At 56.0% G+C, this 114,441-nt stretch carries 109 protein-coding genes and 1 tRNA gene (2 of these 110 only partly in view); 56 read left to right on the forward strand and 54 right to left on the reverse strand.

Going from position 1 to position 114,441, the window contains the following annotated elements:
- The 5 genes from Q0915_RS09360 to Q0915_RS09380 form a co-directional block, all read left to right on the forward strand.
- A protein-coding gene (locus tag Q0915_RS09360) for a copper homeostasis protein CutC (protein ID WP_299470673.1) crosses the window boundary here: on the forward strand, positions 1–100 show its end. The gene continues 629 nt to the left of window position 1, outside the view; only the last 100 of its 729 coding nucleotides appear in the window; its start codon lies beyond the left edge, outside the window; the stop codon is at positions 98–100.
- Positions 101–597: 497 nt separating this feature from the next.
- Positions 598–1,194, forward strand: a complete 597-nt coding sequence (locus Q0915_RS09365; protein WP_299470675.1) for a hypothetical protein — start codon at positions 598–600, stop codon at positions 1,192–1,194.
- Positions 1,195–1,523: 329 nt separating this feature from the next.
- Entirely contained in the window at positions 1,524–2,822 is a 1,299-nt protein-coding gene (locus Q0915_RS09370) for an FAD-dependent oxidoreductase (protein WP_299470677.1), read from the forward strand.
- Positions 2,819–3,664, forward strand: coding sequence for a DUF1365 domain-containing protein (locus Q0915_RS09375; protein ID WP_299470679.1), 846 nt, complete (start codon positions 2,819–2,821; stop codon positions 3,662–3,664). The genes Q0915_RS09370 and Q0915_RS09375 overlap by 4 nt, the downstream gene beginning before the upstream one ends.
- A gap of 19 nt (positions 3,665–3,683) precedes the next feature.
- Entirely contained in the window at positions 3,684–4,913 is a 1,230-nt protein-coding gene (locus Q0915_RS09380; protein ID WP_299470681.1) for a cyclopropane-fatty-acyl-phospholipid synthase family protein, read from the forward strand.
- A 46-nt stretch (positions 4,914–4,959) separates the two neighbouring features.
- On the opposite strand, the gene Q0915_RS09385 is transcribed toward Q0915_RS09380, so the two are convergent.
- Together Q0915_RS09385 and Q0915_RS09390 are read right to left on the reverse strand one after the other, a co-directional pair.
- The gene (locus Q0915_RS09385) at positions 4,960–5,757 is read right to left on the reverse strand and encodes an SDR family NAD(P)-dependent oxidoreductase (protein WP_299470683.1); all 798 of its coding nucleotides are present in this window, start codon (positions 5,755–5,757) and stop codon (positions 4,960–4,962) included.
- Positions 5,758–5,815: 58 nt separating this feature from the next.
- On the reverse strand, positions 5,816–6,460 hold the full coding sequence (locus Q0915_RS09390; protein WP_299470684.1) for a ChrR family anti-sigma-E factor: 645 nt from the start codon (positions 6,458–6,460) through the stop codon (positions 5,816–5,818).
- Positions 6,461–6,775: 315 nt separating this feature from the next.
- Between Q0915_RS09390 and Q0915_RS09395 the strand changes: the two genes are divergently transcribed.
- The 8 genes from Q0915_RS09395 (at position 6,776) to sseA (ending at position 13,827) form a co-directional block, all read left to right on the forward strand.
- Complete coding sequence (locus Q0915_RS09395) at positions 6,776–7,810, forward strand: cysteine synthase A (RefSeq protein ID WP_299470686.1); 1,035 nt, start codon at positions 6,776–6,778, stop codon at positions 7,808–7,810.
- Between the two features lie 26 nt (positions 7,811–7,836).
- Positions 7,837–9,351 carry a cardiolipin synthase gene (gene cls / locus Q0915_RS09400; RefSeq protein WP_299470688.1) on the forward strand — a complete coding sequence of 505 codons (1,515 nt, stop codon included), beginning with the start codon at positions 7,837–7,839 and terminating at the stop codon, positions 9,349–9,351.
- 116 nt (positions 9,352–9,467) lie between these two features.
- On the forward strand, positions 9,468–10,016 hold the full coding sequence (locus Q0915_RS09405) for a hypothetical protein (protein ID WP_299470690.1): 549 nt from the start codon (positions 9,468–9,470) through the stop codon (positions 10,014–10,016).
- An 84-nt stretch (positions 10,017–10,100) separates the two neighbouring features.
- Positions 10,101–10,745: a LysE family translocator gene (locus Q0915_RS09410; RefSeq protein ID WP_299470692.1), complete on the forward strand. Its 645-nt coding sequence runs from the start codon at positions 10,101–10,103 to the stop codon at positions 10,743–10,745.
- Between the two features lie 11 nt (positions 10,746–10,756).
- The gene (locus Q0915_RS09415; protein ID WP_299470694.1) at positions 10,757–11,764 is read left to right on the forward strand and encodes an NAD(P)/FAD-dependent oxidoreductase; all 1,008 of its coding nucleotides are present in this window, start codon (positions 10,757–10,759) and stop codon (positions 11,762–11,764) included.
- Complete coding sequence (locus tag Q0915_RS09420) at positions 11,761–12,477, forward strand: alanyl-tRNA editing protein (RefSeq protein WP_299470696.1); 717 nt, start codon at positions 11,761–11,763, stop codon at positions 12,475–12,477. The genes Q0915_RS09415 and Q0915_RS09420 overlap by 4 nt, the downstream gene beginning before the upstream one ends.
- Positions 12,478–12,492: 15 nt before the next feature.
- Positions 12,493–12,972 carry a GFA family protein gene (locus Q0915_RS09425; protein WP_299472297.1) on the forward strand — a complete coding sequence of 160 codons (480 nt, stop codon included), beginning with the start codon at positions 12,493–12,495 and terminating at the stop codon, positions 12,970–12,972.
- Between the two features lie 9 nt (positions 12,973–12,981).
- Entirely contained in the window at positions 12,982–13,827 is an 846-nt protein-coding gene (sseA, locus tag Q0915_RS09430; RefSeq protein ID WP_299470698.1) for a 3-mercaptopyruvate sulfurtransferase, read from the forward strand.
- Positions 13,828–13,865: 38 nt separating this feature from the next.
- On the opposite strand, the gene Q0915_RS09435 is transcribed toward sseA, so the two are convergent.
- The 5 genes from Q0915_RS09435 to Q0915_RS09455 form a co-directional block, all read right to left on the reverse strand.
- Complete coding sequence (locus Q0915_RS09435; protein ID WP_299470699.1) at positions 13,866–14,567, reverse strand: TIGR02117 family protein; 702 nt, start codon at positions 14,565–14,567, stop codon at positions 13,866–13,868.
- A 12-nt stretch (positions 14,568–14,579) separates the two neighbouring features.
- A complete protein-coding gene (locus Q0915_RS09440) occupies positions 14,580–15,383 on the reverse strand; it encodes an amino acid ABC transporter ATP-binding protein (protein ID WP_299470701.1) in 804 nt (267 codons plus the stop codon).
- A 69-nt stretch (positions 15,384–15,452) separates the two neighbouring features.
- Positions 15,453–16,589: an amino acid ABC transporter permease gene (locus Q0915_RS09445; RefSeq protein ID WP_299472298.1), complete on the reverse strand. Its 1,137-nt coding sequence runs from the start codon at positions 16,587–16,589 to the stop codon at positions 15,453–15,455.
- Positions 16,590–16,616: 27 nt separating this feature from the next.
- A complete protein-coding gene (locus Q0915_RS09450; protein WP_299470703.1) occupies positions 16,617–17,831 on the reverse strand; it encodes an amino acid ABC transporter permease in 1,215 nt (404 codons plus the stop codon).
- Between the two features lie 221 nt (positions 17,832–18,052).
- On the reverse strand, positions 18,053–19,072 hold the full coding sequence (locus Q0915_RS09455; RefSeq protein ID WP_299470705.1) for an amino acid ABC transporter substrate-binding protein: 1,020 nt from the start codon (positions 19,070–19,072) through the stop codon (positions 18,053–18,055).
- Positions 19,073–19,534: 462 nt separating this feature from the next.
- On the opposite strand from Q0915_RS09455, the gene metC reads away from it, so the two are divergent.
- The gene (gene metC / locus Q0915_RS09460; RefSeq protein WP_299472299.1) at positions 19,535–20,713 is read left to right on the forward strand and encodes a cystathionine beta-lyase; all 1,179 of its coding nucleotides are present in this window, start codon (positions 19,535–19,537) and stop codon (positions 20,711–20,713) included.
- Between the two features lie 59 nt (positions 20,714–20,772).
- Here the strand turns inward: metC and Q0915_RS09465 are convergent, their stop codons facing one another.
- The 4 genes from Q0915_RS09465 to Q0915_RS09480 all read right to left on the reverse strand — a co-directional run bounded on the left by Q0915_RS09465 (position 20,773) and on the right by Q0915_RS09480 (position 24,673).
- On the reverse strand, positions 20,773–21,087 hold the full coding sequence (locus Q0915_RS09465; RefSeq protein ID WP_299470707.1) for a lipid-A-disaccharide synthase N-terminal domain-containing protein: 315 nt from the start codon (positions 21,085–21,087) through the stop codon (positions 20,773–20,775).
- Between the two features lie 61 nt (positions 21,088–21,148).
- On the reverse strand, positions 21,149–21,910 hold the full coding sequence (locus Q0915_RS09470) for a glycosyltransferase family 2 protein (RefSeq protein WP_299470709.1): 762 nt from the start codon (positions 21,908–21,910) through the stop codon (positions 21,149–21,151).
- The gene (locus Q0915_RS09475; RefSeq protein ID WP_299470711.1) at positions 21,907–22,818 is read right to left on the reverse strand and encodes a phosphatase PAP2 family protein; all 912 of its coding nucleotides are present in this window, start codon (positions 22,816–22,818) and stop codon (positions 21,907–21,909) included. The genes Q0915_RS09470 and Q0915_RS09475 overlap by 4 nt, the downstream gene beginning before the upstream one ends.
- A complete protein-coding gene (locus tag Q0915_RS09480) occupies positions 22,799–24,673 on the reverse strand; it encodes a glycosyltransferase family 39 protein (protein WP_299470713.1) in 1,875 nt (624 codons plus the stop codon). Before Q0915_RS09480 ends, Q0915_RS09475 begins: the two co-directional genes overlap by 20 nt.
- A gap of 167 nt (positions 24,674–24,840) precedes the next feature.
- Here Q0915_RS09480 and Q0915_RS09485 point away from each other — a divergent pair, with 167 nt between their 5' ends.
- Together Q0915_RS09485 and Q0915_RS09490 are read left to right on the forward strand one after the other, a co-directional pair.
- Entirely contained in the window at positions 24,841–25,677 is an 837-nt protein-coding gene (locus Q0915_RS09485) for a phosphodiesterase (protein ID WP_299470715.1), read from the forward strand.
- Positions 25,677–26,225 (forward strand): CAP domain-containing protein, encoded by a 549-nt coding sequence (locus Q0915_RS09490; RefSeq protein ID WP_299470717.1) that lies wholly within the window; start codon positions 25,677–25,679, stop codon positions 26,223–26,225. The genes Q0915_RS09485 and Q0915_RS09490 overlap by 1 nt, the downstream gene beginning before the upstream one ends.
- Before the next feature lie 148 nt (positions 26,226–26,373).
- Here the strand turns inward: Q0915_RS09490 and Q0915_RS09495 are convergent, their stop codons facing one another.
- Positions 26,374–27,759: a YcaO-like family protein gene (locus Q0915_RS09495; protein ID WP_366525276.1), complete on the reverse strand. Its 1,386-nt coding sequence runs from the start codon at positions 27,757–27,759 to the stop codon at positions 26,374–26,376.
- 273 nt (positions 27,760–28,032) lie between these two features.
- Between Q0915_RS09495 and Q0915_RS09500 the strand changes: the two genes are divergently transcribed.
- Entirely contained in the window at positions 28,033–28,323 is a 291-nt protein-coding gene (locus Q0915_RS09500) for a hypothetical protein (RefSeq protein ID WP_299470719.1), read from the forward strand.
- A 358-nt stretch (positions 28,324–28,681) separates the two neighbouring features.
- Here Q0915_RS09500 and Q0915_RS09505 read toward each other — a convergent pair whose 3' ends face one another.
- A complete protein-coding gene (locus Q0915_RS09505) occupies positions 28,682–30,673 on the reverse strand; it encodes a BTAD domain-containing putative transcriptional regulator (RefSeq protein WP_299470721.1) in 1,992 nt (663 codons plus the stop codon).
- A 180-nt stretch (positions 30,674–30,853) separates the two neighbouring features.
- On the opposite strand from Q0915_RS09505, the gene Q0915_RS09510 reads away from it, so the two are divergent.
- The 4 genes from Q0915_RS09510 to Q0915_RS09520 all read left to right on the forward strand — a co-directional run bounded on the left by Q0915_RS09510 (position 30,854) and on the right by Q0915_RS09520 (position 35,593).
- Positions 30,854–31,102 (forward strand): hypothetical protein, encoded by a 249-nt coding sequence (locus Q0915_RS09510; protein ID WP_299470724.1) that lies wholly within the window; start codon positions 30,854–30,856, stop codon positions 31,100–31,102.
- A 988-nt stretch (positions 31,103–32,090) separates the two neighbouring features.
- Entirely contained in the window at positions 32,091–33,842 is a 1,752-nt protein-coding gene (locus Q0915_RS09515; RefSeq protein WP_299470726.1) for a radical SAM protein, read from the forward strand.
- A gap of 59 nt (positions 33,843–33,901) precedes the next feature.
- Positions 33,902–34,141: a c-type cytochrome gene (locus Q0915_RS32085; protein WP_366525279.1), complete on the forward strand. Its 240-nt coding sequence runs from the start codon at positions 33,902–33,904 to the stop codon at positions 34,139–34,141.
- Positions 34,142–34,324: 183 nt separating this feature from the next.
- The gene (locus Q0915_RS09520) at positions 34,325–35,593 is read left to right on the forward strand and encodes a PQQ-dependent sugar dehydrogenase (RefSeq protein WP_299470728.1); all 1,269 of its coding nucleotides are present in this window, start codon (positions 34,325–34,327) and stop codon (positions 35,591–35,593) included.
- A gap of 51 nt (positions 35,594–35,644) precedes the next feature.
- Here Q0915_RS09520 and Q0915_RS09525 read toward each other — a convergent pair whose 3' ends face one another.
- Complete coding sequence (locus tag Q0915_RS09525) at positions 35,645–36,337, reverse strand: hypothetical protein (protein WP_299470730.1); 693 nt, start codon at positions 36,335–36,337, stop codon at positions 35,645–35,647.
- Between the two features lie 298 nt (positions 36,338–36,635).
- On the opposite strand from Q0915_RS09525, the gene Q0915_RS09530 reads away from it, so the two are divergent.
- Together Q0915_RS09530 and Q0915_RS09535 are read left to right on the forward strand one after the other, a co-directional pair.
- Complete coding sequence (locus Q0915_RS09530; protein WP_299470732.1) at positions 36,636–36,869, forward strand: hypothetical protein; 234 nt, start codon at positions 36,636–36,638, stop codon at positions 36,867–36,869.
- Between the two features lie 420 nt (positions 36,870–37,289).
- A complete protein-coding gene (locus tag Q0915_RS09535) occupies positions 37,290–38,039 on the forward strand; it encodes a class I SAM-dependent methyltransferase (protein ID WP_299470734.1) in 750 nt (249 codons plus the stop codon).
- 157 nt (positions 38,040–38,196) lie between these two features.
- Here the strand turns inward: Q0915_RS09535 and Q0915_RS09540 are convergent.
- Positions 38,197–38,273, reverse strand: a tRNA-Arg gene (locus tag Q0915_RS09540).
- 145 nt (positions 38,274–38,418) lie between these two features.
- Positions 38,419–38,724 (reverse strand): ETC complex I subunit, encoded by a 306-nt coding sequence (locus Q0915_RS09545; protein ID WP_299470736.1) that lies wholly within the window; start codon positions 38,722–38,724, stop codon positions 38,419–38,421.
- Between the two features lie 321 nt (positions 38,725–39,045).
- Here Q0915_RS09545 and Q0915_RS09550 point away from each other — a divergent pair, with 321 nt between their 5' ends.
- Positions 39,046–39,288: a hypothetical protein gene (locus Q0915_RS09550; RefSeq protein ID WP_299470738.1), complete on the forward strand. Its 243-nt coding sequence runs from the start codon at positions 39,046–39,048 to the stop codon at positions 39,286–39,288.
- A 75-nt stretch (positions 39,289–39,363) separates the two neighbouring features.
- On the opposite strand, the gene Q0915_RS09555 is transcribed toward Q0915_RS09550, so the two are convergent.
- The 3 genes from Q0915_RS09555 to Q0915_RS09565 all read right to left on the reverse strand — a co-directional run bounded on the left by Q0915_RS09555 (position 39,364) and on the right by Q0915_RS09565 (position 42,670).
- A complete protein-coding gene (locus tag Q0915_RS09555) occupies positions 39,364–40,404 on the reverse strand; it encodes a PLP-dependent cysteine synthase family protein (protein WP_299472301.1) in 1,041 nt (346 codons plus the stop codon).
- Positions 40,405–40,567: 163 nt separating this feature from the next.
- Positions 40,568–41,377: a hypothetical protein gene (locus Q0915_RS09560; RefSeq protein WP_299470740.1), complete on the reverse strand. Its 810-nt coding sequence runs from the start codon at positions 41,375–41,377 to the stop codon at positions 40,568–40,570.
- 342 nt (positions 41,378–41,719) lie between these two features.
- Entirely contained in the window at positions 41,720–42,670 is a 951-nt protein-coding gene (locus tag Q0915_RS09565) for a LysR family transcriptional regulator (protein WP_299470742.1), read from the reverse strand.
- 97 nt (positions 42,671–42,767) lie between these two features.
- On the opposite strand from Q0915_RS09565, the gene Q0915_RS09570 reads away from it, so the two are divergent.
- Genes Q0915_RS09570 through Q0915_RS09640 form a run of 15 tightly spaced genes read left to right on the forward strand, consistent with a single transcriptional unit; the run spans position 42,768 to position 57,432 of the window.
- A complete protein-coding gene (locus Q0915_RS09570; protein ID WP_299470744.1) occupies positions 42,768–43,643 on the forward strand; it encodes a dioxygenase in 876 nt (291 codons plus the stop codon).
- On the forward strand, positions 43,640–44,701 hold the full coding sequence (locus tag Q0915_RS09575; protein ID WP_299470746.1) for a maleylacetate reductase: 1,062 nt from the start codon (positions 43,640–43,642) through the stop codon (positions 44,699–44,701). Before Q0915_RS09570 ends, Q0915_RS09575 begins: the two co-directional genes overlap by 4 nt.
- Positions 44,702–44,725: 24 nt before the next feature.
- Entirely contained in the window at positions 44,726–46,006 is a 1,281-nt protein-coding gene (locus Q0915_RS09580) for an ABC transporter substrate-binding protein (RefSeq protein WP_299470748.1), read from the forward strand.
- 52 nt (positions 46,007–46,058) lie between these two features.
- Positions 46,059–46,778 carry an ABC transporter ATP-binding protein gene (locus Q0915_RS09585; RefSeq protein WP_299470750.1) on the forward strand — a complete coding sequence of 240 codons (720 nt, stop codon included), beginning with the start codon at positions 46,059–46,061 and terminating at the stop codon, positions 46,776–46,778.
- On the forward strand, positions 46,778–47,485 hold the full coding sequence (locus Q0915_RS09590; protein ID WP_299470752.1) for an ABC transporter ATP-binding protein: 708 nt from the start codon (positions 46,778–46,780) through the stop codon (positions 47,483–47,485). Before Q0915_RS09585 ends, Q0915_RS09590 begins: the two co-directional genes overlap by 1 nt.
- Positions 47,482–48,345, forward strand: a complete 864-nt coding sequence (locus Q0915_RS09595) for a branched-chain amino acid ABC transporter permease (RefSeq protein WP_299470754.1) — start codon at positions 47,482–47,484, stop codon at positions 48,343–48,345. Before Q0915_RS09590 ends, Q0915_RS09595 begins: the two co-directional genes overlap by 4 nt.
- An 11-nt stretch (positions 48,346–48,356) precedes the next feature.
- Positions 48,357–49,439 (forward strand): branched-chain amino acid ABC transporter permease, encoded by a 1,083-nt coding sequence (locus Q0915_RS09600; protein WP_299470756.1) that lies wholly within the window; start codon positions 48,357–48,359, stop codon positions 49,437–49,439.
- Between the two features lie 53 nt (positions 49,440–49,492).
- On the forward strand, positions 49,493–51,250 hold the full coding sequence (locus tag Q0915_RS09605) for an FAD-dependent monooxygenase (RefSeq protein WP_299470758.1): 1,758 nt from the start codon (positions 49,493–49,495) through the stop codon (positions 51,248–51,250).
- A gap of 10 nt (positions 51,251–51,260) precedes the next feature.
- Positions 51,261–52,148 (forward strand): intradiol ring-cleavage dioxygenase, encoded by an 888-nt coding sequence (locus Q0915_RS09610; RefSeq protein ID WP_299470760.1) that lies wholly within the window; start codon positions 51,261–51,263, stop codon positions 52,146–52,148.
- A 1-nt stretch (position 52,149) separates the two neighbouring features.
- Positions 52,150–52,986 carry a 3-keto-5-aminohexanoate cleavage protein gene (locus Q0915_RS09615; RefSeq protein WP_299470762.1) on the forward strand — a complete coding sequence of 279 codons (837 nt, stop codon included), beginning with the start codon at positions 52,150–52,152 and terminating at the stop codon, positions 52,984–52,986.
- A 19-nt stretch (positions 52,987–53,005) separates the two neighbouring features.
- Positions 53,006–53,662 carry a malonic semialdehyde reductase gene (locus Q0915_RS09620; RefSeq protein WP_299470764.1) on the forward strand — a complete coding sequence of 219 codons (657 nt, stop codon included), beginning with the start codon at positions 53,006–53,008 and terminating at the stop codon, positions 53,660–53,662.
- A 12-nt stretch (positions 53,663–53,674) separates the two neighbouring features.
- On the forward strand, positions 53,675–54,067 hold the full coding sequence (locus Q0915_RS09625) for a YciI family protein (protein WP_299470766.1): 393 nt from the start codon (positions 53,675–53,677) through the stop codon (positions 54,065–54,067).
- A 24-nt stretch (positions 54,068–54,091) separates the two neighbouring features.
- Positions 54,092–55,141 carry a C4-dicarboxylate TRAP transporter substrate-binding protein gene (locus tag Q0915_RS09630; RefSeq protein ID WP_299470769.1) on the forward strand — a complete coding sequence of 350 codons (1,050 nt, stop codon included), beginning with the start codon at positions 54,092–54,094 and terminating at the stop codon, positions 55,139–55,141.
- A gap of 18 nt (positions 55,142–55,159) precedes the next feature.
- Positions 55,160–57,121: a TRAP transporter large permease subunit gene (locus tag Q0915_RS09635; RefSeq protein ID WP_299470771.1), complete on the forward strand. Its 1,962-nt coding sequence runs from the start codon at positions 55,160–55,162 to the stop codon at positions 57,119–57,121.
- 8 nt (positions 57,122–57,129) lie between these two features.
- Positions 57,130–57,432 (forward strand): YciI family protein, encoded by a 303-nt coding sequence (locus Q0915_RS09640; RefSeq protein ID WP_299470773.1) that lies wholly within the window; start codon positions 57,130–57,132, stop codon positions 57,430–57,432.
- Positions 57,433–57,464: 32 nt separating this feature from the next.
- Here Q0915_RS09640 and Q0915_RS09645 read toward each other — a convergent pair whose 3' ends face one another.
- On the reverse strand, positions 57,465–58,934 hold the full coding sequence (locus Q0915_RS09645; protein WP_299470775.1) for a peptidoglycan-binding protein: 1,470 nt from the start codon (positions 58,932–58,934) through the stop codon (positions 57,465–57,467).
- A 55-nt stretch (positions 58,935–58,989) separates the two neighbouring features.
- Positions 58,990–60,279 carry a peptidoglycan-binding protein gene (locus tag Q0915_RS09650; protein ID WP_299470777.1) on the reverse strand — a complete coding sequence of 430 codons (1,290 nt, stop codon included), beginning with the start codon at positions 60,277–60,279 and terminating at the stop codon, positions 58,990–58,992.
- A 485-nt stretch (positions 60,280–60,764) separates the two neighbouring features.
- Between Q0915_RS09650 and Q0915_RS09655 the strand changes: the two genes are divergently transcribed.
- Positions 60,765–61,565 carry a creatininase family protein gene (locus Q0915_RS09655; RefSeq protein WP_299470779.1) on the forward strand — a complete coding sequence of 267 codons (801 nt, stop codon included), beginning with the start codon at positions 60,765–60,767 and terminating at the stop codon, positions 61,563–61,565.
- Between the two features lie 4 nt (positions 61,566–61,569).
- Here the strand turns inward: Q0915_RS09655 and Q0915_RS09660 are convergent, their stop codons facing one another.
- Positions 61,570–62,517, reverse strand: coding sequence for a LysR family transcriptional regulator (locus Q0915_RS09660; protein ID WP_299470781.1), 948 nt, complete (start codon positions 62,515–62,517; stop codon positions 61,570–61,572).
- Between the two features lie 171 nt (positions 62,518–62,688).
- On the opposite strand from Q0915_RS09660, the gene Q0915_RS09665 reads away from it, so the two are divergent.
- The 6 genes from Q0915_RS09665 to Q0915_RS09690 all read left to right on the forward strand — a co-directional run bounded on the left by Q0915_RS09665 (position 62,689) and on the right by Q0915_RS09690 (position 68,830).
- Positions 62,689–63,699, forward strand: a complete 1,011-nt coding sequence (locus tag Q0915_RS09665; RefSeq protein WP_299470783.1) for an ABC transporter substrate-binding protein — start codon at positions 62,689–62,691, stop codon at positions 63,697–63,699.
- Between the two features lie 108 nt (positions 63,700–63,807).
- Complete coding sequence (locus Q0915_RS09670; protein WP_299470785.1) at positions 63,808–64,611, forward strand: ABC transporter ATP-binding protein; 804 nt, start codon at positions 63,808–63,810, stop codon at positions 64,609–64,611.
- Between the two features lie 2 nt (positions 64,612–64,613).
- Positions 64,614–65,531, forward strand: a complete 918-nt coding sequence (locus tag Q0915_RS09675; protein ID WP_299470787.1) for an ABC transporter permease — start codon at positions 64,614–64,616, stop codon at positions 65,529–65,531.
- A 2-nt stretch (positions 65,532–65,533) separates the two neighbouring features.
- The gene (locus Q0915_RS09680; protein ID WP_299470789.1) at positions 65,534–66,835 is read left to right on the forward strand and encodes a cytosine deaminase; all 1,302 of its coding nucleotides are present in this window, start codon (positions 65,534–65,536) and stop codon (positions 66,833–66,835) included.
- A 2-nt stretch (positions 66,836–66,837) separates the two neighbouring features.
- Entirely contained in the window at positions 66,838–68,244 is a 1,407-nt protein-coding gene (locus Q0915_RS09685) for an FAD-binding oxidoreductase (protein WP_299470791.1), read from the forward strand.
- Positions 68,245–68,248: 4 nt separating this feature from the next.
- Positions 68,249–68,830 (forward strand): NAD(P)H-dependent oxidoreductase, encoded by a 582-nt coding sequence (locus tag Q0915_RS09690; RefSeq protein WP_299470793.1) that lies wholly within the window; start codon positions 68,249–68,251, stop codon positions 68,828–68,830.
- Positions 68,831–68,878: 48 nt separating this feature from the next.
- On the opposite strand, the gene Q0915_RS09695 is transcribed toward Q0915_RS09690, so the two are convergent.
- The 17 genes from Q0915_RS09695 to Q0915_RS09775 all read right to left on the reverse strand — a co-directional run bounded on the left by Q0915_RS09695 (position 68,879) and on the right by Q0915_RS09775 (position 86,679).
- Positions 68,879–69,283, reverse strand: coding sequence for a Rid family hydrolase (locus Q0915_RS09695; RefSeq protein ID WP_299470794.1), 405 nt, complete (start codon positions 69,281–69,283; stop codon positions 68,879–68,881).
- A 63-nt stretch (positions 69,284–69,346) separates the two neighbouring features.
- Positions 69,347–69,733, reverse strand: coding sequence for an oxalurate catabolism protein HpxZ (gene hpxZ / locus Q0915_RS09700; RefSeq protein WP_299470795.1), 387 nt, complete (start codon positions 69,731–69,733; stop codon positions 69,347–69,349).
- Positions 69,733–70,503: a 5-formyltetrahydrofolate cyclo-ligase gene (locus Q0915_RS09705; protein WP_299470797.1), complete on the reverse strand. Its 771-nt coding sequence runs from the start codon at positions 70,501–70,503 to the stop codon at positions 69,733–69,735. The genes hpxZ and Q0915_RS09705 overlap by 1 nt, the downstream gene beginning before the upstream one ends.
- Positions 70,504–70,513: 10 nt before the next feature.
- Positions 70,514–71,932: an AtzE family amidohydrolase gene (locus tag Q0915_RS09710; RefSeq protein ID WP_299470799.1), complete on the reverse strand. Its 1,419-nt coding sequence runs from the start codon at positions 71,930–71,932 to the stop codon at positions 70,514–70,516.
- The gene (locus Q0915_RS09715; protein WP_299470801.1) at positions 71,929–72,114 is read right to left on the reverse strand and encodes a DUF4089 domain-containing protein; all 186 of its coding nucleotides are present in this window, start codon (positions 72,112–72,114) and stop codon (positions 71,929–71,931) included. Before Q0915_RS09715 ends, Q0915_RS09710 begins: the two co-directional genes overlap by 4 nt.
- 12 nt (positions 72,115–72,126) lie before the next feature.
- Positions 72,127–72,792 (reverse strand): isochorismatase family cysteine hydrolase, encoded by a 666-nt coding sequence (locus Q0915_RS09720; RefSeq protein ID WP_299470803.1) that lies wholly within the window; start codon positions 72,790–72,792, stop codon positions 72,127–72,129.
- Positions 72,792–74,333, reverse strand: a complete 1,542-nt coding sequence (locus Q0915_RS09725; protein WP_299470805.1) for an ABC transporter ATP-binding protein — start codon at positions 74,331–74,333, stop codon at positions 72,792–72,794. The genes Q0915_RS09720 and Q0915_RS09725 overlap by 1 nt, the downstream gene beginning before the upstream one ends.
- Positions 74,330–75,061 carry an isochorismatase family cysteine hydrolase gene (locus Q0915_RS09730; RefSeq protein ID WP_299470807.1) on the reverse strand — a complete coding sequence of 244 codons (732 nt, stop codon included), beginning with the start codon at positions 75,059–75,061 and terminating at the stop codon, positions 74,330–74,332. The genes Q0915_RS09725 and Q0915_RS09730 overlap by 4 nt, the downstream gene beginning before the upstream one ends.
- Before the next feature lie 5 nt (positions 75,062–75,066).
- Complete coding sequence (locus tag Q0915_RS09735; RefSeq protein ID WP_299470809.1) at positions 75,067–76,086, reverse strand: formamidase; 1,020 nt, start codon at positions 76,084–76,086, stop codon at positions 75,067–75,069.
- Positions 76,087–76,096: 10 nt separating this feature from the next.
- Positions 76,097–77,020, reverse strand: a complete 924-nt coding sequence (locus Q0915_RS09740) for an ABC transporter permease (protein WP_299470811.1) — start codon at positions 77,018–77,020, stop codon at positions 76,097–76,099.
- A complete protein-coding gene (locus tag Q0915_RS09745; RefSeq protein WP_299470813.1) occupies positions 77,017–78,132 on the reverse strand; it encodes an ABC transporter permease in 1,116 nt (371 codons plus the stop codon). The genes Q0915_RS09740 and Q0915_RS09745 overlap by 4 nt, the downstream gene beginning before the upstream one ends.
- A 116-nt stretch (positions 78,133–78,248) precedes the next feature.
- Positions 78,249–79,361, reverse strand: coding sequence for a BMP family ABC transporter substrate-binding protein (locus Q0915_RS09750; protein ID WP_299470815.1), 1,113 nt, complete (start codon positions 79,359–79,361; stop codon positions 78,249–78,251).
- A gap of 242 nt (positions 79,362–79,603) precedes the next feature.
- On the reverse strand, positions 79,604–81,442 hold the full coding sequence (gene atzF / locus Q0915_RS09755) for an allophanate hydrolase (RefSeq protein ID WP_299470817.1): 1,839 nt from the start codon (positions 81,440–81,442) through the stop codon (positions 79,604–79,606).
- A 25-nt stretch (positions 81,443–81,467) separates the two neighbouring features.
- Positions 81,468–83,120, reverse strand: a complete 1,653-nt coding sequence (locus Q0915_RS09760) for an ABC transporter ATP-binding protein (RefSeq protein WP_299470819.1) — start codon at positions 83,118–83,120, stop codon at positions 81,468–81,470.
- A gap of 23 nt (positions 83,121–83,143) precedes the next feature.
- Positions 83,144–84,028 carry an ABC transporter permease gene (locus Q0915_RS09765; RefSeq protein ID WP_299470821.1) on the reverse strand — a complete coding sequence of 295 codons (885 nt, stop codon included), beginning with the start codon at positions 84,026–84,028 and terminating at the stop codon, positions 83,144–83,146.
- Positions 84,025–85,050 (reverse strand): ABC transporter permease, encoded by a 1,026-nt coding sequence (locus Q0915_RS09770; protein ID WP_299470823.1) that lies wholly within the window; start codon positions 85,048–85,050, stop codon positions 84,025–84,027. The genes Q0915_RS09765 and Q0915_RS09770 overlap by 4 nt, the downstream gene beginning before the upstream one ends.
- 3 nt (positions 85,051–85,053) lie before the next feature.
- On the reverse strand, positions 85,054–86,679 hold the full coding sequence (locus Q0915_RS09775) for an ABC transporter substrate-binding protein (protein ID WP_299470825.1): 1,626 nt from the start codon (positions 86,677–86,679) through the stop codon (positions 85,054–85,056).
- Positions 86,680–86,819: 140 nt separating this feature from the next.
- Here Q0915_RS09775 and Q0915_RS09780 point away from each other — a divergent pair, with 140 nt between their 5' ends.
- A complete protein-coding gene (locus tag Q0915_RS09780; RefSeq protein ID WP_299470827.1) occupies positions 86,820–87,728 on the forward strand; it encodes a LysR family transcriptional regulator in 909 nt (302 codons plus the stop codon).
- A gap of 210 nt (positions 87,729–87,938) precedes the next feature.
- Here Q0915_RS09780 and Q0915_RS09785 read toward each other — a convergent pair whose 3' ends face one another.
- From Q0915_RS09785 to Q0915_RS09810, 6 genes are all read right to left on the reverse strand, one after another.
- Entirely contained in the window at positions 87,939–89,363 is a 1,425-nt protein-coding gene (locus tag Q0915_RS09785) for a M20 family metallopeptidase (RefSeq protein ID WP_299470829.1), read from the reverse strand.
- 72 nt (positions 89,364–89,435) lie between these two features.
- Positions 89,436–90,434, reverse strand: coding sequence for an oligopeptide/dipeptide ABC transporter ATP-binding protein (locus Q0915_RS09790; protein ID WP_299470831.1), 999 nt, complete (start codon positions 90,432–90,434; stop codon positions 89,436–89,438).
- The gene (locus Q0915_RS09795; protein WP_299470833.1) at positions 90,431–91,405 is read right to left on the reverse strand and encodes an ABC transporter ATP-binding protein; all 975 of its coding nucleotides are present in this window, start codon (positions 91,403–91,405) and stop codon (positions 90,431–90,433) included. Before Q0915_RS09795 ends, Q0915_RS09790 begins: the two co-directional genes overlap by 4 nt.
- On the reverse strand, positions 91,402–92,319 hold the full coding sequence (locus tag Q0915_RS09800; RefSeq protein WP_299470835.1) for an ABC transporter permease: 918 nt from the start codon (positions 92,317–92,319) through the stop codon (positions 91,402–91,404). The genes Q0915_RS09795 and Q0915_RS09800 overlap by 4 nt, the downstream gene beginning before the upstream one ends.
- Positions 92,316–93,293 (reverse strand): ABC transporter permease, encoded by a 978-nt coding sequence (locus Q0915_RS09805; RefSeq protein ID WP_299470837.1) that lies wholly within the window; start codon positions 93,291–93,293, stop codon positions 92,316–92,318. Before Q0915_RS09805 ends, Q0915_RS09800 begins: the two co-directional genes overlap by 4 nt.
- A 61-nt stretch (positions 93,294–93,354) precedes the next feature.
- Positions 93,355–94,938 carry an ABC transporter substrate-binding protein gene (locus Q0915_RS09810; RefSeq protein ID WP_299470839.1) on the reverse strand — a complete coding sequence of 528 codons (1,584 nt, stop codon included), beginning with the start codon at positions 94,936–94,938 and terminating at the stop codon, positions 93,355–93,357.
- A 166-nt stretch (positions 94,939–95,104) separates the two neighbouring features.
- Here Q0915_RS09810 and Q0915_RS09815 point away from each other — a divergent pair, with 166 nt between their 5' ends.
- Entirely contained in the window at positions 95,105–96,022 is a 918-nt protein-coding gene (locus Q0915_RS09815; protein WP_299470841.1) for a LysR family transcriptional regulator, read from the forward strand.
- On the opposite strand, the gene Q0915_RS09820 is transcribed toward Q0915_RS09815, so the two are convergent.
- A complete protein-coding gene (locus Q0915_RS09820; protein ID WP_299470843.1) occupies positions 96,013–97,551 on the reverse strand; it encodes a M81 family metallopeptidase in 1,539 nt (512 codons plus the stop codon). The two genes, Q0915_RS09815 and Q0915_RS09820, sit on opposite strands and share 10 nt — an antisense overlap.
- 46 nt (positions 97,552–97,597) lie before the next feature.
- On the opposite strand from Q0915_RS09820, the gene Q0915_RS09825 reads away from it, so the two are divergent.
- Positions 97,598–98,557: a succinylglutamate desuccinylase/aspartoacylase family protein gene (locus Q0915_RS09825; protein ID WP_299470845.1), complete on the forward strand. Its 960-nt coding sequence runs from the start codon at positions 97,598–97,600 to the stop codon at positions 98,555–98,557.
- A 28-nt stretch (positions 98,558–98,585) separates the two neighbouring features.
- Positions 98,586–100,004 carry a M20 family metallopeptidase gene (locus Q0915_RS09830; protein WP_299470847.1) on the forward strand — a complete coding sequence of 473 codons (1,419 nt, stop codon included), beginning with the start codon at positions 98,586–98,588 and terminating at the stop codon, positions 100,002–100,004.
- 54 nt (positions 100,005–100,058) lie between these two features.
- Here Q0915_RS09830 and Q0915_RS09835 read toward each other — a convergent pair whose 3' ends face one another.
- The 8 genes from Q0915_RS09835 to Q0915_RS09870 all read right to left on the reverse strand — a co-directional run bounded on the left by Q0915_RS09835 (position 100,059) and on the right by Q0915_RS09870 (position 107,474).
- On the reverse strand, positions 100,059–100,556 hold the full coding sequence (locus Q0915_RS09835) for a GNAT family N-acetyltransferase (protein WP_299470849.1): 498 nt from the start codon (positions 100,554–100,556) through the stop codon (positions 100,059–100,061).
- Between the two features lie 95 nt (positions 100,557–100,651).
- Positions 100,652–101,383 (reverse strand): hypothetical protein, encoded by a 732-nt coding sequence (locus Q0915_RS09840; protein ID WP_299470851.1) that lies wholly within the window; start codon positions 101,381–101,383, stop codon positions 100,652–100,654.
- A 132-nt stretch (positions 101,384–101,515) separates the two neighbouring features.
- Positions 101,516–102,967, reverse strand: coding sequence for a cytochrome c peroxidase (locus Q0915_RS09845; RefSeq protein WP_299470853.1), 1,452 nt, complete (start codon positions 102,965–102,967; stop codon positions 101,516–101,518).
- 12 nt (positions 102,968–102,979) lie between these two features.
- Complete coding sequence (locus tag Q0915_RS09850; protein WP_299470855.1) at positions 102,980–103,318, reverse strand: hypothetical protein; 339 nt, start codon at positions 103,316–103,318, stop codon at positions 102,980–102,982.
- 51 nt (positions 103,319–103,369) lie between these two features.
- Positions 103,370–104,320 carry a homocysteine S-methyltransferase family protein gene (locus tag Q0915_RS09855; protein WP_299470857.1) on the reverse strand — a complete coding sequence of 317 codons (951 nt, stop codon included), beginning with the start codon at positions 104,318–104,320 and terminating at the stop codon, positions 103,370–103,372.
- A 347-nt stretch (positions 104,321–104,667) separates the two neighbouring features.
- A complete protein-coding gene (locus Q0915_RS09860) occupies positions 104,668–105,426 on the reverse strand; it encodes a prephenate dehydrogenase/arogenate dehydrogenase family protein (protein ID WP_299470859.1) in 759 nt (252 codons plus the stop codon).
- Between the two features lie 180 nt (positions 105,427–105,606).
- Entirely contained in the window at positions 105,607–106,887 is a 1,281-nt protein-coding gene (locus tag Q0915_RS09865) for a hypothetical protein (RefSeq protein ID WP_299470861.1), read from the reverse strand.
- A 104-nt stretch (positions 106,888–106,991) separates the two neighbouring features.
- Positions 106,992–107,474, reverse strand: a complete 483-nt coding sequence (locus tag Q0915_RS09870; protein ID WP_299470863.1) for a type VI secretion system tube protein Hcp — start codon at positions 107,472–107,474, stop codon at positions 106,992–106,994.
- Positions 107,475–107,788: 314 nt separating this feature from the next.
- On the opposite strand from Q0915_RS09870, the gene Q0915_RS09875 reads away from it, so the two are divergent.
- The 6 genes from Q0915_RS09875 to Q0915_RS09900 all read left to right on the forward strand — a co-directional run.
- Positions 107,789–111,013, forward strand: a complete 3,225-nt coding sequence (locus Q0915_RS09875; RefSeq protein ID WP_299470865.1) for an AAA family ATPase — start codon at positions 107,789–107,791, stop codon at positions 111,011–111,013.
- 18 nt (positions 111,014–111,031) lie between these two features.
- Complete coding sequence (locus Q0915_RS09880) at positions 111,032–111,250, forward strand: hypothetical protein (protein WP_299470867.1); 219 nt, start codon at positions 111,032–111,034, stop codon at positions 111,248–111,250.
- Positions 111,251–111,366: 116 nt separating this feature from the next.
- On the forward strand, positions 111,367–111,630 hold the full coding sequence (locus Q0915_RS09885; RefSeq protein ID WP_299470869.1) for a hypothetical protein: 264 nt from the start codon (positions 111,367–111,369) through the stop codon (positions 111,628–111,630).
- Between the two features lie 20 nt (positions 111,631–111,650).
- Entirely contained in the window at positions 111,651–111,866 is a 216-nt protein-coding gene (locus Q0915_RS09890; protein ID WP_299470871.1) for a hypothetical protein, read from the forward strand.
- A 9-nt stretch (positions 111,867–111,875) separates the two neighbouring features.
- On the forward strand, positions 111,876–112,871 hold the full coding sequence (locus Q0915_RS09895; protein WP_299470873.1) for a helix-turn-helix transcriptional regulator: 996 nt from the start codon (positions 111,876–111,878) through the stop codon (positions 112,869–112,871).
- Positions 112,872–113,429: 558 nt separating this feature from the next.
- Positions 113,430–114,441: the 5' portion of a hypothetical protein gene (locus Q0915_RS09900; RefSeq protein WP_299470875.1), read on the forward strand. Its footprint extends 5 nt past the window's final position; only the first 1,012 of its 1,017 coding nucleotides appear in the window; its start codon is at positions 113,430–113,432; its stop codon lies beyond the right edge, outside the window.

Raw genomic sequence — 114,441 nt, forward strand, 5'->3', positions numbered from 1 at the left:
GTCCAAAGAGGTGCAACTCGGTTTCTTGCCGGCGACAGGGCAAAAGACGACAGACGCCGAACTTGTTCGGGCACTTCGAACGGCAATCGATGCTTGCTGATATCAAGGATCGGACGCAACGCGCTCTAAAGATTTCATAGTGCCTGCGCGTGTTTAAAGCGCATTCTGCGAACCGACGGAAAATTAATCTAAAATTCGAAATTTACGTTACGACAAGATTCCCGATTGCCCGAGAAAGCAATTACGGCTACCATTATTTTGTTTTTGAAAGCCAACAATTTGCAAATCTACACAGGAACAAACGAATTGCTTAGTTACTTTTGACAGGAGGATATTGGTCACGTCACGGTGAGATACCTTGAATGACCGGCCAGAAACCACATTTATTTATGAAAAGTTAATGAGATCACCCAAAAATGTGATGTTCATTACACTCAAAACGCAGATTGTGGTGCGATAATGGCAAAATCGTGACCGCGCAGCGTGGGGCGCACGCCTAAGAGACTTATAATTTTTGCGGAAAAGAGTCGAAACAGACCAGATCCGCAAGTGCCCCAAGCGCGGTAGAACTAGTTGTATTAGCCTTGGGAGGCGAACATGCAACGGAATACCAAAGCAGGAACTTTTGCGCTGGGTCTCATCCTCGCATTGGCGAGTGGCGCAATTGCCGAACAACTTCCTCAGGAAACGATTACGTTGCCGGAGGACCGCCTAGCCGTGACTGTTGCGTCGGCGTCGGTGGACCAGATGGATCCGCTGGAAAGCGAACTCACCATTTGGGTCGGCGAAATCGAACTAGATGGCCGCAGTGCTGTATGGGTCGAACTGATCGATTCCTACGGAGAGGTGATTTACGATTCAGAAGTAAGCACCAATGAAACGCACCTGCTGCCAGATGGCCGGGCCGTCGTCGTGCGCTCAATGGACCAGGAAACTGTCGTTGCCGGCAAGGATGAGTCGAGGCTCATTACCGAAGGTGCATTGATGGTCACGCGCCGGGTTGTCAACGACGGTGCCGATGCGACGACTGTCGAGCTTATCGAAACGGACAGCGAACCGGTCAAGCGCGGGACAATGCTGCAAGTCGCCGATTTCGGACAGTCCATGTGGGAAAAGGTGGTCGCCTTTTTCGATGCTGCAAGAAGCCGGGTCGAAATCGCCTGGAACTGGCTTGTCGATACCTTGCAAGCCTGATCGAGAATATAGATTCAAATATTATTTTTGAGCATCACGCCGGATCCGCTTCAAAAAGCGGGTCCGGTTTTGTTTTTCAGCAATCGATTTGCGGGCGACGTGCGCTACATCCCATTCAGCACATGCCGGCAAGTTTAGGGAATATTGCCGATCAGCTTTCCGCCGTGCCGACAACGCGGTTCACGCGGCATGGACAAAATAATTTATTAAATTCATCAACCTGCGTGATCCGCGTTGTTTTCTCCGCCGTATTTGCCTGAGAACACGAAGAAAATCCCGACTGGCCGCATGTCCTTGCGGACTGCACAGAATCATAAAAAGGATTGAACATGCGGATTGCCGTCATCGGCTCCGGTATCTCCGGAAACAGTGTAGCTTGGGCCCTCAACGAACATCACGATGTGGTCTTGTACGAAAAAAGGGCTCGCGCTGGTGGTCACAGTGCCACAGCCGATATTGATTATGACGGGACCCAGATCGCGGTTGATACCGGGTTTATTGTCTACAACGAACTAAACTATCCGAATTTCACTGCGCTTCTCCGTCACCTGAATGTCGCGACCGAAGCGAGCGACATGAGTTTTGCCTTGTCCGCTGACAACGGCAGCCTGGAATGGTCGGGCGATTCTATCAACACTGTCTTCGCTCAGCGATCCAACCTGTTATCGCCACGTTTTCTGTTCATGCTTCGTGACATGTTCCGGTTCAACAAACATGCGGTTCTCGACTTGCAAGCAGGCAAACTGACCGGTGAAACACTTGGCGGATACCTTGAAAAGAACCGCTATTCACAAGGCTTTATCAACGACTACCTGCTGGCGATGGGAGCCGCAATCTGGTCGACGCCAATCAATGAGATGCGCGACTATCCGGCAGAAAGCTTCGTGGCATTTTTTGAGAACCACAGACTGCTGTCATTCGAGCCGACGCTGTGGCGTACCATTTCAGGCGGCAGCCGCAACTATGTAAACCGGTTGTTGGCGCCGCTTGCCGGAAAAATCAGACTTGGAACGCCCGTTGTTGAAATTCTCCGCCAGGACGGCAAGGTCCATGTGAAGGACGAGACCGGCCACACAGATGTTTTCGATCAGGTCGTGCTTGCAAGCCACACCGATCAGAGCCTTGCAATGCTTGGCGACCCAAGCCCGGCAGAACGGGATATTCTCGGATCCATCCGGTACCGACCCAACGAAGTGTTTCTGCACAGAGACGAAAGCCTTATGCCGAAGCGCAAGAAGATATGGTCCTCCTGGAACTATATGTCCGACCGGGAAGCCGGTGAGACTCAGGACGTTACCGTCAGCTACTGGATGAACCGTCTGCAAGACATTGACCGCAGCAAGCCTGTCTTCGTGACGCTCAATCCTTTCAAGGCACCGCAAGACGACAAGACCTTTGCCAAATATGTCTACGATCACCCTCAGTTTGATGCACATGCTTTGAGTGCCAAGAAGAGGCTCGCAGACATCCAGGGCGTAAACAACACATGGTTCTGCGGCGCTTGGAACGCTAACGGCTTCCATGAAGATGGTCTCGCCTCAGGGCTGTCTGTTGCAAAGCGTCTCGGAGCACGCCTTCCCTGGGAAGAAACGCCCGGTTCGGCGGACTTTCTGGAAGCGGCGGAATGACAAAAGAACGCGCAAACACGATCAGCGGAAATGGCCCTGCCCCGAATTCTCCGGCGTCGCTTTATTCCGGCAAGGTCATGCATCACCGCATGAAGCCAACGGAACACCGGTTCAGCTATTCCGTATTTTCATTGCTGATTGATTTGGACCGGTTCGACGCCGCCGAAAGGCAAAGCCGGTTCTTTTCGATAAACCGCTTCAATGTTCTGTCTTTTCACGAACGCGATCACGGGGCGCGCGACGGCACTAACCTGAGGCAGTACGTGGAAGGACTGCTTCGGAAGAAGTCGATTGCAAGTCCTTCGAAAATTCTGCTCCTGGCCTATCCGAGACTGCTTGGATACGGTTTCAATCCGCTCAGCGTCTACTATGCCTATGACAATGACGAGCGACTGACGGCAATGGTTTATGAGGTGCGTAACACGTTCGGCGGAATACATACCTATACGCTGCCGATTGAACCCGGCCAACTGAGCGACGCCGGTGTCCGACAGGACCAGAGCAAGGAATTTTACGTTTCGCCCTTTGTGAGCATGGAGCAGCATTATCACTTCAGAATGCTGCCGCCGGGAAAAGCCGTAAGGGTGCGCATTTTGGAGAACGACTCCGAAGGTCCTCTTCTGTCGGCGACATTCGCAGGAGATGGTACTCCACTTTCTTCGCGATCCTTGGTTGCGGAATGCGTTCGCGTGCCGTTTCTAACGGCAAAGGTCATTTTGGCGATCCATTGGGAAGCCTTTAAAATTTGGCTCAAGCGTGTACCATTTCACCCACGACCGAACGCGGCTGCAAAGCGGGACCGGCTGGAAAACCAGCCCATGACGTTCGCTCCAGACAAATGATTTACCAAGAGGTTTTGCCATGAGTGAACCTGTTGTGCTCACCAAAGACAATCTGCGCAAGGAAATGAAGGGCACCCCTCGCCTTGCCCGTATGGCCGCAAGCCTGGCGATCAGGATCCGATACGGGTCTCTGGAAATCAGTTTTCCGGATGGACGGCGGTTCTGCATCCACGGACGCGAAGCCGGCCCGCACGGCGTTCTCGACATTGACGATTGGCGGTTCTTCCGCATGGTCGTGAGGGCCGGTGATGTCGGCGTCGGAGAAGCCTTCATGGCTGGGTATTGGTCTTCCCCGGATGTAACAACGTTCCTGGAAGTGTTCTGCATCAACCAGGAATCGACCATGGAGGCGATCCAGGGGCGCCCCTTGACGCGCTTTCTCATGTCGATTCGCCACTGGCTGAATTCGAACACGCGCCGTGGGTCAAAAAGGAACATCTCAGCACATTACGATCTCGGCAACGCCTTCTATAAGGAATGGCTAGATCCGTCCATGACCTATTCCTCTGCGATCTATAGCAATGAAACCAACGACCTGGAGCAGGCGCAGACCGAAAAATACGCATCTTTGGTAAGGCAGACCGGCATCAGACCGGAGCATTCCATCCTGGAAATCGGATGCGGCTGGGGCGGTTTTGCGGAGCATGTCGCCAAGACCGTCGGCGCGCATGTGCGCGCGCTGACCATTTCCCGTGAACAGTTCGACTATGCGAGTGAACGCATCTTCAAGGCCGGCCTCAACGAAAAAGTTGACGTTGTGTTCCAAGACTACAGGGACGAAAAAGGCGTTTTCGACAGAATCGCCTCGATCGAAATGTTTGAAGCCGTTGGTGAAAAATACTGGCCGACCTATTTCGAGCAATTGTCCAAGTGCCTGAAACCAGGTGGCAAGGCCGGGCTCCAGATCATTACGATCCAGGACCAGATGTTCGACGACTACAAACGCGGAACTGACTTCATCCAGCGCTATATCTTTCCGGGCGGGATGCTACCGCCACCGGGCCGGCTCGTTGAGATCGGAAAGTCCCTAGGGCTCGATCTGGCCGAGCAAAAGATTTTCGGACAGGACTACGCCCGTACGCTCGCGGAGTGGCGGCAAAGGTTTGGTCATGCCTGGCCGCAAATCCGGCCCCTCGGATTTGACGAACGGTTCAAGCGGCTCTGGGAATTCTACCTTCATTATTGCGAAGCCGGTTTTCGCGCCGGCAACATCGATGTACGCCAGATGGTCTACGTGAAGGCACCATAGCGGCGACACGGGCGACAAGATGGAAAAGGCCGGTTTTGCCGGCCTTTTACTTTTTGTTCCATCCAGTGGTTCTTGCAAGTAGTGCAAAATAAGCACGATACGGCAGTAGCCTGAGCGCTTTCAATTGCCTCACAAAGGGCTTTGGGAAGGCGATTTCGAACTTGCTGGGATGCGACAACCCTTCGACAATCTCACCAGCGGCGACTTCGGTCGAGACAAGATGCGGCATCGGGAATGGATTGGACTGGGTTGCCGGCGTGTCAACAAACCCGGGATTGATCAGTTGTATGCGAATTCCAGCACGGTCGAGGTCAAACTTCAATGACTCAGCCATGTTGATGAGACCTGCCTTGGATGCGCCATACGCAGCTGACGTCGGAAGCCCGCCGTATCCGGCAACGGAAGACACGATGGCAATCTGGCCCCTGCCCTTCGGTTTCATGTCTGCGATAACCGGTAGAACGACATTGACCGTGCCCATAAGATTGACGTCGAAACTTGTACGAAACGCTTCCACATCCGCTTCAAGTCCGTCTTGTGGAAGATAGATTCCTGCGTTTGCGACAAGCAGGCAGATGCCGCCAAGATCCCGTGAAATCGTTTTGCAGTGATCCGCCATCAGCTGCGTGTCGCTGACGTCGCCTGGATACGGTGCGATCTCGCCTGCAAGGTTTTGTGCCTTGCTGCTTAATTCTTCAAGTGCCTCAATAGACCGCGCGGTAACAGCGACCCGCCAACCCTGTTTGGCGAGCTCAAGTGCAAGAGAATAGCCGATACCGGAACTGGCTCCCGTGACCCAGGCAGCGCCGTGCGAAGGGTGGGCTACGAATTGATTTTTTGGCAATATGTTCTCCTTGGCCTTTGACGTGTTTACGCAAAAGCCAGGGAGTGTAGATTTGTGGTCAGCGCATAAAAGGTGCGAACCACCGACCGACAGGGCCGGTCAGTTCAAGACGACCCGCGGTTACTGCGAAACAAATGCAGTCCTCGCCCTCGTCAGCGATCGGCTTGTGATCAACGTCGCCATCTGCAAATGCGACATCACCGGAAACGTAGTGACCGTCGTCATCGCGGAACCCGCCCTGAAGCACAAGCGTCAGTTCCGTTCCATGGTGAGTGTGGGACGGCATTGCCCTGCCCGCACGCACCCAGAGCAGACTGGTGGCACATCCGTCGATCTCACCAAGCTTGCACTCTTTTACGCCGGGCAACAAAGTTTTCCACGGGAGACCGTCCATCGTATCACCCACAATCGAATGCAGGGACTCAGGAAGTTTCGATTCAGCCGCAGGGGCCGGCGCGTTGTCATTTGAAAATGGTGTATCGTTGGAAAAAATCGCAGACAGCGCACTATCCCGGTCGTTCAGCGCAACCGGATCAGCGTCACTCAAGCTCACACCACCGAGGCTCTCCAGAGATGATACATATCCCCGGTTCTGGTCGCTAAGTTCCAGATGCGCTCCAACCAGCGCCTGAGCCGGGTAAGACAAAGTCCCGGCTGCATAACCAGCCAGCAACTCATCCATTCCGGTGACATTCTTTTCCATTACCGCTCTCATCAAACTCCAAGCACCTAAATTACTTTAACGCCGGTACGCACTGCAGCGTATCCCGGATCATCATCTAACCTAAAAATATTCTAATTTAAAATTTCATCTAGGGGTTTTGGAGAACAACTCCATGCTCACTTTCAATCGTTTAGCAGAAAATCCATCGGAAAATGTAAACAGTCGCTGGCATTCACCGCTTGAGAGCTTAAATTGCAAACTTGATCCGGGGTGCTGCTGACATTAGCGTCCGGGACTCATCACATTCCTTCTGGCCTCACCCTGCACACGGCCAGATCAGCCAGGATTGAAACAATGACTGTGTCCGCTTCCGTTGTCGACGCGATTGGCAACACACCCCTGATCCGACTGAAGGCCCTTTCTGAGGAGACCGGCTGCGAGATCCTGGGTAAGGCCGAATTCATGAATCCCGGTCAAAGCGTCAAAGACAGACCTGCGCGGCAGATGATCCTGGAGGCAGAGGCAAGAGGTGACTTGAAACCGGGCGGCGTCATCGTTGAGGGAACCGCAGGCAACACGGGGATCGGTATCGCACTTGTTGCAAGTGCAAGAGGGTATCGGACGGTCATTGTCATCCCTGAAACCCAAAGTCAGGAAAAGAAGGACATGCTGCGTCTTTGCGGGGCAGAACTTGTCGAAGTGCCGGCTAAGCCCTTCAGGGATCCGAACAACTACCAGCATGTAGCGCGCCGTCTGGCAGCCGAAATGGCCAAGAGCGAACCGAATGGCGTTATTTTCGCAGACCAGTGGAACAATCTTGATAACCGTAAGGCGCACTATCTGACCACCGGCCCCGAGATCATGGCTCAAACCGGAGGAAGGGTCGACGCGTTTATCTGTGCGGTCGGCTCCGGGGGTACGATCGCAGGTGTCTCCCAATATCTTCAGGAAAACAAGCCAGGCATTGTTATCGGCTGTGCAGATCCCCGCGGCGCGGCAATGCAATCCCTGTTCACTACCGGAGAAGCTGTGGCGTCCGAAGGCGGATCGATATCAGAGGGTATCGGACTTGGACGGAAAACCGTGATCGTTGAAGATGTCAAGGTGGATCATGCCTACACGATCGCCGACGAGGACGCTCTTCCGATTGTATTCGATCTCGCAGAAAAAGAAGGCCTGCTCCTTGGCGGGTCATCAGCGATCAATCTTGCCGGCGCGCGGCGGCTTGCCAAGGAGGTCGGTCCGGGAAAAACAATCGTCACCATCTTGTGCGATCACGGGACGCGTTATCAGTCCAAACTCTACAATCCTGACTTTCTGCGGTCGAAGAACCTGCCAGTCCCCGACTGGCTGGAGCGCACCGTTGATATTCAGCCACCATTTGAATAACCGGATTAAACCTGGCTTGACCTGAAATGGGGCAGGACGACCCAACTCTGGCACACGACGATGCCGCAGCAAAAGAGGTGATCCAGGACGCCGTAACTGACGTCGGCGTTCTCGACATCATGGCCAACAATCTTGGACTGGTAGCGACATTCGTTGCCTTCATGTATTTCACGGCCGGTATTTGCTCCGTGCGCGAAGTCATGAACTCGCGGACATCGCAAGGGTCCGTTGCCTGGCTGCTTTCGCTCTTTTTCCTCCCCTACCTCACGGTTCCGCTCTATTTTGTGTTCGGGTGGAGGTCTTTTGCGGACTACGCCAAGATACAAGCCTCTCTCGGTCGCGCTGAGCGCGCGCGCCGCGCCGACGAACTAGGGCTTACGGATCATGAGGAAACGCGGGACTGGCCGGTCCTGACACGGGTCGCCGGTGTCCCGTTCCTGGCAGGAAACAAGTCAGAACTGCTCATCGATGGTGACGCAACATTCGCCGCAATCAAACAGGCGATTGCCCGCGCCGAGCATGTGATTTTCTTTCAGTTTTTTGCGATCCACGACGACGCGCTCGGCCGCGAGATGGCAGATGCCCTCATTGCGAGGGCCAAAGACGGTTTGAAGGTTCGTTTTCTTTATGACGACGTCGGCAGTCATTCGCTGTCGAACGTCTTTCTCGCCCGGTTGAAGGAAGCCGGCGTCGAGGTTTGCGGATTTAACGAAAAGCACAAATTCCTCAAACTGCTCGGCCCGATGCGCCTGAACTACAGAAATCATCGCAAGCTTGTCGTCACCGACTTTCGTGAGGCGTTCGTTGGTGGGCACAATGTTGCCGACCAGTATGTCGGCCGCGACAAGTGGTTCGGACGATGGCGCGACACCCATGTAAGGGTCGAGGGGCCGGCGGCGGTGGCATGCGCCCTTTCCTTTGTCGAGGATTGGCTGTGGGCGAGCGGTGAGCGGATTGAGTTGCCTCAGGTCAGAGACATTCCTATGCCAGGCGACGAGTCTGTACTCGTCATGCCAACAGGCCCGGCTGACAAATTGGAAGAATGTGCAATCGCCTTTGTTGAAGCTGCTGCCCGCGCGAAGGAACGGCTTTGGATTACAACCCCATATCTTGTGCCCTCACTTGACGTCCAGACCGCGCTGGCTGCTGCCTCCATGCGCGGGGTCGATGTGCGCATTTTACTGCCGGAGAAACGGGATCACTGGACGGTCTGGCTTGCCAGCCACGCCTATGAAGACACGCTGGTTCAACGCGGGGTCAAGGTCTATCGCTACACAGACGGCTTCCTGCACCAGAAGGTGACCTTGCTGGACAATGATCTGGTGTCGATCGGAACGGTCAACTTCGACAACCGCTCCTTCCAGATCAATTTCGAACTGACCTTGTGGTTCACGCATGAACGCATTATCAGCAGCGTCGAAGCGATGCTGGAAACCGACTTTGAAAATGCCAGGCTCACCTGGCCCGATGCGTTTCGCTCCCGCAGCTATATTTTCCGGGTATTCGCGCAAGGTGCCAGATTGCTCTCGCCAATCCTCTGAACAGGCGCGCTTCTTCGGAATTTCAGCAAGGACGCTAAAAAGCAGTAAACTGACCTAAATCTATTTTAACGTGCATTTTTCATGTTCGCACCACAGTGCTTTTCAGTGAGGCTTTCATGAAGTTACTTCTTGGTTTGATATTTATTTTTGCGGTGGGTCCCGGACTGTTCCTTATGGATGGATCGATCATCAAAGACTTTAAACTGCGATCTGAGACATTGTCTTACGCCAACATCCCAACGTCCGAGCGCAGATGTCGCACACGCGTGCTTGTATTCCAGTCCTGCAACTACAAATATGTTCATGAACAACAAGAACATAAACAATCCTATATCTTCTTTGCGCTGGGGGCGCCGGAAACGGTGGTCCTTTTGCGCGGAAATGCTTCAGGTGAGCTCACATCATCTGTGGGACAGGACTACTTTTGGAACAGGATCCTGACGATCTTTCTCTGCATGGGAATTGTTGTCTGGGCCATCGCGCAAGGTATGTTACAGCGGCGGGCTCAAGCAGCACCTCGAAAGCTACGGCAGCCTGTGAAACCGCGACATGCAGTGCCATCTACAATGCCGCGTCAAGCAGCACCGCCTGCAATGCCACGTCGAGCGCCAACACCCCACCCAGGACGCGTGGACAGAGGCGCAACATTCGGAAAACGCCGGTAGGTTTCGCCAGGTCTCGATAAATCAGGTTGAAGTGTCAGCGGCATATGTAAGATTATGGTTCGAAATCAACAGCCATCCTGATCCATGTCCTACCTTCCTGACCTTACAGTTCTTCTGACTTTCACTGTCGCGTCTCTGATCCTGGCGATTACACCTGGCCCGGACATGACCCTTTTCATGAGCAAAACACTCACACAAGGCCGAAAAGCCGGCCTGGCAGCCGTGTTGGGTGCGACGTCCGGTCTGGTCATTCACACGGTTCTTGCAGCCGTCGGCGTGTCGGCGTTGTTGGCAGCGTCGGAACTTGCTTTCAGCATCCTGAAACTTGCCGGGGCAGGATATCTGATCTGGCTTGCATTTCAGGCCATCCGGAAAGGTTCCTCGATTTCCCTTGAAGCAGATCCTGGCTCAAAACAGTCGTTTCGTGATGTTTGGCTGCAGGGCCTTGGCGTGAACATACTCAATCCGAAGATTGTGCTCTTTTTCGTAACGTTTCTCCCGCAGTTCGTCAGTGCGAGCGACCCAGATGCGACCGGCAAAATATTGTTTCTGGGAGCTTACTTTGTAGCTTTGGGATTCCCCATTTGCGCATTGATGGTTCTTGGCGCCAGTGCGTTCGCAAGAACGGTAAAAGCGTCTCCCTCTGCCATGCGAGTATTTGACTGGGTGTTCGCAGGAATCATGGGCAGTTTTGCGCTGAAGTTGCTCGTGGCCAAGGCAAACAGTTGAATTGAGGTCGTATGTCGATGGACTATCAGGTCGCAATTGTCGGCGCCGGTCCGGCAGGTCTGGCTGCAGCGCTGACTCTGTCGCGCTCCATGATGCATTCGGTGGTCATCGATTCCGGGCGGCCGCCCAGAAATGCATCTTCGCCCTTTGTTGCGTCGCTTCCGGGTTTCGACAAGACACCGCCTGCCGACATGCGAGAAGCTGTTAGGCGAAACATTCTTGCCTATCCCTATGCAGAGTTTCTGGAAGCCGAAGTTGAAGGCATACAACGGATGCAGAAGGGTTTCGAATTGTCGATTGGCGAAGACCGGAAACTGTCGGCGGGCTCCATACTGCTTGCGACCGGAATGCAGGACGTGCTGCCACCGCTCGAGGGCTTAAACGCATGTTGGGGGCGGAGCATCATAAATTGCCCGTTTTGCCACGGCATCGAGTGGCAGAACACCCGCTGGGGGATTTACGCTCATCGTCCGGAAGTCGTCGGCGCGGCAGAAATCTACAGGAACTGGACAAATCAGCTCACATATTTTCTTGCTCCCGAGGTGTCTCCCGCCGCCGACCGCCAAAAAAGGCTGCAGCAACTCTGCGCTTCCATTGAAACCGATCTTCCGACACGTGTTCATCATGACAACGGGGCAATCACGCATGCCGAGACGCCTGACGAACGCCTGATAGAGTTGGACTGCCTGCTGATTTATCCTCATCAGACACAGACAAGTCTGGTGTCAGGGCTGAACCTGGCTCTTACCGATGCCGGGTACGTTGAAGTGGATGAAGGCTTTCGAACGTCCGAAGCAGGCCTTTATGCTGCCGGTGATCTTGTTTATCCAGGACATCAGAATACGCCCACTGGATTTCACATGGGCAACATGGCGGCCGCAACGATTGTGATGGACATTTGTTTCGGGACCTTGTCTTGTTTCCAAAATGCGCAGCCGATCCTTCAGAAAACCCATTTAGGGTCTTCAAGATGGCACTCGCGCTCTCATTTTGTTTCCGCTGAAAGGAGTAAGACATGAGCACACCTTTGTTTCGCGACGATGCCTATCTTCGAACGTGCGATGCAGAGGTTGTCGGCATAAACGAACGGGGCGGTATCATACTGGACCGGACCGTTTTTTACGCGACGGGCGGAGGCCAGCCCGGTGACAGCGGATACCTTGAACTGGAGGACGGCAGCCGAACAGAGATCAGCACGACCGTTTATGATGAAGACAAAACCTCAATCGTTCATGTACCGGCCGACGGCCAACCCCTCCCCTCGAAAGGCACACGATTGACTGCCCATATAGACTGGACCAGACGCTATCGAATGATGCGAGTTCATACAGCCTTGCACCTGCTTTCGGTCGCGCTCCCTTTCCCTGTCACGGGGGGACAGATTGGAGACGCTGAGGGCCGTCTCGATTTCGACATGGGCGAAGAAACGGTCGACAAGGAAGCTCTCATCGGAGAACTCAATTCGCTGGCCGCAGGCGATCACGAAGTCACGACGGAATGGATAACCGACGCGGAGCTCGATGCAAAGCCTGACCTGGTCAAAACCATGTCCGTCAAACCGCCGCGTGGGTCCGGGCGTGTTCGGTTGGTCAGGATAGGCGGCGATGTTGATCTGCAGCCCTGCGGAGGCACTCATGTTTCCAGAACGTCTGAAATAGGCACACTTGTTCTTGGCAAGATCGAAAAGAAGGGCAAACAGAACAGACGGGTGCGAATCCGTCTTGCGGACTGATGGATTTTCGGAGGCATCGCCATGAACCTTAGTGGAAGCTGTCACTGCAGTTCGGTTGAATTCCGGGTGGTAAGCAAGTGCCCCTACCCCTACATGCGCTGTTACTGCTCCATATGCAGGAAAATCGGCGGCAGCGGCGGATACGCCATCAATCTCATGGCTGATGCGACTACCCTTGAGGTCGTTGGCGAAGAAAACAAGACACACTACAACGCTGTGATAGATGGATCACCAAGCCAGGCAGAAAGGCACTTCTGCTCACGCTGCGGGGCGCATTTGTGGTTATGGGACCCACGCTGGCCGGAACTCGTTCATCCGCATGCCGGAGCCATCGACACGCCCTTGCCAAGCACCCCGGAAACCGTCCATATCATGCTGGAATTCAAAGCGGACTGGGTCGAGGTGCCTGAAGGACCAGGCCATGTCCATTTTCAGCGTTATCCGGATATGTCCATAAAAGACTGGCACAAATCCAAAGGGCTCTACCAGACATAAGGAACTGCCATGACCGACCATCCACTTGTCAGCACGCAATGGCTGGCCGATCATCTTCAGTCTCCCGATCTTGCAGTCATCAACGCGTGGATGCCGCCAGTCACTCATCCGGACGCACCATCCGTATATCCGCACGCCCATGTCCCGGGCGCTGTATTCTTCGACGTGAACGAGATTTGCGACAAGAATTCCGACCTTCCGCACATGTTGCCCGCACCACACGTCTTTTCGTCGGCCATGCGCAAGCTCGGGATCGGCGACGGCCAGACGATCGTCGTCTACGACGACTTTGGGTTTTATTCCGCGCCCCGCGTCTGGTGGACCCTGCGCACGATGGGCGCAGAACGTGTCTTTGTGCTTGATGGAGGATTTCCGAAATGGCGCGCTGAGAACCGTCCAGTGACCGACGACCAGCCGCGCATCGTGCAAAGCCACTTCAGCGCAAGACTGAACCACGGTGCCGTTGCCGATCTTTCTCAAATGAAAAAGAGCATTCAGACAGGCGACCGCCAGGTCCTCGACGCAAGATCCTCTGACCGATTTGCAGGGACAGCCCCTGAGCCGCGTGCCGGGCTTCGATCCGGTCACATGCCGACGGCTTTCAACTTGCCTTTCACGCAGTTGCTCAATGAAGACGGCACGTTCCGGGGACATGAAGATCTCGAAGCGCTCTATAAAGCCGCAGGTATCGATTTACAGAAGCCGGTCACAACCACATGCGGGTCCGGTGTTACGGCCGCGATCCTGACGCTCGGCCTTACTATCCTTGGGGCGCGTGACCTTGCTCTTTATGACGGATCTTGGGTCGAATGGGGTGGAAGAGACGACACGGACATAGTTACAGAAAAGGCCTAGTTTCCCGGCAGCGACTACGTCGACCGGGTGATACGTCATCAACCCGAGCCGTGAATGTCGAGAGACCAATCGAGCGTTGAAGGAAGCGGTGTCCATAGACCGGTCCGGACACCCGCCAGCCGCAACATGCGCGCTGTCCAGGTATTGCATCCCACCAGGGCATTAAACCCGCCTTTTGCGGGAAAGAAGATATCGTGGGCATCATATGACGCGCCGTCGATGGCGCGTGGTGGGTCCGCTGTATCCGTTCCAAAACTGTCCTGTACGCCCTTCAGCAGTTTCTGAAACTCTGCTGGAGACAGTGCCAGGGTGCGCACATTCTCATGCTCGGGCGGGATCGTGCTGGATCTTCGAACATGCATGACCGAGTGATCCCAGGTCAGCGCTGCAAATACCGGGCCCGGCTTCAATTCGGCCCAAGTCGGTGTTTCCAGGTAAAACGAGCGCCCTCCCCAACCCACGACGATCCAAAAAACGCCCGGGTAGTCCAGCTCCAACCCCTCGGCACTTACGAATGAAAGCGCTTCAAGAACGTCAGGGTCTGCCGGAAGTGCAATGTCTGTATGGATAGGATTTGAAAGAATGAGGATCTGCCGCGTTTGAACGTCCGAAAGATCCTGCTTCTCAGCTGAAACGGAAATGGGCCCCGGGATCAGGATCCCGAGGCCCATTGCAAGACACGCTCCAAAAGCGATCAGCACGCCACCCCACAAAATCTTTCGGGCGATACTGACCAGCACGATCAAACCTGATCAGTGATGCAGGATCTGGCTGAGGAACAGCTTCGTGCGCTCGTGTTGCGGATTGACGAAGAAATCTTCCGGTTCGTTTTGCTCCACGATCTGTCCGGCGTCCATGAAGATCACACGGTTGGCAACCTTACGGGCAAAACCCATTTCGTGGGTCACGCACAGCATGGTCATGCCTTCTTCGGCAAGACCGACCATAACGTCCAGAACTTCCTTGATCATTTCAGGGTCAAGCGCTGACGTCGGCTCATCGAAAAGCATAATTTTCGGGTTCATGCAAAGCGAACGGGCGATTGCCACACGTTGTTGCTGACCACCGGAAAGCTGCCCGGGATACTTCAGTGCCTGCTCGGGGATCTTGACGCGCTCCAGATACTGCATGGCAACATCTTCAGCTTCCTTCTTGGGCATCTTGCGAACCCAGATCGGAGCAAGCGTGCAATTTTCCAGGATCGTCAGGTGCGGGAACAAGTTGAAGTGCTGAAAACACATGCCGACTTCACGCCGGATCTCGTCAATTTTCTTCAGGTCGTTGGTAAGTTCGATGCCGTCGACCAGGATCTGGCCCGCCTGATGTTCCTCCAGACGGTTGATGCAACGGATCATCGTGGACTTACCCGAACCTGAGGGTCCACAGATAACGATGCGTTCGCCACGCATCACCTTGAGATTGATATCGCGCAGGACATGAAAGTCGCCGTACCATTTGTTCATGTTGTTGATTTCAATCGCCACATCCGTGTCGGAAATCGTCATCTTCGAGCGATCGGCGGCAAGCTCTTCCGCGTTTACAGCATTCTCGGTCATGAGGTCTTACTCCAGAAGGTCGTTAGACCGGGGCGCTGCGCAAAAGTCGCGCGCCCCGAGATTTTTTCTTTACCGTTTGTGTCCCGTGTGCAGCTTGTTCTCCATGAATATGGAGTATCGTGACATGCCGAAACAGAAGACAAAGAACACGATCGCAGCAAACAGATAGCCTGTATGTCCCTGGCTTGGTGTCGACCAGGTCGGGTCGGTGAACGACGACTGAATCTGCCCGAGAAGGTCGAACATTCCGACGATCAGAACCAGTGTCGTGTCCTTGAACAGGCCAATGAAGGTGTTGACGATGCCCGGGATCACAAGTTTCAGGGCTTGCGGCAAGATGATGAGATACATCATCGGCCAAAAGCGCAGGCCCAAGGCCATTGCGCCTTCATACTGCCCTTTCGGGATCGCCTGCAGACCACCGCGAACGACTTCCGCCATATAAGCCGCGGAGAACAGTGTCACACCGATCAGGACGCGCAGGAGTTTGTCGAACGTTACGCCTTCCGGCAAGAACAGCGGCAACATCACCGAAGACATGAACAGCACGGTGATCAGCGGCACACCGCGCCAGAATTCGATGAAGATTATCGAAACCAGCTTAATGATCGGCATCTGCGATCGCCGGCCTAGTGCCAGTGCAATACCCAATGGGAGCGACGCCACAATACCTGTGACCGCGATAACCAACGTCACCAGAAGACCGCCCCAGACCGCCGTCTCGACGATTGGCAGGATAACGGTGCCGCCGATCACGAGACCGGTAAGCAGGAAGTAGGCAACAATCGGGAAAACGATCAGGAAAAGGATCGCATTCATGCGTTTATAGGGCACACTCGGGATCGCTAGAGGAACCAACAGCAGCGCAAACAGTGCATAGACGATATCCACCCGCCAGGTTTCAACCGACGGATAGCGGCCATAGATGAACTGCGGGAAGTATGCTTCAACATATGCCCAGCACGCACCGCTATGTCCTCCGTCCTGCGGCAAGCAAGCTTCGCGATTATCACCGGTCCAGACCGCATCAATGAATGCAAACTGGATAAACGGCGCAATGATCCAATACGCGATCAGAATGCCGATAACGGTGAGGATGGTGTTACCAATCGACGAGAACAGGTTTTGACGCATCCATCCGATAACGCCGGTGGTCGACACCGGCGCCGGCAATGTCGGCGCTTCTTCGGTTCTTATCTGGAACATTTGAGAACTAGCCATGTCGTGCGCTCCTTATCTTTCCACGAGCGCCATGCGCTGGTTGTACCAGTTCATGAAGGCTGATGTGAGCAGGCTGAGCGACAGATACACCGCCATCCAGATGCCAATAATCTCGATTGCCTGACCAGTTTGGTTCAGAACCGTCCCGCCAACGGAGACGAGATCAGGGAAGGCAATGGCGACTGCCAGCGATGAGTTCTTTGTCAAGTTCAGGTACTGACTTGTGAGCGGCGGAATGATCACCCGCATTGCCTGCGGGATGATGACCAGGCGAAGTGTCGGGCCCTGGCGAATTCCGAGAGCGTGCGCGGCCTCCGTCTGGCCATGGCTCACAGCCTGAATACCTGCCCGAACGATTTCCGCTATGAAAGCCGCCGTGTAAATCGCAAGGGCTGCCGTCAGCGCCAGAAACTCAGGTATCAGGTTCATCCCGACACCCAACTCAAAGCCCTGCCGCAGCCGGGGGCCCGTCTCCACAAAATTCGGGTGCTCCAGCTGCATGGGCATGCCGGTAATGAAATAAGTTATCACCGGCAGGCCAACGATTAGGCCGACTGCGGTCCAGAACATCGGGAACTGCTGACCTGTCTCCTCCTGACGTTTGCGCGCCCACCTGGACACTGCGACTGTCGCAATAATCGCTATGATAAGGGCATAGCCTATGAACTCCGCACCAGGTTCCCAAATCGGCTTGGGACCGCGCAGCCCGGCGATATTCAAATGGAACGTGTCGAACAAGGACCATTTTTCACGTTTGCCGGGAACAGCGCGCAGGACCGCGAAATACCAGAAGAAAATCTGGAGAAGAAGTGGAACGTTGCGGATCAGCTCGACGTAACAATACGCCAGACGGCTAATGACCCAGTTGTTCGAAAGCCTCGCGATGCCGACGACAAAGCCGACAATTGTCGCACAAAAAATGCCGACAACCGCAACCAGAAGCGTATTCAGGAAACCAACAAAAATCGCCTGACCGTAACTGGAAGTCTCGGAATAAGACGCAAGCGACTGAATAATGCCGAAACCGGCAGTATTTCCAAGAAATCCCCAACCTGAGGCAATGTTTTGCCGTTCCAGGTTGGCGACAGTGTTCGTCACGATGATGTATCCGAAAGTCAGCAGCAACACCACCAGCAGCACCTGGTAGAAATAGCCGCGTACTTTGGGATCGTTCATCAGCGAAGCACGCGCCGGCGCCCCCGCCGAGTCCTGCTCCATTACTGACATAGAACCTCGCCCAAGTTCACGGAAAGAGCCCGGCTCGAAGCCTCTCCTCTTTCCCCTCTTATCTGCTTCTGCAACACGCTGACGCGCGCTCCCCAATCGGCTTATGAAGCAGTTTGTTCCCCCACGCGTTTCCCGGTTGTCCGGTCTTCTTTGCGCGGATTTGTTTTATTGAGGGTTCCGGCAATTCTGCCGGAACCCCTTTTCCTCATCAGGAATGAGGATTAACGGATCGGCGGAGCGTAAAGGAATCCACCGTTGCTCCACAGAGCATTCACACCGCGGGAGATCCCGAGCGGAGTGTCCGGACCAACGTTGGCATTGAAGGTTTCTTCGTAGTTGCCAACATTCTTGAGGACGTTGTACGCCCAGTCATTCGACAGGCCGATGCTTTCACCGAATGCACCTTCAACACCGAGCATACGCTTGATGGACGGATTGTCGGAAGACTTCATCTCATCAACGTTTTCAGATGTAACGCCAAGTTCTTCAGCGTTGATCATGGCGTTGAGGGTCCACTTGGCGATGTTGAACCATTCGTCGTCGCCCTGGCGGACAACCGGTCCAAGAGGCTCTTTGGAAATGATTTCCGGCAGAACCATGTGATCGCCCGGGTTGGTCAGTTTCAGACGCTGCGCGTAAAGACCGGAGGCGTCTGTCGTGTAAACGTCACAACGGCCGGCATCGTAAGCAGCAACAACCTCGTCAGCTTTTTCGAATGCGACGATTTCGTACGGCATGTTGTTTGCACGGAAATAGTCGGCAACGTTCAGCTCAGTGGTTGTACCGGTGTTGGTGCAGACCGAAGCGCCGGACAGTTCAAGCGCGGACGTAACGCCCAGGTCCTTGCGGACCATGAAACCCTGACCGTCATAGTAGTTGACGCCGGCAAAGTTCAATCCGAGCTGTGTGTCACGAGACATCGTCCAGGTGGTGTTACGGGACAGAACGTCCACTTCACCGGACTGCAGCGCTGTGAAGCGCTCTTTAGCGGACAGCGGAGTGAATTTAACAGCCGACGCATCTCCGAACACCGCAGCAGCCATTGCGCGGCAAAGATCAACGTCGAGACCGGTCCAGTTCCCCTGTGCATCCGGATTGGAGAAACCCGGGAGACCCTGGCTCACCCCACACTGAATGAAGCCTTTTGCCTTGACATCTTCCAGGGTTGTCGCACTCGCGGCCGTCGAAGCGGCGACGCCCATTGCAGCGCCGAGTACGAGTGGAAGGATTTTTTTGGACATGGATATGCAGCCTTTATTTGTTACCCATACTTTTTATTATGTCGGGTTCGACCGGAAAAATTCTTCGCGCCTCGTTTGCGGACGAGCGCCTGCCTTCTAAGCGGCTTCCTCCAGAATTCTCCCGTTCCACCCAACGTGCCCATACGATGGCATTTAGCTGTTCGGGTCAAGTACTTGCTGTCATTATCTCGTCAAAATTCGCAGGCTGCGCTTAAATTCAACGTGGTCGGATGCACAAATAGCGAACATGGCTAAAACGAAATCATTCAATGCTCAAAATGAGTTCACTCGCTCCAAGAAAATCAGAGCGCCCGTTAACCCTAATAACAAATTACCAACAAGACATACTGCTTGTGGGCGTTTCGGAGGCCTTGTTGGCCGACCTGGAGATTGTCTAGAGTGAGCGCTCTCGACCCGGCTGTGTCCGGTGTCCCTTCCATGCCCACTCGAAACAGATCCCTCATGTCAAATTCCGATCCCAAGTCTTCCCTGAAACCAGACACTAAACTTGCGCATTTAGGACGCGAGCCAAGGTCGTTTCACGGGTTCGTCAATCCCCCCGTCGTGCATGCATCGACCGTTCTTTATCCGGATGTTGAATCAATGCGGCCAGGCGGGCAGAAATACTCCTATGCCAGGCGTGGAAATCCGACCACAGATTCACTTGAAGAGGCTCTTTGCGAACTTGAAGGCGCAGCCGGCGTAAAGCTCACCAATTCCGGCCTGAACGCTGTTGCGCTCGCGGTTCTTTCCTGCGTGAAGTCAGGCGATCACATACTGATTACTGACACCGCCTATCATCCAACGCGTCATTTTGCCGATACAGTCCTGCCGAAGTTCGGTGTCAGCGTTGACTATTACGATCCATTGATGGGGGTTGGGATCAAGTCTCTCTTCAGGCCCAATACAACGGCCGTCTTCACCGAAGCGCCCGGGTCTCTCACTTTCGAGATGCAGGACATTCCCGCGATAGCTGAAGCAGCACATGATATCGGCGCCACGGTACTCATGGACAACACCTGGGCAACTCCGCTGTTTTGCCAGCCCATTTCGCTGGGCGTGGATCTCGCCATTCAGGCAGGAACAAAATACATCGTCGGGCATTCAGATGCGATGCTTGGAACCGTTGCAGCGAGCGAACGTGCCTGGGAAGCCCTTGACGAATATTATGGTGCGATAGGTGGCCATGTTGCCCCTGATGACGTCTTTCTCGGCCTTCGCGGGCTGCGGACGATGTCGGTTCGTCTGGAAAGGCATCAGCGTAACACCCATGCCGTTCTGAATTGGCTGAAGGACCAACCCGCCGTCGCGAACATCAGCTATCCCGCCCTGCCCTCCGATCCCGGTTATGAGATCTGGAAACGTGACTTTTCAGGCAGCACCGGCCTGTGTGCGTTCGATTTCGCGGATGGCACAACAAATGAGCAATCAAATGCTTTTCTGAATGCCCTTAATCTGTTCGGTCTGGGATATTCGTGGGGCGGCTTCGAAAGCCTTGCGATCCCTGTCAAACTGAAGGGTTCGCGGTCGGCGACCCAATTCGACGAAAAACGTCGCTCCGTCCGTCTTCATATCGGGTTGGAAGATCCGGAAGATCTGATCACGGATATCGGGCAGGCACTAAACAAAGCTTTCGACTGAAAGCCAGCCGGCTTTGCCGGCTGTCTCCCAATGAACTCATAGGCATAAATGGTGCGGCCTCAGATCGTCGGATCTTGCCGCTTTTCCTTGAAGATCAGCCACAGGTTCCGGAAATAAATGATGAGCCCAAGCCCCTGCCCTGCGATAAAGACCGGATCCTGACGCTGTATGGCGTAAATCAGGAGCAGCGAACCACCGGCTATGGAAAAGAACCAGAAGGCGACCGGCACGATCGATCGGCCGACGCGCTCGGATGCGATCCACTGGATCACGAACCGCATCATGAACATGGCCTGGGCAAAGAATCCCAAGATGATCCAAAAATCGAATTGCTCGACGAATACAGTGTACAGCCAGTCGTAAAGAGCGCTCATGGGCAGATCCAGTCGGTCCAGTCGGGCGTGTTTCCCGTTGTGCGTTAGTTTCGATCGTCCGTCAGGTCAACGGCCGGACGGTGGGAATTTTTTTGCGCCGGCGGCGTAGCCACCAGACACCAAACAAATCCAACACGCCGACAAGCGCGCGGTCAAAAATTCCGTATTTCGACGAGCCATGACGGCGTTGCCGGTCCTGAACATCAATATGAACGACGTCGAAACCTTCCCTGATCACGAGCGCCGGCAAGAAACGATGCCAGCTGTCGAAATAGGGCAGTTGAAGAAAAATCTCTCTCCGAAGCGCTTTCAGGCCGCAGCCGCTGTCACGTGTTTTGTCCTTCAAAATCGCGCCGCGGATCTTGTTGGCAAATTTTGACGCGTATCTTTTGGCAAGACTTGCCTTACGACCAAGCCTTTGACCGGCGGCAAGCGCGGTTGCAGGCCCTGCAGCGTCGAGCGCATCCAGGAGTTTCGGGATGTAGGCAGGATTGTTCTCACCATCGCCGTCTATCGTGGCGACGACATCGCCGCGCGCATGCTGCAACCCGGTCCTCACCGCGCAGCTTTGCCCACAGGCGTTTTCATGACGAACCGGACGCAGCCAGTCGTGCGTGGCGGCGTAGTCCTGCAGAACGATGTCCGTCCCGTCTGAAGAACCGTCGTCAACGACGATGACTTCGAACGCTCTTCCCTGCAGCGCGGCCTCGATCTCATCGAGAAGGATAGGCAGGTTCTGAGCCTCGTCCTTGGCCGGCACGACGACCGTTACGGCCAGTGCGCCCGCGTCGGACGCAATGTGCTCGAGATAGCTCTTCGTCATGAAACCGTCCGTTCTGTGTCTTCCGCACGCGTCTGCTCATTCGGAACTCTATCGGCACCACGCTGGCCTCTAAGAACCTGCCAGACCGCACGCACACAGGCTTTTGCCGAACGGATATTCATATTCGGCTCGATTTTACCCGACGGTGAAAGATGGAATCCGATCCTGCGCCGTGCCATCGCCCTGACCGTGAAAAACGTAAACGTCATGCCAAGCAGCGTTCCGGCAATGACATCGCTCGGGTAATGCGCACCAACCATCACGCGGCTGAAGGCCACCCAGAAGGCGGCGACAATGATGAGCCAGCGATAGGACGGAAAGATAAAGGCAAGTGCGGTCGCCAGCGCGGCGACGGTTGTCGAATGTCCTGAGGGAAAGCTCGTGTAGGTTCCGTCGAATGCCAGAAAATCGAAACGGACCGGCCCGACCTGTTCATAAAGCTTCGGACGGGCGCGCCCAAGCGACCACTTGAAAGCAATCGCGATCAGACCGGTGGCCGCAACTGAATAGAAAATAAAAGCTGCGTACGTGAAAACCGAGCCTATCGCCATTCGGATGCGGAAGGCAAAACGCCCCGCATCGAGAGCGAGAAGAAAAAGGCAGGTCAACCCTGTAGACAGCAGGATCCAATCCGCCTTGCCGAAATCGGTGAATGCCCGAAAGGCATTCCGGTACTCACCGGGAAGAGAGCGCAGCCACGGATAGGTGGGGACATCAAAGACGACGACCGCGACACCGACGGTCAGCAACAAGATGGCAAGTATGTCCTGCGGCCTTTGACCAGGTGACAAAGGATCGAGGCTGTCGCGCGCCCTCTCCTTGCGCCCCTTAAACAGCATCTGCGCCCGTCGAATATTGCCGCGCATGCGCGCAAGTATCCGCCGGACATTATTGCTGCTCTTCGACATTTCCGTTTTCTACACCTTTTGCCGCATTGTCATTCTGGTAAAGCGCGATGTCGACGATATCACCGCCATTAATATTGAGGCCGTCTACCCTTTTTCTGACCACCGGCACAAGGCCAAACTCCTTGGCGGACGTCAAAAACGCCGCTTCTTCCCGGCTTTCTATGGCGGCGATGCGGCATAAACCCGAGTGCTGAACGTCCTTTTGAGCCAAAAACTCCGCTGCGTCCTTCGGCGAGACGATACGTGTTCCCGTTCCTTCCAGGAATATGAAACTCGGTTCATGAAATCCGGAGGTCACGACTTGCCGCGTCGGACCGTTCTCGCAACCGGGAACTTCATCGAGGGCCGCCACCAGACGAGGACTGACCCAGATGGGTGTCAGAGCGGGCCCCACGAAACCCCAGATGCCGATTGCGACGCAAACAGCGCTGAACGCGGTGGCAGGAAAGGCATGAAGTGCTGGTCCGCGGAGCAGCCTGGAGGCCGCCGCAATCCCGAACACTCCTCCGATTGCCACAATCACCACTCCGGGAGGCGATGGCCAGATTCCGAGGACAAACGGGCCTGCGAATGCGGCCACAGCCAGTCCGACAGGAGGCAGCGCAAGAAGAACAGACGCCAGACGCTTTACCCACTTTCCGGTTTGTTCGCCGGCTCCCTCCAGGAGTGCGGCAGCAACTGGCAGCGCAAGTGCCGGCAAAATCGGCAGCGTGTAGTGCGGCAACTTTGTCGCCACGAGTTCAAAAACGATCCAGGTCGGTACAAACCAGGCAAAAGCGAAAGTCACCAGCGGGCTTGTGCGTTCCTTCCAGATCAACGGTAGCGCTATCAGGAAAAATGCCGGCAGAGGCCAGAATATGCCGAACATGGCGCCAAGATGCGTCAGCGGCGGCGCGCCGTGCCCTTCCTGTCCCTGCCCGACTTTCCCCAGCAGATCCCTGCCTATGGCTTCCGTAAAGAATGTACCGTCCGTCGCAATCCAGATTGCGACAAACCAGGGCGACACCAGCAGCAGCAACCATAGGATCCCGATCAATGGAGCCGCCGCCTTGAACCACCGGACCTGCCGCTTCAGAACCATCAGTGCGACAACAGTCAGGCCAACCACCATAAGTCCGACCGGCCCCTTGATCAGTACGGCTGCAGCAAGCGCGGTCCAGAACAAGAAACTGAGCCCCCACAGACGTTCGCCGGGATCCTTGAGCCAGATTCGCGCCAAAGCCCCCTGCGCAATCGCAATCGTTGCGAACAACATGGCATCTGTCTTTGCCAGGCGTGCCTCAACACCGACAATGATGGCAAGCGACACAAAACCGCCAACGAGGAGCGCACCTGCGGGACCAAGGAAAGCGCGTGCCATCCAATAGCTGGCCAGGACACTGAGTGCCGCACCGATCATTGACGGCAGGCGATAGACCCACAACGGCGCTTCAACATCATGGCCGGTCAGCTTCACCGCCGCTGCCTGCAGCCAGTAGATACCAACCGGTTTTTTATGACGGGCCTGATTCTGAAACCGGATGTCCACATAGTCACCGGTTTCCAGCATCTGTTTTGTCGCCTGCGTGTAGCGCGGTTCGTCCCGATCCAGCGGTGGTACGGTCCATTGCCCAGGAACAAACAGCAGGAGCGACAAGAGCAGCAGCAAGAACGGTGCAGTAACATCGTGCCCGAAAATCTTGAGCCAGACAGGCTTTCGAATTCCGACAGGTCTTGTTTCCGAGGAGGTTTCTTCAGTCGTCTGGGTGGCTGCGCGCTTCATGTAGCCGACATTGACTTCACCTGCCTCACGCTTGTCGGCTTCATCTGCTGCCGCGTCTTCTTGAAGCTTCTGGGTATCGCTCTTTTCTGCCATCTAATGCCGTTTCCAAAGTCTGCCGCCGAAAAGCAGCCTGGTGCGTGTCGCCGCCCGGAAACCTCTCCTACATGAGAGTTCGAAAAAGGGAAACAAGTGCTTGCCCTCGCGAAGCGCTGGGCTATCGTCCCTAGGTGAATTCGTTCGTTGAGTCTCCAGGATTTCAAATGACCCTCATTGCGCAGATAACAGATTTGCACCTTCGGCCAAAAGGTCTTGCCTGCTACAGGGTGTCCGATACAAACATGTTTGCAGAACGCGCCATCAAAGCGCTGCTCGCATTTTCTCCAAAAATCGACGCCGTTGTCGTTACGGGTGACCTGACTGACCGAAGCGACCCGCGGGAATATGCGGTTGCAAGAGACCTCTTGTCGCGTTTCGACGTGCCGGTTCTGCTTATGCCCGGCAATCACGACAGCAGTTCCGGCATGCGCCGCGAGATGAAGGATTTCCCCGGAATTTGTGACAGCGATACCGACAAGATCCACTACCTGAAGATGATCGGTGACGTTGCGCTCATTGCACTGGATTCGCATATGCCCGGCAGCCCGCAGGGCCAAATCGGGGCGGAGCAATTGTCATGGCTGGACAAGACCCTGCAGGAAACCGATGCGCCTACCATGATTGCACTCCACCACCCGCCGGCACTTTCCGGGATTGTTCATATGGACAAGATGGGGCTAAGGGATTCTCGCGAGCTCGAAGGCGTCCTTTCCCGGCACGATCATGTCGAGAGAATTCTCTGCGGTCACATCCACCGGCCGATTATCGCAAGTTTCGCAAATAAAATCATGACGCTGGCCCCGAGCACGGGTCATCAGGTCCAACTGGACCTGTCGGAAGACGGTCCGGCCATGTTCAATTTCGAGCCACCGGCATTCTTCGCGCATTACCACACCCGGGAAACAGGTCTGGTGACTCATATGGCATACATCGAAAGTTATCCCGGCCCCTATCATTTCTTCGCCGATCCGGGAGTAACCTGGCCGGGAGACGAAGCCTGATGATATCGCTCTACAGGCAATTCGGTCGTCTGAGATTTGCGCTGCTCCTCTTCAACCTGGCTCTGGTTTCAGCGTGCAGTGTCTTACCGGGCAGCAGTGACCTAGAGGACAAAACCGTTCTGACGGACCAGTCGGTCGACAAGAGCCAACTCCTGTCGCTCATCAATTCCTATCGGAAACAAAACGGGCTTCCTGCTCTCAAACACGACCCCGCACTTGATGATGTTTCGCAAAAGATGGCACGCCACATCGCGGAACGGGACAGCATGGACACATGGCAACACAGTGCCTTCGGACTTTCTCAGCGCCTCAGTAAGGCCAGTTATCCAAACTATGCAGGGGCTGAAAACCTCGGCGCCGGATATGCGAACCTGCCGGCGGCCTTCAAAGGCTGGCAGGGTTCGGAAGGTCACAACAAGAACCTGCTCAACCCATATGTCACCCGGGTTGGCATCGCCCGGACAAATCGCAACACTGGGACATGGCGAAATTTCTGGGTCATGACACTTGCCAGGCCCAAAGAAGACGGGCGTCCGGTTCTGCGATAAAAAAGGGCGGGATTGACCCGCCCAGTTTCTTCCAGAGATCGGATGACCCAGTCATCACCCGGACACCAAACTCATAATTATGAGTTTTAAGGTCATGTTTTATTATCGAAGGCTTCCTGCCTTGTCAATTTACTCCTTAACCTTTGTTTCAAAATGGAAAAGGCCGCTTCTGAAACTCCTCCTCCGTTCCAGGAACATGCCGAAGCCCTCTTTTGAGGACACCGTCATAAAGGCGTTTTTTTCCAAATCGAGGTTCCCAGCTGCACAGATCTTTCGAAATGAGTTTGATGCACGGAATGTTGAGGTCGGGGCGGGTCGCGTCGAATTCCCAGATTTCGATATTCTGATCGCGGCAACTTCTCAGAAGGTCGTTATGGGTGAATTCGATTTCATGTCGTGCCGGAAGAGATGTTGCCGTGGCGCGTAGGGGCAAGTCTTCAAAGATCGACCTTTCCCGCGCGTAGGCCAGTTGTCTGGGCGCGTTGGTCACAGAAGACGTTGGCTTCTCACTTCCCGGGTAAGCCTTTTCCATCAGCACCAGTGCATTTTCCGACTGCAACAGTTCTTCCACGGCCGAGTTGCAGGCCGCAGACATGCTCAGGCCGGCAGCAGATCCAAAGGCGCTCATTTTCCCTTCGGATTCATATGACACGGCGATAACCACATGGACATCGAGATCGGTATCCACTGAAAGAAGCCGCCACTCGCGTTCTTCATTGTCCAAAAAGCCACAAAGCGTTTCGCCCAAAACCGGACCAACGAATTCATGAGGCAGAGAGGTTATCCCCAGGCGGTTGTACCACGCCTGTCCAACCGCATCGCGTTCAACCAGTTCAAGCAGCGCGCGCCGCCTCGCACCCTCATGACAACGCCAAACCGCGCACCCGACGGTTGACGCAAACCCGAATTCCTGCCCCTGGCAAAAATCTATATCGTGGAACAGGATCGCGAAACTTGGGCATTGCGCGATCTCATCTCCATGAAGGCGCCGCAGAACTACACGGTTTTCAGATAGGCGCGCCCAATCCGGAGTATTTGTATCCAGTTTTTGACCGTTACCTGCCAACCGGCGCGCCGCTTTCCTGCTCTGAGTTTCACTTAGCCCAAGCAAACTTGCAATCTCTACCTCCGGTAGCAAATCCTGCCTTCGCTGGATCCTTGGATCCTGCTCCGCGAGACGACAAAGGCTCAATCGCTCAGTTAGTTCCCCCAGACAACCAAAAGCTGCAGATCCTAATGTACCCGCCTGCCCGCCTGCGGGAATCACCTTCGCGTGCGCCGCACCATTCCCGTCGCCGGCAACCGCACCTTTCAAAGTTCCGGTGCAGAACTGAACAGGGCACCCCGCGCGAAACATTGGCACAAGACGGATGTCAAAACCGGACAACAAAGGGAGAAACAATCGAAGGTCATCATGGGCCTGGTTAGGAGCGAATGCGGTGTGACTTTTCTCTTGCTGCACCAACCCGAGACGTAAGAGATCGGCGAGCACCTCTGCGGATATCTTTGAACCATCAATCGTATTGGTGCGCATGCTCTGCCGCTCTCATGACCCAGTAAAACAGTATCAAGCAAAGTATCTTTGAAATACAAGCCTCTCCCTACAATTGTGTGAACTGTAAAAGTAAGAAACCGCTATTGAGCAATAATTTTTTCTCGTTTTATATTTTTCTCGAAAGCAGTCAAGCAACAGTAAAAATATAAAACCAATAATCTTTTACTAAAGTTTGACTTATTTCGGTTTGGCCATGTGACCATCCAATCACCCGCCAAGTCAAAATTCAACTTTAACTTCATGAGGCTCACTATGCACGCAGTAACGACTTCAAAAACCGAATTGGAACTTGGCGCAAAGCTTGGCGCAATCATCCAGGACAGCGATGCCCGCGAAAAACTGATCGAGAACCCAGCTGACGTTTTGGGCGGGCTTGGAGCGAATTCAGAGGTAGTTATTCATGCTGACACAGCAGACAAGGTTCACCTTGTAGTGCCGGCGGAAGTCGACCTTTCCAAGGTACAAAGCGAAGACGACGCCTATTTTGAGGAACTCGGACTAGCGGCGCTGGGAAGCTGTTTCTACGAGGACCTTCCGGAGTAATCTCACAAGCAGCAAAGCAGAGCCGTTTGCAGCACTACGCGAACGGCCCTGCTTGAGCAGGAGACACAACATGGCGCGATTTCCGTATTACAAACGAAATGTTAGATTGCTAGGTCAGCTGATAGCAAAGGCCGCCACAAACGAAGAAACCTTCAGATCTTTCAAAGCTGACCCTCGTACTTTCCTGAAGAACATTGGTTTGCCTGACGAGACAACAAATTTGATTGACTTTGTTGTTGTAGCTGAAACAAGCAATCGAAAGTCAGTTGCTCTTCCTTACCGGTTGAATTCGGAGAAACTTGACGCTCGAGATACCAAATACCTCGAAGATCTCTCAAACATGTTTCCTCGAAACCATCTAAATTGAATCGCCGCCAAACAGGAACTTCTGAACAAGTTCTGCACCACGGTCGAAATTTGCACGCACCTTTTTGTTCTGGAAGAAATTGACCCTGCGTCGCCAATCTTCCAAATCCTGTAGATCGCCAGGCGAATTTTTCATCAGCGATTGCCGATGATCTCCAAATCTCCGCAAGATTTGAACTGCCTCTTCGTGCCGGTCTGCACAAACAAGCGCGGCGACACGCGTTGTTAGCCCGCCGATGCTTACACCAGAACCTCTTTCAATCTGCTCAATTGCACCCTCGTAGTCTTCAGCTGCAAAATAGATGTTCGCAAGATATTCGTAGAAAACGCGTGGGATAAACGCAAAAAGGTTAAACGCTTTTTCAGCGGTAAGACGCGCTTCGTCAACATCACCCGAAAAAGCTAAGCCTTCGGCGACGGACATCAGGTTTGACGGGTCAGACGCGCTTAACCGCCCAGCATTTTGGAATGCGCGCCTAGCCTCTTCTGGCTTATTCGACAATATTAGTGCCCAGCCATACACCCGCTGGTTTACCGCTTGCCATGGATCGAGAACAATTGCCTGCTCAGCCAAATTGAGCAAATCGTGCATCCCCTCGGAAGTCGTTTTGTCGTGCAACGGGAAGTGCAATGCTTGTTTCATGATGATCGAAGCCTTGCCTGCATATGTTCTGGAAAAGTTTCGGTTTGATCTCTCCAACTCATTTAACAGTCGCATCGCTTTTTCATCGGACTGCGGCGTAAAATCCCAGAGAAGGGCCTCCGCCTGACACCAGCGCGCAAAAACTGAAGTATTTGAAGGATTCCGGAGGCGTTCGGTTGTAAAACTGTGCACTCGGCTTACGATATGGCTCGCCGCAGGAAGAATGCCATTCCACTGAGATAAATCGACAATCTCGTTAAAAACAATTTGCCCGTTTCCCCGGTCCTCAAATTGCACAACGACTTTTCCCGAACGATCATCGTGCCTAAAGCGCAAGAAGTAACTTCCGAGATCATGCCCTTCGACCAACGTTGGCGAGGGCGCATTTTTTTCACCAAAATACTCCGCTTCGAACAAGTCGAATGACCTGAATGAAGACAATCCGGAGACAATTTCCTCTCGTAAATATATCGCATCATTCAAACCGGTTTTCGCAAGCGAAGCGGAAATAACCGATATTTCCGGCAACCGAACAATTGTGTCGGAGTTTGACAAGTTGGTGAGTATGGGGCCGACTTCACCCGGGCGCCTGAATTCGCTAACCTGCCAATCCTTCTCATCATTGTCTTCAAAAAGATCGAGCGTTTCCTGGTCCGGTGTGGCGTCCAGGTGCAGCTTCATTTCGCGTTCGCAGGCTTTGAGCTGCTGCTCCGCCCGTTCCCGTTGACCAAGTTTGAGATAGAGCCTGATCAAGGCACGGTGGGCCGCCTCAAGAGCCGGATCAACCTTTAAAAGAAACCGGGCACCGGCCTCGGCATTCAATCCACCATCGGTCGTAGAAATCTGGTTTAGATGCCTGAAAGTAGCTGATGCAACCTCGGATCTCACCCGTTCACGCTCAACCTGAAGCCAGTCCGAGAACTCGGTATCAATATCGTCAAAACCAGCGAGAAAATCGCCGCGCCAAAGGTCTTTCGCGCCCTGGAAATCTTCCGTGTGCCCTCTATCAAGCAACCTCATTATGGCGGTCAAATCTGATGAAAACGATTCCGGATCAAGCCTGACATCACCGCTTGACGACTGCAGAACGTCGACCTCGGCTTCTTCTTCCGCCGTCTTGAGTTGGCGCAATGCCTGGCGCAGAGACTGCATCGCCTTGGGACGCTCGGCACCACTCCACAACAGGTCCGCGAGCTTTTCTCTTGGAGAGCTCATCGAGTTGACGCGGCTCAAATAGCCCATAATTGCCAGAGCCTTACGGGTTTTTACTGCAACAGGTTCCCCATTTTTGCTCAAGAGCAACGGACGACCTAGACATGCGAAGCAGTACGCGTCTGCCATCAATTCCCCGTATTTGAACCACACGTTTACCGTAGCTTAGAAACGCAAAAGCCAATGCCACACAACCCGATATACAACAATACTTTATCACGCTAATATCACGCTGCAACAGCATGCTTCCTGTGGATGGTTACGGCAGCTTCGCTGCAAATGGAAAATCGAATACTGGTGGGTAGTATAATGTCAAAGACAGTCAGTAAGTCCGATCGCACTGCAAATGAGCAGGAGCCCGCGGTCGAAGCGATCAAAAGGATGATCCGCTACACAAAGAAGGAAGCCGACAAGGATGGTCGTACCTTCTGTTCCTATTGCCTCGATATGGCACTTCAATCGCTTGAGGACGGCTCCGAGGAACTGGACATGATTCTCAAGACCAAAATCACACCGCTTATGGTCGGTCAGCCAAACGCTGAACAAAGAAAATCCTGAGAGCCACACGGGCTCTTAAATTTCTGACCCAAAACACCGGTTCGCATAAAGCGGACCGGTTTTTGCCGGTAGAACCACATACCGTTGCGGGACGAAATGCTACCGCATTCATCGCCGATTTCTAATCATTTCCCGAAAAACGCCATCTTCGTTGCGCCAGGACACTGCTGCGGACAACGGGTCACACCCTAGATTTTCTGTCATCTGCCGCCGGATCGAACCGAGCAAGGCCAAGGCAAGAAAAAGGACGCTGGCCGTAACCAGCGCCCCCCTGCGTTAAAGGAAGATTGTGTTTTGACGAATGGCGCTGAGCAGCCACCATACGTCAATACTCTCCGCTTTTACACTGACCGGTCGCCTCCGAGGAGACATCCAGTCCGTGACCACAAAACCACAAGATCTCATGCTCACGCCGATCATACGGATAACCCGCCGTTCACCGGACTACCGGGACGCCCTTCGCTTCACGTGAATGCGTCCGGCGCATCCCATGTGGCACCCGAAAGACCAGTCGCGATTTCCGTAAGACGGTACGCTCACCAGCTCCGGCATGGGCTACTGGATCTTCGGGCCGTCATGCGGTTGCCACCCCGCCATCGGTTCCGAACCAGTAGTAGGTATGATGGTGCTCTTTTGCTGTTTTCGTGTCCAGTTGAATTCGCAGCTTTCAACAGAGACTTACGCAACTGTTGATAAGATGTTGATAAGTTTAATTCACGATTTTTACTGCACTGCACAAGTATTTTCAGAGCGCCTTCAACTCAATCCGGCCCACAATTCAAACCTGGCTGCAACTATCCTCAAACTATGTCCCGGACCGCAAGACCTGCTTTGCAGATGACAATCGGTGATTGCCATTAACTTATAGTTTGCCTGGAAAGGCCTGCTAGAATTCCCTTGCGGTAGCCAGTGCCTTCCGCGACAATGAACGCTTGGGAGAATGGCAAGCTCCTGGAAAAAGCAAGCACTCGATCGGAGCCTGGCGATAATGTCCAAGCGCTTTGCAGTTCTCTTGATCAAGCCGTCTCACTATGACGATGAAGGCTATGTCATACAGTGGCTGCGCGCGCCTATCCCGTCCAATTCCCTTGCTTCCGTGTTCGGCCTTATCAAGGACTGCTGCGATCGAAAAACCCTCGGTGCTGATATTGCGATCGATATCGCTGTAGTTGATGAGACGAATACGAAGGTTGAAACGAGCAAGCTTGTCCGGGAGTTGAAACAGGCAGACGGCTGCCTTGTCGGTCTCGTTGGGGTCCAGACCAATCAATTCCCGCGCGCAGTTGATATTGCACGCGACTTTATTGAAGCAGGAATACCTGTTGTGGCAGGTGGCTTTCACGCAGCTGGCAGTATCTCAATGCTTCCTGAGGTCCCTCAAGAAATCCTGGATGCGCAGGAAATAGGCCTCAGCATCTATGCCGGAGAAGCTGAAGGACGCATGGACGCTCTCTTGAGCGATGCCTGGAACGGCGAGCTGAAGCCGTTGTATGATTTCATGAAAGACCTGCCGCATCTTGAAGGCGCAGTTCAGCCGATCCTGCCGGCAGATGCCGTGCGGAAAATGGCCGGCGCCTATACGAGTTTCGACGCCGGCCGCGGCTGCCCCTTCCAGTGTTCCTTCTGCACAATCATAAATGTGCAGGGGCGCAAGTCCCGGTTCCGCACACCCGATGACATCGAGGCGATCATTCGCACGAACGCGAAACAAAACATCCGCCGTTTTTTCATCACCGACGACGACTTTGCCAGAAACAGGAATTGGGAGGTCATTCTCGACCGGCTGATATGGCTTCGCGAGGAGGAAGGGCTCAGGTTCAAACTCACGCTTCAAGTCGACACGCTTTGTTACCGGCTACCGGGTTTCATCGAAAAGGCGGCACGCGCTGGATGTGCCCGGGTTTTCATAGGTCTGGAAAACATAGACCCAGACGCACTGTCGGCAGCAAAAAAGCGGCAAAACAAGATCTGGGAATATCGCAAGATGCTGCAAGCCTGGAAAGATGCTGGCGTGATCACTTACGCAGGCTACATTCTCGGCTTTCCCGACGACACGCCCGAGAAAATCCAGCGCAACATCGAGATCATAAAGAAGGAACTCCCGCTCGATCTCATCGAATTCTTCTTTCTGACGCCTCTGCCAGGGTCGGAAGATCACAAGGTCCTTGCATCCAAGGACGTCTGGATGGATCCGGATTTCAACAAATACGACCTCAACCACAGGGTCACGCATCATCCGAAAATGACCGATCGCGAGTGGGAACAGGTCTATTTCGACAGCTGGCGGCAGTTTTACACGCCCGAGCACGTGGAAACGGTATTGCGGCGCGACGCGGCACGCGGCGCACGTACAAAGGCGCTCTATTCGTCGATGATCCATTTTCTCGGTGCGATCCTCATTGAAAAGGTTCACCCCCTTGAGTGCGGCATTGTTAGGCGCAAACACCGGGACCAGCGCAGATCGGGCATGAAGCTGGAACACCCTCTCATTTTCTACCCAAAACGGGCGGCCGAGGCCATTTATGTCGCCTTTTGCTGGGCGCGTTTGTTCCTGAAATTCAGGCCGGCGTTGAAACGTGTTCTGGCAGACGAGAATAGCAAGACATACACCGACCTTGCCTTGACGCCGACAAGCGAAGCGGAAGAGGCGGAAATGGAACTCATTCAGGTGTTCAAGGAAGCCATACCGAATACGCACGGAGCACCTGAAGTCGCGCGAAAAGCCGTTACAGCGAAATAGACATCTCAACTGTCCCCCGTGCACATGCCCAAACAGCGCGAAAAGTCCAATTCGACACATTGGCTGCACATCGATTCAGGTTCATTTGCAAGGAATTTTACAAAAGGAACTGCAGGGCATGCCACGGGCCTACGGCCAAAGGCCTATCCAGCTATCCAAAGCTGGTCGGGCAGTCTCCCGAGTATCTTGTTGACCGGCTTGAAAGATATCGCGAGAGAGAAAAAATCGGACCAAACACCTCTTTGATGGCACCGCGAGCAAAGAATTTATCAGACGAATTTATAATTAATGCTGTCTGATTTATTGCCCCCACGCTAAATTTACTTTAATTAACTAGCTTTCAGTAAATTTTCCAGCATTACTCACGCAGGGTAAATTTATTTGATACAACTTCAATTAAGGCCTAACCTCTCTGTTGTCTGAGCAACGCTGCAATAGCGTATCGAAATCGCATCGGACATAAGCAAAAATGGGAGGATTCAATGAAAGTTGGAAATGTCACCAGTCTTATGGCGCTTCTGATGAGTGCCACGGTTATCTCTACCCCAGTCTTTGCGCAGAATACCACCAGTCTTCAGCACACGCTTGTGCTTGAGGACCTGGAAAATCCCTGGGACATGGCGTTCCTTGACGACGGGACGATGTTCTATACCGAAAAATGTAAAGGCCTTTCGGTCCTGCTGCCGTCCGGTGAAACCAAGGCACTACTCGGCATAGGGGGATCTGATGGCTATGCCTCGACAGCTGACGACCTTTTCTGCGAGGGCCAGGCAGGGATGATGGGCGTCGCGGTTGATCCGAATTTCGCCAACAATCGCCGCATCTATGTCTATTCCACGTCCAACATGTCTGACCCGCACACCAACCGCCTGATGCGGCTTGAAGTCAGCGACGACTTTTCCAACGTGTCTGGCCGCACCGATATCGTCGATGATGTGCCTTACAAGATGAAGGCATCCGATCATCCGTTCGGCGGACCGGGTGCGCACAATGGCGGAAGGGTCCGCTTCAATCCGGGTGACGGGTATCTCTACCTGACGACGGGCGACACACATAACGGGCAGGTTCCGCAAAGCCCGACCATGATGGGAAGCAAGGTCCTGCGCATTGATTCGGACGGAACCGCAGCGCCTGAAAACACACCACCCGTCGGTTTCGACAAACGGACCTATACCTACGGGCACAGAAACGTTCAGGGCATCGCGTTCCATCCAGGAACAGGCACCCCGATTGCTGCTGAACACGGCCCCTGGCATTCAGATGAAGTCACCGTGCTTCGCAATGGCGGAAACGCAGGCTGGGACCCGAGGCCGAACATGGCCGGACGCGGTGATTGTCCGGACGATTATTGCGGATACAGTCCGAACCAGATGGTTGGCGAAAACAGGTTCGCGCGCGCATCCTGGATGCCGATGACGGACTTTGAAACCTATCCGGGCGCCATGCCTCCGATCTGGAACAATAACGGCTGGTCTCAAGGCACCTCATCGGCTGCGTTCCTTGAAGGCGATGCCTGGGGTGACTGGAACGGCGCGATGGTCGTTGGCCTCATGGGGATCGGTTTCGGTGGCACGCCGTTGGGTCAGCGTATCGACGTTCTGCAGCTTACCGAAGACGGGACAGAGGTGATGGATGTCACCGAAATGACCCTTCCGATGGAAGCTGGCCGGTTCCGGTCTCTCGTCCTGGGACCCGATGGAAGCCTCTATGCTGCAGTTGACGAGGGCATGATCCACAAGATTACACCCTGAAGCGCGTAAAAACGAACGGCGGTGCTCAAGGGCGCCGCCGGACCACAAAAGCTACTGTCTTTGAAAGACGAATGCGTCCGGCAGCTCGAAGCGCTGGTCATCGACACGTAACATATGGATGCCTTCCTGCAGGCGCCAATCAATGTCCCTGCCGACACCGGACATCGTCGCGCTGGCTCTCACGAATTCTCCGTGAACAAAATAGAGCTTGCGTTCAAAACCGTTTGCAAATGTCACCACGATTGTCGCATCGCCGCCAGTGTCCCGCGCAACGGCCGCGCTGCATGATCCAAGCGCCTGACCCCTTTCCTGGGCACAGGCTATTGTTCCCTTGGCATCAAAGTCCCGCTTGCCTGCCCTGCCCTTGCTGGTGTCTTCGCCCATAGGGACGTTTCCGTCCGGACCGCGCGCGGCTTGCAGAACCTTTGACCTGACGTAGCCCTTCGCCCCGCCCCTGAATGGGCGAACCTCGCACCAGATCTGGTCAGCCGGGCCATCGCATCCCATGTTCGAAAACACTGTGCCCTGCTCAAAAGTATCAATGAGATTTGAACCGCTCGATGGAGACTCGTGAAGCGCCGCCTTTGAAGCCACGACCTCCAGGCGCCGGGGACCACCCTCCTTAGGTGTCTTCTGGGAACCGGGCGGAAGCCCGCTGTCATCCGCCATGAGCGGACCGGACGCGATCATGCCGACGGCCGCAATGACAAAGATCTTCCAGTGTCCGGGATAAGAAACTCGCATAACCCTCTGCCTCCGGTCGAAAGGTCTTGAAACACTGACGCGGGGAAAGGCTAGGTGGCGTATGTTCTGGGGTCAAGATCGGCGTTCAGACACTGGCGGTCACGCGGATGCTTGAACCGCAAAAGCAACTCCGCTTTGTTTTCGAGAGAACAACTCACAGCGCACATGCCAGGTTCCATGATCGGATGCCGTGACGTTGTTTTACAAACCTGGTTTCATCGCCAATCGGCGGGTTGGATGCTTCACTCGACCCGTGTGTGCCCTATATCAAATAGCATCCGACGAACACAGGTCACGCATGCTTCAGGACAAGAAATCCGAAACCGACGCGGAAAAGCAAAAGGTCCTTTTGCGTGAGCTCGTTGAAGAACTGGGCCGTGAAGACCCTGAGCTATACTATCAACCGACAAGCCACGTCGCGCGGATGGTCCGCCGAATGATATCCGAAAGTGACAAACTGAACGCCGACCAGCGCAAATTGATGGCGCGGCTCAGCGAACGCGACCTTGAGGTTCTACTGAGCCTGCATTGATACAACGAACGTGTGGCTTCGAAGCACAATCGGTATGTTGGTCTGATCCCACCTCACTTGCTTTCGGTGTCATTGTCCGAGCTGGAAAACTTGATGGATTAGGGCTCCGGCGGGTAAGTACAGCGCATTGTTTTGTTGAACTTACTCTCCCCTGCACTCGAGGAAATCACGGTTTTATCCGATTGATTTTACTAAGGACTTTCGCCAATCGTCGCACCAGCTTCCGCTTGCCTCGACGCAAACCCGATCTGCTCGTCTGAAAACCATTTATTCGGCATCGGGACACGCCTCTCTCATTGGAAATGCAGCCAAAATTCGCACGCAACTCGGATCCGTTTAAGAGGTCGAGACCAAAACTCCGTAGGTCAATATGATAGCCTGAGACCTATCAAGTGTAGAAACTCATTGGGATAGCAATCAATGCAGCGACTTGAACTGCCAAGCGAAAGCGAACTGGTCGCAAACTTCGAGCTTTTGTCGAAAAACGTCGAGCCGATCATGAGATATTCGCAGGCCACGGCGCAAAAGTCTTTTGTGGCCGATGACGGCCGAAAAGCGGATTTAGAACGAATGACTTTCTCGCCCGAAAAAGCAGCGTTGCTTGCCTATCTTTGCCAGCATTGCGACGCGGAACTTTCTATTGAAATAGGCTTCGGCATGGGTTCATCTGCCACTGTAATTCTGGGGACAAGGAGGTCGACCGGAAGGAATTTTGAACACCTGATCATCGATCCGTGGGGCATTAGCAGACTAAATGGGGAAATCGTTCAGGACTACCTTGAACGAGAGTTCGGACCCAAGTTTCAGCGGATCTGGGAACGTTCTGAAATCGCTCTTGGTCAAATACTCAAGACCCGCGGACAAGGCAAAGCCGGGCTTATTTTCATCGACGGCGGACATCAGTTCGAAAATGTGATGACCGACTTCGTCCTCTCAGACCTTCTTTGTGCACACCATGGATACATTGTTCTGGACGATGCAGGTTTTCCTGCCATTGAAACAGTTCTGAATTACATAGGCGCAAACCGTCCAGACTATCAAATTGCCTATCAGCCGGTCCCGGATATTGCGGTTCTCCGAAAGGTCGCTCCCGATGAGCGTAGCTGGTTTTCGTTCAAACCTTTTGAAGTTCCCAATCGAAGTGATTGGACGAGTGTAAATCACGCTTAGTACGACACTCTTCGCCTTGAAGGCTAATCGAGGAACGCTTGCGCATCGCAGCGCCCATCTTCTGGACCGATTTGGAACTTTTTTCCCCGAACCATGAAAGGCAAGTACGGAGAAGCTTCCTATAAGCAACTGATATAATTCAACAACAGAAGGAGGATGGCGACCCCGGCAGGATTCGAACCTGCGACCATTCGCTTAGAAGGCGAGTGCTCTATCCAGCTGAGCTACGGGGCCGTCTTGTGCTGCAACCTGGGTGCCGGTTGCGTATAGCCTTAAATTCTGTTTTCGCGAGCCTGTCGATTCATCTTTCGGAATTTCAACAGACATTCGATCCTGGGTAAACGCGCGGCATGCGTTGCCAGTGCAATGACAGGGCATATCAGTGAGTCCAGGGGGCGACCCTCTTGAACTTGAAATTGTCCGCATAGGCCGCGCCGCGCACTTTCCGGTTCTGCGCTTTTTCCACACGGTGCGCGATGCCGTGACGCTTGGCATATGCAACGGCTTCTTCCTGTGTGTCGAAATACAGCCGCACCTGCTGCTTCATGTCAGACGAAGACGTATAGCCCATGAGCGGTTCGACGGACTTCGCGACTTCCGGCTCGTAGTCCAAGATCCAGCGGTGCGTTTTAGCCTTGCCGGACTGCATGGCGGTTTTTGCCGGACGGTAAATGCGTGCAACCATTTGGCGTTGCCCTTAATCAGTTCGTCGGTGTCTCAAGATCCTGAACAGCTTTTTCCCACCTTTTGCCCGGAAGTCAACACTGTTCTTGAAGTCGGGGGCCAAACGCGCGTTTGCGCGCGTGCCGGGTTTCCGGCCCGACTTCCTGTTCGCTGTTTGGCATGAATGACGCGGTGTTGAGATGACAGCGACATGCAGAGTGTGCTAGTAGCTACCTTAGCGAGAACTCAGCAGCCTTGTGGGCCAGTTCGGTCTTCTAGCAACTGATATTTTCCCAGCCGGTGGAACCGGTTCAAAAAACATAAGATAAAAAGAGCGGGGCACATGCAGCATAATATCTACAAGTCGCTGGGAGCCTATGTTCCGGAGCATGTAACTCCGACAACGTCCAAGGTCTTGTCGCCGGTAAAACTCAAATCCGCAGTCGATGCCGCCAACCTTACCGAAATGTGGAACATGATCCTGACGCTCGACTACGGCGTTTCGACTGTCAAGGAACTGCCTCAGGAAAGGCAGGACGAATTCTTGAATGTCATGTCGTTGCTGCTGCAGGCATTTGACAGATAAACCGGTGAAAGTCTCGCAAACCCATTTCTAGAACCTGAGAGTTTCCATCAGCGATCTTTGACACGCGGCTCGCACTCAGGTCCATTCCTCCAGCTCCGACAGATATCCACTGATATCGCCAATATGTGCAAGCACCCATTCCGGGTCATAGTAGGTGTCGAGATAACGTTCTCCGCTGTCGCACATCAAGGTAACGATTGAGCCCCGCTCACCAGCCGCAACCATATCACGCGCATAGTGCAGTACACCCCACAGATTGGTTCCCGTCGACGCCCCTGCCCTGCGCCCGATGCGCCCTTGAAGCCAATGGATCGTTGCCACGCTTGCGGCATCCGGCACCTTCATCATTTCGTCAATGACGTCCGGCTGAAACGAATGTTCGACCTCGGGCCGGCCAATGCCTTCAATGCGGCTTGATTTGTCAGAAGTCAGCGTTCGATCCCCCGACTGAAAACTGTCATAAAAAACAGAGTCTTCGGGATCGACAACGGTCAGCGCCGTGTCATAACTCTTGTAGAGGATATACCGTCCAAGTGTTGCAGAGGTACCGCCGGTACCCGCGCTCATGACAATTCTGCGCGGTACAGGATGCGGCTCAAATTCCATCTGCCGAAAGATGCTCTCTGCAATGTTGTTGTTGCCCCGCCAGTCCGTCGCCCGTTCCGCATAGGTGAACTGGTCCATGAAATACCCGCCGATCGAGCGCGCCAGGTCGACCGATGCATCGTGCATCTCCGGCGCAGAACCGACGTAGTGGATCTTTCCACCATAAAGTTCAATCAGGCGGATCTTGCTGTGGGCAGTGCTTTCAGGAACAACGGCGATAAACGGCGCGCCGATCATGCGCGCAAAATACGCCTCGGACACCGCCGTACTGCCGGAGGACGCCTCCACAATAGTGGTTCCCTCTTTGATCTTGCCGTTGCAAAGCGCGTACAGGAACAATGACCGTGCAAGCCGATGCTTCAGACTGCCGGTCGGATGGGTGCTTTCATCCTTGAGATATATATCGACGCCGTCGAGTTTCGGCACCTGTAGTTTGAACAAGTGCGTGTCGGCCGATCTATGTGCATCCGCATTGATCTTGCCAATCGCCCGGGCAACCCAATCGACCATGACTTCAGCGCTCTTCGTGTGATTCATCCGGTTAGATTTCATCACAAGTATGCTCAACGGCCAAGCCAGCGTGACCGGGAACCTGACAAATTGCGTTCCCGGTCAAACTGTTCATCATTCGGTCAACTCAAGGCATATCCGACGTACGACCGTTCTTTGGCAGTCACTCTGCCGCCGACAGCTTGCGCGCCGTCTCCCGGCGGATTTCGTATCGCATCAGTTGACTGAGGTCACTAGGCCCACCGACCGCTGTCATCTGGTCGAGGGACGACAGCGTTTCGCACAAGGGTCTGGCAAAACTGTTTGCGGCACGCTCCGACAGATATCCGATCAGGCGGGCACCTTCGTTTTCCGCGGCGATGTGCCGATAGACGAGTGCCGTGGTGAGTGTCTCTGGTGAGATTAAGAGACTCGCATCAGAATCCTGGCAGACCCTGTGATCAGGAAACTTGGATTTTAGCTCACTCACAATGAGCGGCAATTCGTTGTGTTCTGTTTCCCACTCCAGGTAGGCATTCAACTGTCCGATCGTCGCCTGTGTGCCAGCCAGGCAAACCCGCAGGGTAGCAGGACCGTTTTCAATAACCGGGGCGATCTTTACAGGGTAACCGCTGTTCTGCACGACCTTCACTAGGTACTCATAAAGGTCATCTGAAAAACAATGTTCGTGTCGCTCGACAATTTCATCGCCGCACCACAATTCAGCTCCCGACGAGACAAATATCCCTCTGAAAGCGCGGCGCACGCTGGACGGCACGCGTGTCATGAGCTCGTTGTAGCTAACGCTTGTGATCAGGTAACACGGTCTGAGAAGTGCGAAACTGCGCAGATAGGCAGCAAAGTCATGATCCATCTGGCCGAATGTGCCAGTAACAATCGAATTCAAATCAACAAGAAAAACGTTCTGTGAACCTGCATTACCCATTGCCTCTTCGGCGGTGTCCAATGAAATCACTTGGGCTTTGGAAAGCATTGCAATCTCCTCCAGTCCTTGGCTCTGATGAGGTGAATGCAAGACTGCGACCAAAAGATGCTTAACGTATACTCGACCTTTTTCCCTCTATTTCTCAGACTGTTAGAGCATTTGCGTCAGTCAAACCCCGTTCAGGTGCTCGCTGATCGTGACAAGAAATGAAGTAGTTAGTCCCAAAACAGAACAAATTGACGTTTCACAATTCCCGTTACGGCACTTGTTTTAACTATGTGAATCAACGCTACCTTTTTACTTGTTGAATATTTTCAAACTCCTTGCGGAAAGACTCAGAAGTCAACTGGCAGAATCTAGGTGCGACGCTTGTCTGTGTTCGTCGTCCTCTTACCCACCCCAGACAACGGCATCTTCGTGGCGTTTGATCAGGTGCCGGAGGTTTTCGAAACTCTTGGCGACATGTTGCGCGTATTTGTCCACGGCCGGCAGGTAAGGCGCGTCGGCCGGACGCAAGATACCCAATGCACGGTCCGGATGGGGGATCTGGAACGGTAGAGCGGTCATGGTCCTCTCCTTCCGGTAGGCAAACACTACACTGTGCGGCAAGACGGTCAGGGCATTGGTGCGGGTCATATAATTGATCACGCTGGCAAGCGACCCGCCTGAATAACGGACTTTGATTTCGGTGGCACCGAGCGAAAGCAGGATAGAGTGAAGATCAGCGTAGAGCGGGCTGCCAGGCGGAGGCGCGATCCATGGATATTCGAGCAATTCCTGCGCCCCTGTCCTGCGATTGCCCAAGAGCGGATGCAGGGCGCTGCAAGCGACAACATTCCGTCCCGGCAGGATTTCGTCAAACACAAGGCCTGAGCCTTCTCCCAGTATATCGATCGGGCAGATTGCAAGATCGATACGGTCCGCATGAATGGCTTCGCGCAGATCCCGGACATAACCGTAGCTCTGGTCGACCCGGATTTCCGGGTAACTGTTCTGGAACTCCGCCGTCATGCTGGAAATGAGCGCATCCATGAAAAACGGCGTTCCGCCAACCCGCACGGTCCCTGCCTTGCCTTCCTGAAAGTTCTGAACCGTTTCCGAAGCCTTGCGCGAGGCCGACAGCATTACCATTCCCTGATCGGCCAGGGCCTGCGCCAGCGGAGTTGGCAGTAGCGGCCGCTGTCCTTTCTGGAACAACGGTTCTCCCAGTCGCTTTTCCAGCGAAGAGAGCGTGCGCGAGACCGCCGGCTGGGTCATGCCGAGCATTTCGGCGCCTTCCGTCACGCTGCCGGTCTGAACGACGGCCGCGAGCTGTATCAGATGTCGCTCGTCAAGTTTCATAGCAATTTGTTATAAACTTGAGCTCAGAAATCATCAACTGCACCGTCGTTCCCGATAATTTTTCCCAAAGGTCAGGAAATGACCATTGGGAGGAACCATGGCCGGGATGTCCGACATCGCTTATTTCAAGACGGAAACGTCCGACCGGCTTTTTGCCGAGCGGCTCGATACGACTTCGGATGAGCGGCTTGCCCTGGTGCTGAGCAAGGTTGCGGAACACCTTCACGCCATCATCCGGGAAACCCGCCCGACCCTGAACGACTGGCGCGCAACGATCGAATTCCTGACGGAAGTCGGTCACCTGTGCGACGACCGGCGTCAGGAATGGGTTCTGGTGTCAGACCTTCTGGGCATGTCCACGCTTGTCGACGCGCTCAATTCGGACCGGCCACAAAGAGCGACTCCGAACACGATGCGCGGGCCGTTTTACCGCCCGGACGCACCGCTGATGCAGCACGGTGAAAACATCTCGCTCGACGGTGCGGGAACACCAGTCGACGTCACCCTCCGCCTCATGGACCTGGACGACCGGCCCCTCGCCGGGGCGCGCGTCGAAACCTGGCAGGCCAACGCGCAAGGGTTTTATGAAAACCAGCAGCCCGACCTGCAGCCGGAACACAATCTGCGCGGCCATTTCGTTTCAGATGATGCCGGCCGCGTCACTTACCGCACCATCCGCCCGTCCGGTTACGAAGTGCCGAAAGACGGACCACTCGGAGATCTTCTCGCAAAACTTGGTGCGCCGCTTTGCCGGCCCGCTCATGTCTATTTCCAGGTGACGGCTGACGGGTTCGAAACGCTGACGACACAGATCTTCGACGGCGACGATCCGAACCTTGGCAAAGACCCGCTCTTCAGCGTCAAGCCCGGGCTCATCGGCCACTTCAAGGAAGCCGATGTAGGGCCGGACGCAGCGCTCAAACTCGACATTGTTTTCCACCTGAACCCGGCCAGACAGGAGCTTGGCGCATGACCCGCGTCTTCACCTACAGAGGCAGCGCAGCCCATATCGTTTTCGGTGCCGGCAAGCGTGCCGAAACAGGTGCCTGGGTGGAAAAGCTCGGCTGCCGGAAAGCCCTGGTTCTGTCGACGCCGCATCAGGCGAACGATGCCGCACAGCTTGCCGAAGAGCTTGGGGCCCTTGCCGTCGGTGTCTTTACGAAAGCAGCCATGCACACGCCCGTCGAGGTCACCGAAGAGGCCATGGAGATTGTAAAGACGTCCGGTGCGGACTGCGTTGTTTCGCTCGGCGGCGGCTCCACGACCGGCCTTGGCAAGGCAATTGCCTACCGCACCGACCTGCCCCAGATCGTGATCCCGACAACCTATGCCGGGTCCGAGGTGACGCCGATCCTCGGCCAGACGGAAGGCGGCCGCAAGACGACGGTACGCGGCGGCAGCATCTTGCCGGAGGTCGTCATCTACGACCCGGACCTGACAACGGGGTTGCCGCTAGCCATGACAATCACCAGCGGCCTGAACGCCATGGCCCATGCCGCCGAAGCCCTCTACGCACAGGACCGCAATCCTGTTTCCAGTCTGATGGCGGCCGAAGGTCTGGCCGCGTTCAGCGAGGCTCTGCCTTTGCTCAAGGCGGATCCGGCAGATACCGAGGCCCGCTCTGCAGCGCTCTATGGTGCGTGGCTCTGCGGCACGGTCCTCGGTGCTGTCGGCATGGCGCTGCATCACAAGATCTGCCACACGCTCGGTGGCAGTTTCGATACACCGCACGCGGAAACCCACGCCATCATGCTTCCGCACACGGTCGGCTTCAATGCGGGTGCGGTTCCAGAACAGTTGCAGCCGATTGCCGATCTTTTCGGGGCGGCACCAGGTGCGGGTCTCTTCGATTTCTCGGCACGTATCGGCGCACCGCTGGCGCTCAAGGACCTTGGCCTGAGCGAGGCAGACCTTGATCGCGCCGCCGACATTGCGACCGAAAACCCGTACTGGAACCCGCGCCCGATCGACCGCGCGTCCATCCGTCATCTGCTGCAGGACGCCTGGGAAGGGACGCGTCCCGCGATCTGATCACCTGGTCTGGGAGGAACCAACATGTTGAATAGACGCACATTCCTGAAATCGACCGCGGCAACGGCCGCCCTTGCAGGCTCATCGGGTCTCGCCCTGCCGGCCCGCGCGCAGGGAACGCCGATCAAGCTCGGCTATGTCAGCCCGCAAACCGGCCCTCTCGCCGCTTTCGCCGAAGCGGATAACTTCATTATCAGCGGTTTCAACGCGGCAGCGAAAGCCGAGGGCCTCAATATCGAGGTGATCGTCAAGGACAGCCAGTCGAACCCCAACCGGGCGGCGGAAGTCGCCCGCGAACTGATCATCGACGATGAAATCAACCTGATGCTGGTGGCCTCCACGCCGGAAACCACCAATCCGGTCACCACCACGTGCGAGAGCGAAGAGATCCCCTGCATCTCGACGGTCGCGCCCTGGCAGCCCTGGTTCATCGGCCAGCAGGGCAACCCCGGCGATCCGGGCAGCTGGGAACCGTTCTACTATTCCTACCATTTCTTCTGGGGCCTGGAGGATGTGATCGCAGTCTTCACCAACATGTGGGGACAGCTCGACACCAACAAGCAAGTCGGCGGCCTCTTCCCCAATGACGGCGACGGCAATGCCTGGGGCGATCCGAATGTCGGCTTTCCGCCGGTGCTTGAAAAGCTCGGCTACGGCCTGACCGACCCGGGACGCTACCAGAACCTGACCGACGATTTCACCGCGCAGATTAACGCCTTCAAACAGGCGAAGGCTGAAATCGTCACGGGCGTGATGATCCCGCCGGATTTCACGACTTTCTGGACACAGGCCAAGCAGCAGGGTTTCACGCCGAAAGTCGCCTCGATCGGCAAGGCGATTCTGTTCCCGCAAACCGTCGAAGCACTCGGCGATGCCGGCAATAATCTCTCGTCGGAAGTCTGGTGGAGCCCGACGCACCCGTTCTCGTCCTCGCTCACGGGCGAAAGCTCCGGCCAGCTCGCATCGGGTTTCACCGAGGCCACTGGACGTCCCTGGACACAGCCCATCGGCTTTGTCCACGCGCTGTTCGAACTGGCGGTGGATGTCATGAAGCGCGCCAACGATCCGACGGACGCCGACGAGGTCTCGGAAGTCATCGCGGCGACGAAACTCAATACGATCGTCGGCCCGATCGCCTGGGACGGAATAGGGCTGCCACCGTTTGCTCAGAAGAACGTTGCCAAGACGCCACTGGTCGGCGGTCAGTGGCGCCTGAAAGACGGCGGCGGCTACGACCTGGTCATCACAGACAACCAGACCGCGCCGGATATTCCGACCGGCGGCAAGATGGAACCGATCACCTGATTTCCGGCAGGCGTGGACCCTGTGTCTGCGCCCGGCCTGAGGGAGTGACCCAATGACGATCCTGGCGCTGGACAATGTGTCGAAAGCCTTTGGTGCGCTGCGCGTTTCGCAACACATAACCTTTGATCTCGCCCAAGGCGAGGCATTGGGTGTGATCGGACCGAACGGTGCCGGCAAATCAACCTTGTTCAACCTCATCACCGGCAATCTGCCGGTCGATGAGGGCCGGATCACGTTTCTCGGACATGACGTGACCCATGTCCCGCCGATGGAACGGTGCCTCAGTGGACTGGGGCGTACATTCCAGATCCCGCAACCTTTTGAAAAGTTGACGGTTTTCGAAAACCTCATCGTTGCCGGAGCTTTCGGCAACAGTTTGCCGGAAAGCGCCGTTTCCGATGAATGCGCGGACATCCTGGTCGAGACGGGACTGATCGGCAAGGCCAATGAAGTCGCCGGGCGTCTCAGCCTTCTGGAGCGCAAACGCCTGGAACTTGCCCGCGCCTTGGCGACCCGGCCCAAAGTGCTTCTGCTTGACGAGATCGCAGGCGGGCTCACGGAAGGCGAATGCCACGCGCTTGTCTCGACCATCAGGAAAATTCATGTGGGCGGCATGTCGATCATCTGGATCGAGCACGTACTTCACGCCCTCACCTCCATCGCCGAACGCCTGCTCGTGCTCGACTTCGGCAAGGTGATCGGCATCGGCGAGCCGGAGGCCATCATGAACTCGCAGGAAGTGCGGGAAATCTACCTCGGGATCGATGTGTGATGGCACTGCTTCAGACAGACAATCTGACCGCCCACTATGGCGACTTCCAGGCACTCTTCGGGGTCGATATCCGGCTTGAGGAAGGCGAGACAGTGGCGATCATCGGCGCAAACGGGGCCGGCAAGACCACGCTGATGCGTTCCATCTCCGGAGTTCTGACCAACCGGGCGGATGCGATCACATTCGAGAACGACCGGATTGGTTCCGCCCATGCGGCGGATATCGTGAAAAAGGGCATTGCCATGGTGCCCGAAGGCCGAAAACTCTTTCCTTCACTCAGCGTGGAGGAAAATCTCCTCATTGGCGCGCATGGCCGCAAAGTCACGGGAATCTGGACGCTTGAAACTGTCTACGAGATGTTCCCGGTCCTCAAGGAGCGCAGGCTCAATCCCGGCACCGCCCTTTCCGGCGGCCAGCAGCAGATGGTGGCGATCGGACGGGCGCTGATGTCCAACCCGCGCGTGCTTTTGTGCGATGAGATCAGCCTGGGCCTTGCGCCGGTGATCATCAGGGACATCTACGCCGCGCTTCCGAAGATCAAGGCGTCCGGCACCTCCATCGTGGTGGTGGAACAGGATATCGGCCAGGCGCTGAAAGTCGCCGACCGTGTCTACTGCATGATGGAAGGGCGGATCACGCTGGAAGGCGCTCCCTCCGATCTCAGCCGCGATGCCATTCACAACGCCTATTTCGGAGCAGCCGCATGATCTGGGTCGACACAATCGTCCAAGGGGTCCTGCTCGGCGGCCTCTATGCCCTCTTTGCCGCGGGCCTCAGTCTCGTTTTCGGGATCATGCGGCTCGTGAACCTTGCCCATGGCGATTTCATCGTTATGGCCGCGTACCTGATCCTGGTTCTCGTAACGTTGCTCGGTATCGATCCGTTCCTGGCGGCCCTGATATCGGCTCCGATCCTGTTTGGCATTGGCTGGCTGCTGCAGATGCATGTTCTCAACCGGACACTCGGGCCGGACATCCTGCCGCCACTGCTCGTGACCTTCGGCCTGTCCATCGTGATCCAGAACGCGCTTCTGGAAGGCTTTTCCGCCGACAGCCAGCGCCTTTCCGTCGGTCAGCTCGAAACAGCGTCTCTTGCGCTTGGTCCGGTCAATGTCGGCGTCATGCCGCTGCTCACGTTCGTTTCCGCAGTTATGGTGATCATTGGGCTCAACAAGATTTTCTACAGCACGTCGCTTGGCCGGGCCTTCCGCGCAACCTCGGATGACGCCGTCACGGCGAGCCTGATGGGCATCCGACCTAACAACATCTTCGCAACCGCAACCGGGATCGCAATGGTCGTCGTGACGATTGCCGCCCTCTATCTCGGAACCCGCGCCAATTTCGACCCGACGGTCGGCCCTGCGCGCCTGATCTATGCCTTCGAGGCCGTGATTATCGGCGGTCTCGGCTCGCTCTGGGGCACGCTTGCCGGCGGTATCATCATCGGCGTTGCGCAGACGCTGGGAGCCGCCATCAACCCGGAATGGCAGATCCTTGCCGGTCATGTCGCCTTTGTCATCGTCCTGTTGCTCAGACCACGCGGTTTGTTCCCGCGGGCCGTGGATTAAGGGGAACTGCCATGTCCGCGACCGCCCAAACCACCCAAACCTCCTGGACTGTCGAGACCCGCACACGCACGTCGACGCTGTTCCTCGGCCTTGCTGCCCTCCTCGTGATTGTTCTGGCCTTCGCCCCGTTCTATGCATCGCGCAGCTTGATCCAGGATCTCTTCTTCATCCTCACCATGCTGGTGCTGGCGCAAGGGTGGAACCTGCTTGCCGGATATGCGGGCCTCGTCTCCGTCGGTCAGCAAGCCTTCGTCGGCATCGGTGCCTATGCCATGTTTGGGGGCGTTGTTCTTCTGGATCTCGATCCGCTGGTCTCGATCCTACTGGGCGGGATCGGAGCCGCTCTGCTCGCCATTCCAACCGCATTCTTCACCTTCCGTCTGCAGGGCGCTTATTTCGCAATCGGCACCTGGGTGGTCGCGGAAATCGTGCGCCTCACCGTTGCACAGTGGAAGGCGCTTGGCGGCGGCACCGGCACGTCCCTGCCCCGCAGCGCGACCCGCGACATGTTCGGTCTCGATTTTCTGAAAGAGACGTTCGGTTTCAAGACGTCTGCTGCAACCGATGTCATCACGTTCTGGCTTGCGCTGTTCCTCGCGGTCGCCACGGTGGGTGTCGTCTACTGGCTGTTGCGCTCCCGCCAGGGGCTCGGGCTCGCAGCCGTACGCGACAATCAGAACGCCGCCCGGTCCGTCGGCGTCGATGCGCAGCGTCTGAAAACTGTCGTTTACTTGAGCACGGCGTTCATTACGGGTCTCGCCGGTGCCCTGATCTATGTCCAGAAGGCACGGATTTCACCCGACGCTGCGTTCTCGGTTCTCGACTGGACCGCCTACGTGATCTTCATCGTCGTCATCGGCGGCATCGGTACCATCGAAGGCCCGATTATCGGCGTCCTAGTGTTCTTCGCCCTGCAGAATTCCCTGTCCAGTTATGGCTCCTGGTACCTGCTGGTGCTCGGTCTCTTGGGCATCGTCATCATGCTGTTTGCACCGCGCGGCCTCTGGGGCCTCTTCACCGACCGGACCGGCATCGAAATCTTTCCCATTCGCCGCAGGCTCTCCGGCGGCTCCAGCGAAAATTCGGGAGGTTGAAATGAAAAAGACACTTGCAGCCCAGTGCTTGATTGATTTTGGAGGAACGACAAATGGCTGATTTCGGCACCGGCGTCCTGATCATCGGCACCGGTCCGGCGGGCTCTGCAACAGCCGCGCTTCTGTCGACCTACGGCATAGAGAACATGGCGATCAACCGCTATCGCTGGCTCGCAAACACGCCGCGTGCGCACATCACCAATCAGCGCACCATGGAAGTGCTCAGGGATCTCGGGCGCGACGTCGAAGACGAGGCTTACCTGTTCGCCGCGCATCAGGAGTTGATGGGCGAGAACGTCTTCTGCGAGAGCCTTGCAGGCGAGGAAATCGGCCGCATGAAAAGTTGGGGCAACCATCCGTTGTCCAAGGCGGAACACCTGTTGGCTTCGCCCACGATGATGAACGACCTGCCGCAAACCTTCATGGAGCCGCTTCTCTTCAAGACGGCCTGCTCGAGGGGGACCCAGGCGCGCATGTCGGCCCAGTATCTCTCCCACGAACAGGACGCAGAGGGTGTGACGACCACTTGCCTCGACCGGTTGTCGGGCAAGGAATTCACAGTTCGCTCGAAGTATCTTGTCGGCGCCGATGGCGGCAATTCGCTTGTTGCCGAACATGCCGGACTGCCTTTCGAGGGCAAGATGGGCGTCGGCGGCTCGATGAACATTCTCTTCAGGGCGGACCTTTCCAAATATGTCGCCCACAGACCTTCCGTTCTTTACTGGGTGATGCAACCCGGCGCGGATGTCGGCGGCATCGGCATGGGTCTTGTGAGGATGGTGCGCCCCTGGAACGAGTGGCTAATCGTCTGGGGCTACGACATCAACCAACCAGCTCCGGAAGTCGATGAAGCCATGGCAACCGACGTTGCCCGCCAGCTGGTCGGCGATCCGGATCTCACGATCGAGCTGATCTCGGCCAACACCTGGACCGTCAACAACATGTACGCGACGCACATGCAAAAGGACCGCGTGTTCATCATGGGCGATGCGGCGCACCGGCATCCGCCGTCCAACGGCTTGGGCTCGAACACCTCCATTCAGGACAGTTTCAACCTCGCCTGGAAGCTCGCCGCGGTGCTGAAAGGCCAGGCGGGCGAAGCGCTGCTTGACAGCTACAGCGTAGAACGGGCACCGGTCGCCAAACAGATCGTGACCCGCGCCAACCAGTCCATTGCCGAATTCGGCCCGATCTTCGAAGCGCTCGGCATGGGCGAAGGTGTCGACCCGGAAGTCATGCAGCAGAACCTGGTGGCCCGCTGCGACCGCACCGATGCCGCAGAAGCGCAACGCGACGCGATCCGCAAGGCTATCGCCTTCAAGAAATACGAGTTCGACGCGCATGGCGTGGAGATGAACCAGCGCTACAAGTCAAATGCGATTGAAACGGATGGGCAGACGGAACCGGCCTTTGAGCGTGATGCCGAGCTGCACTATCAGGCAACGACCTGGCCCGGAGCCCGTATTCCTCATAGCTGGCTGTTTGATCACGACAGCGGCGACAGGTTTTCCACACTCGACCTGTGCGGCGGCGGAACCTTCACCGTCTTTACCGGCATCGGAGGCGAAGCCTGGGAAGAAACCGCCAAATCCGTCGGTGCGGAGTTCGGTCTTAATGTCCGGGTGCATGTGATCGGCCCGCGCCGGCAATATGTCGATCACACAGGCGACTGGGCGCGGGCACGCGAAGTCAGCGACAAGGGCTGCGTCCTGGTGCGCCCGGATCAGCACGTCGCCTGGCGCAGCAAGGGATTGACCGGCGATCCCGCTGGCGATCTGCGCCGCGTCTTTTCAAAAATTCTCGCACGCTAAGGAGAGCCCGATGGAAGCTCATGAACTCGGATATTTCACCGAAGAAAACTCCGCCGAAGTGGTCACGGGCCGGAACAAGAATGCCAGCGACTCGCGCCTCAAGGAAATCATGGAAGTCGTGACTCGCAAACTGCACGAGGCGGTCAAGGAAATCGAGCCAACACAGGAAGAATGGTTCAAGGCAATCCAGTTTCTGACGGCAACCGGCCATAAATGCGACGACTGGCGCCAGGAATTCATTCTCCTGTCCGATGTGCTCGGCGTCTCCATGCTTGTGGATGCGGTCAACTCGCGCCGTCCAACGGGAGCATCGGAAAACACCGTTTTGGGCCCGTTCCACCTGGGCGATGCCCCGGAATACGAGATGGGTCACAACATCTGTCTCGACGAAAAAGGCGAAGACCTGCTGGTGCGCGGCGTGGTCAAGGACATCGACGGCAACCCGATGGAGGGGGTCAAGATCGATGTCTGGCAGGCCAATGACGAAGGCTTCTATGATGTCCAGCAGAAGGGCATCCAGCCGGAGTTCAACCTGCGCGGCGTGTTCCGCACCGGACCGGACGGCAGATACTGGTTCCGCGCGGTCAAGCCGAAGCACTACTCGATCCCGGCAGACGGACCCGTCGGCGACATGCTGAACCGGCTTGGGCGGCACCCCTTCCGCCCGGCCCACCTCCATTACATCGTGTCCAAGGACGGCTACGACGAGCTGACCACGCATATATTCGATCCGGACGACGAATACATCGATTCCGACAGTGTTTTCGGCGTGAAGAAAAGCCTGATCGCGGATTTCCGCAAGATTGAGGATCCGGAAAAGACCCGGGAAGCCGGTTTCAACGGTCCCTCTTTCTGGGACGTGGAATTCGATTTCGTGCTGGCTCCGAAGAAGGCGTAAGATGACCAGGCCCTGCATCATCTGCGTCGCGATTACCGGTTCCCTGCCGCGCAAGGAGCACAATCCCGCCGTGCCGATCACGGTTTCCGAGCAGGTCGAAAGCACGCATGAAGCGTTCGAGGCCGGGGCAACGATCTGCCATGCGCATGTGCGCAACGAAGATCAGACCCCGAGCTCCGATCCGGAGAAATTTGCCCGCCTCAAGGAAGGACTTGAGAAGCACTGCCCCGGCATGATCATCCAGTTCTCCACCGGCGGGCGGTCCGGGGCGGGCAAGGAACGCGGCGGCATGCTGCCCTTGAAACCGGACATGGCATCGCTGTCGGTGGGTTCCAACAATTTCCCGACCCGCGTTTATGAAAACGCGCCCGATCTTGTCGACTGGCTCGCCGGGGAAATGCGGACCCACAACGTCAAACCGGAGATAGAGGCATTCGATCTCAGTCATATCCACCAGGCGGCGGCAATGAACCGGGACGGACGCATTCCGGGCAGCATCTACATCCAGTTCGTCATGGGCGTGAAAAACGCCATGCCCGCGGACAAGGATGTCTTCGACTACTACGTGAAAACGGTCAAACGCCTGATGCCGGACGCCGAGTGGTGCGCCGCCGGCATTGGTGCGAGCCAGCTCACCTTGAACGAATGGTCGATTGCCGCCGGTGGCCATGCCCGCACCGGGCTTGAGGACAATATCCGCCTCGACCGGAACCGGCTTGCACCGTCGAACGCCGCCCTCGTCAAACGAACGGCTGAAATCTGCGCCGCAAATGACCGGCGCGTCGCAACGCCGCCCGAGTCCCGTGCGCTGCTTGGCCTTCCCCAACATTCCCTTTGAACCATCCAGGACCCCTTCAATGAGCGATCCATTCGAAGCCGCACACGCAGAAGCCAGAGAGGCAGCCCGTACCTTTCAGGCGATGGAACATGCAGCGGACCCGACCACCCTCGAGCTTCTTTTTACCGTCGCCCGTACCCATTACGGCTGGCAGGAGCGTGATGTTTCCGATGAGACGCTGCATGCGCTCTATGACATCGCCAAAATGGGCCCGACATCGATGAACCAGCAGCCCATGCGGGTGCTGTTCATCCGCTCAGGTGATGCCAAGGACCGGCTGGAGCCCTGTCTGATGGAGGCCAACCGGCCCAAGATGCGAACAGCTCCGGTGACCGCCATCATCGCCTATGACCTCAATTTCTGGGAAGAGCTGCCGAAGCTGTTCCCGCCGAACCCGAATGCCCAGGACATCTTCCGCAACAATTCAACGGCGGCGCAGGTCAACGCCTTCCGGAACGGGACGCTGCAGGGCGCTTATTTCATGCTCGCGGCACGCGCTGTTGGGCTGGATGTCGGGGCCATGTCCGGTTTCGACAACGCCAAGGTCGATGAGGAATTCTTTCACGGCACATCACTCAAATCCAACTTTCTGGTCAATCTCGGCTACGCGGACACGTCCAAGATATTCCATCGTTTGCCAAGGCTTGACTACGACGAAGTCTGCCAGACGCTTTAGGAGGAAACAGCCATGTCAGGCCCGAACATCACCAAGGACGATATTCTCAAGGCATCGGCGGGAATGCTGCAAAAGCAGCTTTTTGTGGTCTTCACCAGCCCGACCAACGGCATGGGGCCGGTGATGGAAAATATCGAGGAACACCTGAAGTTCCAGGTCGATCTGGAGCAAAGAGGCATCATGCTCGGTGCCGGTCCTTTCTGGGCCGATGACGAACAAACCTGGAATGGTGAAGGCATGGTGATCATTCGCGCCGACAGCCTCGCCCATGCCCGGGAAATCGCAGAGACAGACCCGATGCATTCCTCCGGTGCGCGCAGTTTCAAGGTCCGCCCCTGGCTGCTGAACGAGGGCCGGGTCACGGTCGAAGTGAATTTTTCAACAGGCAAACACGCGGTCACCTGAGATCGCGCAACGGGAGGAAAGACAATGAGACGCATCCTTGCTGCACTCGCCTTGAGCGCATTCGCCATGACGGCCGTCGAGGCGAAAACCTACAATCTGACGATGGCCTCCAGCCACCCGACGGTCGTGCCGTGGGTCGGCCAGCTTTCAAGCCTCGTGGTTGCAGAATCCAACAAGCGCCTGGAGGAAATGGGCTCAGAAGACCGCATCGAATGGACGGAAGCCTATGGTGGCGCGTTGTACGGCTTCAAGGACACGCTTGAAGCGGTCGGCGACGGCCTGACCGATGCCGGCTGGGTGGGCACGCTCTGGGAAGGGTCCAAGATGCCACTCCAGAACATGACCTATTTCACACCGTTCGTGTCGGATGACCTGGTTTCTACCCTGAAAATCATGAACGAACTGCACCGCGAGGTTCCGGAACTCAAAGAAGCCTGGGAGGATCAGAATGTTGTCTTTCTCGGAGCAAGCGGTGTCGAAACTTATCATCTTCTGACCAACTTTCCGGTCAACTCGCTGAAGGACCTGGAAGGCCGCAAGATCCTGGCTCCCGGACCATCCGCAAACTGGCTGAAACATCTTGGTGCTGTACCTGTGAACGGCGCCTTGCCGACCTACTATAATCAGGTTCAGACAGGTGTCGCCGACGGTATGGTCGTGATCATCACCGGAGCCTTTCCCAACAAACACTATGAAGTTGCTCCGTATGTGACCCTTGTCGGCATAGGTGCCCAGATGACCGGTGGCCTCGGCATCAACAAGGATGTTTGGGATGGCCTGTCCGAGGATGTCCGGAAGGTCCTGACGGAACTTGGCGAAGACTACACCGTGGCCCATGCGGAAGAAGTCATGCAGCGCTACGACGCTTTCCTGAAGAAGCTTCCAGAGGTCGGTGCGACGGTGACCAGCCTGCCGGCGACGGATGTGGCCGCCTGGGCTGACGGACTACCGAACCTTGCAAAGGAATGGGCTGACGCAAATTCAGACAAGGGCGCAGCTGCCGTGCTCGACGCGTACATGGCGAAAGTCAACGAGGCAGGGCTCGAGCCCCGCATCGACTGGTCCAAGCGCTAATCGCAAGGAGGGCTCGCCGTGGCGAACACAGCACGACTATTCCGCCACGGCGCCGACCGGACGGTGAACGGGGTCTCCTCGCTCACCGGCGCCGTCAGTGCGGCGGCATCGATCTGGATCTTCTGTCTAATGCTCCTGATCTGCTCCGACATCATCGGCCGCACGTTCTTCAATGCGCCCGTGCAGGGCGTTGCGGAAATCGTTGCAAACTCCATCGTTGCCATCGTTTTCCTGCAGGCGGGTCACACCGTCATGAGCGGACGCATGACCCGCACCGACATCCTGATCGGCAGCATCGAAGAAAATCGCCCCTTCGCGGCGGCGGTGATGCGCGTCTTTTTTCATCTGGCCGGCATTTTTGTTTTTGCGCTGATCGCCTTGGGTACGTGGCCAAAACTGGTCGACGCCTGGGTGGAAAACGAATTCTTCGGGGCACAAGGGGTCTTCACCGCCCCTGTGTGGCCGATCAAAGCCTGCCTGTTCGGCGGCTCGCTCCTGTCATGTCTTGCCTTCGCCACCCAGGTTCTGAAGGACATCAAGGAAATCCTGAACTCCAGGCGCGTAGAACCCCTGACCATCCGCCACACGGTTAGCCTGCCGCCGCGCGGTCTGCCCATCCTGATTGCCTTTGCCCTGATACTGGTGCTCGGCTACGGGATCTTTGTCGCCGATCTCGGGCGGATCGGGATCGGTGCAGCGACGATCGGCTTCATGCTGCTTCTGATCTTTTCAGGAGCTCATATCGCTGTTGTTCTTATACTTTTGAGCTTTCTCGGCATTTGGCTGATACGTGACAATCCGACGGTCGCCGTCCGGTCGCTGGCACTGGCGGCAGATGGGGCAATCAACCGGTACCTGTTCGGTGTCGTCCCACTTTTCGTGCTCATGGGATTGATTGTCGATACGGCAGATATAGGGCGCGATGCCTATCGCGTGGCCGCCTGGATGCTCCAGAAAGTCCGCGGTGGCCTTGGAATGGCGACTGTCGCGGCGAACGCGGTTTTTGCCTCCATCACGGGTATCTCCATTGCCTCAGCAGCCGTGTTTTCTCGCGTAGCGGTGCCGCAAATGGTCGCCAATGGCTACAACAATCGCTTTGCTCTTGGCGTGGTGGCGGGATCCTCAGTGCTTGGCATGCTGATACCGCCCAGCCTCTTGCTGATCATCTATGGTGTCCTCGCGGAACAGTCAGTGGGGGCGCTCTTCCTCGCAGCCATTGTTCCAGGTGTGTTGCTTGCGTTTGTGTTCGGTGCAGGAATTTACCTGATGGCGCGATACCGCCCAAAAATGGTGATGCAGAGCGACCGGCCGGCAGTGATCGAGGGAGAGACCTGGGGCACTGCCGTCGTCAAACTCCTCCCGATCACCGCGCTGGTGATCATCGTGCTCGGCGGGATCTACACCGGATTTTTCACGCCAACCGAAGCAGGTGCAGCGGGAGCTGCTGCTTCCATCGCCGTCGCACTTGCCAAACGCAGCCTCACCTGGCCGCGGTTCTGGCGTGTCCTTGTCGACACAGGTCTGGTCTCGGTTTCAATCCTGCTCCTGATCATCGCCGCATCGATGTATTCAAGGATGCTGACCCTGTCGACGATCCCACAGGAAATCACGCTGCTCTTTTCAGACGCGGGTCTCGGGCTCATGGGCTTCATGCTGATTTATCTGCTGATCGTCGTCGTCATGGGCATGATCCTCGATTCCACGTCGATCATGCTGATCCTGCTGCCGCTCTCGCTGCCCATCGTCACCGAGCTTGGCGGTGATCTCATCTGGTTCGGGATTGTGACTGTCATCGCGGTTGAGATCGGTCTCTTAACACCGCCATTCGGACTGACGGTTTACGTGGTCAAGGCGACAATTTCCGACCGCAACACCACCCTCGGCGACATATTCGCCGGCACGTTTCCATTCGTGATCATGATGACACTTGTCACCCTGCTTTTGACCTTTATCCCCGCGCTCAGTCTCGTCTTTGAATAGGAAGCGTCATGCAATTCGTCGTTTATGCCGAGGATAATCCTGATGCGTTGAGCCTGCGCCTTGAAACCATCGATGCTCACCGCCGCTATCTGGTCGATGCGCCAGCGCGACATGGCATTTCGATCCTGCTCTCGGGTCCGCTTACTCAAGATGACGGCGAGACCATGCGCGGGTCTTTTTTTCTCATTGAGGCGGAAGAGCGCGAAACGGTCGAAAAATTCTTTGACGGCGATCCGCTCAAATCTGCAAATGTCTGGCGCAGGTTTGAGGTTTCCGCTGTCCATATCCGGCAGAACAACATGACTGATTGACAAGCCGTTCCTTCGTATCGGTCAACTTGTTCTCACACCGGACGCGGCACGTTGAGGTTCGTTAGTTCGGATGAGCTTGTGATCCCCATCGATTTCGCTTTCTCATGCATTTGCCGCACTTGACCTCGTCGAAGCGTAAAGTTGGTCTTGATCACGTTGTTATCATCATCGACCTCGCTGATCGTCCGCATCATCAGGTTCTTGCCGCCAACGATCTGACCGGAATGCGGGTCGACCGGAACGACCACAAATCCGTATCCCCCTGTCGGTATGTGCATTGTTTCAGGGTGGTCAAGTCCGAGGACGTGTCCGACTTCATGCGCCAGAACTTCACCGGCTGAGAAGGCGCGTCGAAACCTTGTCGGGTCCCGGATGAGAACGGTTGGCGATTTGCCGCTTGTAACTCCGTAGGCTTTCAAAGTCTCGTTCTGCTCTTCCTCTTCGTATGTGAGAATATTGTTGACGAAGAATACGTTTATGTCCGCGGAGAGATCACGATAAGTATCCAGGTAATCCCACTCGTCCACTTCACCCTTTTTCTTCTTTCCGGCTTCTATATAGTTGACAGCCTTTCCAAAAATGTGATCGACACGTCGAATGTCGTGAGCGTGAAGATGGATATTTGCGTGGCCAAAGAGGATGCTGTTAGCCGTTTCCAGGCTTTCCGTGACATCAGCCTCCGAGCGGCGCGAACCTCCGTGTTCGTCCTGAACAAGATGGAAAGTCACCTTGACGGACAGATTGCGAACCAAATCCAGCGAGAGCTGAGCTCTGATCAGGCCTTCGCTGTCACGCGCGACGATCCTGCGGCGATGAAGATCAACAAGTCCGGGTAAGCCGGACAGAAGAAACAGCCGGCTTTTGGTGATAAAACGCGGACGGATCTCGGTCACGGTGACCGTGTGGTCCGAGGCCGTAACCGTTAGATCGCGTCCGCCAATAAGCTGGACGATACGATTTCCATTGACCGGGACCATCTGCCACGGCGGATCGCCCCGCTCATCGAACCCGTTAAGCGCCTTTCCGGCTGCAAAGCGTGGTTGGTGAGGATCATCACGCGGTGTCACCGGCCGTGGTGGTGTTGGGAAAGGATTTACCGGGATCACCCGTTTGGGTCCGTCTCCTCGCGGATCAGGAGAAGGCGGTACAGGACCATTCGGGGTTGGACCATTCGGGGTTGGACCGTTCGGATCTGGAACCGGATCATTAAAAAGTGCTCCGCCGAGTTCCGAATTTAGGCGTCCGATCGTTTCTTTTCCCGCGTCCCCGTCGACCGAGAGACCGTATTTTGATTGAAAGTGACGCGTGACCGCATCCGTCTCCTTGCCGTAAATGCCGTCTTGGGCTCCGTCGGTTTTGGTGGAATTGGGCATGGCGTGGCCGAGCGCGACGTAAGCACCTTGAAGGAGCGAGACGCCCTCTCCTCTCTCTCCACGCGTCATTGGCGGAGAATTGTACGCTGCGTTTTTCAATCGGATGATGCCTTGCGATTGCGTAGCCATAACTATCATTTCCCATTCGACAAATCGGTTATTCGGCGCGCGAAATCCTTCACTCTTATGGAGTTTTTCTGGCGTGTTCCCACATTGTGTGGATCTGCGACATCCGCAGATAAGACGTCATGGTCTGCCCGACATCGGCCATGATCGTTAGGTCTTGATGCTTCAAGCCGAGGGCATGGCCGACCTCATGCATGAGCGTCCATTTGCCGTGCTCTTTGGCGCGGGAAGCATGCTCGTCCTCGACAATGATGCGGCCCCTGCCGGAGGAAAGACCAACATGAACGCCGCCATTGTCGGCATTCTCCTGGTTCATCTCGTAGTCCCAGACGCAAAAAACGCTGAGGTCGGCTGTGTACTGACACCCCTGATAGATGAGGTAAACGTCTTGGGTCTCAACTCTCTTCTGCATATCTCGAACGAGAATGACGTCACCAAGATCTGTATCAAGATGATACTTTGTATATACGCGTTTCTTCTGGAGATGTACGTTACACTGCTGCGCAAGAAGCTCACTCGTATCGCTTACAAGCTTACCCAGCTCTCCGACCGGCCGCTTTGTTTTGCGAAACTTGTCGCTCACCATGTAGAAATCGACCGTCAACACATATGGCCTGGTGGTTTCAACCTGCAATCGGGTGGCTGTAAAGACGCCATTGCGCGCCAGAAGTTGCCCACGGGCCCCGTCAACATCGCTCGTCAGGAGGAATTGCCGGCTGCCGTCTATATGGCTGATCGGCAGCTCGTGAACTTTGATAAGATCGTTGTTGCTCACTACGGTAAGCCCCTCACCGTTACGCAGCTTCACGATTGCACCGCCGCCGCCTGAGCTGTTCGGCCTGCTGGAGGTAGGCACCATCTGCCAATGTGGAAAAACGGTATTGTCGAAGCCACTCGCGATCCGCTCTTCGGCAAAGTGCGCGCGTTTGGCAGGTTGCGGCGATGGTTTGGGATTTTTCGGGACCGTCGGGCCACCTGGCAACGGTGGATCAGGCTGCTGCGGTTTGACGGGTCCGTTTGGCATTGGCTTCACCGGATCATTGCCCGGCGTAACGTCGTCGAGTGCCTTGGCAAGAGCACCGAGCGTGTTCTGGCCGACGATGCCGTCAACCGAAATCTCTTGTCCAATCTGAAAATGGCGGGTGACCGAATAGGTCTCCTTTCCGAATATCCCGTCCGCAGATCCATCAGCACGAATGGAACCGGGCATCGGATAACCGGCCACTTCATATGCTTTTTGAAGAATGGCAACCGCTGGTCCACGCTCTCCCTTGCACATGGGCGGTTCATTGCGGGCAGCGCTTTGAAGCCTGGGGTTGTCGCTCAAGTCCAGAGTTTCATGTGTCATTGCAATGCCTGTTTGAAAAAGGTGTGGCAGCAAAAGTCGTGCAAAAAAATATGATTTGAGGGTACGCCGATACTCGAGCGGAAAAGTGACGCAAATCACGCTTCCTTCATTTGCAACTCAAGGGTTTCTCTCGGTTGCGGCCCAATTCCCGCAAATGTCGCACGCGATCTTTAAGGACGTTCGACACCGATAGAGCCAAGCGTCCCGAGATAAAATACCCCAGTGCATACCTGGTTTCTGTCGAACGGCTCATTTCCCGCGCTAAGTTGGGCAAGCCGGATTCTCGAGCATCAAAAAGGATTTAAGTCTTCAAAAGTGTTGTCGCACGGATGCTCGTCTGCCAAACGACATTTGCGTTTCACGCCGGTGCTGTTTTCACCGTCCGCAAAAAGGCAGCAAGCCGCAGACATAATGATGCTTCTCATGCTGCGCTGATTTTTCTACCCCATCTTAGATGATAGCAGCGCCAGTTAGAGGATACTCGGATGGCAAAGTGGTTTTACTGGAACGAGCTGAACACCGCCGACTTTGCAGATCTTGATCCCGAGCGTGTGATCGCGGTTCTGCCAACTGCATCCACGGAACAGCATGGACCGCATCTGCCGATCGCGACAGATGTCGCCATCGCCACGGGGATGCTGGACGAGACGCGCCGGCAATTGCCTGATGACCTGGATGTTCTCGTGTTGCCCGTTCAGGAAATCGGCAAGGCGAACGAACACAAATACGGTCCCGGCACATTGTCCCTCGGCGCGGAGTTGCTGATCCCCTCCTGGACGGCCATCGGCCAGAAAGTCTGCGAGGCTGGCGTCCGCAAACTTGTGATCGTCAATTCGCACGGTGGCAACACGGATATTATCAGCATCGTCTCACGTGAACTGCGCGTGCGGTATGACATGGCCGTCCTCGTCACACACTGGAGCAGGTTCGGGCATCCCGAAGGCATGATATCGGATCACGAAGCCAAGTTCGGGATCCATGGCGGCGACGTCGAAACATCACTCATGCTGCACTTCCGTCCCGATCTTGTGCGGATGGAGAAAGCCGAGAACTTCAGATCCAAGGCAGAGGACATGCGCGCGGCTTCAAAATACATTCAGCCCACACCGCCGCATGCGCTTGCCTGGATTGCGCACGACCTGAACCCGGCAGGTGTTGTCGGCGACGCTTCAAATGGAACTGCCGAAAAAGGCGCGAAGATCTGCACACATCAGGTAGGCGGTTTCATTGAGATGCTGCGTGATTTCACCGTCTATCCGCTCTCAAATCTTTACCGGCCGGAATGACCTTTCATCGTTCTGCGGGCAGACTGCCGTCGTTCTTGAGGTCCGAAACCAAAGAAACCAGTTCACCCAACAGAAATTCGACGAAAAGGTTCGTGGCAGCATCCATGGACGCCCTTGCCCTTGTGAACAATTTCATGGGTTGATGATGGGTTTTCATGGCTGCGAGCGGGCGGAAAACCAGCTCGCCGCGCCGGCACTCCTCAACCACATCAAGAGGATTGAGCAGGCTTATGCCAATCCCGCGCCGCACCAGTTGACGCACCGTCTCGGACGAATTGGTCTCCAGCACCGGCTCGACAGGTACCGGAATGGAAGACAGCACAAGGTTGATGACGTCCCTGAGGCTCGTGCCTGACTGCGCAAGAACCATGCGTTCTTGAACAAGATCCGTGAGCTCGATGGGTCCGGTTTCCTGCGCAAGCTTATGCCCAGGCGGGACGACGGCACCTATTGGAATGTCGAATGTAGCCAGCGTACGGATACCGGGCATGGCGGCTATGTTGAAGCCAAGGCCGATATCAACATCGCCTGTCAGAACGGGATTGACTGTGGTCGTGCCGCCGTCGCTGCGCAGTTTGATATGAACGCGCGGGTTCTTTTCGATGAACTTTCCAATGATTTCCGGAAGCGGACCAGAGGCAAGTCCGACCGTCGTTACCAGCGAGACCTGTCCAGCCTGAGGTACTTTAAGGGCTCTAATGCGGGTTTCCAGTTTCCCAAAATCCTTCAGGACTTCGCGAATGTGTTCTATGCAGAGTTCACCAGCAGCTGTCAGGCGCAGGCCACGTGGCAATCGCTCGAACAGGGGCACACCGAATTCTTCTTCCAGCGCAAGGATTTGACGGTTTATCGCGGAAGAAGACACATTCAGCCGGTCCGCAGCTTTGCGGATGGATCCGGAACGCGCGATCTCATCAAGATACTGAAGCTTTCTAGAATGAAGCTGCGCCAAACGTTGCCTCCTTTATGTGCATGAGGCACAAATAAACATCAGAAATTCCAGCGATGACTATTAGGCATCGCTGCATGCGAATTTTGATGCTTTTCAACGCGCACTTCAAGCGCTCAAATATTTTCGAAAATCTGCGTTTTCTCGGCAACGCACGCCAATGGAGGGTATGATATGACCGTTTTTTCGTCTGCAAAGACACTACTTGCGACTGTTCTGTTCACCGGAATCGCAGCTCCTCATGCGATTGCGCTCGATGAGGTGACGTATGGAACGAACTGGTTGGCGCAGGCAGAACACGGCGGCTTCTACCAGGCCGTGGCCGATGGCACATATGAGAAATATGGTCTGAAAGTCACGATTGCTCCGGGCGGGCCGCAATCTGCCAATGATGCCCTGCTGATTTCAGGCAAGATTGATTTCTACATGGGCGGAACACTGAAGGGGTTCGACTATGTGAAGGAAGGCATTCCCTTCATCAATGTCGCGAGCATGTTTCAGAAGGACCCGCAGATCCTGACAGCACATCCGGATCAGGGGATTGAGAAGTTTACTGACCTGACAAAACTTGAAACCATCTACATGGGCAAAGATGGCTACATCACTTACTTCGAGTGGATGAAGAAGAATTTCGACGGCTTTTCCGACGCGCAGTTCAAGCCCTACACTTTCAATCCCGCCCCATTCATCGTGGACCCAAAGTCGGGGCAGCAGGGTTATCTGACCTCTGAGCCCTACGAGATCGAGAAACAGGCGGGATGGGCTCCGAAGGTGTTCCTGCTGGCCGATGAAGGCTGGACGCCTTACTCAACCATGATCACGACATCCAAATCGCTTGTAGATGAAAATCCGGATCTCGTTCAGCGCTTCGTCGATGCGTCGATCGAAGGCTGGTACAACTATCTTTATGGCGACAATGCTGCCGCGAATGAGTTGATCAAAAAAGACAACCCCGAGATGACCGACGGGCAGTTGGCCTATTCCCTCGCCAAGATGAAGGAATACGGCATCGTGGATTCAGGCGACACCCTTGAGAAGGGTATCGGTTGCATGACCGACGATCACTTCAAGGCGTTCTTTGATACGCTGGCATCCATTGACGTCGTGGATGCCTCTCTTGACTACAAACAGTCTTATACCGTTGACTTTGTCTGCAAAGGCGTCGGTCTCGACCTGAAGAAGTAGAAACAAGCAATTTCTGTCTGCCACCTCGCTCAAAAAGCGCGAGGTGGGAGCCTCCAATTTTCCGAGTTCAAAATGGTCATAGCCGAAGAAGGCAGCCAAGAAAAAAACATGCTTTCAGCGCGCGAACCAAGCACATCGCGCCCTCTTGTCGAAATGAAACATGTTTCGAAGGTTTTTTCCAACGGCACGGTCGCGCTGTCGGACATGTCGATGAGTGTCCGGCCCGGTGAGTTCATCAGCCTGCTGGGCCCGTCGGGTTGCGGAAAATCGACCGCGCTCAGAATCATCGCGGGACTGGGCGGAATTTCACAGGGCGAGCTCGACTGGCCGAGCCTCAGGATCAACGCGCGCGGACTACCGGATGGAGCTATCAGCTTTGTATTCCAGGAACCGACGCTCATGCCCTGGCAAACGGTGTTCGGCAATGTCTATCTTCCACTTAGGCTGAAGGGTATTTCCAAGAAAGCCGCTCGCGAGCGGATCACGGCGGCGCTTGAGAGCGTCGGTCTTGAGGAGTTCGATCAAGCGTATCCACGCGAATTGTCGGGTGGAATGAAAATGCGCGTCTCGATTGCGCGCGCCCTTGTGACAGAGCCGAAGCTTCTGCTCATGGACGAGCCTTTCGCAGCCCTTGACGAGATTACACGCCAAAAACTCAACGACGACGTCCTGAAGCTCTGGAAATCAACCGGCATCACGGTGGTATTCGTCACGCATTCCGTTTTTGAATCGGCCTATCTTGCAAACCGGATCGTCGTGATGAAAGCCCGCCCTGGACGCGTTCATGCAGACTTTCCACTTCACACCAGCCTGGATCGCGATGCCGGTTATCGGACCTCTGAAGAGTACCGCCTGGCTTGCTCGGAAGTATCCGCCAAACTCTCCGAAGCGATGGGAGGGGGCGAGCATTGACAATGACGAGCATCAAGGAGGATGAGGTTCATACAGACGGAGGCCTCGACTCCGACCCCGCCAAAAAAGAAGAGCCAAGAGAGTTCGCTTCAGGTCCGACACTGCCGACTAAGGAAAGTGCCGCTGCCGCCAAGCGGCGGGACCGGTTTTTCACGATCGTTATCCCGCTCTGTGTGATCGCCTGTCTGATCGTCGTGTGGCACGTGATGGTCAAGGTCAACGAAGTGCCGCACTACATTCTGCCCGGGCCTTCGCTGGTCGTGAATTCCCTTGTTTCCGACTGGCACATCCTGTTTCCCGCTCTTTTGGTCACGGCAAAGATCACGCTGATGTCTCTGGCTCTCGCCCTGCTTGGCGGTGGCGGAATGGCGATCCTGCTGGTCCAATCCCGCTGGATAGAAACAGCCCTTTATCCGATCATGGTGATCCTTCAGGTCACGCCGATCATTGCGATAGCGCCGCTCATTCTGATTTACGCTCCAACGACGCAAACAGCTTTGCTGATCTGCGCCTTCGTCGTCGCCTTTTTCCCGATCCTTTCAAACATGGTCCAGGGGCTTAAGAGCGTCGATCACAACCTGCTCAACCTGTTTGAACTTTATGGGGCATCGCGGTGGCAAACGCTTGTCTATCTCAAGCTGCCGTCCTGTCTGCCCTATTTCATGACGGGACTGAGGATCGGAGGCGGCCTTGCGCTCATCGCGGCGGTCGTTGCCGAGTTTGCGGCAGGGTCGGCAGGTGCGGGTTCAGGGCTCGCTTTCAGGCTGTTGGAGTCTCAGTTCCGGCTTAACATTTCCAGACTGTTCGCAGCGCTCTTCCTACTAGCCAGCCTTGGCGTTCTCATTTTTGCGATTACGTCCTTTATCTCCTGGTGGACGCTGCACCGCTGGCACGAGAGCAGCGTGAAACGGGAAAACTGATTGTGCTTAAATTTCCCAGTACCAGACGATTTTCTTTGCGCTCGGCGACCGTACCGATCGCGGTTACTGCTGGATTTGAGACGCCTTCGAAGGAAGGCCTCGGGTCTGCGGATCTCATCATTGCAGATGGCAGGATAGAAGCGGTGCTTCCCTCCGGGTCGGCACCTGACGATATCGAAGGAACCGACCTTCGGGATCGCATGGTGTGGCCGTGTTTCACCGACATGCACACGCATATCGACAAGGGACACATCTGGGACCGCGAACCCAACCCGACCGGTGACTTCGACGGCGCGCTGCAGGCCGTGCGGGCTGACAGGGAAGCCAACTGGCACGCGGATGATGTCGCTACGCGCATGGATTTCTCCCTGCGCTGCGCGTATGCCCACGGAACCAATCTCCTCCGCACTCATATCGATAGCCTGGCACCGCAACACAGGATTTCGTTTGAAGTCTTTTCCGACATGCGCGCGCGCTGGAAAGATCGCATCAGCCTGCAGGCCGTTGCCCTCTTTCCGATCGATGCCATTGATGACGAAGCCTATTTCGACGATCTGGTCGAAGTGGTTGCCGCCAGTGGCGGTTTGCTCGGCGGTGTAACGCACATCCTGCCGGATCTCGACCGCAGGCTTGACCGTCTCTTCCAGACTGCATCGGACAGAGGGCTCGATGTCGATCTCCATGTCGACGAGACCCAGGATGTCAACATCCTGACACTGGCTTCCATTGCCGAAGCCAAGATGCGCAACAGCTTCGAAGGTGCCGTTACTGTTGGACACTGTTGTTCGCTCGCGCGGCAAAGCGAAGACCGGGCGAATGCAACTATTGAAAAAGTGGCCGAAGCCGGGATTTCCATCGTCTCACTGCCAATGTGCAACATGTACCTTCAGGACCGGCATCCGGGCAGAACACCAAGGTCGCGCGGCGTTACACTCTTTCACGAACTCAAGGCCGCAGGCGTTCCCATCGCCGTTGCCTCGGACAACACCCGCGATCCGTTCTATGCCTATGGCGACCTGGATATGGTCGAAGTCTTTCGCGAGGCGGTCAGGATTGCGCATCTCGATCATCCGCTGGACGACACGGCAACAATCATCACCAGCCTTCCGGCGGACATTCTTCAGGCTCCTGAATTCGGCCGCATTCAAAAGGGTTCCACTGCCGATCTGGTTGTCTTCAATGCTCGAAACTGGAGCGAATTTCTTTCTCGTCCGCAGGCGGACCGCATCATTTTGCGGAATGGCATGGGCATCGACCGCTGCCTGCCGGACTATCGTGAACTTGACCCACTGATGAAAGGCTGACAATGGCCGATTACGAACAGATCAAGAGCGAACTTGATGGCGTGGCAGTGGAAGACAATCCGAAGCTCGTACAAGCCAAAAGCCGGGACTTTTACTGGTACTCGCCCGTGTTGAAGAGACAGCTCGACAATGTCACCGGCGATCTCCTTGTATCACCGAAGAACGAGGATGAGGTGATCAGGGTCCTGAAGACAGCATTCAGCCATGGTGTGCCAGTCACACCGCGCGGAACGGGCACCGGCAACTATGGTCAGGCCATGCCGCTCTCAGGGGGCATTGTCCTCGACATGTCCAAAATGGATGAGGTGAAGGAAATTGCACCGGGCCGCGTGGTGTGCGGACCGGGTGTCGTCATGGCAAAGCTCGACAAGCTGACCAAAGAGCATTCCGGCCAGGAACTGCGGTTTCACCCATCAACCGCACAGACGGCAACCATTGGCGGGTTCATTGCCGGCGGTTCGGGCGGCGTCGGCTCCGTGCACTGGGGCGGTCTGCGAGACCTCGGCAATATTCTGCGTCTACGTATCGTAACGATGGAAGCCGAACCACGTGTAATCGAACTTTCGACCTGGGACTTGCAGAAGGTCAGCCACGCCTACGGCACAAACGGCATCATTACGGAGGTCGAAATGCCCCTGACGACCGCCTATGGCTGGGTGGATGTCATAGTCGGCCACGAGACCTTCATGGATGCGGTCGTCTTTTCAGACAAGCTCGCGCGCAGCAACGGCCTTCTCCTGAAAGAAGTGGCACCTATCGCAGCGCCGATCCCTTTTGATTTTTTCACCCGCCACAAACCGTGGCTGAAGGAAGGTGAAGCCGTTACGGTGCTGATGGTGGCGCCGCAATCAATGTCTGCAGTCCTCGCTCTCGCCGAGCGTATGAAAGGCACAATCCGGTTTCGATCCGACGCAGTCGAAAGCATGAAGGGCATTCCGCATGTCTATGAGCTGGCCTGGAACCACACGACCCTTCGAGCGCTGAAGTTCGACAACTCTTTCACCTATCTGCAGACGCAATATCCCGGTCCGAACCATGTGGAACTCGTCCGGAAAACCACCAAGATGTTCCCTGGCGAAATCTTCGGACATCTTGAGTTCCTGCGTTTCGACGGTCAGGTCCAGTGCTCGGGACTGCCCTTGATCCGCTTTACGACTGAGGAGCGGCTGGATGAGATCATCCGGCTCCACGAGGAAAATGGCTGTCCGGTTTTCAATCCACACCGGTACACGCTGGAAGAAGGCGGCATGAAGCGCACCGACCAGGTTCAGCTCGATTTCAAAAAGGAAACCGATCCGAAAGGGCTGCTCAATCCTGGCAAGATGATTGCCTGGGATAACCCGGATTTCGACTTCAATTCGGGCGGCAACTACCTCTTCCCGGGCCTCCAGACCTTTGCCGAGGCATGAGGGCATGCGCGTCTTAGTACTTCATTCTCACCCGCAAGAGGCAAGCTTCGGTCGGGCGCTGTTCCACAAGACCTGCGAAAGTCTTGAAAAAGCCGGTCATCAGGTGGATCCCTGCAATCTCTACGAGGAAGGTTTCGACCCTGTGTTGTCCGCCCGTGACAGGGACATCTATCACACGGTTCCGGACAACAGAGAACTGGTCGACGGCTATTGCGAACGGCTTCTTGCTTGCGAAGCGCTGGTTATCTGTACCCCCGTCTGGAACTTCGGCTTTCCGGCGATCTTGAAGGGGTATTTCGACCGTGTCTGGTTGCCGGGCGTGTCCTTCGATCTGGAAAACGGCAAACTGACGCCCACCCTGCGGCATATTCAAAAGCTTGGCGCGGTCATGACATATGGCGGCAGCAGATGGCGTGCCTTGCTGGTTGGCGATCCCCCACGCAAGATCGTCAAAAGGGTCATCCGTGCGCAAATCAAACTGGGTGCACCAGTGAATTATCTGGCCCATTACGACATGAACAATTGTACGCCGGAAACAACATCCGCCTTCCTTCAGAAAGTGGGCGCGGAAATGGAAAAGTTTTAGGCCCGGCGCTGGTGAAGGTTGTTTCTGTGTTGGGATGGTCTGGACATTTCAAAAAACCTTGGCTGCCGTCACCTCTACCTCAACCAGAAACTCTTCGCGTGTAAAACCACTGACGATGAGCAGCGTGGAGACCGGTTTGATGGCACCGGTGTAGCGATCCCTGACGGCCATATAGGCCGGAAAATCTTCTCGTCTGGTCACAAATCCCGAGATACGGATCACGTCTTCAAAGCTCATGCCAGCTTCCGTCAAGATCGCGTCGACAGCCTGAAAACAGACTTCGGCCTGACCCGCCACATCCGGTGGTATCGTCTCGTCTGGTCGTATGCCGAGTTGCCCCGAGGTGACCAGCAGACTTGCCCCTGGAGGGACAAAGAGGCCGTGATTGTAGTTCCCGAAAGGAGCGCGCACGGAAGCTGGATTGAAGGTCTTCTTGTCCGATGAACCGGCCATGATTTCTGGAACTCTTAACTTGGGGCTATGGTCAAGCGGTTGTCGGCAAGGCGCTGACGCGGCTCATATTTCCTTGGAGATGATACTGACATGTGCGGCAACCACTTGCCAGCCTGCTTCCGATTTGACCCAGGTCTGCATTTGCCGCCCTGTCTTGCCTGGAGCGGTGTCTCGAAAGAACAGCGTCGAAGCCGTCGCAAAGGACGTGCCGTATGTTGTGATAACGGTGCGCTCGAGTGACCTTTGAAGATCCGCACCGTCTCTTGATGACCTGAAGGCGGCAATTTCCTTGTAGCCGTAGAGGTTTTCCCCCCCGCCATAGCGAATAGTTGTCGGAGCATCCAAAAACAATCGGTCCAGTGTCTCGACGTCATTGGTAACAAGTGCGGTCTCATACTCTTGAAAAACCGCTTCAACTTCGGCTTTTACCGATGCAATGTTGATTTCCATCAGTCGCCCTTCCCCGCTGTTTCGAGCCGATCGCGCAGTGTCGCGAGAAACGGAATATCCCGAAACTGATCCGGCTGCACTTCATCCCAGGCAACACCTTTTGGCTGGGTGAAAGTTGTGCCGGTTTCGATCAGCTCCGCCTCGGTCGCGATTGCGTGCAGCGCGCTGTCGTGGCGCATCATGACAAGCTCGCCATCGTCAACAACCTGCGATGAATGAACCGTTGTGGAAATCAGCGTTTCGGGTTTCAGTTTGGACAATTCGCGGAAGATCCCGAGTTCAAGATCGGCGAAACCACCGCCCTTCCCGGTCCTTGCTCCTGCCCTGGTGACCGCGACGCAACCGACGACGACAAAATCAAGCAACTCCATATCCTCAAATTCCACGGCCTCGCCATGTTCGACAAAGCCCTGCGAGGTTGCTGCCAGTTCGAACTGAATTCCCTTTTGGTGCAATTTGTCCGGATCAAGTCGTACGAAAGGGTACGGTTTCAACAGTTCAGGAACAGGGGCATAAACGATCTTTCCCTCATAAAGCGCCCGCAGCCGGACCGGGATCTGCGGCGGGTCAGGATTGCATTTCACGACCCGTGCCGCTTGCCACTGAGGGAGCCGGGCTAGGTTTCGCGCCGCAAGATCAGCGCCGGCAAAATTCGGGATGCAGCTGAAGGCTGGGCCGATGCTCGTTCGGCTGTCTTCCAACCCGGCCCAGATCTTCTGCCGGATCCTGTCCTTGTCCGCATTCCGGCCCGACCAGCGTGCATCGTCCATGTGCATCTCCTCAGGTGATTGGGGCATCAAGGGCCGCGACAGGCGCACTACAGACACCTGCTCGCTCAAGCTGGGTTGCGACCCGAAGTGCGAGATCCTCGCGCCACGCCGGTGCAATGACCTGAACGCCGATCGGCAGGGACGCCCCTTCAAGCCAAACGGGCACGGCCACAACCGGCAATCCGATAAACGAGATCGGCTGTGTAAAGAGACCGATGTTCGGACGCGCAGGCATTGTCTCCCCATCCAGCGTGATGGTTTTTGTTCCCGATGGAAGAGCGGAAAACGGGGTCGCTGGCGTCAGGATGACGTCGACATCCTGAAAGACACGCCGAATTTTTTCCCGGAACCAGCTCCGAAACCGTTGCGCCTGTTGAACCCAGACCGCAGGCACCATCGTTCCCGACAGGAACCTGTCGCGCGTATCGGGGTCGTAGTTCCAGGGGCGCTTGGTAATGCGGTCCAGATGAAGACTGGCGCCCTCGGCGACCGTTATCACATAAGCAGATGCACGAGCTCTGGCGGCTTCCGGAATGTCGATTTCAGTCGTCGCGCCAAGCGCTTGCGCAACTTTGTCGACAGCAGCAAACGCCTCCGGTTCGGTTTTTTGTCTAAAGTAGCCACCGGCAACGGCAATTCGAAGGCCATCAGTTCCTTTTTCAAGCTCCGGAAGCGTTACCAGGCTATCTCGTTCCGCCTGCGCGGGGTCAAACGGGTCAGGCCCTTGCAGGGCATCGAAGACAAGCGCCAGATCCATTGCGGAACGGGCCATCGGTCCGAGATGGTCGAGACTGCCAACGAACGGATAGGTTCCATAACGCGACAGGCGACCGTAGGTCGGTTTGAGGCCAAAGAGACCGCAAAAGGATGACGGCACGCGAATAGACCCGTTTGTGTCCGATCCAAGCGTTAAAGGCACCATTCCAGCGGCGACGGCGGCCCCTGAGCCCGATGAGGATCCACCACTCATGCGGCCAAGGTCGTGCGGATTGACACAGTTGCCGTCATGGAAATTTTCACCGGTAAAGTCATAGGCGTATTCGCCCATATTGAGCCCGCCCATCAACACCGCGCCCGCGCTTCGGAGCTTTCGAACAAGCGTGGCGTCTACCGCCGCGGGTGCGTTCTCACGGTTGATCTTTGAGCCCGCACGGGTGACGACACCTTCAATGTCAAACAGGTTCTTGACCGCAAACGGTACACCGGCAAGGGGAAGTTCTTCTCCTTTTGCAACGGCAGCATCGACCTCTTCCGCCTCGGCCGTTGCTCTTTGGGCGGTGACATCGGTAAAGGCGTTGACGGCCGGGTTCAGGGCTTCAATCCTTGCCAGCGACGCCTCAACGACCTCCTTGGCTCGAAGGGTACCTGTTCCGACTGACGAAGCGATTTCCGACACAGTCAGCGCGGGTGAAGGCGTGCCCACGCTCATGCTTCAAACACCGGTGCTGCCTCAATGTCTTCCTCAATCGGGAAAGACAGGACGAGCTCTGCGGCCTTTTGCGTTGCGGCTATATGGGCTTCAACGACCGGACGCCAGTCTTCTTCAAGTGTCAAACCCATGACAACTTCCATGTGCGCCACATGCGCCTTTGCGTCGAATTTTCCGCTCATGCCACCCCCGGTCTATTGATTGATCGCCGTTTCGAAAGACGCCAATGGCGTGGTCCAACCCACTATTCCGCCTTGTGCCCGTATCATCTCGAGCGTCGCAGCCTTGAACTCCGGAAAATAACTCTCGGTTGCCTCTTCGATCAAAAGACAATCGTAGCCCCGGTCGTTTGCTTCCCGCATGGTGGTTTGAACACAGACTTCGGTCGTGACCCCGGCGAAAATCAGGCTGTTTGCACCAAGCGTCTTGAGCACATCGCCCAAAGACGTTGCATAAAACGCTCCCTTGCCGGGCTTGTCGATGACCGTTTCACCGTCGACGGGCGCACATTCCGGAACAATCTCCGCACCGGGCTCACCCCGGATAAGTATCCTGCCCATCGGCCCTTCGTCGCCAATGCGCAGAGACGGCTCGCCTCGTTCGCGTTTCGCCGGCGGGCAGTCGCTCAGATCCCCGGCATGGTTTTCCCGTGTGTGGATGACAGGCCAGCCTCTTTCCCGAAAAAGCTGGAGCAGCTTTCTTGTCGGGCCAATCGCACGCTGCATGTGAGACACATCGTTGCCAAGAGTTTCCCCAAATCCGCCCGGCTCAATGAAATCGCGTTGCATATCGATCACGACCAGCGCGGTTCGCACGGGATCGAATTTGAACGCAAAGGGTGCCGCCTCGACTTCGATCATCAATGATGTCCCGCCATGGCATGCCCGATCGTTGCCCTGTCCGTCTCCGCCATCGGAGACTGGTATGTGATCCGCCCTTCAGACATCACGGCAACTGTGTCCGCAAGTTCGAGGATTTCATCGAGATCTTCCGACACCAGGAGCACGGCCGCTCCCTTGTTCCGCTGATCCATGATCTGTGCCCGGATCTCGGCAACGGACGCAAAATCCAATCCGAAGCAGGGGTTCGCGACGATCAGAATATCCACCTCGCCGGAGAGTTCCCTGGCAAGAATGGCCCGCTGGACATTCCCGCCTGAAAGATTCTCGATCGGTTCTTCCGTGGAAGGCGTCTTGACCCGATAGGCGGCAATAAGTTCCCGCGCCTGTTTGCGCATGGGCGGCGGCGAGAGCCAGCCCCTGAAAGGGGAAATGGGCGCCTTGTCGAATGTGCGAAACGCCATGTTCTCAGCAACGCTCATGCGCGGAACCGCAACATTCTTGAGCGGCTCTTCTGAAAAGCCGAACACCTTGAACATGTCCATCTGGCCACGCTCGGGCTCGTAGGGCTTTTTGTCGACAAAAATTCGCCCGTCGTTGAGGGTGCGCTGTCCGGACAGCACCTCAATAAGCTCCGACTGCCCGTTTCCGGAGACGCCGGCGATGCCGAAAATCTCTCCTTCGTGGATTTTCAGACTGATCGCCTCGATGGCGGGAAGTTCTTCATCATCATCCGAGAAGAGACCGGCCAGTTCCAGCTTGAGTTTCTTTTGCGTTTGCACGGTTCGTGTGGCGCTTTCCCTGATTTCCGTCTCGCCGATCATCATGCGGCTCATGTCTTCAACGGAAAGATCCTCCACCCGTCCGCTGCCAACCAGACGGCCCCGCCGCAGAACCGTTACGTCATCGGCATAAGCCGTGACCTCCCGAAACTTGTGCGTGATCATCAAGATGGTCAGCTCACCCGCTTCCGTCATGCCTCGCAACAGGCCCAGAACTTCGTCAGCCTCGTCAGGGGTCAGAACCGATGTCGGCTCATCCAAGATCAAGAAACGCTGGTCGAGATAAAGCTGCTTCAGAATTTCAAGCTTCTGTTTCTCTCCCGCAGACAGGCTGGAAACGGGCACTTCCAGCGGCACCTTGAACGGTGTTGTTTCCAGGAAAGCACCAAGAGCTTTTCGCTCCTTCTTCCAGTCTATGACTGTCGGCGTGTCCGCCCTTGCGATCACAAGATTTTCGGCGGCCGTCAGCGAAGGAACCAGCGTGAAATGTTGATAAACCATGCCAATTCCATGCGCATGTGCCGCGCGCGGATTGGGAACGCTGACTTCACTTTCGTTGACAAGCAAAGCACCGCCGGACGGCTGGTAGAACCCCATCATGCATTTGACCAGCGTGGACTTGCCCGCCCCATTTTCTCCCAGAAGAGCGTGAAACGAGCCCGGGGCGACCTTTATCGACACATCATCAAGTGCAGTTAGATTGCCGAACACTTTGGTCATACCAATGGTTTCGACGCTGATCGCCCGCTGACCCGGCGCTATGTCCTGCGCAACACTCATGCAGCGACCTCACCGGTGGCATGCAATCCCTTCAGTAGGGTATCGCTGTCGGCAACAGCGCCGAAGACCCCTCCCTGCATCGTTACCATTTTCAATGCCGCATCGTGGTTGTCGGCATCGGTTGCCCCGCAGCAATCTGAAAGGACAAGGCATTCAAAGCCACGGTCGTTGGCTTCGCGCATGGTCGTGTGCACGCACACGTCTGTCGTGATACCTGTCAGAACGAGGTTTTGAACGCCGCGCGTTCGCAGGAGCAACTCAAGATCCGTTGCATAGAAGGACCCCTTGCCAGGTTTGTCGATGATGGGTTCTCCCACTGCGGGCGCGAGTTCCGGAATAATCTCCCAGCCTGGCTCGCCTCTGACCAGGATCTTGCCGCACGGCCCAGGATCGCCGATGCCCGCGCCGATCCTTTGGGAGCGCCAGCGCTTGTTGGCCGGCAGATCGGCCAGGTCAGGCCTGTGGCCTTCCCGGGTGTGAATGATGTGATAGCCGCTATCGCGCATGGTTTTAAGCACGCGGCTTATCGGCTCAATCGGCGCTCTGGTCATGCTGATGTCGTAGCCCATGCTGTCGACGTAACCGCCTTTGCCGCAGAAATCCGTCTGCATGTCGATGATGATCAGAGCCGTGTTCTCCGGCCTGAGATCGCCGTTATAGGGCCAGGAATAGGGATTGGCTGCGACCGGGCCTTCCGTGGTGCCAGCAATTGTTGTTGCTAATTGCATGGACCTCACTCCGCAGCATCGCTCATGGCTTCTTCGCCATAAACGCGCTCTGGTGCTTCGAAGCCGCAGGAGGTGCCGTCTGTGTGAACGACCTCGGCCTCCCAAGGCAACCGGTATTTTCCTGCCGCCAGATCCGTCATGTAGGTATACGGGCAATCCTGTGCACCGCCCTTCACAGCCACATAACCACGGTGGCCGAACTGGTAGATGTTGTTCTCAACGCCCCAGTTGATGCGTGCTTCGCGCACAAGGTCGGGGCGCACCTCCGCCGTGATGATCTCATTTGCCCGACCGCTTTGCCCGTGTGCGATGATCGTGCCGTCGAAGTTGACGATCATGCCCTCGCCCATGCTGTCGAACGTACCGTCCGTACCGCACATGCAAACATTCGCGGTGACCATGAGATTGCAGAAGGCATTGGACTGGTTGGTGAATTTCCAACTCTCGCGGATCGGCGCCGTATAACCCGCCGTGCGGATCATAATCTCCGCACCCTTATAGGCGCATTCGCGGGCCATCTCCGGAAACATGCCGTCGTGGCAAATGATCAGAGCGAGCTTGCAGCCCTTCGGGCCGTCTATCACCGGAATACCCTGGTCGCCAGGCTCCCAAGGCTCGACAGGTACCCAGGGATGCATCTTGCGATAATAGAGCTTCAGTTCGCCCTTGTTGTCGATCACCAGGCCCGAGTTATACGGCATACCACCCGGATTGAGCTCCATGATGGAGAAACAGCCCCAGATGTCGTTGTCGATACAGGCCTTCTTGAAGGCAGCGACCTCAGGCCCGTCAAGCGTACACATGATGTCGGGATTGGTGTCCATCGAGAGCCCGTGCAGGGCGTATTCTGGAAAGACGACCAGATCCATGGACGGCATGTTGCGCCGTGCCTTTTCGACCATGTCGACAATGACCCCAGTCTGGTGTGCCAGGTCCGCTTCGTTGACGACATTGGGCAGCTGCAATTGCACCATCCCGAGGACAACGCCATTCGGGGATTTGTTCAGTCCGCCAAGTCCGTTCATGCTGCCGCTCCTATTTTGTGATCGACAATTCGCCAGGGGCACCCTTCAGCGACCGCCGGGGTGACGTGCTCACGATCATGATGAGAAGGGTGAGAATGTATGGGGCGGCATTGAAGAAGTGATAGCCGCGCGAGATCCCGATGGATTGGAGTGCCGGACCAAGTGCTCCGGCTGCACCGAAAAGAAGTGCCGCCCAAAAACAAGCGAGCGGGTTCCAGCGGGCGAAAATCACCAGCGCCACCGCCATCAGCCCCTGGCCGGACGAAAGGCCTTCGGTCCAGCTACCGGGATAGTAGAGAGACAGAAACGAGCCGCCGATGCCGGCAAAAAATCCTCCGGCCATGGTCGACAACAGCCTGACCTTGTTGACATTCACGCCAAGCGCAAGAGCAGCTGGAGCACTGTCGCCGGTCGTTCGTATGATCAGGCCGTAGCGTGTGTTCTTCAGCGCCCACCACAGAAAGACTGCCAGGGCTAACCCGAGCAGGAACAGCGGATTGATTTCAAGCGCCTGCCGGATACCGGGATGATCGCTCCAGGCACCAAACGAAATCGCCGGCAGCCTTGGTGCGGAGGGCTGGATGTAGGCCTTGCCGAAAAAGAAGGCGAGCCCGGTGCCGAAAAGCATCAGCGAAATACCGATCGCTATATCGTTTACGCGTGGAAGCTTGCACAGATACCCGTGCAGCGCGCCGAAGGCGGAGCCGCAGATACCGGCTACCAAAACACCGAGCCAGGGCGATCCTGTATGGTAGGAAATGGCATATCCGGACATCGCCCCGAAAACCAGCGTCCCCTCCAGCCCAAGGTTTATCCTTCCGGATTTTTCCGTCAGCATTTCACCAAGACTGACGAACAGGAACGGCGTGGAAACACGGATGGCACCGGCAAACATGGCCAGAAGCACGGTCATCAGACCGGGATCGTCCGTCATGCCGCTTCTCCCTTGGGTCTGAATATCTGAAACCGGCCGTAGAATGTCTCGGATACGAGGATGATGATGAACAAAAGGCCCTGGAGCACCAGAACCGTGGCATCGGGAAGATCCATGCGCCGCTGGACAAGCCCACCGGAAGCGGCGATCCCACCCAGGAAGATGGCAACCGGCACGATCACCAGCGGGTTGTGCCGCGCAAGGAACGACACAAGGATCCCTGTGAAACCGTACCCGGCGATCAGCGACGCGTTGGCCTTGCCGTGAATGGCTGCAACTTCGAAAAATCCGGCAATACCTGCACAGGCTCCGGCGATCATGCAGGCAACCACCATCAGCTTGCCAACGGGTAGTCCATGCGCTTGCGCCGCCCGCAAATTGCCCCCCGCAATTTGCGCAGCAAAGCCGAAAGTGGTGCGGTTCATGACCAGAAACAGCGCAATACAAAGCAGAATGCCAACGAGCAGCCCCCAGTGAACATCCGTTCCCGGTATGGCGCCGATCATGTTTTCCGAGCCGATTGGCTTGGTCGAGGGTTTGTTCGGGTCAGACGGATCGCGCAGTGCGCCCTCGACGAAGAAGTTCAGGATCGAAACTGCAATATAGAACATCAGCAACGAAGCGATCGTTTCGTTGACACCCCGATAGTGCCGAAGTGCCCCGACCAGTCCGATCCACACTCCGCCTGCAATCGTTGCCGCCAGAAACATCGCCAGGAGCATCAAAAACGCAGGTGCCCAACCCACCATTGGTATGGCGATGGATGCGGCCGCAAAGCCGCCGAGTACCAGCGCCCCCTCGCCTCCAATGATAACAAGGCCAAGCCGTGCCGGAATTGCAACGCAAAGCGCGGTGAAGACCAGTGGCGCTGCTCGAACCAATGTGTTTTGCCAGGAAAAACTGGTTCCGAAACCACCACGCCAGACAAGGGAGAAAAATTCCAATGGCGACTTGCCGAGCGTTAGGAGAAAGGCTGAAAACAGCAGACCGGAAACGACTAACGCCAAAAGTGGAATGACAAAAAACTCAGAAGATCTGCGAAGACGGTCCACCAGTTCAAAGGACGTTCCGGATTGCATTCGAACGCCTGAGGTTTCCGTCGTATCCGCCATACCGGCTTCCCGTACTGAGTGAAGAATCGCGTATTCGCAAATGGCGTTGCGCCAATGAAAGTCCCGGACACTTCCTCTCTGAGATGGGTGTCCGGAACGCTGGTTAGATCCGATGATCAGGTAATGGAGCCCGTGACGCCTTCGATCAGATAGTCGGTCTGATCGAGCGACGGTTCGTAGTTGTCGAAGCTCGCTCCGGCGGCAAGAAGCGGCGAGCCGTCCTGCTTGTTGATCGGCCCGACAAAGATCGGCTTGCCGGCCTTGACGTCAGCGCGCGCAGCGTCTGCAGCGGCGATCGCCTTTTCCGTTGCACCGGCGCCATAGGGCGTACTTTGCACGAAGTCGACATCAAATCCGCCGCCGGTAAAGTTCGGCAAGGGTTCTCCCGCACCGAGATCAGCCGCGAACATCTTGTAGATCGTTTCCCACTTGTATTCGGCACCGGTGATAAAGCCGTTCGGCGCTAGTGGTGCCTGGGAGGCATTGTGACCGCAACACTTGATGCCGCGGGACTCCGCTGTTTCGATCACCACTTTCGGCCCGTCGACATGACACGTCAGGACATCACATCCCGCGTCGACGAGGGCGTTTGCTGCTTCCGCCTCGCGAACCGGCATCGACCACTCACCGGTAAAGATCACCTGCACGGTTGCGTCCGGATTGACCTTTCGGGCACCCAGCAGGAAGGAGTTGATGTTCCGAAGAACGGTGCCGATCGGTTTGGCCGCAACGAAGCCGAGCTTGTTGCTCGTTGTAGACAGACCAGCGGCCACACCGTCTACATAGTGCGCCTGGTCCAGGTAACCGAAATAGCTGCCTGCGTTTTTCGGATCCGCATCGGTCCAAAGAGGCGCGGCGTGCCGGAACTCCACGTCGGTGTATTTTGCGGCAAGGTCCAGAACGAACGGTTTGTAGTAGCCGAACGACGTCGCGAAGATCATGTTTGCTCCGTCCAGATTGATCATCGACTCCATCGATTTCTGAACTGCAATCGTCTCCGGGACATTTTCCTCTTCGACGACGGTCACGCCGGGCACTTCCTTCAGCGCGCTCGCGGCGACGGCGTGAGCCTGGTTCCAGCCGAAGTCATCACGCGGGCCGACGTAAACGATGCCTACGGTCAAGTTCGAAGCATGGGCCAAGCGGGAAAGCCCTGCTGACGACAGCAGCGTCAGACCAGCGGCAGAAGACTGCAGAAGGGAGCGGCGGGAAATTTCAAATTTCGACATTACGTCCTCCGTTATTAAGACAAAGCCGCACCACACCTGCTGCCCTGTCGGACCTTTTGGTTAAGTTTTGCAAGGGTCATGCCATATGTATTTGCATGAGTTTTTCTGAGTATTTTTCTCGCAACTATTTGTGGTCGTTGATATTTTTACGAAAGTGCTCTGCGTATTCGTAATTCTGTTACTGCAGCTTTTCTAATCACCATGAGCAATTAGGCCTATTTTTTAGGCATTTTCATTTCTGTCTACTTTGCGTGCATTTGTTCTGCACTTACACCTGCGGCTGATGATCTGCCCCTTGCGGCGAATTCGCGCCAACTGCCGAGGTGCGAAATGTCTTCTGCATCCGCTATTCCATCGGCTTCGCAAATAAAGCCTGTGACCATGCGGCCATCGGCAAGTTCAACCTTTCCAAGCCCCAGCGGCGCCGGAATTCCGGCCAAAAAACTTCCCACCTGCGAGCTAGGAAGCGCCCAGACTTCAAGGTCGATGGTATTGCCAGCCCCGGCACGTTCCCGGACCAATCCGGGCCTCTTTGGCGGCCCGCCCGCAAGCGCATAGAGCGCGTAGGCATCGCTCGTCGTCGTTGCTTCGAGAAACCTGGCGCCTCTGGATACCAGTTCATGATTGAGTGGCATGCCGGACATGTGCGCGCCGCATACGGCAACCGCGAGTTCATCGTCCTGGGGATAAGGGTTTGCGTCCAACAACAGCGGCAAAGCCCACCCGGTGGCGCCGAGCGTATGCGGCGCGAGGCGCTCAAGCCCGGCACCAATGGATGCCAGAAAACTGTCTCGTCCTGCCTGCGCAAGCAGCGTTACGTTGCCTGGCTTGCCATCGTTTCGCGCCGAGACCGGAACCGCAAGGCCGCACATATCCAGGAGATTGACAAAATTGGTATAGGTCCCGTTGAGCGAATTCGGACCGATAGGATCGGCTTCCAGATCAGCGACCGAAAAGAATGTCGGCATCGTTGGCACACACAGAAGATCAACATCTGCAAGCACCTTCTCGGTCTTCCGTGCAAGTTCCTTCAGCTTGTACATGCCGCGGAATGCATCTGTTGCCGACAGACCGAGTGCCTTGCCAACCACTTCCCGTGTCACCGGATGGACAGCCTCTGGCGTGTCACGCATCAGGTCTTCAATAACGGTATGGCGCTCGGCGACCCATGCTCCTTCGTAAAGCATGTCGGCCACGTCATAAAAAGGCGTAAAGTCTATTTCGACGATCTCAACACCATTGGCCTTCAACAGCGCAACGGTATCTGCGAAGGAACGCTCTTGAACCTTGTCGCCGCAGAATTCAATCGTGGCACCGTCCGGCACACCGACTTTCAGGTTCAGCGGCACATGAGCCAGCGGAGCGGCGCCGGTTTTCCGGGCAAAAGCATCCTTGTCATCGTATTTCGCGGTTACCTGAAAGACCGCATATGCGTCTTCAACGGTCAACGCGAAAATCGAAACCGTATCCAGCGTCCTGCAAGCGGGAACAACGCCTGAGGCGGACAACGCCCCGAGGGTTGGCTTCAGGCCGACAATGTTGTTCAGAGCGCCCGGCACCCGGCCGGAACCCGCCGTGTCTGTTCCGAGCGAGAAACTTACGATGCCATGACCGACAGCGACCGCGGATCCTGATGAAGACCCGCCGGGCACAAGTGCGGGATCTACCGAATTCTTTGGTGGTTGATAGGGAGAGCGAACGCCAACAAGTCCGGTAGCGAACTGATCGAGATTGGTCTTGCCGACCAAAAGAGCTCCGGCAGCTTTCAACTTTGCGATTACGAACGCATCTTCGCTCGCCGTGTATTCGTAAGCCGGACAGCCAGCCGTCGTCGGCTTGCCGGCCACGTCGATATTGTCCTTGGCAACAAAGGGTACGCCCCAGAGCGGCTTCGCCGGGTCGTAGTCTCCTAGTGCTTCCGCCGTTTCAATGACTTCGGCCATGTCGATCAGATGTATGAAAATACCCGGGTCGCCAATCGTTTCGATCCGCCGGTAAACCTCTTCGATGATGTCCCGAGGTTTCATCCCGTCTTCATAGGCCGCCTTGAGCGATGTGAGCGTAAAAGGCAAATCGAACATGTTGATCCTCAAACTCTTCTTGATCTTATTCAGCGGCTTTCGCAGCCTGGGACGATAAAACGGGCGGATGCGGCGCCGCTTCAAGCAGGGTGCGCGTATAGGGATGGTCAGGGGATGACATGATCTGTTCAGCCGGACCGCTCTCAACGATCTCGCCCGCCTTCATCACAATGACCTCGTCGCACAGCAGACGAACGACGTTAAGATCGTGGCTGACAAACAGGTAACTGATACCGAGCTTGGCTCGCAGATCGACCAGCAAATTCAATACGATCGCCTGAATGGAGACGTCGAGCGCAGCCGTCGGTTCGTCCAGAACGAGAAATTCTGGCTCGAGCGCAATTGCTCTGGCAATGCCAACGCGCGCCTTCTGTCCCCCGGAAAGCTGATGCGGAAAACGGTCCAGCAAAGCGACGGGAAGCCCGACGAGGTCCGCCAGTTCATCAATGCGGGCCTTTCTCGCTGATCTGTTCAAGGGCGACAGTCGCGCGAGCGGCTCTCCTATGATCTGGCGTGCTGTGTGCCTCGGGTTAAAGCTGTCGGTTGCGTCCTGGAACACCATCTGAATGGACGCGCGCCGAGGATCGCGCGCAAACTGTTTCGCCGGTATCGCTGCGAGATCTTCACCCTTGAAAAGGATCTCTCCTTTGGTGGAATCAAGCAGACGGACGAGCATTGACGACGTTGTGGATTTGCCGCAACCGGACTCTCCGACAAGTCCGACGCTCTGCCCTTTTTTTATCGCAAAGGATAAGCCGTTGACGGCATGAACCGGTCCCGACTTGCCCTTGTAGGTTTTATAAAGATCGCGAACTTCAAGCAGCGGTGTCTCCACAATCTGTGTTAGCGGCATCGGCGTTCGCAGCTCAGGCAGGAGCAACTCGCGAACAGAAACGCCGGCCCTGGGAGTCGCATCGACAAGTTTCTGCGTGTAAGGGTGCTCTGGAGAGGAAAACAGCTTCCGGGCACTTCCCGCTTCCACCACTTCGCCGTCTTTCATCACAACGATCCGGCTGCAATATTGAGCAGCAAGACCAAGATCGTGCGTGATCACCATCGCGCTCATGCCGCGTTCGACGATCAGATCCGCAATCAGATCCATAACTGCCTTTTGCGTCGTAATATCGAGGCCGGTCGTTGGCTCGTCGGCGATCAGAAGCTTCGGATCGCAGGCGAGCGCAATCGCAATGACAATCCGCTGGCACATGCCCCCAGACAGCTCAAACGGATATGCCTCATAGCGGTTCTCGGCATCATTGATGCGCACCGCTTTCAGTGCCTTTATCGCTTCAGCCCTGGCATTGGCGCGGGTGGCCTTGGCATGGCGCCGCAAGACGTCCTCGATCTGGTGTCCGACTTTCCGGATCGGATTGAGAGCTGCCCTCGGGTTCTGGAAGATCATGGAGATCTCGCGGCCGCGCAGATCCCGCATCGTGCTTTCTTTCGCGGATTTCAGATCGATGCCGCCATATGCAAGGTCGCCGCCGGAGATTGTCCCGCCTTTGTCGAGGAGCCGCATCAGTGCGTAGGACGTGACAGATTTACCCGAGCCCGATTCGCCGACAATGCCGACGATCTCGCCCTTGCCGACTTCCAGTGAAACGCCCCGCACGGCATTTACAGTGCCCTTGCGGGTCTCAAAGTCGACCTTCAGGTCCCTGAGCGACAACAAGCTCATTTGCTTTCCCATCATCGCCTTGCTTACGTGCGCTGTCTTGGATCGACAATGTCACGCAGACCGTCGCCCATGAGATTGAACGTGAAAACGGCGAACATCAGCGCAAACCCCGGGAAGAACGCCAGCCACCATTCTCCTGACACTATGAAATTCGCCCCCTCTGCGACCATGATCCCCCACTCAGCCGTAGGCGGACGTACGCCGAGCCCGATAAAACTGAGGCCCGCAGCATTGAGGATGGCCCAACCAAGGTTCAGCGAGACCTGCACCATCATCGGCGGCAGTGCATTCGGGAAGATATGCAATGCCAGCACGCGGATGTCGGAATTTCCGGAGAGCTTTGCCGCAAGTGCAAATCCGGACTCGCGCCGGATATTGACTTCCGCGCGCACCAGCCGGGCATAGAACGGAATGTTGATCACAGCTGTCGCGTAGACGATGTTCTCAACTGTATTGCCGAGGGCCGCCACAATACCCATGGCAAGAACGAAAAGCGGAAACGCCATGATCGTGTCGAACAAGCGGTTCAGAACAGCATCGATCCAGCCGCCCCAATACCCGGCAATACTGCCGAGAACTGAGCCAATGGCAAAAGACAGCGCAACTGCCGCTACGGAGATGGCAAGGTCGAGCCGCGTCGCCACGACAACACGGCTAAACACGTCCCTCCCAAGGTTATCCGTACCAAACCAGTGCGCGAGCGATGGCGGCTGTAATGCGTTTGCCGCATTGGAAGTCAGTGGATCGTATGGCACGAGCGAGGGGCCGAACACTGCCGCGACGATGAGGACCGCGAACATTGAGAACGCGAGCATCGTGATTGGATTGGACTTCAGCACATAGGCAACATGCGCAAGCGCGCTGTCGTTGCTCTTCACGTGCAGCGAATTGGAAGTGGCGTCGCTCATCTGGTTTCAAATCCAATGCGAGGATCGATCAGCGTGTAGGCAATATCGATGATGAGATTGAGCGCGACGAAAAGCAGAGCCATCGCAAGCACAAAACCCTGGACTGCCGCGTAGTCGGACACCACGAGGGCCTCAACCGCATATGATCCGATACCGGGCCAGGCAAAGACCTTTTCAACCAGCACATTGGCTCCGAGCGTGAATGAAAAGACCATACCGAGCGTCGTAATCACGGGTAGGAGTGCGTTCCGGAACGCATAGGTGAAAAGGACCTTGTTTTCAGTCAGTCCTGCGGCGCGCGCCGTGCGGATGTAGTCCGAAGAGAGCGCGGACAGCATTGCGGCGCGTGTCATGCGGGCGAGCGGTGCCAGCGTGAAAAGCGCAAGCGTGATCGCCGGCAGGATGAGCTGTTTGACGGCTCCGATCCAGGTTTCCCAGTCGCCGGCGATCGCCGCGTCGATCAGATAGAATCCAGTTACGTGATCCGGCTCGATATAGATGAAATCAAGACGCCCGAGCGGAGACGGCGCGATGCCGAGCAGGTAGTAAAAAACATAGATCAGCACAACGCCTGTGAAAAACGTTGGCAGCGAAACGCCGGCCGTCACCAAAACCCTGCACAAATGGTCGACTGTGGTTCCGGGCCGGGTCGCAGCGAGGACCCCGAGCGGTATGGCGATGGCGCATGACAGAAGAAGCGCCGTCAGGGTCAGTTCAAGCGATGCCGGCAACCGGTTTGCAAGGTCGGACAGAACCGGCTGGCCGGTTGATATGGACTGCCCCAGATCACCGGAAAGAACATCCCCGGCATAGACGAAAAACTGCTCCGGGAGTGACTTGTCGAGCCCGAGCGCCGTGCGGATCTGGGCAATGGAGGCTTCATCGGCGGCTGGCCCGGCGAAGTAGACCGCCGGGTCACCTGGAAGGGCGCGGGTCAGCAAAAAGCTGACCACAACAACCCCCAGGATCACGGGAATGGCATGTGCGATCCTGTAACCAACCGTGGCAAGACGCCCGCTCATGGATCAGCTCTTTGCCAGACCACGCACATCGAGCTGGCGATGGAACCAGTACTCGTAGCCGGAGACTTCGCGTGTGCCGACATTCAAAGCCGGCTGCCAGAGCGCGATGCGCGGTACTTCATCCCACACGATCTCGATCATACGCTTGATCTTGGGCGCGTAATCCGGATCGTCGACATTCATGTGCAGCGTTTCGCCGGTGAGCGTTTCAATTTCCTCGTTACGATAGTTCGATGAATTGAACAGGTGACCTTCCAGATACGCCCAGAAGAAATAGTAGCAGGGGTAATTCAACCATCCGCCAAACGTTTCCAGGTGAAGCGGCAGCCGTTTTTCAACGAGCGAGGCGGTGCGCCAATTAGCGCCCGGGATTTTCTCGATCGTCGCCTTGATGCCGATCTTGGCGAGATTTTCTTGGATCAGAAGCGCAGCCGGTTCCATCCAGTCGGTCTGACTGAGCGAAATCGAAAGCGGGACTTCGAAACCGGATCCGTGACCGGCTTCCTCCAGAAGCGCTTTCGCCTTGTCGAGATCCGTCGAATAGGGGAACTTCTGCGGCCAGGCGATATCTGCCGGTGTCGTGGAAGCACCACCCCACATGGGTGCGCCCCGGCCATAGGCAGCCGTCTGGAACACCTCTTCATAAGGTACGGACCATGCAATTGCCTGACGCACCTTCTTGTCCTTGAAGGGCTCGAACGACAGGTTCGGACACAGGCAGTAAATGGCGTTTTCGATCGGTGTCGTCGCAATCGTGATGTCTTCGGTTTCGGACAATTCCTTTGCGTCTTTGTTCGGCATGTTGAAGGACATGTTGACGTCGCCGCGCTCCAGAAGCGCGCGTCGGGTGGCCGGGCTTGGAACTTCCCTCAGAACGACACGTTTAACGGAAGGCAGAGGGCCGGATGTCCACTCGTCATTGCGCTCATAGACGAGTTGCTCACCCGGCTTCCAGGACGCGACCTTGAACGCTCCCGATCCGGACGGGTTCTTGTGCAGGTATTCCATTGCCCAGGGATCCTCGTCGGTCGCATTGGCGATTGCGACCTTCGAATTGATGATCATTGGAACGGGAACGGCAAGGTCCGGCAAAGTCAGCTTGGACTTGCGCAGCAGGTTGATCTTGAAGGTCAGGTCATCAACCGCTTCAAACTGCTCGGGTTTTTCAAGCGACCCCGCCTTCATCTGCACCGTCGGGAACCCGCCGACACTGACCGCCCTGTCAAAGGACCACTTCACATCGGCTGCCGTTATCGGCGATCCGTCCTGGAACTTTCCGGCGGGACGCAGCTTGAAAACTATGGCCATCCCGTCATCGGTGAACTCCCAGCTTTCGGCGATCTCGGGTTCAATCACGGAGTAATCATAGGACAGGCTGCCGTCCTCGAGCGTCTTGGTGCCGAAACTGACAAGTCGGTCATAGACGTTGACCGCCACCTGATAGCTTGGCCTGTTCGTTCCCGTGCGATGAATGTCGAGACTGTTGATCGTCTGTCCGGTAACGGCCACCACAACGTCATTGCCGGCAGCTGAGGCCGGAAGGACTTTCAAAAACGGTAAAACGGATGCTCCGAGCACTGTTGCGCCGGCGCCCTTCAAGAACCCGCGGCGTGAAGAATTATAGGTCATAGTAATCCCCTCTTGGAAGGAAGGCGGAGAAATGCCCTTTCCACTCGTCACCACGATGCGATTTATCGGTGCGTACTTCTATTGCTATTTTTGCAGCTTTATGCTTCGTAATTTGCAGCACCAGATCTAAGGCATTGAATATGAAACACCTTCAGACGCTTAAGCTGATCGATGCGGTGACAAGAGCCGGGTCCATCCGCAAGGCAGCGGAAGACATGCACATCACGTCATCGGCGCTCAATCGCCGTATCCTGGGCTTTGAAGAAGAATTCGGTGCAGCGATTTTCGAGAGGCTGCACGGCGGCGTCCGCCTCAACCCGGCCGGTGAACTGCTGATCCAGCATATCCGCGGCCAAATGGCTGATCTGGATCGGGTTCGCAGCCAGGTCGCGGACCTTTCCGGCCTACGCCGGGGACATGTCAGCATCGCGTGTTCGCAGGCGATTCAGCCGTACTTCATGCCGGCGCAGATTGCGGCCTATAGAGCCGAGCATCCGGACGTGTCGTTTTCCGTTCATGTCAGAGACAGGGATGCTGCGGAAGCGGATCTGCGCGCATTCGAAAGCGATCTGGCGCTTGTTTTCGAACCGGTTCACATCGGCGACATTGATGTTCTTTTGGCCGTGGAACAACCTGTTTACGCCGTCATGGAAAAGACCCATCCATTGGCGACAAAAAAGAAACTGCGCCTGCGCGACTGTCTCGGATACGCTCATGTCGTTCCACCCAAGCGCATCGGCATCCGGTACCTGCTCGATCTGGCAGTCGCCAGCATGAGCCAGAAAATGGAGCCTATCGCAGAGGCCGATTCCTTCGAGTTCATGCGCCACTATGTGCAGCATGAACGCGCGGTCGGGTTTCAGTTTCCCATCGGGCTCAATATTTCAGGAGATGACCGTCTGGTGTTCAGACCCCTGCCCAAGGAAGACGTTCCCTATGGCACTCTCGCTCTGATGCAGATGCGTGGCCGGACGCTGTCGGTTGCCTCTGCCCGCTTTGCCAACCAGTTGGCAACCGCACTCACCAGTCTTCGAAACAACCTGGATTGACCTAAGCGAGTTTGCGCTTACGCGTGAGAATGCAGCATCAATCAAATGTGCACACGTTTAAAGGCCTGAGCAACAAGGGATCGGTTTCAACGACCCTCGAAGATCTCGAATGAAACGTGTCGAACATCTATATTTTTCAAATATTTAACGATCTTTTTTAAGGTATCACCAGAGAACGGGATCCTCACGCGACAGGCAGCCTGTTTCCGATCACTGATTGCTCATGGCTTTAAGCGGTGGTTCGACATCATCCGGGATCGGACAGGCGTAAGGGTCAATCTCCAGTTTTCTCAAGTGGGCATCTTTTGCGCTTTGTAGAGTGGTGCTGTCCTCGAACAGATCAACTGCTGTGCCCGCCATTATTTTGGCCGCGTGGGTCATGCCCTTGTGCGCCGCCGGGGCTTTGCCCTGAGCAGTCAGCTGCCAGGTATGAAACGGTGTGCCGACTGCGCAAGTGGCAACCCGCGCCTGAACCGTCGGGACAGCCCAGCTGACATCACCGACGTCGGTCGAACCTTCCCCACCCTCGCTGTGCCGGTCAAGCGGCGCAACAAAATCGCAAAGGGCAAGATCCGGTTTCACTTCCGCACCGATCCTTCTGAACGAGACTGTGATGTTGTCCTGACTGAGGGTCGCACGGATTTTTTCCGCGAACTCCCGGTCATGATCGTCAAACTCCGGCGCACCGAGCCGCTCCAGGTTCCTCTGCATGATTTCTTCCAGTGGCCGGTTGCCGAGGAGATTGGAAACCCCGCTGACCACGTTTGTCTCGACTTTCGTTTCCGTCATCAGGGCAGCGCCCTCCGCGATCTTGCGTACACGTTCAATCAAACTGCGCAGTTCGGAAAGATCCCGCGCCCTGACAAGTTGGCGCACAGTCGCCTTGGACTGCACAACGTTTGGGGCAATGCCGCCTGCATCCAGATAGGCATAGTGCACCCTCGCTTCGTCGGGCATATGCTCACGCATATAGTTGACACCGACATTCATCAGCTCAATGGCATCAAGCGCGCTCCGTCCAAGTTCAGGGGCGCCGGCCGCGTGAGCTGCACGGCCGTGAAAGGTGAAATCGATGCGCGTGTTGGCAAGCGACCTGGCTTCATTGACCGCCGTGAAGGTTGCCGGATGCCAGGAAATCGCGGCGTCCACATCGTCAAAAACGCCCTCTCGCACCATGAAGGTCTTGGCCGCACCGCCCTCCTCTGCCGGGCAGCCGTAGTAACGCACACGTCCCTTGATGCCCCGCTCGCTCAGATAGTCCTTGACGGCAGACGCCGCCAGCAATGCGGCCGCGCCGAGGAGATTGTGCCCGCACCCGTGCCCTGGCCCGCCATTTTCAACCGGTTGGTGCTCCGCAACACCAGCAACCTGTCCCAATTCAGGGAGAGCATCGAATTCACCTAGGATGGCGATCACAGGTCCTTCGTCCCCTGCCTCGCCGACTATAGCCGTCGGTATTCCGGCAACACCTTCCGTGATGTGAAATCCTTCCTGCTCCAGCATCTTCTTGTGTTCGGCGACGGATTTGAACTCGGTATAAGCGATTTCCGGCAGGTCGAAGACACGATCCGACAGCCCGACATAGTCTTCCCGGCGCGCGTCAATCAGATCCCAGACTCGATCCGTGTTGTTCATTCTTTCCTCCAATGTCGCGCGGATGCCGGTCACGCCTGGATCAATCGCGTCCGGCGATGCACTTGGCTCCGTTCAAATGTCCTTCCAAAAGTGGCAGGCAACTGAGTGAGCGTCTCCGAATGTCTCAAGCTGTGGCTGGCTCTGACGGCAAATGTCTTGCGCATGCGGGCATCGCGGATTGAAATAACACCCGTCTGGCGGTGCCAATGGTGAGGGAATCTCGCCTTCGATCGGGGCGAAGGCGCGCTTGCGCTGATCCAGACGAGGCGCTTCCGCCAGGAGCGCCTTTGTGTACGGGTGCCTGGGTGCGCTGAAGATTTCCTCCGTCGAAGCACTCTCCACAATCCGTCCGAGATACATGATCGCTACACGGTCTGCGATATGCTCAACAACGCTGAGATCGTGACTGATGAACAGGTAGGTCAACCCAAACTCTTCGCGCAAGTCCATGAAAAGGTTGATGACTTGAGCCTGGATCGACACGTCCAGTGCGGCAATTGCCTCGTCGCACACGAGAAACTTCGGCTTGACTGCGAGCGCGCGCGCGATCCCGATGCGCTGGCGCTGGCCACCTGAAAACTGGTGCGCGTATCGCCGCTTCAACGACGGATCGAGACCGACCTTGCGCATGATGTCGTCGACATAGTCGGACGCTTCGCTTCTCGAAACAATGCCATGAACCTTCGGAGCTTCACCGATGATGTCCTCGACGCGCATTCTGGGGTTCAGGCTGGCAAACGGATCCTGAAAAATCATCTGAACTGCGAGCGTTGCAGCCTTCTTGTCAGCGCTCGAGAGAGTCGCGACATCATTGCCTTGAAAGAGAAGCTGGCCCGAACTCGGCGCATGAATTCCGGCGACTACGCGACCGAGGGTGGACTTGCCGCACCCAGATTCGCCAACCAGCCCGAGGACTTCCCCATCGCGAATATCCAGTGTGACGTCGTCAACCGCGTGAACGACTTCCTCACGCACGCCCGCGCCAAGTTTCTGGGCAATCTTTCCGGCGACATCCAATCGCTTGGCAAAGCGTTTTGACACAGCGCGGATTTCGACCAACGGTTCCGTCATTGCACAACCGCCTGCGCCTGCGGGTGATAGCAGCGTAATTCGCGGTTCGCCACTTGCTCGACCGGTGGCGGTGCCTTGCAGGCGTCGCTCGCAAACGCACAGCGCGGTGCGAAGGCGCACCCAGACGGCAATGCCAGCATGTTCGGCGTCATGCCTTCAATCTGGAACAGTCTTTCTCCCCGGTTGTTCGCCGTCGGAACTGACCCGAGCAACCCCACCGTATAGGGATGAAGCGGTCGATCGATGACGTCATCAGTTTGACCCTGTTCGACGATGCGCCCCGCATACATCACCGAAATCCTGTCGGCGAGACCAGCAACGACCGCAAGGTCATGTGTTATCCAGATCATTGCCGTTCCCGTTTGCCGCGTCAGTTTCTGGGCCTCAAAAATGATCTGCGCCTGAATGGTGACGTCAAGGGCCGTCGTTGGTTCATCCGCTATGATGAGATCCGGTTTGTTCAGGAACGCGATGGCGATGGAAACACGCTGACGCATGCCGCCTGACAGCTGGTGCGGATAGGCCCTTAGGCGTTCTTCCGGTGACGGTATTCCAACCAGACCGAGCGCATTCCGGCATCGTTCCCAGGCTTCCCTTTTAGGCAAGCTCTCATGCGCTAGGATCGCTTCCATCATCTGAGTATCGATGCGCAGAACCGGGTTGAGCGTCATCATCGGATCCTGGAAGATCATTGAAATCCGATTGCCTCTGATGGATTTGAGTTGGTCCTCGGGTGCATTTGCAATGTTGTCGCCATTGAAACGGATCGCTCCCTCGACAATCCTTCCGGGCTGGTCGATCAATCCGAGGATCGAGAACCCCGTGATGGATTTACCCGATCCGGATTCTCCTACGAGCCCCATGACCTCGCCTTTGCTGACGGCAAAGTCGACCCCATCGACAGCCTTGACGACACCCGCATGCGTGAAGAAATGCGTCTTCAATCCGCTCACTTCCAGAACTGCCGTCATTTCTTCAGCCTCGGATTGAGCACATCACGCAACTGGTCACCGACCAGGTTTATCGACGCAACAGTCAGGAGGAGCGCAATTCCGGGAAAAACCGATATCCAGTATCGGCCGGACAGCATGTACTCAAAGCCATTGGCGATCAGAACACCGAGCGACGGTTCTGTTTGCGGCAACCCAACCCCGAGAAACGAAAGGGTTGCTTCCAGCGAAACCGCATGCGCGGTCTGCACAGTGCCAACGACGATCAACGGCGCAAGGCAGTTGGGAAGAATGTGTCCGAAGACAACTCTCATTCGGGAAAGCCCCAGACACTGGGCCGCTTCAACATATTCCTTGCTGCGCTCCACCAGCGCAGTTGCTCGAACCGTTCGCGCATAATAGGCCCATTGCGCGACGACTAGCGCGAGGATGATCTTGTCAACTCCCTTACCGAGGACGGCGACCAGCATCAGCGCCACAAGCGTTGCCGGAAACGATAGCTGAAGATCTACGACGCGCATGATGATTGCTTCCGTCCGGCCACCGACATATGCGGCGAGCAGGCCGACAGTCATGCCGATGAACAAAGCGATCACACCCGACGCGATGCCCACCGAGATCGAAATTCGAAGCCCGTATAAGATCGCTGAATAGAGGTCCCTGCCCGCGCCATCCGATCCGAGCCACATGGTATAACCGGCAAACGCTTCTGATCCCGGTGGCAGACGGCCGTCAAGCACGTCGACCTGCGCCAGGTCATAAGGATTTTGCGGTGTGATCCAGGGTGCCAGAATCGCGAGCAGGACGATGATAGTGAATATGACGAACGCGCAGGTCGCGATACGGCTTTCAAAAAACTCGGCGCGAAAGCGCTGAAATGGCGTCTCGACTTTGACGCTCGCAGGAGCAACGGATTGTATCGTGCTGTCGGTCATGCGCCCTGATCCTGAAGACGGACCCGCGGATCCAAGATTGAATAAAGGATGTCAACAACCAGATTTATCAGGACAAAGAACAAGACCATGATCATCAGGTAAGCCACGACCACCGGGCGATCGAGCTGCAAGATGGCGTCGATCAGCAGTTTACCCATGCCCGGCCAGGCAAAGATCGTTTCGGTCACCACGGAAAATCCGATGAGACTGCCGAATTCCAGCCCCATCACCGTGACGACGGGGATCATGATGTTTTTCATGACATGTACGAAGATGATCCGGCTGGTCGAAAGCCCCTTGGCGCGCGCGTACTTCACATAGTCCTGCCCCATTGCCTCGCGCACTCCGGCGCGGGTAAGCCGGATCGCAAGCGATATTTTCAGGAGCGAAAGGTTCAGTGCCGGCAGGAATATGTGTCTGATGCCATCCCACGTCGCAAGACTGGTCTCGATCCCGAAGATCGAGGCTGTGTCACCTCGCCCTGTAGAGGGAAGCCAGCCGAGTTCGACTGCAAACAGCAGAATGAGCATAAGACCAACCCAGAAGGTCGGCAGCGAAAAGCCGAGAATGGATCCCGCCATGATGCCTTTCGACACAGGGTTGTCCGGGTAGAGTCCTGAAAAAAGGCCGAGCGGAATACCAAGGACGATCGATAGAAACAGTGCGCTGAATGCCAGTTCCAGCGTCGCCGGCATGTGATGCAGGATCAGTTTGAGCGCCGGCTCGCCGAAGACAAAAGAGTCCCCAAGATTGCCCTGCAGAGCGCCCTTCAGAAACAAAAAATACTGTTCCCATATGGGCCGGTCGAGCCCGAGACGACGGATCGCTGCTTCGATATCCGCTTGATCCGCGTCAGGACTGACCAGCATGTATACCGGGTCGCCGACAACGTTCACGCCGAAGAAGACGATGACCGACATGAGAAACACGACAAAGATCGCCTGCATCAGCCGACGGATGACGAAAACAGTCATTGGGTTTTCTCGATTTGAGGAAGGACCGGGGCGCTGAACACAGCGACCCGGATATCTGCAGTTATTCCTTCACGACACCCATCGCGAGAGTGTATTCGTCGGTCCTCGGGGTGTATTTCAAACCCTTCTTGGCCGCCCAGGTATTCACCTGGAAATGGGTTGGAATGATCGCAACATTCTCGATCGCCATTTCGGTGGATTTTGCGAGAAGATCCTGACGCTTTTCGTCGTCCACGGTCTGCAGAGCTTCCTCGATCAACGCATCAATCTCGGCGTTGGAGTGACGCCCGCGGTTGGAAGATCCGAAGCCCTTGTCCTTGTCGAAGGTGTGGATGAGAGACTTCAAAGGAGAAGACGCTTCGCCGGAGCCCGCGCCCCATCCGACCAGGATAAAGCTGAACTCCGGAAGCCCGTCGGGGCTGCCACGGGACGCACGCCCGAAGTAGACGGAGCGCGGCATGGTCTCAACAGCGGTCTTGATACCGACCCTGGTCAACATCTGACCGATCGCCTCGGCAATCTTGGCATCATTGATGTAGCGGTCGTTCGGACCGTGGATGGTCAGCTGGAAACCGTCTCCATATCCGGCTTCCGCAAGCAATGCTTTCGCAGCTTCCGGATCGTAGGCCTCAGGCGACAGTTTGTCGGAGACGCCAAAAAAGCCCTCTGGCAGAAGCTGGCCTGCGGGAATGGCAACCCCCTCCATGACACGATCGACAATCGCGTCACGATTGATTGCCTTGGAGATCGCGAGACGGACACGCTGGTCCATCAGCGGATTTTTGATCTCGCTGCCGTCGTTGCCCTTAACGAAGGGCGAATTCTCGCGGAACTGATCCATGTGCAGGTAAATCACGCGATTCGAGACACCTTGGCTGAGCTGGATATCGTCCTTTGCTTCCAACGTCGAAATATCGGTGGTCGGTACACCTGCGATCATGTCGACATCACCGGCCAGCAGGGCTGCGACCCGGCTCGGTCCGGACTTGATCGGACGGAATTCAACTTCGCTCCAGGCCGGAGCATCACCCCAATAGTCGTCATTGCGAACGAGCGTGATGCTTTCGCCAGGCTTGTAGTCAGAAAATTTGAACGGACCGGTTCCTATGGACGCTGAACCAGCGTTGAAGTCTTCTGTCGCCGCGCCACACCCCGCACTGTCGGAAATCACCGGTATCGTGGAAATGTCATTGGCCATCAGCGGATAAGGCGCTTCAGTGATGGCGTGAACGGTGTAGTCGTCAATTTTCTTGAAGCTCTTACCCTTGAGGTAAGTGCCATATCCAGAAGGCGAATTCGGGACTTCCGGTGCGCGTTCCATCGTGCAGATGACATCGTCCGCCGTGAAATCGCTGCCGTCGTGGAACTTCACGCCTTCGCGCAGCTTGAATTCCCAGGTCAGATCATCAATCGGCTTCCAGGACACAGCAAGCCCCGGCGACAAACGCTGTTTCTCGTCCTGCGCAATCAGGCGATCGAAGATATGGACCGACATTGCATTGTTCGGTCCGAGATTGTGAAAGTGTGGGTCCATCGATGTCGGCTCTGAAGCCAACCCGATGGTGAGCTTTTCCGCCAGCGCCGCTCCAGTGAACAACGCCAGCGCGCTTACCGTCGCCACCGCGACAGCTGAAAGTTTTCTCATGACTATGTAACTCCCTCGGAAGCACGGTGTCCTTATCCGGACTTTTGCCGCACGATGGAAAAGATGTTAGCTTGCAGAAAATTCATTGCCAACACCAAAGTTAATGCATTTTTGCATAGGGCAATCCAGACTGCAGCCCCGTGCCTATGCACCGGAAATCTTCTCGATGGCAGAACCCCGACACCGACTGCGAGAAATGGAAGCGCTTCGAGCGCTGGTGACAACCGGAACAACCATAGGTGCGGCACGCAGGCTTGGTGTTTCACAATCGTCCATCAGCCGCGCCCTTGGGCAACTTGAACAGCGTGTCGGCCGCGACCTCTTCCTGCGCAGCTCGGGGAAAATAGAACCCACAACGGCTGCGCTCAGACTGAACGAGCAACTGGACCCGCTTTTTGAAACACTGGCGTTGATTGAAGGCGCCGAATGGGCGGCGGCTGACGAAGAACCACTACGTCTGATTGTGCCGCCGACACTAGCGCATAATTTCGTTATCAAGCGCGTGGCCGCCTTCTTGAAACAGAACCCGGGAAAGCACCTGCAACTGGACATCCAGGCAACGGACGTTCTTGTCTCCGGCATTCTTGATCTGCGCTACGACCTTGGCCTGACCAGCGCGATGATCCAACGTACAGGGGTCACGCTTATTCCATGGCGCAAGTCTCATGTCGTCTGTGCAATGCCGAGCGGACATCCGCTTGAGAAAAAGGAAATTGTCTCCCCATCGGATCTGGAAGACGTGGAACTTATTGAGTTTCTGCGACGTCTCGGGACGAGAGCGATAACGGAACAGGTATTTGCACGCGCAGGCGTTCGCCCAAGGACAGTGGCAGAAACCGCCACGAATATGGCCGCGCTTGAGCTTGTTCGTGAGGGTCTCGGCGTCACTCTGCTCAATCCTTTTCCGGTCCTTTCTGGTGGCATGCCGGACATTTCAGTAAGGCCATTCGACGCTCCCATCACGTATCACACGAGCTTTGTGTTGCCGTCCGGACGCCAACCCTCAGAATTTGCAAGGCAATTCATGGAATATGTCCAGGACACCACCCCGCCAGACGAATATTCGGAGACAGTTCAGTTGTGACTTCTGTCTTTCCAGACGGTGTCAGGATCCAGCGGAAAACTCGGGCGCGGAATGAATTTGAACGGCCAGCGTTCAAGCACCGGGCTTGTCAGGCCTGCGGTATCGATTTCATGTACCTGTTCCGACTCGAACCATTTGTCGAAGCCTGCGCGAAAGTGCCCACGCGACTTAACGACGACACACTGTGCGCCACCGACATCCAGGCCAAGCATGTGAAAGAACACCGGATCAGCCGTCTGAGCCCGGTCGGAAATGACAACCGCGCGTACGCCGCCAAGATCAAGCGCGGCGCAGGGTCCGAGATGAAGCTTCCGGCCCTTTGTCATACCGCGCTCACCAACAACGTTGCCGTCATGAAGCGAGAGCACTTTTGCCGGGACCTCAAACCTGTGATCCCACTTCTCCCAGACTGCAGATCCCGCATTGCGGTTGAACACAGCGGTGAAGCTTGCACCAGCACCGATTTGATGGGCTTCAGCGGCAAGGTCAGGGTCGAAGAACGATCCGAAATAGACATTCCGGGCACCGGCGGAATGCAAGGCGGCGAGCAACTCCGTCGTGCGACCCGAGCCGCCCCCACCCGGGTTATCGCCCGCATCCGAGAAGATAACCGGCGCTCGTTTTGGCTCTGTTGCCAGTCGCACCGCCTCATCGACGGGCGTAAGAGTTCTCAAGAACTTTTCACGTATCGACCAGGCTCGATCTGCGATTTCGGAAGCCAGGCTTTCCGCAATCACCTGATCCTCGCGCGCTGTCACAACGACGCTCAATCCGTTGTCGGGCGTGTCGGCGAACACGAAATTCCCGAAAACGGAGACATTCAGGACTGCGCCGCCGAGCTCAGCCTGTCGTCGCTGTCCGAAATCGATCAATTCTCCATAGGGCGCTTCTGCAGTCAGAAGGGTAACGGACGATGGGACGATAGGCGGGCGCTTGAGCGCAATTTGCGGCCGTTTGTCATCGAAAAGACAGCGTCTCAGAGAAAAGGCTGCCTCTTCCCCGCGCTCCATCATGTCGACATGTGGATTGGTTCTGTAGCCCACAATCAGATCGCAGGCTTCGACCATCTTGAAGGAAACATTCGCGTGGAGATCGAGTGTCGTGACGATGATCGGCTCCGGACCAACGACAGTGCGCACAGCGGCCATCAAGTCTCCGTCCGGATCATGGCTGTGTTCGGCGACCATCGCTCCGTGATTACAGATATAGACCGCATCGAATGGTCCGTCCCTACGAAGCCGGTCGATGATCTCACCGCGCACCATTTCGAACACGCGCCGTTCAACGGGACCGGCCGGATGACTGGCCGCCAGCGTGCACGGTACCGGCTGCCATGGTCCGGTGACGTCCATCGCGTGCACAAAAGCCGCAAACTCGGATGCCAGGGATGGCGTCGTGGCGCGCGCCTCCGCCAGAAGTTCGTCCCCTTCAAGCCATGTCAGCGAACGGAAATCGTCTTCGCCTGCAGGCCGCGCGAAGCGGTTCGATTCCAAAATCATTCCAAGCAGAGCAACCTTGGGTGTCCGCACCAGCCTCACTCCCTGTTCCGGTCTTTTTAAAAAGGAGCACGATCTCGTGGCCGAAATCAATATTCCAAACGAATACCCGGTCGAACTCACGCCTCCCGATCTTTCTCCTTACAAGGAAGGTAATACCGGCATACCCTATGTCTGGCGGTATGACAGCGGCATGCCTGGACCGAAGGTCATGCTCAGTGCGGTTGTTCACGGCAACGAACCATGCGGTGCCATTGCGCTGGACAAGCTCCTGCAAGAGGCCATCAGACCCGTGGCGGGATCTCTGACGCTGGCATTCATGAACATTGCAGCCTATGAGGCGTTCGATCCGATTGACCCGAATGCGACCCGCTGGATCGACGAAGATTTCAACAGGGTTTGGGATATCGAGACACTTGAAGGTGAGCGCGACAGCGTCGAATTGCGCCGCGCCAGAGAGGTTCGTCCAGCTTTGGCTGAGATCGACTGTCTACTCGACATCCACAGTATGCAGCATCTGGCACCTCCGCTCATGATGTCAGGCCGACATGTTCGAGCCAAGACGCTTGCAGCCGCCGTCGGTGTTCCTGAACGCGTCGTCGGCGATGCCGGTCACGCAGCGGGCCGGCGCATGCGCGACTATGGCCGTTTCGATGATCCGCGTGAAAAGAACACTGCACTGCTGATCGAGTGCGGCCAACACTGGGAAGCGTCTGCGGGTGATCTGGCAGAAGAGGCAGCTATCCGGTTTCTGGTCGCGACAGGCGTGCTGTCAGCTGATGCACTGGAACGCTACACCAACCTGCCCCCGCCTCAGTCCGCGTTTACCGTCGTCGAGGCCGTGACGATCCAAAATGAAGCATTCGTTTTTGCGAGAGACTTCTCCGGTGGTGAAATCATCGCCGAGAAAGGCACCCTGCTCGGCCACGACGGAGAAAATCCGGTTATTACACCCGAGGATGATCTCATGCTGGTGATGCCGTCCAAACGCTTGTGGCGCGGACAAACAGCAGTGAGACTGGCACGCCGCGACACCTGATAAGAAAGCAAACCAGAGGTATTCGACCATGACCACGCGCGAGGCCGCAATCGATGCGGTGTCCCGGTTTTTCAAAGACGGCGGATTTCAGGCCGAACTGGCGGACAGAATAGCTGTGAAAACGTCCAGCCGGGAAGACCAGCACAAGGATGAGCTGAAACGCTATCTCGATGAGCTGTTGCGCCAGCGCTTCGAAACAATGGGTTTTTCCGTCAACATACATCCCAACAACATGCTCGAGCGCGCGCCATTCCTGGTGGCCAAGCGCCTGGAGGATCCCACGCTTCCGACGCTTTTTTGCTACGGGCATGGCGACACCGTGCCCGGCGAGGACGGACGATGGAGCGAGGGACGCGACCCTTGGCAACTGGTCGCAGCTCAAACGTCCTCAGGCGAGCGCTGGTACGGGCGCGGCACAGCGGACAACAAGGCACAACACACGATCAACATGGAAGCACTGCGCCATGTCATCGAAACGCGGGGCAAGCTTGGATACAATGTCACGTTTCTGATCGAAACGGCGGAGGAAATGGGTTCACCGGGTCTCGCCGACTTTTGCCGGGACAATCGCGATATGCTGGCGGCAGACCTTCTTCTCGCGTCCGATGGGCCACGCTTTTCAACTGACGGGCCCGACATCAAGCTTGGAACGCGCGGCGGGTTAAATATCCGTTTCAGGCTTGAGTATCGCGAAGGAGGCCATCATTCCGGCAACTGGGGCGGCCTTTTGGCCAACCCGGCAATCGTACTGATGCATGCGCTTACAACCCTCGTGAGCCGCAATGGCGAGATCCTGCATCCTGGCCTGAAACCGACCAGCATCAAAAACTCGGTACGCGATGCGCTTGCCAAAGTGACCGTGACCTCAGGACCCGGTGATCCGGACATTGATCCCTGGTGGGGTGAACAGGGTTTGAGCGGAGCTGAAAAAGTGTTCGGCTGGAACACTTTCGAAGTGTTGTCTTTCATTACCGGCGACCCTGACAAGCCACAAAACGCGGTGCCGCCCTTCGCCGAGGCCATCTGCCAAATCCGTTTTGTTGTCGACACCGATCCCGATACATTTCTGCCGCTGATCCGAAAACATCTGAAAGACCGGGGTTTCGAGGGCATTTCGGTTGAACCCGCGCGGATGTCGATGTTACGCGCATCGCGGCTTGATCCGGACCATGCAGCAGTTGAATGGGCGGTCAATTCGATCACAAGGACCACAGGCAAGAGCGTCACGGTCATCCCGAACGCGGGTGGTTCCCTGCCGAACGACATATTTCTCAATATCATCGGCATGCCGACAATCTGGGTGCCGCACAGCTATACCGGATGCTCCCAGCATGCCCCGGACGAACATGTGTTACCCCACCTGATGAAAGAAGGCCTTGAGATGATGACTGGATTGTTCTGGGACCTCGGAGACGGATTTCCGGGGTTGAAACAAGAGCCAGTATAGGCCGCAAGTTCCCTGGCATATCATGCCAAGGCAAGTTCACGGGCGACGCTCTAATTAGCCAGCAAACATTCTCGCCATTTGAAGTGCATCGCTGTAGCCATCCTCAGTGCGAACGTAGTCACGCATGCATCCTTCTTCCTCAAACCCGAGGTGCTTATAGAGTTTTATGGCCCGCGTGTTGTCCACCCAGACGATCAGGCTGAGGCGTCTGATCCTGAAGAACCCGTCGCAAAGCCGGATCAGCTCCTCAATAAGAGAGCGGGCAATACCCTCGCCTTGCCGCTCGCCATGTGTCACGACCATGTTAAGCTCTGCAGCATGAGCTGCGCGCGGTATTTGATGATGCAAAACCAGTTCTGCGAAACCGATTACCTTGCCGTCATCTTCGGCGACTATCTGCACCATGTTCGGATCCGCCGACAAGCGGTCTTCCGTGTTTTTGAGACGCATGTAAGGCAACCGCATCGACCCTTGAACGACGTGCGGGCTGGTCAGTATCACGTGAAGTCCAAACGCATCAGCAGGCTCGGCATGGCGTATCTTGTAGTTCATGAAACCCTCCTCAGGGCGTTGCGGCCGCTCGCGGAACGGCCGCTCGTTTCTTCAGGATAGGTCCGATCATTCGTATCGGACCAGTCCCACAACGTTCAAAGGCCGGTCCGCTTGGGTAGTGGCACATACATCTGGACATGTGTCTGGGTAGAAAATTCACCTGTCATCGGCCCGTGCGTCTTACCGTCGCTATGCCAGGCGATCGCCAACTCCGCGATCAGTTGTTCGCCGGTCAACTGAAGGCATGGTGTTATGACACGAAAGAATTTCGCATCGCCATTCTCGTCCGCGGTGAAAACATTCTCTGTACCATCCCTGGAGCCAAGCGGAGTGTCGTAAAATCCGAGAAAAGGCTCGGTTGGCGGCCAGATCGCAAAATCGTGCCAGACAGTGTAGAGGCCGTTCGGAACAAGATTCTCAAACCGGAGATTCACGATACCTTTGCCGTTTGCACAGGAATAGTTTCCCGTTCCCTTGGCCGAGAACCACTCGCCCAGAGTCATTCCGAGCGCCTTGCCGCGCGGCCATGGGCCCGTGTTTTCTATCTGGAGGGGCGTGTGCGGAACGGCCTCCGCTGGTGCGAATAGCGGAGCATCCATGTTCCTTGTCGCCCCGGTCGGGCGAAACACCTCACCGGATCCCGCAACCTTTTCAAAGAAAACATCCTGCTCGGCCAGTTTTTCATCGATGTGAAAAATGAAGGCGAGCGACATGCTTTCATCCATGTCATACGCGGCATCGGCCGAAACCATTTGTACGGCGTCGTCGGCCATTGAGGGCATTGCGGCCGAAAGCGCAAGCGACATTGCCAGAAGTGTTCGTTTCATGTGATTTCCTTCCTGGGTTGGGTGTTGGGTGCCCTGACCAAGTTGGTGCCAGAGCCTGGTGGTCAGCTTCTCGCCGACCGGACAAGGCCCGGTGCCAGAACGGGTCACCGGAACAGTGTTTGAGCGTTTTCTTTATTTGCCTTTGTGAGGCGGTGGCTGCGGCGGCAGGCGGGACGGTACGCGTACCGGGATCAAATCCTGCCTGTCTTGCATCGCCGGATCGGTGAGCGCCTCAAGGAAGGCGACCAGCTGCCCAACCTCCCTGTCACTGAGGTCAACCGCCGCAAGATCGTTTGCATCTGCAATTCGCTTCGTGAGGTGCTTGTTCGACTGGACCCAGCTATCCCGGCGGTTGTATGCGTTTCTGCGGGCCGGGTTCATCGGTCTGAAGATCAGCCTTGATCCCTTGCCAGTTTGCTCGATGACTGCGTCGAGTTCTGGTAACGCCTTGCCACGGTAGCCATTCAACGAGACTTCCGGCTCAAGATGATGCCGGACGACAGCCTCGAGCGTGTCAAAGGCACCTGAATGTCCCCAGGGGCCCGTGAGGGCAACGTTCAACAGCGACGGGGTCCTGAAGGCGAATAGGTCTTCCTTTTCGAAGGTAATGCGAAAACGTCCCTCATCCTCCAGGCGATCCATGAAACCGCTCGCGCGCCAGTAGCTTGTGTCGGCGCCATGCCCTTTTCCGGGGCCGGTTTGCGGCATCGCGATTGCGTGAAAACTGTGATCCGTCAAAAGCGGGCCCGAGTGGCAGCTGTCACAACCAGCGCGCCCGTAAAACAGATTGACGCCTGACCAGACATCGTCACTCAACCTCCCGAAAGCGCCGTCGCGCAAAGTTTGCTCGAACGGGCTGCCGTTTGACCGGAAGGCAACTGCCTGAAACGCTGCGAGTGCATTGGCCGCCTGAACGAACGAAATCTCGCTGGTTCCGAAGGCATCACGGAACATTTCACGATACTCGGCAAGCTCGGAAAGCCGGTCTGCCAGAAGATCCCAGGCGTCTGTCGGCCTGTCCTCCGCAACGGCGGTCGCCACCGGGTTTTCGCCTTTTTGTCCCGCCATTTCGACGGGTGAAAGAACCGGAAACATTGCCTGAGCCGCGAGCGGGCTGACGAGCCCTTCTGGAAGATGCTCGCGGGCCGGACTCCAGAACCCGCTCTTGAAGACACCGGCCGGATCGGGCTCCAGGCGACCGTCGTGAAAGAAGGCCCTGTAGGAGCGGGCTCCAATATTGTAAAGCGGCTGTGCGTTTCGTGGCACACGGCCCGTGACGCCGCCGGAACCGGTACGGCGCTCAGCTCCGAAACCCTCGCCGCCCTCGCCAATCGACAGGGGCACGCCGTCGCCGGTCCCCCGGCCTGGATCGTGACAAGTGCCGCAGGAAATGTTTCGGTTTCCCGACAGGATCGGGTCAAAAAAGAGCATTCGGCCAAGCTCGACCAAAGCCGGTTCTGGGGTGCCATTGTCGAGATAATCGGTATCGTTCAATGGGTTCGGCAACTCACCTGCCGTGGCAGTCGCAATCGCTGCAAACGCCACTGTGGAACCCAACATAGCCTTCAGGGACAGAGTGAACATCGTGCTCCTCCTTCAGTGACCGTCACGTCGTAAAGGTCTCTTTTTGTCACCTTTTCGAGCAGATCCGGAAGACCGCCACCAGGCGGGACGATGGCGCTTATCAACTGAAAAATAAGATTTTTTTGCCGCAGTACCGGTTGCCGCGAGATTGATAACAATCGTGCCCGGCAAGTCGCCGACAACCCGCGTTCCGGATGATGTTCCATGCACGAATAATTCGTCCGAACCGCTCTGCAATTTTCCACAGCCATCGGCTACGGATTGATCGGTATCAAGTGCGAAGGCCAGAGCGAAGGCAATTGCCGATGCCAGGACCAGCGTCCCGGCAAAGGACCAGCTTGAACGTTTCATTTTCTTTCCTCGATTTTACGCTTGTTCGCTTCGTGCCGGCGCCCCTCGGCGCTAGGCAGCACTCAGACTGTCTTTAGCCGCCAGACACACCTGTTCGATGTGCCGGTGATCTGTGCCGCAGCATCCGCCGAGAACGACCAGTTGCGGCATGAAACTCTTGAGGTCGGCATAGTCGCGTCCGGTCTCGACCGGGTTGCCGTCATCGAGTTCTTCAGCCTCGTCGAGTTCGGCATGACTGAGACGTGACGCATTGGCGCGAATTCCACAGATCCGATTGCGCCATTCTCCCCCTGTGCGCAGGGTTTCGCTGAAATGATCCGGGTGGGCACAGTTCAGCATGAAATAGGCCGGCCCGAAGTCGGTTCTCGCATCCACCTCGCTGATCGCCGCGCCAAGGGTTTGACCTGTCGGCAAGCGCCCGTCGGTTTCAACGGTGAAGGAAATCACGACCGGAATGCCGTGCCCTTGTGCCGCTCGGACGATACCGATCGCTTCCGGAGTGTTGTTGATGGTGATCGCAGTCACCAGATCTGCACCTGTGGTGGCGAGGGCACCTATCTGGACGTCGTGATACGCCTCGGCTTCCGCAGGCTGCATGATCTCTCCGGGTACATAGCCGTCACCACGCGGGCCGATGCATCCCGACAGGACACTGCGCAGCCCCGGAAATTCCACGCGAAGCTCTGCCATCAGGGAGATGGAGCGTTGGTTCAGCGTCACCAAATCTTCCAGGCTGACACCGAGCTTTCGGGCCCAGTCCGGACTTGCACGCCAGGTCGCGCTTTCAAAGACGAAGCCGGTTCCATGTGTCACGGCGACAGATGCATGGCTCCGGTAATAGCGACGCAGCGTTTCTCTACCTTCTCCAGTGGCGAGCAACGGGAAAGCGGCGAAGAGTGGCAGATCGATCCCATAGTCAAAAATCAGCGTCGTTTCGATGCCACCATCCGTGACAAAGAGGTCGCCGCTCATCTGCGGCAGGGTCTGTGCAAGTTCTTTCATGTCGCTTCTCCTGTAAGCGTTGACGGGAGAAGGATCGGGCGGAGACCGTTTTGCCTCCGTCACAAATGCCGGCGGCGCTTTGTGTCAAACGTCAAATTTTCGCTAAATCGGCGTCAAGGCCATCAAACGAAGCGAGAACCATCGGTGTCCGGGCCCCAGTGAAAGGTGCTACAGAGACACAGAAACGGTGCGTGTTTGCACGCAGTTCAATCAATCTCTTCGAGCGCCAAAAACCGCGGTGGCATTCACTCTGATTGTCGGGATAGCGACGGTGCTTGGGTCGCCTGACGGCTCACCTTTGCCGCCAAGATTGAGAGAGCGGTTCGCAATTGCAACTCTGAATCTCGTCAATCGTCCGCATCAAACGTTTCCAGCATTCGTGCGACCCTGGCCTCGGCCGCCTCAAAACGCTCAACGACCGCTCGGCAATGCGGGTTGAAGCGGAAAACGTCGCGGAACAAGTCTCCGTCCTGGCGCACGCTTTCGACCGCATCCATCAAAAACCCGAAGGAAAGTGTATCTATTTCGGTGCGCAGGAAGTCGCCATGTGTAACGACCTGTCCAATGTAATGTGTCAGAAAAAGAGTTTCCGCCAACGCCCGATCATGCTGATCCGCTGACATTTCCAGAACGACCAGTCCGATCGAATTTAGTGCCGCCTTGACGTCATCGTAGACAGCCGGCTCAAGCGAGTGATCAGTCAGGACGATGCTCAGGCCTTGCAGGCTCTGGCCGATTTTCGAATAGCTGTGCGGCCCGAACATTGGATGTGTCGCGATATACCGCAACGGTCGCCCAGATCGAGCCGCCTGTGCTTTCAGCAGCTCTGCCGTATGTAATTTCACGGTTGCCACATCCACCAGCACGCTGCGGTTACCCAGCCTGGGGACAACGGCCTCCAGGGTTGCAGCAAACTGACCGATCGAGGATGCGATTATGACGACGTCGCTCTGGCAAACCTCGTCGAGAGAAAAGAACCTGTCATCATCTGGTTCTGCGCGTCGTGAAAAAATGCGAACACGGATCCCGGGCACAAAGCGTTCGGCAACTTTTTGAAGGAAAGCACCGAACTGTCCGTAGCCAACAATCCCAAGTGTTTCGATCATTCCCGTGTTCTCCGGACCATCCAGCTCTGCGCCTCTTCACCGGAAAGCACCTGACATTCAACGGCACCAAATCGGCAATTTAAATATCGCGTAGTTCTCGTGCGGGCGCGATAGTCCCGTGCGCGAACTTTCTATCCGGGCAAGTGTGTGTCGTACAGCCCAGGCAACAGTCTCTTGGTCTCAAGGATAGGAATGATACCCCTTGCCATACCCGGAGCTATGTCCGGCCTTCATGGTGCCGAGCGTGTTTGAACCTGGCTGCAGAACCGCCCTGACCTCCGCCAGTTCGGCATCCGTCATGATCGCGGCAGGATCGCGCTGCCGCTTTTTGGTTTCAATCTCTGCCCATAGGTCGTTGAGCCTGTCGTTTTGAGCACGGCGCTTTACCTTTCTTTTGGCGACACTTTTTCCTGCGGTTCTTTTGACGAGCTTCTTTCCAGCAGTTTTTGCCAATTTATATCCCAAACCCACTCCGGTGACGCATGCCACGATTTCAAACGTATCGATGATCTTTTCGACGACCTGAAACACGGCAAGAGCCTGTTCGGCTCCATCGATGGTTCTGGATAGATAGTCTGCCAGCAAGCGGGCGTTTTGCTCGATCAGGCACAACGCTACCAGCATGTAGATTTGCGCTTTGACGACATCTCCGCTGACCAGGGCGTCGCGGTACTTTTCCTGATACTTTCGCGGAAGGATCCAGATCGATTGACTTGGCAGCGATCCACCGCCGATGACGTCGGCGGTAAATGCCGCGATAGGTTGCTCGCGCCTATTGCGTGCAAGTTCCTGATGTTTGTCCCAGGTGTTTTCAAAAAATGTGTGTGTACGATCTGAGGCGCGCTTCAGCTTGGATTGAACGGGTCCCGTTAGAACGGAGCGGTAATAACCGGCTCCCAGCATGGTAACGCCAAGAAGCTCTTCCCGGTCAATCATGGCATCCTTCGTCTCGACAAGATCGCCTTTGATCCCCAATGAAAACCAGAATTCCCAGAGCGTCGGGTCCCGTCTCCTAGTGTCATAAGGCCTTCGCAGCCGCAGCCAGACACCCTTAGCATTCAAGATGTTGCGTACTTTCAGGAGGTAATCAGCCTCGTCGGGATTGTTGGTCCGAGGCGTCAGGGCATCTGCCGTCAGCATCTTTTTATGATCAAGCCGGACATATGCGTCCCGTTCGGAAACTTTTATTCGCCGGTCCAGAATCCGATAGGCGCGCCGCTTCTTTTTCGGATCGTAGGCAACGAGGTTTCCGCCGCGCCCAATCACAGAAGCTTCGATCGCTTTCCGGAATTCCTTTACATAGACCGGGTTCAGGAACTCAGCATCAATGACCCTTTGAAGCTGCGCAACCTGCCCTTTCGACAGCAGGCGTTTCAGGTAAGGCACAGTCGCTATGAGTTCCGTAACATCCGGTGCACCGAGTTCGCGCGCTTTTCGAAAATTGGTCTTCTCATTCGCCATTTGCCATGCTCCTTCCAAAGCAGAACAGGCGGCAACGGCAGAATGTCTTGAAGATCATCCATTCAGCCAATGCCACTGTTCAATTTGAGGTTTTTCGGGTGGGCTCAGACCTTCGTATTCCCGGCAATGTCCCAGGCAAACTCCGGGGCAGCGCCCTTCGAACCGTCGGGTTTTTGCTCGGTGTAGATCATCTTGTACTCGCCAAAGTTCAAGGACAGGCATTCAAACAGACGCTCATCGTCACTGCCTTCATTGTTGATGCTGGTCACGATGATGTCCTTCATCTCGATCTTGACGTATTCAAGCGGGTTTTCTCCGGCGGCCTTGCGGACAATCAGAGAGCCTTTCGGGATATGCTTTCCGGTCGACAGATGTTGCCACAGGGCTGGAGAAGACTTGTCGACATATTTGTTCACGGTTAGATCCATGAAATGCGCTTTGCCGGAGCCCGATCCTCCACCCATATGGGTTGTGCCGGATTGTGTCGCTCCCCAGGACCATGCCAGGACGTCAATCTCGTCCTTGTGGGTTTTGTCCTGCGCCTCTCCCTTAATGCCTTCCAGTTTGAGAAAATGATCAACAGACATATTCCAATTCCTTCAGTTTGCCTTGTTTGAATAAACTCGCCTCGGTTTGAAGGCAGTCGGGCCTTCAAACGTCGGAGAATTGTGCCTTGCACCTCATGACAAGGTGCATGGCCGGTCACTCTTTTGGATCCGTGTCATGAGGCCGCCGCTTGCACTCTAAGCGGCGCTTTTCGCAAGCCTTTCACGCCACATCTCCTGCAAGGTGACGGGCAACGAATAGGCGGACACCGTTCTGCCTCCGTCACAAAAGCTGGCTAAGCCGCTTTCGAAGCGTTAAATTTTCGCTAAATCGGATTCTCGGTCGAGGCTGCCGAATGGATGGCGACAATTGTCTGGATATCCGGCTTCTTGGCCGGCTGGAAATAAACTTCAAGGAACGAATGCTGGCGTTTCCGACACGCCATGCTGGTTTCCTGATCGCATTGCTTGCTCTAGAAGGGCCTTTGCGTCGCGAAACCGCAGCATCCCGGCTTTGGGGGGAGCGCGATGAGGCGCAAGCGCGCGCGTCTCTGCGCCAAGCAGTCTATCATATCCAGAAAGTTTTCGCGTCCGCGGGTGCTCCGGAACTGGAAGTTACCCGGCAAACCATTGCGTTGGTGGAAGGCTCATACCAAACCGACGTCGGCCGCCTTCTTGGTAAAATGGCAGCGAACCCCGTCACCGCGGTAAAGGCATACCGTGGAGAGCTTCTAGGTGATATCGGCCGCGTCGACCCGGCGTTTCAGGATTGGCTTGATCAGGAAAGACGCGCCCTGGAGGTGAAACTCTCCGAACGAACAACCGACGCAGCACGACTTTTTCTTGCCAGTAAGGATTGGGGAAGTCTGGCAGCCGTTTCTTCACTCGCTCTGAAGATCGATCCGTTCAACGAAGAAGTGTTTCGTCATCGCATGGAGGCCCTTGCCCATACGGACAGGCGAGCATCCGCACTCGCCCTCTATGAAGACTTCAAGGAAGGATTGCTGTCTGCGCTTGAGATCGAACCGGAGACCGCTACGCAGGAACTGCGAGATCAAATTGCCAACTGGAGCACTGAGCCGCCGCCGGTGTCTGATCCTCCTTCAGCTTCGCCTCAAGTGGTTTTTCGTGAACGGCGGAGCGTCTCGCTTCTTGCTGTCACTCCGTCCGAAATCAACTCGGACCCGGAATTTTTTGCAACGGACTTTGCCCGCGCAACCACACTTCTGAGAGAAATTCTTCAAGATGGTTCGGCGCAGATCCTTGAGCAGGCCGGCCCCGCAATTGCCTGCGTCTTTGGTGCGTCCGGGCTGGTCGAGCGGCACGCGGAAGCGGCGACACACACAGCAAACGCATTGGGCTCGCAAGCACGCGATACCTTAAAGATAGCAATTGTCTCGGGCGATATCGTCGATACCACTTCCGATGGCTCAGACGATATGAATCTCTCTGTTCTGGCCCCGCTCTTGTCGGAAGCGAATGTCTTGTTGCAGACCGCCGAACCGGGGCAAGTAACGCTCTCTGCAGCAACGTCGTCCAGGCTGAGCGCACGGCCAGCGCAAAAATCGTTTATTGCACGCGAAGCGGAGCTTGATGCATTAACGTCCGCGTCCGTCCAGACGCGTCGAGGCCAGGCGCAGGTTGTCGGTATCGTTGGTGAAGCCGGCATTGGAAAATCGACGCTCCTGCGGCAGTTTCTGAGTAATTGTGCAGGTGCTGAAATTCTCATGATCGAGGGTTATGACCGGGAAGCGTCACGGTCATTCGGTGCCATCGCACGATATCTTGCAACGCGGATTTCCGCTGGCGAAAACCCGAGTCGTGCGTCGGTCGACGCTGCTATCGCCGAAAAACAGATCCGCGCTGCTCACCGCGAAGTCCTTTTGGACCTGCTGTGTCTTGCCACCGAGACCGAACGGCAAAGCCTGGTCCGCGAAGAACAGCGTCTACGGATCTTCAAGCTGGCTCGCGAAGTCATTCTCGGGGCTTGCGAAAATGGCGAGGCAATTCTTGCGGTCGAGGATGTGCACTGGCTCGACCGGGACTCGGCGGAGTTTCTGGATCGTCTGATCGGAGAAATATCGGGAGACGCTCTGACCGTTGTCACAACGTTTCGTCCCGAGTACCAGGTCAGCTGGATCGGACGCAGTTCTTTCCGGCTCCTGCGGTTGGCTCCGCTTGCAACAGATGATGCAGAGGCGATGATCTCGCCCTGGGTGTCAAGATTGTCTGCCGAAGTCCGCAACCAGATACTGCAACGCGCTGCAGGCAATCCATTCCTCTTGGTGGAAACCGCTCGCGCCGTTTCAGCTGGCGGTGCCGATGCACTCAATCATGTGCCGGCAACTATCCGCGACATCCTCAATGCGACGGTGCAACGCCTTTCACCAGACGGCCGACGTGTGCTTCAGTGCGCCGCTGTGCTTGGCTTTGAAGCGCCGGACGGCGCGATCGCTGCCTTGACCGGATTCGAAGAAACGCGTCTGGATGATGCGCTGACGACACTCAGACACGAAGAGCTTTTGGTTCGCAGCGGCTTCGGTTCTTCTTCACGTCACCGCTTCCGGCATGCACTCCTTCACGAGGCGGTGTATGCGACAATCCCCAAGGTGGATTCAAGGTCGCTTCACGCCAGCGCCTGCGCGCACCTGCAAGGACGTCCCGACATCGATCCGGCCGCCATAGCCCACCACGCCTGGTGCTCGGAAGATTGGCCCGGCGCGGCCGAATGGTATCAGCAGGCTGGTGACCGCTTTGCAATGCTGTCTTCGTATGCTCTTGCGTCCGAGGCATATGGGTACGCGGTTGAGGCGCTGGCCAAGTGCCCGGATCAGCAGGGCCTGCAGCAAAAGCGCCTAGAACTTGCGCTCAGGCGTCGACCGGTTCTGGTGCCGCTCGGCCTATATGAAACAGCGCTCGCCGAGCTGGACAAGGCCGAGACGATCGCCGAACAGATTGACAGCCGCAGTTTCCGCGTCGCCGTTCATATCAACAAAAGCTACCTGTTCAGTACTCATGGCCACCTGAAAGACGCCATTGCGCACGCCATACGCGCAAGTGCCGCATGTGAACGAGAAGAGCAATCCGCCTATGAGGCAAAACTGGCGGAAGGCCAGGCGCTTTCCCTCATGGGCGATTGGCGAAGCACGATCGAGCTTCTGGCGCCGACCGTTCCGTTTTGGGAAGAGCACAGGCACGAAAGGTTCGGTCATACGGGAACGCGATCCGTCTGGTGTCATGGACATCTTTCCAATGCCTATGGCCTCAATGGCCAGATTGAGGCTGCTCTCAGACCCGCAGAAAGGGCGTTTGACCTTGCGGGGGAAACCAAGAGACCCCTCGACACGATATTCTCGCTTCATCTGCTTGGAAGGGCGCAGAATTTTGCGGGAAATTCGGAAGAAGCGCTTTCGCTCCTGATGGAAGCGTTGCGGCGCGCAGAGGAAATCGATGCACCGATCTTCCGGTCCTGGTTTGCCTGCGACGCATTTCCTTTGCTCCTGGCCTTCGGGCGGGCAGACGAAGCGAGCAACTTGCTGAATCGCCAGATCGATGTCGCGAAACAGCTGAAACTGCACTAGTTTCATGGTTGGCTTCGTTTGAACAAATCGGATTTGCTGCGCACGAACAAACGCTTCACCGAGGCAGAAACGGAAGCAGAAGCCGCCCTCGCCTGCGCGAGAGAGATCGGAGATCTCGTTCTGGAGCCCGCCGCCATGACCGCGCTTGCAGAGCTTTGCGAAGAAAGCGAACGATCGCGGACCCTTGCGGCCGCCAGAAATCTGGCAGCGCAGCGGGGCCTCTCCTTTTTGCGATGATCGAACGCAAAGCAACCTCTCAGACCCGGCTGTAGCTGATCCGATCGAAGCGCGGGCGGTCTGTTCCGTGCGCCAACTCTATACCGGCGGCAAAAACACTTTAGAGAAACCGCTGCATGGCAAGGCATCCCGTGCTGCTTGCCATCGTCGCACACCCATATGGCGTCGGGTTTCAGCGACATTTGGATCAGGAATTCCATTTCCGGACTGTCTCTGAAAGCGACGTCAAGACGTTCCAGAAGACCGTGAATGTCGGTGGGGAATTGAACCGGAGAAAGGAGCGCCGTCGCACAGGACTTTGCCTTCAACGAAACGGTACCGTGGTCGTTTCACATGACAATGAAGGCGAGACATACGTGGCATCTTACCGCGAAGTTTGATGCACACTCAGGAAATCAACATGGACCCCAGTCTTGTACTCGCCAGCCTGTTGCTGGATAGAAATCGGAGGCCAATCGCCACATCGGCTGAAGTCGACCGGTTCTATAATGAAAACGGACGCGTGTTCGGTACGGGCATTTTGAAAGTCGCGATGATCGCCCTGGCTGCACTGGCCGAAATATACAACAAGCGTGACCCAATCTTACGGTTTGCAACGCGCAAACACGGCAGTTAATTGAAAGACATGAAACAGAATACGGGAATTCTTCCTGCTGACCAGACAATTACGGAGCAGGAAAAGGCCATAATCGCGGCGGTACGGGCGGAGACGGATGCCTTTTTGGATCAGGACTTCGAGGCCTGGTCTGCATGCTGGGTTCAGGCGGCCCGGACGCAAGCCGTCTACGTTTCAGGCGTCGCCGGTTTAAGTGTCTTTGACGGATGGTCGCAGGTGGCTGCGCATATGCATCATGTCTTTGAGAGCGGATTGGCCTGTCAAAAGAAGCAAATCTGGCAGAAAGATCATCGCATCAGCATTGCAGACGGAACGGCCTGGGTCGTGTTCGAGGAACTCTCCGAGCAGCAATCCGGCATCATTCACCAAAACCATGAAACACGGTACCTGGAGTTGGAAGCCGATGGATGGAAAGTTGTCTATTCTTGCGTAATTGAACGCCGGCAATCCAATGCCCACACGCATGAAATCGCCGTCGGCAAAAATGGCCATGTAATTTGGGCGAGCCCCGAGTGCCTGAATTCCCTGAAACAGCATCCCTTACTCACTGTTTCGTCGGGCCGTATCCGTGCGCGTCGGCTCGATTGGGACAAGGTATTGCAAAGAGAATTCAAAAAAGCTGGAAACTTTCATGGCTTTTTCGAACTTCACCGTTTCGCAAGCGAGACCGGGGGCCCGCTGCAGTATCCGGTTATTCTCGGTAACTCCGATGATGGACGGATCGCATTCGTCCACATATCCGTGCGTGACTGCATGACCTATCTCAAACTGGATGGTGACGGGCTGATTGAGCACCGGATCGCGGTGGCGCGAGCGGTATTTGGCCTTTCAGAGGGTCAAATCAGAATCGCCAGCCTGATTGCGTCGGGAAAAAACCTCTCCGAGATTGCTGCCTGCCTGAATATCAGCGTGAATACGGCACGAACTCATTTGACGCGCCTCTATGAGAAGACCGGAGTCAATTCCCAGACTGCCCTGGTTCGGTTGCTCTTAAGTGTTGGCTAGCGCAGCCTTTCCCAAAAGCGCGACACTACTGACTTGCTCTAACGGTACTTGTCCATCGGTGCGGTTGTTGTTCAAGCCTGCGGCTTTAGCGACACGCACATTCCGCGCCCTCCTCAAAGTTGCCGCCAGAAAATGATGCTGTCTTCCATGCAGCTAGAGCTTCTCCTGAAAAGCTGAGCGTTGCTCGGGAACTGGCAAATTTCAGTCCCTAACTGCAGCAAAACTCACAAGTTAAAATGCGTCGGTTTCAAGTCCGCGCATGGTCGTCCCCTTCCGCATGCTCGCCCAGGGATATTTGACGTTTTTTTTATGCAGCCGAGGCTCAAACCCTCAAAAGCGCCGACAGGAAATGACAACGAAATAACGATCACACTGGCATCTATTAGCTGTCCGCAGCAAATCAAAATAGTTCTTTAAATTAGCTTCTTTCTACACGTCAAAAGCTAAATACCAACCACGCTAATTACACACGCGAAAATTTATATACGCATTCTCTACTTTGCGACTTGCTGCGGACTTCGTGACGACATTTATCCTGAAATTCGAGGAACGAAGCCGATGACAGTCCATAACCACCACGCTCTCCACCTGCTCAACGGTGACGACAGGACCCCGAGTATATTGTCACAGCGCGACGCCAAGAAGGCCGGTCGCTACAACGCAAAACGGGCGCGCCGCATCGGCTGGGCGTCTCACTGGTCCGGCATCTGCCGTGTTCTTGGCATTTCAAACGCTTTGTTGCAGGCCGATGATTTCAGCCAGTTTGTCGCACAGTTTCAGTTGACCAGAAAACTCAAACCGGACGGCATGCTGGGAGAGGACACCTGGCGGCAAATGCAGGCGGAAGCGCGCATCGTGCTCCGAACTTTGCCCCCGCCGCCGTGGTTACCTGTTTCCGCTCCCGGGCGATCACCGGTCAAAGCGATCGCTGTCGAAGCCCTGAATTTGAACGCACCCTGGATGGACGTCGCACTGCGCGAGCGCGAAACCAACTGGCTTAACGATGATGGCAGCGCGGTTGTCGAGGGCGATACGCGGGTCGACGAAGGTTACTTTGAGGCATGTCCCTACATGGGCAAACGTGCCTGGGAGCGTAAACTGAGCCACAAGCGCGGCCTGGACAACGATCACTGGTGCTCGGCATTCGTGAATTTTTGCCTTCATACCGCCGGATACAGCCATTCCGGCAGCACCGGAGCCTTCTCATTTTTGCATAGAAGACGTTGGCGATTCCGCGCCCTGGATGAACCGAAACGAGGCTGCGTCATTGTCATGAAACACAACAAGAAAAAGTGGCACCACGTTGCGTTTCTTGATGAAGTTGGTGACCTGCCCTCAAATCCCAAGGGCGACATCAACTCAAAGAAATATGACGGCTATACCATCCTGGGAGGCAACCAGGGCGGCAATAGCGTCAACTCGAAGGACTTTTACAACTGGACCTTTTATGACGCGAAGGATCAGTATGGAAACAGGTCGCCTTATCTCTACCCGCTCAGGGGGACCGAGGACGCAAATTGCAATGTCGAACTGTCGACGGCTGCACCCCATTTTTGCGGAGAGCAATGGC

It is taken from the genome of uncultured Roseibium sp., from assembly GCF_947494555.1.
Classification (GTDB): domain Bacteria; phylum Pseudomonadota; class Alphaproteobacteria; order Rhizobiales; family Stappiaceae; genus Roseibium.

What these genes read in the sequence shown, in the direction of transcription:
- Q0915_RS09830 (WP_299470847.1), top strand. Translation starts at nt 98,586, where the DNA reads ATGACCACGCGCGAGGCCGCAATCGATGCGGTGTCCCGGTTTTTCAAA.
- Q0915_RS09795 (WP_299470833.1), bottom strand. Translation starts at nt 91,405, where the DNA reads ATGACGGCAGTTCTGGAAGTGAGCGGATTGAAGACGCATTTCTTCACG.
- Q0915_RS09710 (WP_299470799.1), bottom strand. Translation starts at nt 71,932, where the DNA reads ATGAGCGTGGGCACGCCTTCACCCGCGCTGACTGTGTCGGAAATCGCT.
- Q0915_RS09665 (WP_299470783.1), top strand. Translation starts at nt 62,689, where the DNA reads ATGACCGTTTTTTCGTCTGCAAAGACACTACTTGCGACTGTTCTGTTC.
- Q0915_RS09550 (WP_299470738.1), top strand. Translation starts at nt 39,046, where the DNA reads ATGCAGCATAATATCTACAAGTCGCTGGGAGCCTATGTTCCGGAGCAT.
- Q0915_RS09440 (WP_299470701.1), bottom strand. Translation starts at nt 15,383, where the DNA reads ATGACCGAGAATGCTGTAAACGCGGAAGAGCTTGCCGCCGATCGCTCG.
- Q0915_RS09765 (WP_299470821.1), bottom strand. Translation starts at nt 84,028, where the DNA reads ATGAGCGACGCCACTTCCAATTCGCTGCACGTGAAGAGCAACGACAGC.
- Q0915_RS09370 (WP_299470677.1), top strand. Translation starts at nt 1,524, where the DNA reads ATGCGGATTGCCGTCATCGGCTCCGGTATCTCCGGAAACAGTGTAGCT.
- Q0915_RS09565 (WP_299470742.1), bottom strand. Translation starts at nt 42,670, where the DNA reads ATGAAACTTGACGAGCGACATCTGATACAGCTCGCGGCCGTCGTTCAG.
- Q0915_RS09870 (WP_299470863.1), bottom strand. Translation starts at nt 107,474, where the DNA reads ATGTCTGTTGATCATTTTCTCAAACTGGAAGGCATTAAGGGAGAGGCG.
- Q0915_RS09725 (WP_299470805.1), bottom strand. Translation starts at nt 74,333, where the DNA reads ATGAGTGTTGCGCAGGACATAGCGCCGGGTCAGCGGGCGATCAGCGTC.
- Q0915_RS09485 (WP_299470715.1), top strand. Translation starts at nt 24,841, where the DNA reads ATGACCCTCATTGCGCAGATAACAGATTTGCACCTTCGGCCAAAAGGT.
- Q0915_RS09785 (WP_299470829.1), bottom strand. Translation starts at nt 89,363, where the DNA reads ATGAACAACACGGATCGAGTCTGGGATCTGATTGACGCGCGCCGGGAA.
- Q0915_RS09745 (WP_299470813.1), bottom strand. Translation starts at nt 78,132, where the DNA reads ATGGCGGATACGACGGAAACCTCAGGCGTTCGAATGCAATCCGGAACG.
- Q0915_RS09875 (WP_299470865.1), top strand. Translation starts at nt 107,789, where the DNA reads ATGGATGGCGACAATTGTCTGGATATCCGGCTTCTTGGCCGGCTGGAA.
- Q0915_RS09835 (WP_299470849.1), bottom strand. Translation starts at nt 100,556, where the DNA reads ATGAACTACAAGATACGCCATGCCGAGCCTGCTGATGCGTTTGGACTT.
- Q0915_RS09815 (WP_299470841.1), top strand. Translation starts at nt 95,105, where the DNA reads ATGGCAGAACCCCGACACCGACTGCGAGAAATGGAAGCGCTTCGAGCG.
- Q0915_RS09495 (WP_366525276.1), bottom strand. Translation starts at nt 27,759, where the DNA reads ATGCGCACCAATACGATTGATGGTTCAAAGATATCCGCAGAGGTGCTC.
- Q0915_RS09505 (WP_299470721.1), bottom strand. Translation starts at nt 30,673, where the DNA reads ATGGCAGACGCGTACTGCTTCGCATGTCTAGGTCGTCCGTTGCTCTTG.
- Q0915_RS09810 (WP_299470839.1), bottom strand. Translation starts at nt 94,938, where the DNA reads ATGAGAAAACTTTCAGCTGTCGCGGTGGCGACGGTAAGCGCGCTGGCG.
- metC (WP_299472299.1), top strand. Translation starts at nt 19,535, where the DNA reads ATGTCAAATTCCGATCCCAAGTCTTCCCTGAAACCAGACACTAAACTT.
- Q0915_RS09445 (WP_299472298.1), bottom strand. Translation starts at nt 16,589, where the DNA reads ATGTTCCAGATAAGAACCGAAGAAGCGCCGACATTGCCGGCGCCGGTG.
- Q0915_RS09895 (WP_299470873.1), top strand. Translation starts at nt 111,876, where the DNA reads ATGAAACAGAATACGGGAATTCTTCCTGCTGACCAGACAATTACGGAG.
- Q0915_RS09545 (WP_299470736.1), bottom strand. Translation starts at nt 38,724, where the DNA reads ATGGTTGCACGCATTTACCGTCCGGCAAAAACCGCCATGCAGTCCGGC.
- Q0915_RS09855 (WP_299470857.1), bottom strand. Translation starts at nt 104,320, where the DNA reads ATGAAAGAACTTGCACAGACCCTGCCGCAGATGAGCGGCGACCTCTTT.
- Q0915_RS09585 (WP_299470750.1), top strand. Translation starts at nt 46,059, where the DNA reads ATGACGATCCTGGCGCTGGACAATGTGTCGAAAGCCTTTGGTGCGCTG.
- Q0915_RS09375 (WP_299470679.1), top strand. Translation starts at nt 2,819, where the DNA reads ATGACAAAAGAACGCGCAAACACGATCAGCGGAAATGGCCCTGCCCCG.
- Q0915_RS09620 (WP_299470764.1), top strand. Translation starts at nt 53,006, where the DNA reads ATGAGCGATCCATTCGAAGCCGCACACGCAGAAGCCAGAGAGGCAGCC.
- Q0915_RS09865 (WP_299470861.1), bottom strand. Translation starts at nt 106,887, where the DNA reads ATGGCGAATGAGAAGACCAATTTTCGAAAAGCGCGCGAACTCGGTGCA.
- Q0915_RS09595 (WP_299470754.1), top strand. Translation starts at nt 47,482, where the DNA reads ATGATCTGGGTCGACACAATCGTCCAAGGGGTCCTGCTCGGCGGCCTC.
- Q0915_RS09645 (WP_299470775.1), bottom strand. Translation starts at nt 58,934, where the DNA reads ATGGCTACGCAATCGCAAGGCATCATCCGATTGAAAAACGCAGCGTAC.
- Q0915_RS09850 (WP_299470855.1), bottom strand. Translation starts at nt 103,318, where the DNA reads ATGAAACGTTCAAGCTGGTCCTTTGCCGGGACGCTGGTCCTGGCATCG.
- cls (WP_299470688.1), top strand. Translation starts at nt 7,837, where the DNA reads ATGGGGCAGGACGACCCAACTCTGGCACACGACGATGCCGCAGCAAAA.
- Q0915_RS09465 (WP_299470707.1), bottom strand. Translation starts at nt 21,087, where the DNA reads ATGAGCGCTCTTTACGACTGGCTGTACACTGTATTCGTCGAGCAATTC.
- Q0915_RS09840 (WP_299470851.1), bottom strand. Translation starts at nt 101,383, where the DNA reads ATGAAACGAACACTTCTGGCAATGTCGCTTGCGCTTTCGGCCGCAATG.
- Q0915_RS09500 (WP_299470719.1), top strand. Translation starts at nt 28,033, where the DNA reads ATGCACGCAGTAACGACTTCAAAAACCGAATTGGAACTTGGCGCAAAG.
- Q0915_RS09450 (WP_299470703.1), bottom strand. Translation starts at nt 17,831, where the DNA reads ATGTCAGTAATGGAGCAGGACTCGGCGGGGGCGCCGGCGCGTGCTTCG.
- Q0915_RS09780 (WP_299470827.1), top strand. Translation starts at nt 86,820, where the DNA reads ATGAAACACCTTCAGACGCTTAAGCTGATCGATGCGGTGACAAGAGCC.
- Q0915_RS09885 (WP_299470869.1), top strand. Translation starts at nt 111,367, where the DNA reads ATGGCAAGGCATCCCGTGCTGCTTGCCATCGTCGCACACCCATATGGC.
- Q0915_RS09670 (WP_299470785.1), top strand. Translation starts at nt 63,808, where the DNA reads ATGCTTTCAGCGCGCGAACCAAGCACATCGCGCCCTCTTGTCGAAATG.
- Q0915_RS09705 (WP_299470797.1), bottom strand. Translation starts at nt 70,503, where the DNA reads ATGGACGATGCACGCTGGTCGGGCCGGAATGCGGACAAGGACAGGATC.
- Q0915_RS09470 (WP_299470709.1), bottom strand. Translation starts at nt 21,910, where the DNA reads ATGACGAAGAGCTATCTCGAGCACATTGCGTCCGACGCGGGCGCACTG.
- Q0915_RS09695 (WP_299470794.1), bottom strand. Translation starts at nt 69,283, where the DNA reads ATGGCCGGTTCATCGGACAAGAAGACCTTCAATCCAGCTTCCGTGCGC.
- Q0915_RS09535 (WP_299470734.1), top strand. Translation starts at nt 37,290, where the DNA reads ATGCAGCGACTTGAACTGCCAAGCGAAAGCGAACTGGTCGCAAACTTC.
- Q0915_RS09490 (WP_299470717.1), top strand. Translation starts at nt 25,677, where the DNA reads ATGATATCGCTCTACAGGCAATTCGGTCGTCTGAGATTTGCGCTGCTC.
- atzF (WP_299470817.1), bottom strand. Translation starts at nt 81,442, where the DNA reads ATGTTCGATTTGCCTTTTACGCTCACATCGCTCAAGGCGGCCTATGAA.
- Q0915_RS09590 (WP_299470752.1), top strand. Translation starts at nt 46,778, where the DNA reads ATGGCACTGCTTCAGACAGACAATCTGACCGCCCACTATGGCGACTTC.
- Q0915_RS09770 (WP_299470823.1), bottom strand. Translation starts at nt 85,050, where the DNA reads ATGAGCGGGCGTCTTGCCACGGTTGGTTACAGGATCGCACATGCCATT.
- Q0915_RS09365 (WP_299470675.1), top strand. Translation starts at nt 598, where the DNA reads ATGCAACGGAATACCAAAGCAGGAACTTTTGCGCTGGGTCTCATCCTC.
- Q0915_RS09575 (WP_299470746.1), top strand. Translation starts at nt 43,640, where the DNA reads ATGACCCGCGTCTTCACCTACAGAGGCAGCGCAGCCCATATCGTTTTC.
- Q0915_RS09420 (WP_299470696.1), top strand. Translation starts at nt 11,761, where the DNA reads ATGAGCACACCTTTGTTTCGCGACGATGCCTATCTTCGAACGTGCGAT.
- Q0915_RS09455 (WP_299470705.1), bottom strand. Translation starts at nt 19,072, where the DNA reads ATGTCCAAAAAAATCCTTCCACTCGTACTCGGCGCTGCAATGGGCGTC.
- Q0915_RS09625 (WP_299470766.1), top strand. Translation starts at nt 53,675, where the DNA reads ATGTCAGGCCCGAACATCACCAAGGACGATATTCTCAAGGCATCGGCG.
- Q0915_RS09515 (WP_299470726.1), top strand. Translation starts at nt 32,091, where the DNA reads ATGTCCAAGCGCTTTGCAGTTCTCTTGATCAAGCCGTCTCACTATGAC.
- Q0915_RS09890 (WP_299470871.1), top strand. Translation starts at nt 111,651, where the DNA reads ATGGACCCCAGTCTTGTACTCGCCAGCCTGTTGCTGGATAGAAATCGG.
- Q0915_RS09555 (WP_299472301.1), bottom strand. Translation starts at nt 40,404, where the DNA reads ATGGTCGATTGGGTTGCCCGGGCGATTGGCAAGATCAATGCGGATGCA.
- Q0915_RS09390 (WP_299470684.1), bottom strand. Translation starts at nt 6,460, where the DNA reads ATGGAAAAGAATGTCACCGGAATGGATGAGTTGCTGGCTGGTTATGCA.
- Q0915_RS09570 (WP_299470744.1), top strand. Translation starts at nt 42,768, where the DNA reads ATGGCCGGGATGTCCGACATCGCTTATTTCAAGACGGAAACGTCCGAC.
- Q0915_RS09790 (WP_299470831.1), bottom strand. Translation starts at nt 90,434, where the DNA reads ATGACGGAACCGTTGGTCGAAATCCGCGCTGTGTCAAAACGCTTTGCC.
- Q0915_RS09720 (WP_299470803.1), bottom strand. Translation starts at nt 72,792, where the DNA reads ATGATCGAAGTCGAGGCGGCACCCTTTGCGTTCAAATTCGATCCCGTG.
- Q0915_RS09580 (WP_299470748.1), top strand. Translation starts at nt 44,726, where the DNA reads ATGTTGAATAGACGCACATTCCTGAAATCGACCGCGGCAACGGCCGCC.
- Q0915_RS09845 (WP_299470853.1), bottom strand. Translation starts at nt 102,967, where the DNA reads ATGTTCACTCTGTCCCTGAAGGCTATGTTGGGTTCCACAGTGGCGTTT.
- Q0915_RS09640 (WP_299470773.1), top strand. Translation starts at nt 57,130, where the DNA reads ATGCAATTCGTCGTTTATGCCGAGGATAATCCTGATGCGTTGAGCCTG.
- Q0915_RS09715 (WP_299470801.1), bottom strand. Translation starts at nt 72,114, where the DNA reads ATGAGCGGAAAATTCGACGCAAAGGCGCATGTGGCGCACATGGAAGTT.
- Q0915_RS09860 (WP_299470859.1), bottom strand. Translation starts at nt 105,426, where the DNA reads ATGATCGAAACACTTGGGATTGTTGGCTACGGACAGTTCGGTGCTTTC.
- Q0915_RS09615 (WP_299470762.1), top strand. Translation starts at nt 52,150, where the DNA reads ATGACCAGGCCCTGCATCATCTGCGTCGCGATTACCGGTTCCCTGCCG.
- Q0915_RS09605 (WP_299470758.1), top strand. Translation starts at nt 49,493, where the DNA reads ATGGCTGATTTCGGCACCGGCGTCCTGATCATCGGCACCGGTCCGGCG.
- Q0915_RS09475 (WP_299470711.1), bottom strand. Translation starts at nt 22,818, where the DNA reads ATGTCGAAGAGCAGCAATAATGTCCGGCGGATACTTGCGCGCATGCGC.
- Q0915_RS09480 (WP_299470713.1), bottom strand. Translation starts at nt 24,673, where the DNA reads ATGGCAGAAAAGAGCGATACCCAGAAGCTTCAAGAAGACGCGGCAGCA.
- sseA (WP_299470698.1), top strand. Translation starts at nt 12,982, where the DNA reads ATGACCGACCATCCACTTGTCAGCACGCAATGGCTGGCCGATCATCTT.
- hpxZ (WP_299470795.1), bottom strand. Translation starts at nt 69,733, where the DNA reads ATGGAAATCAACATTGCATCGGTAAAAGCCGAAGTTGAAGCGGTTTTT.
- Q0915_RS09730 (WP_299470807.1), bottom strand. Translation starts at nt 75,061, where the DNA reads ATGCAATTAGCAACAACAATTGCTGGCACCACGGAAGGCCCGGTCGCA.
- Q0915_RS09805 (WP_299470837.1), bottom strand. Translation starts at nt 93,293, where the DNA reads ATGACTGTTTTCGTCATCCGTCGGCTGATGCAGGCGATCTTTGTCGTG.
- Q0915_RS09760 (WP_299470819.1), bottom strand. Translation starts at nt 83,120, where the DNA reads ATGAGCTTGTTGTCGCTCAGGGACCTGAAGGTCGACTTTGAGACCCGC.
- Q0915_RS09520 (WP_299470728.1), top strand. Translation starts at nt 34,325, where the DNA reads ATGAAAGTTGGAAATGTCACCAGTCTTATGGCGCTTCTGATGAGTGCC.
- Q0915_RS09750 (WP_299470815.1), bottom strand. Translation starts at nt 79,361, where the DNA reads ATGTCGAAATTTGAAATTTCCCGCCGCTCCCTTCTGCAGTCTTCTGCC.
- Q0915_RS09600 (WP_299470756.1), top strand. Translation starts at nt 48,357, where the DNA reads ATGTCCGCGACCGCCCAAACCACCCAAACCTCCTGGACTGTCGAGACC.
- Q0915_RS09410 (WP_299470692.1), top strand. Translation starts at nt 10,101, where the DNA reads ATGTCCTACCTTCCTGACCTTACAGTTCTTCTGACTTTCACTGTCGCG.
- Q0915_RS09405 (WP_299470690.1), top strand. Translation starts at nt 9,468, where the DNA reads ATGAAGTTACTTCTTGGTTTGATATTTATTTTTGCGGTGGGTCCCGGA.
- Q0915_RS09525 (WP_299470730.1), bottom strand. Translation starts at nt 36,337, where the DNA reads ATGCGAGTTTCTTATCCCGGACACTGGAAGATCTTTGTCATTGCGGCC.
- Q0915_RS09395 (WP_299470686.1), top strand. Translation starts at nt 6,776, where the DNA reads ATGACTGTGTCCGCTTCCGTTGTCGACGCGATTGGCAACACACCCCTG.
- Q0915_RS09510 (WP_299470724.1), top strand. Translation starts at nt 30,854, where the DNA reads ATGTCAAAGACAGTCAGTAAGTCCGATCGCACTGCAAATGAGCAGGAG.
- Q0915_RS09380 (WP_299470681.1), top strand. Translation starts at nt 3,684, where the DNA reads ATGAGTGAACCTGTTGTGCTCACCAAAGACAATCTGCGCAAGGAAATG.
- Q0915_RS09610 (WP_299470760.1), top strand. Translation starts at nt 51,261, where the DNA reads ATGGAAGCTCATGAACTCGGATATTTCACCGAAGAAAACTCCGCCGAA.
- Q0915_RS09655 (WP_299470779.1), top strand. Translation starts at nt 60,765, where the DNA reads ATGGCAAAGTGGTTTTACTGGAACGAGCTGAACACCGCCGACTTTGCA.
- Q0915_RS09740 (WP_299470811.1), bottom strand. Translation starts at nt 77,020, where the DNA reads ATGACGGACGATCCCGGTCTGATGACCGTGCTTCTGGCCATGTTTGCC.
- Q0915_RS09530 (WP_299470732.1), top strand. Translation starts at nt 36,636, where the DNA reads ATGCTTCAGGACAAGAAATCCGAAACCGACGCGGAAAAGCAAAAGGTC.
- Q0915_RS09685 (WP_299470791.1), top strand. Translation starts at nt 66,838, where the DNA reads ATGGCCGATTACGAACAGATCAAGAGCGAACTTGATGGCGTGGCAGTG.
- Q0915_RS09415 (WP_299470694.1), top strand. Translation starts at nt 10,757, where the DNA reads ATGTCGATGGACTATCAGGTCGCAATTGTCGGCGCCGGTCCGGCAGGT.
- Q0915_RS09560 (WP_299470740.1), bottom strand. Translation starts at nt 41,377, where the DNA reads ATGCTTTCCAAAGCCCAAGTGATTTCATTGGACACCGCCGAAGAGGCA.
- Q0915_RS09775 (WP_299470825.1), bottom strand. Translation starts at nt 86,679, where the DNA reads ATGACCTATAATTCTTCACGCCGCGGGTTCTTGAAGGGCGCCGGCGCA.
- Q0915_RS09650 (WP_299470777.1), bottom strand. Translation starts at nt 60,279, where the DNA reads ATGACACATGAAACTCTGGACTTGAGCGACAACCCCAGGCTTCAAAGC.
- Q0915_RS09630 (WP_299470769.1), top strand. Translation starts at nt 54,092, where the DNA reads ATGAGACGCATCCTTGCTGCACTCGCCTTGAGCGCATTCGCCATGACG.
- Q0915_RS09690 (WP_299470793.1), top strand. Translation starts at nt 68,249, where the DNA reads ATGCGCGTCTTAGTACTTCATTCTCACCCGCAAGAGGCAAGCTTCGGT.
- Q0915_RS09735 (WP_299470809.1), bottom strand. Translation starts at nt 76,086, where the DNA reads ATGAACGGACTTGGCGGACTGAACAAATCCCCGAATGGCGTTGTCCTC.
- Q0915_RS09675 (WP_299470787.1), top strand. Translation starts at nt 64,614, where the DNA reads ATGACGAGCATCAAGGAGGATGAGGTTCATACAGACGGAGGCCTCGAC.
- Q0915_RS09800 (WP_299470835.1), bottom strand. Translation starts at nt 92,319, where the DNA reads ATGACCGACAGCACGATACAATCCGTTGCTCCTGCGAGCGTCAAAGTC.